Here is a 112,725-nt window from a genome sequence, read left to right as displayed (position 1 = left end):
CGCCAGCGAAGGCGGCGCAGCCCGCCGCGCGGCCGGCGCAGCACGCGCATGCGCCTGCACCGGCGCCCGCCGCCGCGCGTGCGCCCGCGAAGCGCGCCGCCGCCGCGATCGAACCGAAGGCCCCGGCCGCCCATGCGGCGCCGGCAGCAAGCGGTTACGCGCCGCGCCTCGCGAAATCGGCTGCCGCCGATGCCGCGAAGCCCGCCGCGCCGGCCGCGAAGCCCGCGCTCGTGCGTCCGGCGCTGGCAGGCGAGCCGAAGCCGGCGCCTGCGGCCGCCGGCGCGTCCGACGACGATTGGGAGACCTTCTAAATCATGCTGTCCGCGCGCGCTTTGCATCGTGCCGAACCCCAGGACGCCCCGCACGGGGACGCTTCCCGGTCGCCGCAACGGGCGGGCGAGACGGGGCGCGACTTCGCGTTCACGTCCGCCGATTTCGCGCGCATCCGTACGCTGATCCATCACCGTGCGGGCATCTCGCTGTCCGAGCACAAGCGCGACATGGCGTACAGCCGGCTCGCGCGCCGGCTGCGCGCGCGTGGCCTCGACTCGTTCCGCGACTATCTCGACCTGCTCGAACAGGAAAACGATCCTGCCGAGTGGGAGGCGTTCACCAACGCGCTGACCACCAACCTGACCGCGTTCTTCCGCGAGGCGCATCACTTTCCGATCCTCGCGGATTTCGTGAAGGGCCGCGAAGCGCCGGTGTCGGTGTGGTGCTCGGCCGCGTCGACCGGCGAGGAGCCGTATTCGATCGCGATCACGCTGATCGAGGCGCTCGGCGACTCGGCGGCGCGCAGCGCGTCGATCCTCGCCACCGACCTCGACACGCAGGTGCTCGCGAAGGCCGAGGCCGGCATCTACACGTACGACCAGGTCAAGCACCTGTCGCCGGAGCGCCTGAAGCGCTTCTTCCTGAGAGGCACCGGCGCGCAGGCCGGCCGCGTGAAGGTGCGCCCCGAGCTGCGCGCGATGATCCGCTTCGAGCAGCTGAACCTGACCGATGCCGACTACGGGATCCCGAAGCCGTTCGACGCGATCTTCTGCCGCAACGTGATGATCTATTTCGACAAGCCGACGCAGGGGCAGGTGCTGTCGCGCTTCGAGCCGCTCGTGAAGCCGGGCGGGCTGCTGTTCGCCGGCCACTCGGAGAACTTCACGTACGTGACGCAGGCGTTCCGGCTGCGCGGCCAGACCGTCTACGAACTGACGCGCGCGCCGAAGGGCGCGCCGTCGGCCGGCGGCGGCGCCGCGCCGCGCGCGCGCCTGAGCGGGGCCGCGACGCCGGCCGTCGGAGAACGGCGATGAGCGCGCTGCCGATCGCAACCAACCACTACTTCGACAGCCACTTTGGCCGTCCGGGCGTGAAGCTGTTGCCGAACGAGTTCTACACGACCGGCGAGGACATGGTGCTGGTGACCGTGCTCGGCTCGTGCGTGGCCGCATGCCTGCACGACCCGTACGCGGGCATCGGCGGGATGAACCACTTCATGTTGCCCGACGACGGCGCGGACGCGTGCGCGGCCGCGTCCGAGTCGATGCGCTACGGCGCATACGCGATGGAAGTGCTGATCAACGAGCTGATCAAGGCGGGCGGCCGCCGCGAGCGCTTCGAGGCGAAGGTGTTCGGCGGCGCGGCCGTGCTCGCCGGCATGACGACGATCAACATCGGCGACCGCAATGCGGACTTCGTGCGCCGCTACCTCGCGCTCGAGCGCATCCGCATCACGGCGGAGGACCTGCAGGACGTGCACCCGCGCAAGGTCGCGTTCATGCCGCATTCGGGGCGCGCGATGGTGAAGAAGCTGCGCCTGCAGGTGCCCGGCGTGACCGAGCGCGAAGCCGCGCTCGCGCGCCACGCGGAAGCCGTGCGCGCCCGCTCGCACGCGCACGTGGAGCTGTTCGCCGCGCCGGCCAGGCGGCCCGCGCAGGCCGGCGGGATCAACCTCTCGAAGCAGCCGGTCGCGGCGCCGCCGGCCCGGCCGGCACGGCCGCGGATCGAATTGTTCGGTGCGCGCGGCGCAGGCGCCGCGAGCCAGACCGTATCGAAATAGCAGGAGGCAAGAACGCAGTGCATAAGATCAAGGTATTGTGCGTCGACGATTCGGCGCTGATCCGCAGCCTGATGACGGAGATCATCAACGGCCAGCCCGACATGGAAGTGTGCGCGACCGCGCCCGATCCGCTCGTCGCGCGCGAGCTCATCAAGCAGCACAACCCCGACGTGCTCACGCTGGACGTCGAAATGCCGCGCATGGACGGGCTCGACTTCCTCGAGAAGCTGATGCGCCTGCGGCCGATGCCGGTCGTGATGGTGTCGTCGCTGACCGAGCGCGGCTCGGAAATCACGCTGCGCGCGCTGGAGCTCGGCGCGGTCGACTTCGTCACGAAGCCGCGCGTCGGCATCCGCGACGGCATGCTCGACTACGCGGAAAAGCTCGCGGACAAGATCCGTGCGGCGTCGCGCGCCCGCGTGCGGCAGGCGCCGCAGCCGCAGGCCGCGGCCGCGCGCGCGAGCAGCGGCCACCCGGCCGCGCCGATGATCAACAACCCGCTCGTCAGTACCGAGAAGCTGATCATCGTCGGCGCGTCGACGGGCGGCACCGAGGCGATCCGCGAAGTGCTGACGCCGCTGCCGCCGGATGCGCCGGCGGTGCTGATCGCGCAGCACATGCCGCCCGGCTTCACGAAGTCGTTCGCGCAGCGCCTGAACGGCCTGTGCCGGATCTCGGTGAAGGAAGCCGAGCACGGCGAGCGCGTGCTGCCCGGCCATGCGTACATCGCGCCGGGCCATGCGCACCTGCTGCTCGCCCGCAGCGGCGCGAACTACATCGCGCAGCTGTCCGACGAGCCGCCGGTGAACCGGCACCGCCCGTCGGTCGACGTGCTGTTCCGCTCGGCGGCGACGCACGCCGGCAAGAACGCGCTCGGCGTGATCCTGACCGGCATGGGCCGCGACGGCGCGGCCGGCCTGCTGGAGATGAAGCGCGCGGGCGCGTACACGTTCGCGCAGGACGAAGCGAGCTGCATCGTGTTCGGCATGCCGCGCGAGGCGATCGCGCTTGGCGGCGCCGAAGAAATCGTGCCGCTCGCCGACATGAGCCGCCGCGTGATGGCGCGACTCGCGACGATGGGCGATCGGGTGCAGCGCGTATAAGGAAAAACGACGGAGGCGGGCTATCATGCACGCGTCCCGACGAAACGAATCTGGAAAGGAATGAAGATGGACAAGAGCATGAAAATCCTGGTGGTGGACGATTTCCCGACGATGCGCCGGATCGTCCGCAACCTGCTCAAGGAACTGGGCTACACGAACGTCGACGAGGCGGAAGACGGCGCGGCCGGCCTTGCGCGGCTGCGCGGCGGCGGCTTCGACTTCGTGATCTCCGACTGGAACATGCCGAACCTCGACGGTCTGGCGATGCTCAAGGAAATCCGCGCGGACGCGACCCTCACGCACCTGCCGGTGCTGATGGTCACGGCCGAGTCGAAGAAGGAGAACATCATCGCGGCGGCGCAGGCCGGCGCGAGCGGCTACGTCGTGAAGCCGTTCACGGCGGCGACGCTCGACGAGAAGCTCAACAAGATCATCGACAAGATGGCCAAGACCGGGAGCTGACGTGAACGAGCCGATCCACGCGGCGATGGCCGGGGCGGGCTTCGCCGCCGACAGCTTGCCCGATGGCGCCGATCTGACGAGCGACCGCATCCTCGCGCGCATCGGCCACGTTACCCGCGCGCTGCGCGACTCGATGCGCGAACTCGGTCTCGACAAGCATATCGAGCGCGCGGCCGAAGCCGTGCCCGACGCGCGCGATCGCTTGCGCTACGTCGCGACGATGACCGAGCAGGCGGCCGAACGCGTGCTGTCCGCGATCGAGCTGGCCAAGCCGGTGCAGGAACGCATGCAGAACGAGGCCGAGGCGCTCGACGCGCGCTGGTCGCAGTGGTATGCGGCGCCGATCGAGCGCGCGGAGGTTCGCGAGCTGATGGACGACACGCGCGCGTTCCTGCGCGCGCTGCCGGAAGCGACGACCGCGACCAATGCGCATCTGCTCGAGATCATGCTCGCGCAGGACTTCCAGGATCTGACCGGGCAGGTGATCAAGAAGATCACGGACATGGTCTACCTGATCGAGCAGCAGCTGCTCACCGTGCTGGTCGAGAACATCGCGCCCGAGCGGCGCGAGCAGTTCGCGGCGACCGCGGCCGCGCTCGCGCTGGAGGCCGAGCAGACGATGAGCAGCACCGGCAGCCCCGTCTCGCTGCTGAACGGCCCGCAGATCAACCCCGAAGGCAAGACCGACGTGGTCCAGGACCAGGCGCAGGTCGACGACCTGCTCGCCAGCCTCGGCTTCTGACCGGCGCGTGCGGCGCCGCCCGGCAAGCGGGCGGCGCCGCACGTCCGTCGCACCCGGATTGCGGATCGCGGCGGCCCGTCACGGCGGCCGCCTGCACGAACCCGGACGAACCCCGACGTCGGTCCTTGACACTTTGAAACGCCGCGCAGGCATACTACGCTTCAGCATCAAGACATCTTTTGGTTTGTCTGACATGAACCTCGGCGATGGCGCGGGCGACTCCGCCGCGCGATCGACTACGAGGCCAGTCCCTGGGGGGGAACGTGAAGCTGAAACGTTTGGGCTGTGCCGTTGCGTGCGCGACGGTCTCGATGGGCGTGCTGTGGAGCATCCACGCGCACGCTGAATTGGGCGGCGCGCCGATGTCGCCGCCGGCGGACGATCATGCCGCCACCGTGCGCGCGGTGCAGCGCGCGATGCGCTCGGCCGACGGCGTGTCGGCGAGCGCGGCCACCTATACCGTGCGCGAGGTCACGCTCGGTTCCGGCACCGTGATCCGCGAATACACCTCCGCCGCGGGCAGCGTGTTCGGGCTCGCGTGGCGCGGCCCGACGATGCCGGATCTCGCGGCGCTGCTCGGCAATTATTTCCCGCAGTACAGGGCCGGCGTCGACGCGGCCCACGCGGCGCGCGGCTGGCGCGCGCCCGTGTCCGTCGAGACGGGCACCCTCGTGATCCGGACGGGCGGCCACATGGGCTCGTTCTCCGGCCAGGCCTGGCTGCCGCAGGCGCTGCCTGCCGGCCTGACCGGCAACGACATCCAGTGACAGCGGGAGACCGATCTTGCGCAATCCTCGTACCTTCATCCGCTGGTTCGGCGCGCTGAGCTTCGCGGCCGCGACGGCGGTGCTCGTCGCCGCATGCGGCGGCGGCGACGGCAACAACGACGGCGGCGGCTCCACGCCGGTCGCATCGAACACCGCGGTCATCACCGTGGATCGCGGCGTCGCGAACGTCATCAACATTCCGACCGTCAGCGTGACCGTCTGTGCGCCCGGCACGTCGAACTGCCAGGTCGTCAACAACGTGCTGGTCGATACCGCGTCGTACGGGCTGCGGCTCGTCAGCGGCGCCGTGACGGGCGTGCTCGGCAGCCTGCCCGTGTCGACCGTGGGCGGCGCGCCGCTCGCCGAGTGCGGCAAGTTCGTGTCGACCTACACGTGGGGCTCGGTGCGCACCGCCGACCTGAAGATCGGCGGTGAAACGGCGAGCGCGCTGCCGGTGCAGGTTCTCGGCGACCTCGGCACCACGGGCGTGCCGACCTCGTGCACGAACAACGGCACGGCCGCCAACACGGCGAGCGCGCTCGGCGCGAACGGCATCCTCGGCATCGGGCCGGCGCCGCTCGACTGCGGCACGACCTGCACGACGACGACGGCCGCCGCGAGCAACAACTACTACGCATGCCCGAACGGCAATGCGAGCTGCGCGGTGACGCTCGTGCCGCTGGCGCAGCAGGTCGCCAACCCGGTGCACCGTTTCGCGGTCAACAACAACGGCGTGATCGTGCAGATGCCGGACATCGCGAGCAGCGGCCAGGGCAGCGCGACCGGGCTGCTGACGTTCGGGATCGGCACGCAGGCCAACAATACGCTGCGCGCGAGCACCGTGCTGACGTCCACCACGACCGGCGACCTCAACGCGACGTTCCTCGGCGGCGCGGTCACCGCGTTCTTCGATACGGGCTCGAACGCGTACTTCTTCAACGATTCGACGCAGCGGATCTGCACGCGCAACACCGAGTTCTACTGCCCGGCGTCGACGGTCACCTACACGGCGACGCTCACCGGCCAGAACGGCACGCAGAGCCAGGTGTCGATGCCGGTCGCGAATGCGGATTCGGTGTTCTCGAACGCGTCGGCGTTCGCGTTCAACGACATCGCGGGCCCGTTCGGCAACGCGGGGTGGCTCGATCTCGGCCTCACGCATTTCTACGGCAAGACGATCTACTTCGGGATGGACCGGCGCAGCAGCGGCGGCGCGGCGCCTTACGTCGCGTATTGAACGGCATCACGCAGGCGGCATGACGAGGGGGGCGAGCGATCGCCCCCTTTTCATCTGTCGGCCGGGGCGGCGGGATATTCCGGCAACAAATGCGCGGGCGATTATCGCGTCGATAACGGCACGCCGCCGTGATTTAAAAAACGAAATGACGCGTTACGTCATTGATTAAATCGATCCGGCTGCAGCCGCGCCGTCCAGCGTAAAGCGCTGCCCGGGGCTGCCGCAAAAGTGGCTGAACTCCTGAAAATCCCGCCTATACTTCACGCGTTGGTCCGGTGTCGTTCAAATAGAACAGGAGGTCAATAAAATGAATTTCACGGATGCAATTCAATCGGTCTTCAATCAATACGCACGATTCGACGGCCGCGCGCGACGCGCGGAATACTGGTATTTCGCGTTGCTGACGTTCATCGTGTCGATCGCGTGCCAGCTCGTCACGATGGTCGGCCGCAGCGAGAACACGATCGCGCTGCTGCTGGCGATCGCGGCCCTGCTGGTCTCGCTGGCGCTGATCGTGCCGAGCCTCTCGGTGACGGTGCGCCGCCTGCACGATATCGGCCGCTCCGGCTGGTTCCTGCTGATCGCGCTCATTCCGGTCGTCGGCGGGATCATCCTGCTCGTCTGGATGTGCTCGCGCGGCAACAACGGCCCGAACCGCTTCGGGCCCGATCCGCTCGCCGCGGCGGCCTGACTCGCCGGCGCGCATCGCAGGCGGCCGCGGCGGGGTGCCCGCCGCCGCCGGTCGCCGGCTGCCCGTCGCCGGAACGTAGCCGACTGCCCGTAGCCGACCGCCCGTAGCCGGCTGCCCGTAGCCGACCGCCCGTCGCCCGCTTCCAAACCGCTTTGCCTACCGGCGGCCGCCGCCCGCCGCAGCGTCGCCCGATTCTCCGAAATACCCCCCTTTCCCGGCTTTGCTCGACCGATCGCCGGTTGACCGGTCCATGAATAATCGGTGTCACTGGAAAACGGCATCCCGCCGTACCCGTCTGGAGGCCCCGTGGCAGACGAGAGCGATCTCGACAGAACCGAAGCCGCCACTCCGAGGCGCCGCGAGAAGGCGCGCGAGGAGGGGCAGGTCGCGCGCTCGCGCGAGCTGGTTTCGTTCGCGCTGCTCGCGTCGGGCTTCTACGGCGCGTGGCTGCTGTCGGGGCCGATCGGCACGCACCTGCGCACGATGCTGCGCGGCGCGTTCACGTTCGAGCGCGCAACCGCGTTCGATACCAACCGGATGCTGTCGGCGGCGGGCAGCGCGAGCCTCGAAGGGCTCGCCGCGCTCGCGCCGATGCTGGCGCTGATGGGGCTCGCCGCGCTGCTCGCGCCGATGGCGCTCGGCGGCTGGCTGGTCTCGTCGAAAACGTTCGAGCTGAAGTTCGACCGCCTGAACCCGATCACGGGCCTCGGCCGGATCTTCTCGATCCAGGGGCCGATCCAGCTCGGCATGTCGCTCGCGAAGACGCTGGTGGTGGGCGGCATCGGCGGCATCGCGATCTGGCGCAGCAAGGAAGAACTGCTCGGCCTCGCGACCCAGCCGCTCGATGCGGCGCTCGCGGATGCGCTGCACCTCGTCGCCGTGTGCTGCGGCACGACGGTCGCCGGCATGCTGGTCGTCGCCGCGCTCGACGTGCCGTATCAACTCTGGCAGTACAACAAGAAGCTGCGCATGACGAAGGAAGAAGTGAAGCGCGAACATCGCGAGAACGAAGGCGATCCGCACGTGAAGGGCCGCATCCGCCAGCAGCAGCGCGCGATCGCGCGGCGCCGGATGATGGCGGCCGTGCCGAAGGCCGACGTGGTCGTCACGAACCCGACGCACTTCGCCGTCGCGCTGCAATACACGGATGGCGAGATGCGCGCGCCGAAGGTGGTCGCGAAGGGCGTGAACCTCGTCGCCGCGCGCATCCGCGAGATCGCCGCCGAGCACAACGTGCCCACGCTCGAAGCGCCGCCGCTCGCGCGGGCGCTGTATCACAACGTCGAACTCGAGCGCGAGATTCCCGGTTCGCTGTATTCGGCCGTCGCCGAAGTGCTCGCGTGGGTGTACCAGCTCAAGCGCTTCCGGCGCGAAGGCGGCGACGTGCCCGCCACGCCGGTCGATCTCGACGTGCCGGCCGAGCTGGACAAGGGCGCGTCGGTGTCGGCGGAGGATGAACAGGAAGAGGCCGAGGACGTGCTCGGCGCGACCGCGCGCGGAGGCCTGCAATGATTAGCCCCCACGCTCACATTCGTTCGCTGCCCCCCGAGGGGGCGGCTGCCTCCCTTGGGGCGGCCCGGCGGGAGGCACCATGAGCACCCCCGCCGGCCTGTTCGCGAAGCGCCCGAACCTGCTCGCAGGCGCCAACCTGCGCGCGCTCGCGGGCCCGGTCCTCATCTGCATGATCCTGGGGATGATGATCCTGCCGCTGCCGCCGCTGCTGCTGGATCTGCTGTTCACGTTCAACATCGCGCTGTCCGTGATGGTGCTGCTCGTCAGCATGTACACGATGAAGCCGCTCGATTTCGCGGCCTTCCCGAGCGTGCTGCTGTTCTCGACGCTGCTGCGGCTGTCGCTGAACGTCGCGTCGACGCGCGTCGTGCTGCTCGAGGGCCACACCGGCCCGGACGCAGCCGGCCAGGTGATCGAGGCGTTCGGCCACTTCCTCGTCGGCGGCAACTTCGCGGTCGGCATCGTGGTGTTCGTGATCCTGATGATCATCAACTTCATGGTGATCACGAAGGGCGCGGGGCGGATCGCGGAAGTGTCCGCGCGCTTCACGCTCGACGCGATGCCCGGCAAGCAGATGGCGATCGACGCCGACCTGAACGCGGGCCTGATCAACGAGGAACAGGCGCGCAAGCGCCGTACCGCCGTCGCGCAGGAAGCCGAGTTCTACGGCTCGATGGACGGCGCGTCGAAGTTCGTGCGCGGCGACGCGATCGCGGGCCTGATCATCATGGCCATCAACGTGATCGGCGGGCTGATCGTCGGGATGATCCAGCACGACATGACGTTCGCCGCGGCCGGCACGAACTACACGCTGCTGACGATCGGCGACGGCCTCGTCGCACAGATCCCGTCGCTCGTGATCTCGACGGCGGCCGGCGTGATCGTGTCGCGGGTCGCGACCGACGAAGACATCGGCACGCAGATCACCGGCCAGCTGTTCACCAACCCGCGCGTGCTGACGATCACCGGCGTGATCATCGTGATCATGGGGCTGATCCCCGGCATGCCGCACTTCGCGTTCCTGCTGCTCGGCGGCGGCGCGATCTGGCTCGCGCGCACGCAGGCGCAGCGCGCGGCGGCCCGCAAGGCGGCCGGCGACGTCTCCGACATCGCGCCGCCCGCGGCGCTGTCGGCCGACAGCCACGAGGCGACCTGGGACGACGTGCAGCTGATCGACCCGCTCGGCCTCGAAGTCGGCTACCGGCTGATCCCGCTCGTCGACAAGAACAGCGACGGCGAGCTGCTCAAGCGGATCAAGAGCATCCGCAAGAAATTCGCGCAGGAAATCGGCTTCCTGCCGCCGGTGATCCATATCCGCGACAACCTCGAGCTGCGGCCGAACGCGTACCGGATCGCGCTGAAGGGCGTCGAGATCGGCGCCGGCGAGGTGTTCCCGGGCCAGTGGCTCGCGATCAACCCGGGCCAGGTGACGGCCGCGATGCCCGGCGTGCCGACCACCGACCCGGCGTTCGGGCTGCCGGCCGTGTGGATCGACGTCGCGATGCGCGAGCAGGCGCAGGTGTACGGCTACACGGTGGTCGACGCGAGCACGGTCGTCGCGACCCACCTGAACCACCTGGTCGTCCAGCACGCGGCCGAGCTGCTCGGCCGCCAGGAAGTGCAGGCGCTGATCGAGCGCACCGGCAAGGATTCGCCGTCGCTCGTCGAGGACCTCGTGCCGAAGACGATCTCGCTCACCACGCTGCAGAAGGTGCTGCAGAACCTGCTCGAGGAAGGCGTGCCGATCCGCGACATGCGCACGATCATCGAAGCCGTGTCCGAGCAGGCCGGCCGCCTCACCGACGCATACGACATCACCGCCGCGGTGCGCCTCGCGCTCGGCCGCGCGATCACGCAGCAGTGGTATCCGGGCGGCGGCGAGATGCAGGTGATGGGCCTCGACGCGAATCTCGAGCGCGTGCTGTCGCAGGCGCTCGCCACCGGCGCGAACCCGGGCCTCGAGCCGGGCCTCGCGCACGCGCTCCTGACCGGCACGCAGGAAGCGATGCTGCGTCAACAGAATCTCGGGCTGCCGCCCGTGCTGCTCGTGCAGCACGCGCTGCGCGCCATGCTGGCGCGCTTCCTGCGCCGCAGCCTGCCGCAATTGAAAGTGCTGTCGTACGCCGAAGTGCCGGACACACGCACGATCAAGGTCGTTAACGTCATCGGGGGTTCCGCTTGAACATTCGCAAATTCACCGGCGCGACGAGCCGCGACGCACTGCGTCTCGTGCGCGAGGCACTCGGCGCCGACGCCGTCGTGCTGTCGAACCGCACGCTCGATGACGGCAGCGTCGAAATCGTCGCGCTCGCCGATGCCGAACTGTCGGCGATCGCCCCGCCGGCTGCCGATGCGGCCGCGCTGCCCGGCGCGGCGTTGCGGGCCGGCGGCACGATGCCGGCGGCCAGGGCCGCCGCGGCGGCGCGTGCTTCGGCGATGAACCCGTATGCGACCGGCGACGGCGGCCTGCCGGACGTGTTCTCGTCGGTGTTCGGCGCGAGCGCCGACGCGGCAGACGCACCGGCGGCGCCGGCCGCGAGCGTGCCGGCTGCAGGATCGCCCGCCGAACCCGCCCCGTGGCTCGTCGAGCACGCGAAGCGCCTCACGCAGCAGCGCGACGCGCTGATCGCGCGCGCGCAGGCTGCGCCGGCGCAGGACAGCGCGATCCGCGCGCCGCACGACGCGGCCCGCACCGTGACGACGCCCGAATGGGCGCGCGACATCGTGCGCAACGTCGAGCGCAACGTCGCGCGCCGCCAGCCGGCCGACGAACCGGCGCCGCGCCGTATCGCCGACGCACCCGCCGCACCCGCCGCGAAGCCTGCGGAGCGCGCACGGCTGGCCGAGGACACGGCCGCGGCCGTGGCCGACGCGGTGAAGGCGCGCCTCGAGCGCATCGTCAACGACACGGTGATGAGCGAGCTCGGTTCGCTGCGCGGGATGATGGAGGAGCAGTTCGACGGCCTGATGTGGCAGGAGCGCCAGCGCCGCAGCCCCGTGCACGGCGCGCTGACGAAGCACCTGTTCGCGGCCGGCTTCTCCGCGCAGCTGGTGCGGATGATGGTCGACAACCTGCCGCAGGGCGAAGGCACGGAAACCTTCGAGCAGGCGTCCGAGTGGGCGCAGTCGGTGCTCGCGTCGAACCTGCCGGTGCTCGACAGCGAGGATGCGCTGATGGAGCGCGGCGGCGTGTTCGCGCTGATGGGCCCGACGGGCGTCGGCAAGACCACCACCACCGCGAAGCTCGCCGCGCGCTGCGTGATGCGCTTCGGCGCGAGCAAGGTCGCGCTGCTCACCACCGACAGCTACCGGATCGGCGGCCACGAGCAGCTGCGCATCTTCGGCAAGATCCTCGGCGTGCCGGTGCACGCGGTGAAGGACGGCGGCGACCTGCAGCTTGCGCTGTCCGAGCTGCGCAACAAGCACATCGTGCTGATCGATACGATCGGCATGAGCCAGCGCGACCGCGCGGTGTCCGACCAGATCGCGATGCTGCACGGCGCGAACACGCCGGTGCAGCGCCTGCTGCTGCTGAACGCGACGAGCCACGGCGACACGCTCAACGAGGTCGTGCAGGCGTACCGCAGCGCGGACGGCCAGCCGGCGCTCGCCGGCTGCATCCTCACCAAGCTCGACGAGGCGACCCATCTGGGCGGCGTGCTCGACACGGTGATCCGCTACAAGCTGCCCGTGCACTACGTGTCGACCGGCCAGAAGGTGCCGGAGAACCTGTACGTCGCGACCCGGAAATTCCTGATGAAGAGCGCGTTCTGCGTGCCGCGCGACGGCTCGCCCTTCGTGCCGCAGGACGAGGACATGCCCGCGCTGCTGTCCGCGCTGACCGCACGCTCGACCGCCGAGCTGCACGAGGTGCGCTTTGGATAAACCGATGATCGACCAGGCCGAAGGACTGCGGCGCCTGCTGGCCGGGCGCGCATCGAGGATCGTGGCGGTGGTGGGCGGGCCGACGGGGGTCGGCTGCACCGCGACGGTCGTGAACCTGGCCGCGGCGCTTGCCGCGCTGGGCAAGGACGTGCTCGTCGTCGACGAGCGCGCCGACGTGAATTCGGCCGCGGCGACGCTGGCCGGCGCGTGGCTGCGCGACGGCGAGCGCACGCGCGTCACCGCCGGGTTCGGCGTGTGCGCGGCGGCGACGCTCGCGCGCGCCGGCTACAGCGAAGCGCACCTGAGCGATTTCATCGACGGGCCGGCCGACATCGTGCTGATCGACGCGCAGCTCGACGCGGACGGCGGTTTCTCCGCGCTTGCGCGCGAGGCGCACGACGTGCTGATCGTCACGCGGGTGGCCGCGCAAGCGATCACCGAGGCCTACGCATGCATGAAGCGGCTGCATTTCGCGCACGCGGTCGCGCAGTTCCGCGTGCTGACCAACCACGTCGGCAGCCACGACGACGCGAAGACCGCGTTCGAGAACCTCGCGGGCGTCGCGAGCCGCTACCTGACCGTGTCGATCGCCGATGCGGGCTGCGTGAGCGCCGATCCGCTCGTCGAGCGCGCGCGCGACCTGGTGCGCACGGCAGTCGACGCGTTTCCGTCGTCGCCGGCCGCGCGCGATTACCGGCAGATCGCCGCCGACTTGCTGTACTGGCCGTTGCGCCCGCGGCCGGGCGCCGGACGGCACCGCGCGGGCGGCAGCCCGTCGTTCGAGGCAGGCGCGGCACACGCCGCGTGAGCGCCACCGGAAGGAGAGAGCCACGATGTATAACGCTCAAGGAAGGATTTCCCAGGCCGACGTGCTGTCGCAGTACGCGCCGCTCGTGCGCCGCCTGGGCCTGCAGCTCGTCGCGAAGATGCCGGCGAGCGTCGATCTCGACGATCTGATCCAGGCCGGCATGATCGGCCTGATGGACGCGGCCGGCCGCTACAAGGAAGACCAGGGCGCGCAGTTCGAGACCTACGCGACGCAGCGCATCCGCGGCGCGATGCTCGACGAGCTGCGCAGCAACGACTGGCTGCCGCGCAGCCTGCGCAAGACGTCGCGCGAGGTCGAGCACGCGGTGCACAAGGTCGAGCAGCAGCTCGGCCGCGCCGCGAGCGAGGCGGAGATCGCGCAGCACCTGAACATGCCGCTCGACGAATACCAGGGGATGCTGCAGGACCTGCACGGCAGCCAGCTCATCTACTACGAGGATTTCGACCGCGCGGCCGACGACGAGCCGTTCCTCGACCGCTACCGCGTCGATCACGCCGATCCGCTGTCGTCGCTGCTCGACGAGCATCTGCGCGAGGCGCTGATCGAGGCGATCGAGCGGCTGCCGGAGCGCGAGAAGCTGCTGATGTCGCTGTACTACGAGCGGGGCCTGAACCTGCGCGAGATCGGCGCGGTGCTCGAGGTCAGCGAGTCGCGCGTGTGCCAGCTGCACAGCCAGGCGGTCGCACGCCTGCGCGCGCGCCTGCGCGAGCAGGCGTGGGTCGGCACGGAGAACTGACCCCTTCATCGGCGCGCGTCGCACACGCGCGTGCCGGTCACGCAATTTTCATGGCGATTTGCTACAATCCCACCCGTTTTCCGAGGAGCGTTGCGACGGACCATCAGCGTCCGCCAGGCTCGGAAAGCTTCACCAAGCGGCAGGGCCCGTGCGCATCGCGCCGGCAAGCCGCTTCCTGAACGGCGCTCACGTCACCATTTTCTAAACTTTTTAGAAAGGAGGGCGTGATGAACGCCGTCATCGATTCCAAAGCTTCCAACGATTACCTCGTCGCCGACATGGCGCTTGCCGGCTGGGGCCGCAAGGAACTGAACATTGCCGAGACCGAAATGCCGGGCCTCGTGCAGATCCGCGACGAATACAAGGCGCAGCAGCCGCTGAAGGGCGCGCGCATTGCCGGCTCGCTGCACATGACGATCCAGACGGGCGTGCTGATCGAGACGCTGAAGGCGCTCGGCGCCGACGTGCGCTGGGCCTCGTGCAACATCTTCTCGACGCAGGACCACGCGGCTGCCGCGATCGTCGAAGCCGGCACGCCGGTGTTCGCGTTCAAGGGCGAGTCGCTCGACGAATACTGGGAGTTCTCGCACCGCATCTTCGAATGGCCGAACGGCGAGTTCGCGAACATGATCCTCGACGACGGCGGCGACGCGACGCTGCTGCTGATCCTCGGCTCGAAGGCCGAGAAGGACCGCTCGGTGATCGCCAAGCCGACCAACGAGGAAGAAGTCGCGCTGTACAAGTCGATCGCGAAGCACCTCGACATCGACGCGAACTGGTACTCGAAGCGCCTTGCGCACATCAAGGGCGTGACCGAGGAAACCACGACCGGCGTGCACCGCCTGTACCAGATGGAAAAGGACGGCCGCCTGCCGTTCCCGGCGTTCAACGTGAACGATTCGGTCACCAAGTCGAAGTTCGACAACCTGTACGGCTGCCGTGAGTCGCTCGTCGACGGCATCAAGCGCGCGACCGACGTGATGATCGCGGGCAAGGTCGCGGTCGTCGCGGGCTACGGTGACGTGGGCAAGGGCTGCGCGCAATCGCTGCGCGGCCTTGGCGCGACCGTGTGGGTCACGGAAATCGATCCGATCTGCGCGCTGCAGGCGGCGATGGAAGGCTACCGCGTCGTGACGATGGAATACGCGGCCGACAAGGCCGACATCTTCGTGACGGCGACCGGCAACTTCCACGTGATCGGCCACGATCACATGAAGGCGATGCGCCACAACGCGATCGTCTGCAACATCGGCCACTTCGACTCGGAAATCGACGTTGCGTCGACCCGCCAGTACCAGTGGGAAAACATCAAGCCGCAGGTCGACCACATCATCTTCCCGGACGGCAAGCGCGTGATCCTGCTGGCTGAAGGCCGCCTCGTGAACCTCGGCTGCGCGACCGGCCACCCGTCGTTCGTGATGTCGAACTCGTTCGCGAACCAGACGCTCGCGCAGATCGAGCTGTTCACCCGCGGCGGCGAGTACGAGAACAAGGTGTACGTGCTGCCGAAGCACCTCGACGAGAAGGTCGCGCGCCTGCACCTCGCGCGCATCGGCGCGAACCTGTCGGTGCTGTCGGACGACCAGGCGGCGTACATCGGCGTGTCGAAGGAAGGCCCGTTCAAGCCGAACCACTACCGCTACTGATGCGGCAAGCCGCCGCCCGCCCCGGCGGCGGGGCGCGCCGCGAAGCGTTTTCGTTTTCGCGCGCGCCCCGCAACCGGCGCGGCGGCGGCGCCGTTCCGCCCGAGCGTCCACCGAACCGGAGCATTACATGAGCGTCATCCTGTCCTGGATCATCAATGCCCTCGCGCTGCTGATCATCACCTACCTGGTGCCGTCGATCCACATCAAGAGCTTCGGCACCGCGCTGATCGTCGCGGTCGTGCTGGGGTTGATCAACACGGTGATCCGTCCGGTGCTGATCCTGCTGACGCTGCCCGTCACGGTCGTCACGCTCGGGCTGTTCATCCTCGTCGTGAACGCGCTGTGCTTCTGGTTCGCGTCGTCGCTGCTCAAGGGCTTCGAGGTATCCGGGTTCTGGTCCGCATTCTTCGGTTCGATCCTGTACAGCATCGTGTCCTGGCTGCTGTCCGCCCTGATCTTCGGCCAGCGCAACATCGGCTGAGCGGGCCCGTCCAGCGCCTCCTGAATCATGAAACCGATCGAACTCTCGTTTGAATTCTTCCCGCCGAAGACGGCGGAAGGCGTCGAGAAGCTGCGCGCGACCCGTGCGCAGCTGCTGCCGCTGAAGCCGAAATTCGTCTCCGTGACGTTCGGCGCCGGCGGCTCGACGCAGCAGGGCACGCTCGATACCGTGCTCGACATGCAGAAGGACGGCCTCGAGGCCGCGCCGCACCTGTCGTGCATCGGCTCGTCGAAGGACAGCCTGCGCGCGATCCTCGACCAGTACCGCTCGCACGGCATCCGCCACATCGTCGCGCTGCGCGGCGACCTGCCGTCCGGTATGGGCGAGGTGGGCGAGCTGCGCTACGCGTCGGAGCTGGTCAGCTTCATCCGCGCGGAGCATGGCGACTGGTTCCGCATCGAGGTCGCCGGGTATCCGGAATACCATCCGCAGTCGCGCTCGCCGAAGGCCGATCTCGAGAACTTCGCGCGCAAGGTGAAGGCCGGCGCGAATTCCGCGATCACGCAGTACTTCTTCAACGCGGACGCGTATTTCCGCTTCGTCGACGACGCGCGCAAGCTCGGCGTCGAGGTGCCGATCGTGCCGGGCATCATGCCGATCACGAACTTCTCGCAGCTGATGCGCTTCTCGGAGATGTGCGGCGCCGAAGTGCCGCGCTGGATCGCGCGCCGGCTCGAGAGCTTCGGCGACGACCGCGACGCGATCCGCGCGTTCGGCGCGGACGTCGTCACGGGCCTGTGCCAGCGTCTGATCGACGCGGGCGTGCCGGGGCTGCACTTCTATACGCTGAACGCCGCGGCCGCGACCAAGACGATCTGCGAACGGCTCGGCGCGTAAGCGTCGCGGTCTGCGCATGTGAAAAGCCCCGCCGGCATTGCCGGCGGGGCTTTTTCTTTGGCCCGCCGGTTCTACCCCCGCGCCTGCATCAGCGGCGGCCGGCGCTCGAACCACGGCCGCGCCTGCTCGAGCTGCCGCGCGAGCTTCAGCAGCAGCGCGTCGTCGCCGTGGCGCGCGACGAACTGCACGCCGATCGGCAGGCCACGCGCGTTCCAGCAGAGCGGCACCGACATCGCCGGCTGGCCGGTCAGGTTGAACAGCTCGGTGCAGCCGGCCCACGCGAACGCCTTCTGCGACGCCTGCGCGAGCAACGCCTTCAGCAGCGGCTTGATCGGCAGCGCGGCGAGCAGCTTCATCTGCGCCTGCTCGAACGGCGTCGGCTGCAGCTCGCCGATCCGCACCGGCGGGCCCGCGAGCGACGCGCAAAGGATCACGTCGTAGCGCGCGACGAGCCGCGCGACCTGCACGGTGAGCTGGCGCTGCCACTCGAGCACGTCGGGCAGTCGCGTGCGCGCGAGCCGCCGGCCGACGACGGCCATCGCCCAGGTCGCCGCCTCGAATTCGCTGCGCCGCGGCGTGCGCCCGGTCAGCGCACGCGCGCCGAGCACCATCTCCTCGGCGATCGTCGACCACAGCGTCAGGAAGGTTTCGGCGGCGCGCGCGTAGTCGACGTTCAGCGCGGCCGGTTCGACGTGATGGCCGAGCGACGCGACGAGCGCGGCGGCGTCGTCGAGCGCCGCGCGCGTGTCGGCGGCGAGCGCCGGCGCGAGCATCGGGTCGACGACGACGCCGATCCGCAGCGCGTCGGGCGGCGTGTCGAGCGCGCCGAGGAAGGTGCCGGGCGCACCGGGCGGCAGCGCCTGGCCGGTCGTGACGTCGAGCAGCAGCGCGCTGTCGCGCACGCTGCGCGCCACCGCGTGCTGCACCACCAGGTCGCCGTTCATCGGGATGTCGACGAGCGCCGGATGGCGGCTGGGCTTCAGGCCGAACAACCCGCAGCACGACGCGGGGATGCGGATCGAGCCGCCGCCGTCGGACGCATGCGCGAGCGGCACGATGCCGGCCGCGACGGCCGCCGCCGCGCCGCCGCTCGAGCCGCCCGGCGTGTGATCGAGGCTCCACGGGTTGCGGCACGCGCCGAACAGCGCCGGCTCGGTGTAAGGCATCTGGCCGATCTCGGACGTGTTGGTCTTGCCGAAGAAGTTGAAGCCGGCCGCGCGGCTGCGCGCGATCAGCGGCGAATCGGCGTCGGGCGCGAAATACCGATAGTGCCGGCTGCCCATCGACAGCGGCAGGCCCGCCACGGCCGCGCCGAGATCCTTGACGAGGTAGGGCACGCCGGCAAACGGCGCGCCGGGCGCGGGCGGCGCGGCGGCGCGCTCGCGCGCGGCGTCGTAGTCCTGCAGCACGATCGCGTTGATCGCCGGATTGACCGCTTCGGCCTGCGCGATCGCCGCGTCGAGCAGCTCGCGCGGGCTCACCTTGCGTTGACGGACGAGATCGGCGAGGCCGATCGCGTCATGGGCGAGATAGTCCGAAAGCACCGCTGTCACCCCCGTTGCGACGTGTCGCGATGAAGAGAGGGCGGCCGGCCCCGCGCGGAGCCGCCGCCGAGACGCGCGTTACAGATGCTCGGCGAGGAACGTCAGCGTGCGGCCGTGCGCGAGCGCCGCCGCGCGCTGGTTGTACGACGCGCGATCCGTGCAGTTGAAACCGTGCTCGGCGCCCGCGTACAGGTGGAACGCCGCATTGTCGCGGCCCGCGAAGGCCGTCTTCACCTGGTCGACCGCCGCGAGCGGGATGCCGTGGTCGTTCTCCGCGTAATGGAACAGGATCGGCTGCGTGATGCGGCCGGCGACGTCGAGCGCGTTCTGGATCCCGCCGCCGTAGTACGCGACCGCCGCGTCGATCTTGCCGGTCGCGGCCGCGAGGTACGCGAGGCGGCCGCCGAAGCAGTAGCCGATCGCGGCGAGCTTGCCGTCGACTTCGGGCCGCGCGCGCAGCAGGTCGGCCGCCGCCGCGATGTCCGCGACCGCCGCGTTCACGTCGGTCTTCTGCAGCAGCTCGATGCCCTTGTCGCGATCCGCGCCGTCGTAGGCCAGCTCGACGCGCGGCTGCGTGCGCCAGAACACGTCCGGCGCGAGCGCGACGTAGCCGTCGGCCGCGTACTGGTCGGCCACCGCGCGGATGTGCGCGTTCACGCCGAAAATCTCCTGCAGGATGAGGACGGCCGGGCCCGTGCCGCGCTTCGGCAGCGCGAGGTAGCCGCCGAAGCTGTCATTGCCGGTCGGGATGTCGATCCATTGTGCAGTCACGTTGAACTCCTGGCGAGCGAGGCCGCGCCGCGCGCGTCTCGCGGATGGAAAAAGGGGTCGGCCTAGTGTGCCATCAAACATCGCGGGCTGCAGTGCGCGGCCCTGGGTGCCGGGTTCTCGCGCGGCGATCGTTCCGTTCACGATTATTCATTTTTCGGTGGCGCGGCGCTTCGGTACAGTCGATCGCACCAGCCCTTTACAAAGCGCTTGCGCGCGTCACCGAAGGATCCCGCCATGTCAGCCCATTCCCTTTCCACGCCGTTCGCCGAACGCTTCGGCCTGCGCCTGCCGCTCGTGCAGGCGCCGATGGTTGGCGCGACCACGCCCGCGATGGTCGCGGCCGCGTCGAATGCCGGCGCGCTCGGCAGCCTCGGCGCGGGCGCGTTGCCGCCCGAGCGTCTCGCCGACGAAGTCGCGCAGATTCGCGCGGCCACCGATCGCCCGTTCGCGGTCAACCTGTTCGTGCTGACGGAGGCGGCGCCCGACGCGGCGACGCTCGCGCGTGCGCTCGCGGCGATCGACCCGCTCAACGCCGCGCTCGGCCTGCCGCCCGGCACGGCGCCCGCGCGCTTCGCGCCCGATTTCCGTGCCCAGCTCGACATGCTCGTATCGCTGCGCGTGCCGGTCGCGAGCTTCACGTTCGGCGTGCTCGACGCGGCCGACGTCGCGCGGCTGAAGGCGGCCGGCACCTACGTGATCGGCACCGCGACGCACGTCGCCGAAGGGCTGGCATGGCAGCAGGCCGGCGCCGACGCGGTGTCCGCGCAGGGCGCCGAGGCGGGCGGCCACCGCGGCACGTTCATCGGCGCGGCCGACGACGCGCTGATCGGCACGATGGCGCTCGTGCCGCAGCTCGTCGACGCGACCGGGCTGCCGGTGCTCGCGGCCGGCGGCATCATGGACGGCCGCGGCATCGCGGCGGCGCGCGCGCTCGGCGCGCAGGCGGCGCAGCTCGGCACCGCGTTCCTCACCTGCGCGGAAAGCGCGATCGCGCCTGACTGGAAGGCGCGGCTGCGCGCGAGCGCCGACACGTCGACGCAGGTCACGCGCGCGATCACCGGGCGTCATGCGCGCGGGCTGCGCAACACGCTGATGGCGCGGCTCGGCGCACGGCCCGAAGACGTCGCGCCGTATCCGGTGCAGAACGCGCTCACGCAGCCGCTGCGCCAGGCCGCCGCGCGCGCGAACGACGGCGACTACCTGGCGCTGTGGGCCGGGCAGGGCGCGCCGCTCACGCGCCGGCGCGGCGACGCGCTGACGACGTCGCAGCTGATCGACGCGCTCGATGCCGAATGGCGTGCGGCGGCGGGCTGATCGCATCCTGTTCGACACCGGCGATACGCGCGCGCCGGCGCGCGTATCGTGCAGCGATCCCGCGTACAAAATGGCGATCAAAAACAAGTCGGGATTGCATTGAATACAGCCTTTCGCGCGGGCGTGAGAAATTAGCGGAAACCCTTATCCGGCCGGGCTCTCGGCGATCTCTGAAAGGCGTTTGATACGCATCCGCATCGGTAGTGTTACCACTACCCCAAAAAAGTCCCACAAATTAATTTGATCACCTACACTTCGGCGCAAGTACGGTCGGGCGGCTGCTAAAAGCGGCGGCTTGACGTGCTGAGGCCAAGTGCATGAACGATGCAACCGGCGAATCGTCCAGTGAATGCAAACACAGGGATGGCAGCGGGGCACCGGGCGATGGCGTTTTTGGGACGAAACTGGAGACTTACATGAAAATCAAGATGCAAAAGCTGTTGCCGATCACTGCAGCGGCGATGCTGTGCGCTGCTGCCGCAAGCAACGCGTCCGCCCAACAAGTCGTCAAGATCGGCCACGTTGCGCCGTTGACGGGTGGTATTGCACACCTTGGCAAGGACAACGAAAACGGCGCGCGTCTCGCGGTGGAAGAGGCCAACGCCAAGGGCCTGACGATCGGCGGCCAGAAGATCACGCTTCAGCTCGACCCGCAGGACGATGCAGCCGACCCGCGCCAGGCCACGCAGGTCGCGCAGAAGCTCGTCGACGACAAGGTCGTCGCGGTGGTCGGCCACCTGAACTCGGGCACGTCGATCCCGGCCTCGAAGATCTACAGCGATGCGGGCATCGTGCAGATCTCGCCGTCGGCGACCAACCCGGCTTACACGCAGCAAGGCTTCAAGACGACGTACCGCGTCGTCGCGACCGACGCGCAGCAGGGCCCGGCGCTTGCGAACTATGCGCATTCGAAGGGCATCAAGAGCGTCGCCGTGGTCGACGATTCGACCGCCTATGGCCAGGGTCTCGCGAACGAATTCGAGAAGAAGGCGAAGGCGCTCGGCCTGAAGGTGATGTCGCACGACGCGACGAACGACAAGGCGGTCGACTTCCGCGCGATCCTGACCAAGATCAAGGGCGAGAACCCGGACGCGATCATGTACGGCGGCATGGATGCGACCGGTGGCCCGTTCGCGAAGCAGGCGAAGCAGCTCGGCCTGCGCGCGAAGATCTTCGCGGGCGACGGCGTGTGCACGGAAAAGCTGGCCGACCTGGCCGGCGATGCGACCGACAACGTCGTGTGCTCGGAAGCCGGTGCGTCGCTCGAGAAGATGCCGGGCGGCGGCGCGTTCAAGGCCAAGTTCGAGAAGCGTTTCGGCCAGCCGATCCAGATCTACGCGCCGTTCACGTATGACGCGGTGAACATCATCGTCGACGCGATGAAGCGCTCGAACTCGACGGATCCGGCGAAGATCCTGGCGGCGATGCCGGCGACGAACTACACGGGCGTGATCGGCACGACGACCTTCGATTCGAAGGGCGACCTGCAGCACGGCGTGATCTCGCTCTACAACTACAAGAGCGGCAAGAAGACGCTGCTCGACGAAGTGAAGATGTAATCAAGCGGTCGACGGAGGGGTGAAGCGCGCATGCGGCAACGCATGCGCGCTTCGTTTTTTGTGACGCCGGCGCGGCGCCTTGCCGTCAGAGCTTCAGATGCGCGAGCACCTTCGGCGCGATGGCCGCGACGAGCGCCGCGCACAGCGCGACGACCGCGAGCCCGATCGTCAGGTTCGCGGCCTGCGCGACCGCGCCGATCACGACCGGTCCGAACAGCAGTCCGAAATACGCGAGGCCGGCCACGTGCGCGAGGCCTTCGGCCGCATGGATGCCCTTCACGCGCGCGGCGGCGGCGAACAGCACCGGCATCATGTTCGCGAGGCCGAGCCCCATCAGCGTGAAGCCGGTCAGCACGGCGGCCGGGTGCGGCAGCAGCAGCGCGCCGATCATGCCCGCGCACGCGAGCGACGCGCTTGCGAACACGAGCTGCGGCGCGCCGAAGCGGGCGCGCACCGCGTCGCCGGCGAAGCGCGCGGCCGCCATGCCGCCGGAGAACGCCGCATACGCGGCGCTCGCGAGCGCGGGGCTGGCTGCGACGACGTCGCGCATGTACACCGTCGCCCAGTCGTACATCGCGCCTTCGGCGATCAGCGCGATCAGCGCAATGCCGCCGAGCATCCACAGCGCGGGCGAGCGCCAGCGGTTGCCGCCGCCGTGCGCATGCTCGTGATGCGGGACGTGCGGCAGCACCGCCGGGCACGACGCGACGAGCACCGCGGCGCTCACCGCCGCGGCGAGCGCAAGATGCGCGGCGGGCGCCATGCCGGCCGACAGCAGCGCGCCGCCGGCCGCCGCGCCGGCCATCCCGCCGACGCTGAACATGCCGTGCAGCGCCGACATGATCGGCCGGCCGAGCGCGATCTCGACCGCGCTCGCCTCCGCATTCATCGCGACGTCGAGCGTCGCCATCGAGAAGCCGAACAGCGCGAGCACCGCGAGCAGCATCCAGTAGTCGGGCACGACGAGGATCAGCGCGCCGCACGCCGACATCACGAGCCCGCCCGCGAGGCACGCGGTGCGCGAGCCGACGCGCGCGATCCAGCGCGCGACGGTCAGCATCGCGGCGATCGAGCCGCCCGCGACCGCGAACAGCGCGATCGACAGCAGCCCGGGGCTCAGCGCGAACTTGTCGCGCACGGTCGGCACGTGCACGCCCCAGGACGCGTACATCATGCCGGCGACGAAGAACAGCGCCATCGTGGCGGTGCGGGCCCGCTGGCGGACCGGCAGCGACAGGGCGAGGTGGGCGGCGGGCGCCGCCGCGAGGTCGGGGGAGGAATCGGACACGGAAAGCTCGTCAGGAGAAAGATGCGCGGACGTACGCGACGTCGCCGGGAATCGTCCGATTCTATCGAACCCCTTACGATTCCGCAGGGTGGGCGGAGGGCGGAGGGCGGAGGGCGGAGGGCGGAGGGCGGAGGGCGGAGGGCGGAGGGCGGAGGGCGGAGGGCGGAGGGCGGAGGGCGGAGGGCGACGGGCGACGGGCGAAGGGCGAAGGGCGAAGGGCGAAGGGCGAAGGGCGAAGGGCGAAGGGCGAAGGGCGAGTGGCCCGGGCGGGGGAGCGCGGCAGGCGCGCGAGGCCCGTGACGCCCAATGACACGCGGCACCCCGCACCCGGCACCTGCCGATCGGACGATGCGCGGTAACGGCTGCGACGGGTAACATCGATCCGCACGCGGCCTGCACGATGCGCCGTGATTCGACCGCAGGAGATTTCGTGAACATCGACCCCGCCCTTCCGTTGCACCTGCTGCACCGCTGCGCGCTCGGCACGCTCGCGACGCACGCGCGCGATCCGCAAGGCTTCCCGTATCCGACGGTCGTGCCGTTCGCGCCGGATGCGCGCCACCGGCCGGTGATCCTCGTGAGCGGTCTCGCCGAGCACACGCGCAATCTCGCTGCCGACCCGCGCGCGGGCTTCCTGATCGTCGACGCGCCCGACGGCGACGTGCTGAACGCCGAGCGCGCGACGCTGCTCGGCCGCTTCGCGCCGGTCGACGCCGATCCGCATCTCGCCGCGCGCTACCTGCGCTACGAGCCGGACGCGGCGCGCTATCTCGCGCTCGGCGACTTCACGTTCCGCGCGCTCGACGTCGAGCGGCTGCGCTATATCGGCGGGTTCGGCCGGATGGGCTGGGTGGAGGGCACGGCGCTCGACGCGCATGCGCCGCTCGGGTTCGACGACGAGCAGGCGCTGTGGGCCGCGTACGACACCGCCGGCGTGCGGCGCGCCGGGCTCGACCTGCTGGGCGTCGACCGCTGCGGCGCGGACTGGCGCGTTGACGGCCGGCGGCTGCGCACCGCATTCGATGCGCCGCAGACGGACCTCGGCGCACTGCGCGCGCGGCTGCTCGAATGCGCGCAAGGTGTGACCTGACGTCGCGGTTCTCCAATGTTTAATTCCGTTGACTATACAAGTGGATTTTGTCGAACCTGTCGTCAGATGAAAGCTTTGATTTTATCGATGCAGGGTAATTGCGTATGCTGAAAGTCTTAATGCGTTGCGGCTTATGTCCTAATCTCCGTGTAAGGACGTGAAAAATTGAGAAATCGGCGCGGCGGGTCAAAATGACCTGGCTGAATGGCAATTCGAATCGGTATTTTCATTGAGTCTCGCTTCAATCAAATCTTTTTTGTGCTAATCTCTGGCTTCAAAATCCGAGGCACAGATATTTCAAGAATGGTGAGCCGGCTGCAGATCGGCGCCATTGGTCAGATAAAAAGGGAAACTATGTCTTCTTACAAGGACCTGCTGGCCCAGCGGGAGAAGCTGGAGAAGCAAATCGAAGAGGCGAAGTCGCGCGAATACGCGGAAGTCCTCAATGACGTGAAGCAGAAAATCTCCGACTACGGCTTTACGCTGGCCGAGCTCGGCCTGAGCCGTGCGAAGGCAGGCAAGGTCGGCCGTCCGCGCGCCGGCGTCGCGGCCAAGTATCGCGATCCGGAATCGGGCGCGACGTGGTCGGGCCGCGGCAAGCCGCCGCGCTGGATCGCCGGCAAGAACCGCGAACAATTTGCAATCTGAGCGTTTGTTCGCCGTTCCCGCGCTGAAAGGCCGCGTGTCCGTCACGGAGCGCGGCCTTTTGCTTTGCGCGCGTCCCGTGCCGGCGGAATGTCACGGAAATGTCATGAACGCGCGTGAATGAAAATGCGACCCGTTCGCATAACCAGTTGATTTAAATAAGAAATTTGGGGTTATCGGAATGGGGTGCGGGGCGCCCTTGGTAGAATCCGATATCGCACACCGATATCTCATATTTCATGTCCACCTTTTCCGGCGAAGCGCAAAGCGGAGAAAAGCACGCCGTCGCGCGCAAGAGCACGCTCGTCAGTATCGTGCTGAATGTCGTGCTTGCGACATTTCAGATCGCGGTCGGCACGATTGCGCATTCACAGGCGTTGATTGCCGACGGTGTCCATTCGATTTCGGATTTGATCTCGGATTTTGTCGTGCTGGTTGCGAATCGGCATAGCGGCGCATTGCCGGACGCCGATCACAATTACGGGCACAGCCGCTACGAGACGGTCGCATCGCTGTTTCTCGGCGGGATTCTGATCGCGGTGGGGATCGGCATGCTATGGCGCGCCGGCGATCGCCTCGTGCATCTCGAGGATATTCCGCCCGTCCATGTGAGCGCGCTGGTCGTCGCGGTCGTCGTGCTGGTGTCGAAGGAGGCGCTGTTCCGCTACATGCTGCGCGAGGCGCAGCGCGTGCGCTCGGCGATGCTCGTCGCCAATGCATGGCATGCGCGCTCGGACGCCGCGTCGTCGCTCGTCGTCGCGATCGGCATCATCGGCAGCCTGGCCGGCTTCCGGCTGCTCGACCCGATCGCGGCCGCGATCGTCGGCTTCATGGTCGCGCGCATGGGCTGGACCTTCGGCTATGACGCGCTGCAGGACCTGTCCGATCGCGCGCTCGACGAAACCGACACCGCGGAGATTCGCGCGCTGCTCGCGGCCACGCCCGGCGTGCGCGACGTGCACGACCTGCGCACGCGCAAGATGGGCGATTCGGCGCTCGTCGATGCGCACATCCTCGTCGATCCGATGATCTCGGTATCGGAAGGGCATTACATCGCGGAGACCGCACGCGCACGCGCGCTGTCGGACCGGCGCGTGCTCGACGCGCTGATCCACGTCGACCCGGAGAACGATGCCGCGCGCCGGCCCGCGCTTGCGCTGCCGCCGCGCAGCGAGATCGCGGCGCGTCTCGAGGCCGAGCTCGCGCAGCGCGGCCTGCGTGCGCGCGCGGTGAATCTCCACTACCTGAGCACGGGGCTCGAGATCGACGTGACGCTGGATGACAGCCCGCACGCGAGCGGCGACACCGATGCCGCGCTCGCCGAGCAGCTCGACATCGAAGCGCTGAAGCAGCAGTTCGGTGCGCGCCGCATCGGCTTCACGCGGGCGGTGCGGGGCAAGTCGTAACGCAGCAGGCCTAGAGCGGCAGCTGCGTATCGAACTTGATCTCGCGCAGCACGACGCTCGTGCGCACCTGCGACACGGCCGGGATCTTGAAGATGCGTTCGTGCAGGAACACGTCGTAGGCCTTGATATCGGGCGCGACGATCTTGAGGATGTAGTCGGCTTCGCCGGTCGTGCTGTAGCACTCGGTGACTTCCGGGCAGGTCGAGATCTCGCGCTCGAACTGCTCGACGCCGCCCTCGTTGTGGCGCGTCAGGTGCACGTGCGCGAGCGCGCAGACATGCAGGCCGAGCTTCTCCCGATCAAGCAGCGCCGTATAGCGCTGGATCACGCCCGACTGCTCCATGTCCTTGATGCGGCGCCAGCACGGTGTGCTGGACAGGCCGACCTGGTCGGAGATTTCCTGGACGGAACGGCGCGCGTCGAGCTGCAACAGGCGAAGGATTTTTTGCGAAAAGGAATCGAGCGTCACCTGCGCCTCCATGCGGCAACTACAACACTCTGAATGTTAGAGGTGCGCGAAAGGAAAGGCAATCCGACACGGTGTCGCTGAGCGAGATTCGCTAATTTGCGCGCGGGTCCGTAGGGTTTTGTGCTGTTGCGCCGTTGTCCGTGCCGTCAGCGACGGCGCGCGCCGCGAGCGCGGCCTGCTGCACGCGCAGGTCGGCGAGCATGTTGCAGAACAGCGCGCCTTGCTCGATCGCGTCGTCGAGCGCGACGTGCGTGTGCGGATGGTCGTCGAACCAGTGCTTCGGGAAGCGCGGCTTGATCGCCTTGCGGTACGGCAGGCCCGTCATCGCGAACGCGAGCGTCTTGATGTCGAGCGCCGACCACGAGAACGGGCAGCGGCCCGCGAAGCGCATCATGTACCAGAACATGAACGTGAAATCGAAGCCGGCCGGCATCGCGACGAACACCGGCTTGCCGGGCAGCGCCTCGACCCAGTCGACGTACGCGACGAGCGCCGCTTCCGGCGCCTGCAGGTCGGTGCGGCACGCAGCCCACGCTTCGGGCTGGGTCTTCCACCAGGCGTCCTGCACCGGATGCGGCTGCGCGCCGGGCAGCGTCTCGAGGTTCGCGGAGAACGTCGCGATCAGCTGCTTGTCCTCGGTGTACGCGGCGGACGCGAAGCTCAGCATCGAGTGCGGGCCGGGAATCGGGCCGTCCGCCTCGACGTCGGTGCTGACGTAGATTTCCTGAATGGCCGTCTGGTTCATCCGAACACCTTGTCGGACACGAACGGGTTCGTGCGGCGCTCGTCGCCGAACGTCGACACCGGGCCGTGGCCCGGCACGAACGTGACGTCGTCGCCGAGCGGCCAGAGTTTCTCCTTGATCGAGCGCACGAGATCGGCATGGTTGCCGCGCGGGAAGTCGGTGCGGCCGATCGAGCCGGCGAACAGCACGTCGCCGACGATCGCGAGCCGGTGCGCGCGGCTGAAGAACACGACATGGCCCGGCGTGTGGCCCGGGCAGTGATAGACCTCGAGCGCTTCGTCGCCGAACTGCACGGTATCGCCGTCGTTCAGCCAGCGATCCGGCTCGAATGCGTCGGCCGCCGGAAAGCCGAAGCGTTCGCTCTGCGTCGGCAGCTTCTCGATCCAGAAGCGCTCGTCTTCCTGCGGCCCTTCGATCGGCACGCCGTAGTGCGTCGCGAGCGCCTTCGCGCCCGCGCAGTGGTCGATGTGCCCGTGGGTGAGCAGCACCTTCTCGACCTGCACGTTCTGCCGCGCGACTTCCTGCTGGATCCGTTCGAGATCGCCGCCCGGATCGACGACGGCGGCGCGGCCGGTGGCCTCGCAGACGAGCAGCGAACAGTTCTGCTGGAACGGCGTGACCGGGATGAGCGTGACTTTCATGGAAGCACCGGCGGGCTAAAAGGTTCGATTGTACCGGGCGCGCAGGCCCCCCGTTCGGCACGGTGTGCGCGGCGTCGCGACACGCGCGTGGCCGCGCCGATTGTTACGGGCATAGCGAGAATCAATGGCGCGCCGGGGCCCGTTTTCGGGCAGTGATTTTGATTTCTGTATAATGCCGCCCATCGCGCATGATTTTCATGCGCTCCGCTGATGTTCGAGCCCCACTGACAGGGGGCCATGAGCATCGTCAAAGCATCTGCCGCCGGGGAGTCCGGCGGCGAATCCAGCACCGGGCATTCTCCGGTGCTCACGTCTTGTCCGGCCGGGCGCTGCGCGCCCGCCGCGGCCTTGCTGCCGCGCCGCCGGATGAGGCCTGTGCCGCCGTTCCTGTGCGCTGGCTGTACGCAGCGCGCGCGAACGTGGGAAGCCATGTTCGATGGCGGCATGTGGGGTCTGGTCAGGCTGCCGGGGACAGGTTGCGCCAGACGTGAAAGCTAATCAGGACGGTTGCGGCGAGTACGAAAGCCGCGTCCATGCAAGCCTGCCTGCTCGCATTCGAGCCGGGCGCGCATGCATTTGCCGTCCGGGCCGCGTATCAACGAAGTGAAGGAGCGGCCCGAACCAGAAGGCGACACGTCGATGAATTTTCGATTTCCGAGCCGTTTCGGGACTGTGGCTGTATTTCTCGCGCTGACGGGTTGTGCCGTGCAGCCCAGCCAGACGACGAGCGGCACGAGCCAGAAGAATGGGGTCAGGACGACCGCCGCGAACGCGGACAACGACAAGCAACTGAATTTCGACTCGGCGCTGGCCTCCATGCCGGCCGCCGACAGCAAGGACGCGAAGAGCACGTCGCTCGCGGATGCGGAGCCGATCGACGGCGCCAACGTGTCCGATTTCCGCCAGACCGGCCGCGCGTCGTGGTACGGCCGCGGCTTCCACGGCCGCCGCACCGCGAACGGCGAGCGCTTCAACATGAACGCGTTCACCGCCGCGCACCGCACGCTGCCGCTCGCGTCGTACATCCGCGTGACGAACCCGACGAACGGCAAGTGGGTCGTCGTGAAGGTCAACGATCGCGGCCCGTACAAGCGTGGCCGGGTGCTCGACCTGTCGTATGCGGCCGCGAAGGTGATCGGCCTCGTGCATGCCGGCACCGGCCGCGTGAAGATCGAGGGGCTGTCGCCGCAGGAAGCGCGCGAGGCGCGCGACGAAATGCTCGCGTCGAACTCGACCCGGTAACGCGGCGGATTCCGCTTCCGTCAGCGAACCCAACGACAAAGGGCTGCCATCGGCAGCCCTTTGTCGTTGCAGCGGCGCCGGCCGTTCAACCGTCCTTCAGCGCGAGCGCGCGCGCATACAGCGCGTTGCGCGGCGCGCCCGTCAGCGCGGCCGCGAGCTTTGCCGCACTCTTCACCGGTACCTCTTCCAGCAGCAGCCTGAGCAGCGCGTCGTGCGCGGTGTCGTCGGCCGCGCCCGCGTCGGCCGGCGCGCCCTCGACGACCAGCACGAACTCGCCGCGCTGCCGGTTCGCATCGCCCTCCAGCCACGTCAGCCCTTCGGCCAGGGTGCCCTGGAACAGCTGTTCGTGTAGCTTCGTCAGTTCGCGCGCGATCAGCAGCCGGCGCGCGGCGCCGAGCGTGTCCGCGAGCGCGGCGACCGTCTCGACGATCCGGTGCGGCGCCTCGTAGAACACCAGCGCATAGGGGTGCGACGCGAGCGCCTGCAGCGCGCTTGCGCGCTGTTTCGCCTTCGGCGGCAGGAAGCCGGCGAACGTGAACGTGCCCGCCCAGTCTCCGGCGACGCTGAGTGCGGTCACGGCCGCGCTCGCGCCCGGCAGCGGCACCACCGCGAAGCCGGCCGCGCGCACCGCGTCGACGAGCCGCGCGCCGGGGTCCGAGATGCCGGGCGTGCCGGCGTCCGATACGTAGGCGACGCGTTCGCCGGCGCGCAGGTGCTCGATCACGCGCAGCGCGGCTTCGCGCTCGTTGTGCTCGTGCGCGGCGATGAGCGGCTTCGAGATGCCGTAGCGGGCGAGCAGCTGGCCGGTGTTGCGGGTGTCTTCGGCGGCGATGCGGTCGGCGAGGCCGAGCACGTGCAGCGCGCGCAACGTGATGTCGGCGGTGTTGCCGATCGGCGTCGCGACGACGTAGAGCGCGGCGCTCGGGTAGTGCTGCGTATGCGCAAGTTCGAGGAGGGCAGTCATGGCGGGCAATGCGCGCGGGCGCGGCGCAGGCGGAACAAGGTCGGCATTGTGCCACGGGGCGCCGGCCGGATCGGGCGGCGATCGCCGCGGGCCGTCGCGCGCGGGCGGGCAGGCGGCCGTGCGCACCGACAACTTTTCCGGCACGGCGCGATCCAAGTCGGTCGGCGCGGCGTTCGAGACGCGCGCGCGGCAGTTCCTCGAGCGCCGCCGGCTCGCATTCGTCGCGGCGAACGTGACGATGCGCGGCGGCGAGCTCGATCTCGTGATGCGCGAGCCGGACGGCACGCTGGTGTTCGTCGAGGTGCGCGCGCGGCGCAGCGTCCGGCACGGCGGCGCGGCGGCGAGCATCGGCTGGCGCAAGCGCATGCGGCTCGTCAAGGCGGCGCAGGGCTTCTGGGCGCGGCACGGGGCCGGCGCGCCGTGCCGCTTCGACGTGGTCGCGTTCGAGGCCGGGCAGCTCGTGTGGCTGCGCGACGCGTTTCGTGCCGACGACGTCTAGCCGAGAGCTGTGACGAGATGTAAAGAGTTCTCGCCCTGCGCCCGGATGAGGCCCCGGAGTACGGTAAACTCGCCGCACTCATGATGTCGCGCGCGGCCCGCCGCGCGCAGCACCGGATCAGGAATCGATGTCAGTCGAACGTATTCAGCAACATTTCCGCGACAGCGCCGCGCTACAGCACGAAGCCGGCGACGCGCTGTCGCTGCCGATCGCGGCCGCGGTCGATGCGATGTTCGCCGCGCTGGCGAACGGCAACAAGATCGTCGCGTGCGGCGACGGCCCGTCGGCCGCCGCCGCCCACTACCTCGCCGTGTCGCTCGTCGGCGGCTTCGAGCGCGAGCGGCCGGGCCTGCCCGCGCTCGCGCTCGCCACCGATGCGTCGCAGGGCGGCATGACCGGCGCGATGGTGCCGGACCAGCTGTTTGCGCAGCAGGTGCGCGTGCTCGGGCAGACCGGCGACATCCTGCTGGTGCTCGACCCGAGCGGCGCGTCGCCGCGCGTGCTGGCCGCCGTCGAGGCCGCGCACGAGCGCGAAATGACGGTGGTCGCGCTGACGGGCGGCGGCGGCCACGCGCTGGCGGCCGCGCTGTCCGACACCGACATCCCGATCAGCGTGCCCGCCGAGCGCGCGGCGCGCATTCAAGAAGTCCATCTGCTGACCATCCACTGCCTGTGCGACGGCATCGACGCGATGCTGCTGGGTGAGGATTGAACGAAGGAGAGCCGTCGATGAAGAAAAGCCGCGTCAAACAGACGCTCGTCAGAACCACGCTGCTCGCCGCGCTGACGGCGGGGCTCGCGGTGTCGCTGCAGGGCTGCGTGCTCGGCGTGGTCGGCGCAGCGGCCGGCGGCAGCGCGCTGATCGCCACCGATCGGCGCACGCTCGGCGCGCAGACGGAGGATCGCGAGATCCAGCTCAAGGCGACGTCGCAGATCAACAGCGGCCTGCCGGACCAGGCGCACGTGAACGTGACCGTCTTCAACCGCCGCGTGCTGCTGACGGGCGAAGTGCCGAACGACGCGTCGAAGCAGCGCGCCGAGGAAATCGTGCGCGCGATCAACAACGTGAACGGCATCGTCAACGAGCTCGCGATCGGCCCGGCCAGCTCGCTGTCGGATCGCGCGAACGACTCGTATCTCGAAGGGCGCGTGAAGACCGCGCTGATCGGCGAGAAGGGCATCTCCGCGAACCATTACAAGGTTGTCGGCGAGCGCGGCAACCTGTACCTGATGGGCCTCGTGACGGTCGACGAAGGCAACCGCGGCGCGGAAGTCGCGAGCCAGGTGCCGGGCGTCGAGAAGGTCGTGAAGGTGTTCCAGTACATCAAGCCGGCGGACGCGCAGGCGCTGCAGCCCGCGCCCGCGAGCGGCGCCGCCGCGGCGTCGGCCGCGCCGGCGGACGGCACGACGGTCGGCGCGGTGCCCGACACGGCGGTGACGTCCACGCCGCTGCAGCCGCCCGCGCCGATCTCGAATTCGACCAACGTGCACCCGGGTAATCCGAAGGCGGTGCCGCAATGAAGCTGATGCAGTGGATGCAACGCGCGGCGGCGGCGGTGCTGCTGGCCGGCACGTTCGGCGCGGTCGCGCACGCGGACGTCGGCGACGGGCTCAAGGTCGCGCGCAGCAATGCGTGCATGGGCTGCCACGCGGTCGACCGCAAGCTGGTCGGCCCGTCGTTCAAGGACATCGCCGCGCGCTACAAGGCAGACCCGCAGGCCGTCGCGAAGCTGTCGAAAAAGGTGAAGGAGGGCGGCTCCGGCGTGTGGGGCGCGATTCCGATGCCCGCGCATCCGCGGATGAGCGATGCGGACGCCCGATCGGTGGTGGAATGGGTGCTGGCGGGCGCGCCGTCGAAGTAATTCGACACTATTGCCAAGCGTTCGAAAGCGTGTGTATGATAGTTGACTGTTGGGGCGGTAGCTCAGCTGGGAGAGCGTCGCGTTCGCAATGCGAAGGTCGGGAGTTCGATCCTCCTCCGCTCCACCAACGAATTCGAAAAGGCTTGGCCGAATAAGACAGAAGCGATGTTTTGCACTGGGTGCAAAGTTATGCTTCTACTTACAAAGCACAGCCTGATGCTTCGCAAACAAAGCCGGCCTCGAGTCGGCTTTGTCGTATCTGCGCGACTTGCACTGATTCCCACAGCCCCCACAGTCCTCGGACTGACGCGCCGTCTCGTTGTCAAACCGGGACGCGTTGCGCCGGGTCGTTACCGAGCGAAACGCCCCCACAGCCCTCCCAGCCATCACACGCGGCCTTTCGTGGCCGATGCCGACCTTCGGGCAAAAACGCCATTGCGCCATGCAAAGCGCAGGGTTTTTGTTCCTTGCGTTGGCACTCATATCTGCCATGCTGAATCGGACAAGGGAACGCACTTTCGACGCGAGTGGTGCTTTCGGTCCCCGAGTGCCGAACTTGAATCGCCAGCAAGGAGGTCGTATGGAACTGCACATTCAATCGCACCACTGGGAGCGGCGCATGCCCGACTGGCTTGCCGCTGCCGTGGCGGGTCTCGCGGGTGGCGCCTTGGTGATCGTGCTGGAATTCTTCTGGTCGACCATGGTGCTGTATGAAAGCCCGTGGCAGCCGACCCACAAGATCGCGGCGATGGTGTTGGGCCAGAGTGCGCTCGAACAGATGTCGCAATTCAGCTTCGGCATCGTGGGGACGGCGCTGATCCTGCACTACGTGCTCGGCGCCATCATGGGGATGATTCTCGCAGCCATCATCGCACCGTTCCGCTTCGATTCGAGCGTGGGCATGGAGGCCGTCGTCGGGGTGGCCTTCGGGATCGTCGCGTATGTGTGGAACTTCTATGTCATGACGGCCGTATTCCCCTGGTTCGTCTCGGAGCGGGGATCCGGCCCCTTGCTGGCAAACCTGCTGTTCGGCGTGGTCACCGCCATCGTCTACGGCGCGCTGGAACGGCGGCGCAAGCAGGACGCGAGGCCCTGACGCACCGTTTTTTCCCGACGCGCCGTAACCCCTTGCGCGATCGGGAAATGGCCGCCTCGGCAACCCATGCCGGAGGCGGTCGTCTTGCATTGCATCGCAGCAGGCGACGCCTTCATTCACGCGCCTCCGTTCATGGAGCGCTCCGCCCCTGCGCTGCCTTGCACGATGCAAAGGAGAGGACTACCTTTGCTCTAGAGCCGCTTACAACATGCAGCGAAGCGGTCCAGGCCAGACGTGCCGGCGCAGGCAGTACGGCAAGAGCGTGCTGCCGGCGGCTCCAGCGAGTGACGCGCAGCGAGGTAGGCTATGGCGCTTGCGATTGCCCTGATCCTGATCATCGTATTGGCGGTGGGGTTTCACTTTGCCAGTCCGTGGTGGATCACGCCGATTGCGTCGAACTGGGTGCGCATGGACGACATGCTGACGATCACGCTCGTGATCACCGGCGCGCTCTTCATCGCGATCAACCTGTTCATCGTGATCGCACTGCTGCGATACCGCCACCGCGGCGGGCATCGCGCGGCCTACGAGCCGCACAACAGGCGGCTGGAATGGTGGCTGATCGGCCTGACCTCGGTCGGCGTGGCGGCATTGCTGGCGCCGGGCCTGTTCGTCTACGCGGACTACGTGCGGCCGCCGCACAACGTGCTGCAGATGGAGGTGCTCGGCCAGCAGTGGCAATGGCGCTTCCGCTTTGCCGGCCCCGGCGGCAAGCTGGGCACGACGGACGTGCGCTACGTCAGCAACGACAACCCGTTCGGCCTGAACCCCGGCGACCCCAACGGCCGCGACAACTACCTGATCGAGACACCCGAGGTGCACCTGCCGCTCAACCGGCCGATCCAGGTCCTGACACGCTCGCGCGACGTGCTGCACGACTTCTACGTGCCGCCGTTCCGGGCGCGCATGAACATGGTGCCCGGCATGGTGACCACCTTCTGGTTCACGCCGACCAAGGCAGGGCGCTACGACATCCTGTGCGCGCAGCTCTGCGGCATCGGGCACTCCAACATGCGCGGTGTGGTCGTGGTGGAAGACGAAGCGGCGTTCTCGCGCTGGCTGGCGCAGCAGAACACGTTCGCGCAGCGCCAGCAGGCGAAGGTGCAGGCCGCAGCCGCCGCCACCGGCGGCAGCGCGCAGGCGCTGGCCGACCAGGGCAAGGCGCTCGCGGAGGCCAAGGGCTGCATCGCCTGCCATACCGTGGACGGCAGCCCGCGCGTGGGCCCCACCTGGAAGGGCCTGTACGGCAAGACCGAAACGATGGCCGACGGCAGCACCGCCAAGGTCGACGAAGCCTATCTGCGCGCGTTCATCCGCGACCCGGCGGCCCGCGTCGTGAAGGGCTTCGCACCGATCATGCCGCACTTCGACCTGAGCGAGCAGGAACTCGCCGCGCTGGTGGCCTACATCAAGGCGCAAGGCAGCCCGGCCGCCGGCAGCGCAGCCAACTAGCGGAGCACACGCAATGCCCTACGCGCACACCGACCACGTCCCGCAAAGCTTCTGGACCCGCTATGTCTGGAGCCAGGACCACAAGGTCATCGCCGTGCAGTATGCGCTGACCGCCATCGTCATCGGCCTGGTCGGCATGGTGCTGTCGGACCTGATGCGGCTGCAGCTCGGCTTTCCGGGCAAGTTCAGTTTCATCGACGCCACCCACTACTATCAGTTCGTCACCATGCACGGGATGATCATGGTGATCTACCTGCTGACGGCGCTGTTCCTCGGCGGCTTCGGCAACTACCTGATCCCGCTGATGCTCGGCGCGCGCGACATGGTGTTCCCGTTCCTCAACATGCTGAGCTACTGGGTCTACCTGCTGGCCGTGCTGGTGCTCGTGGCGAGCTTCTTCGTGCCGGGCGGGCCGACCGGCGCGGGCTGGACGCTGTATCCGCCGCAGGCCATCCTGCCGGGCACGCCGGGCGTGGAGTGGGGCATCGTGCTGATGCTGGTGTCGCTGGCGATCTTCATCGTCGCGGCCACGATGGGCGGCCTGAACTACGTCACCACCACGCTGCAGGCGCGCACGCGCGGCATGACGCTGATGCGCATGCCGCTCACGGTGTGGGGCATCTTCGTCGCGACCATCCTGGCGCTGCTGGCGTTTCCGGCGCTGTTCGTGTCGGCGGCGATGATGCTGCTCGACAAGACGCTCGGCACCAGCTTCTTCGTGCCGGCCGTGGTGTCGATGGGGCAGACGCTCAAGCACGCCGGCGGCAGCCCGCTGCTGTTCCAGCACCTGTTCTGGTTCTTCGGGCATCCGGAGGTCTACATCGTCGCGCTGCCGGCGTTCGGCATCGTGTCGGATCTGATCAGCACGCACGCGCGCAAGAACATCTTCGGCTACCGGATGATGGTGTGGGCCATCGTCATCATCGGCGCGCTGAGCTTCGTGGTGTGGGCGCACCACATGTTTATCGCGGGCATGAATCCGTACTTCGGCTTCTTCTTCGCCACCACCACGCTCATCATCGCCGTGCCGACCGCGCTCAAGGTCTACAACTGGGTGCTGACGCTGTGGCGCGGCGATATCCACCTGACCGTGCCGATGCTGTTCGCCATCGGCTTCGTCAGCACCTTCGTGCTGGGCGGGCTGACCGGGCTCTACCTCGGCAACGTGAGCGTGGACATTCCGCTGTCGAACACGTACTTCGTGGTCGCGCACTTCCATATGGTGATGGCCGTGTCGCCGATCCTCGTGGTGTTCGGTGGCATCTACCACTGGTATCCGAAGGTGACGGGCCGCATGCTGAACGACACGCTCGGGCGCGCGCACTTCTGGATCACCTTCGTCGGCACCTATGCGATCTACTTCCCGATGCACTATCTCGGCATCCTGGGCATGCCGCGGCGCTACTACGCGTATGACGGCTACAGCTTCATTCCGCCTTCGGCGCAGACGCTGAACGCGTTCATCACCGTCGTCGCGCTGATCGTCGCGGTGGCGCAGCTGCTGTTCCTGTACAACCTGGCGTGGAGCCTCGTGCGCGGCAAGCGCGCCGACGGCAACCCGTGGCGGGCCACCACGCTCGAATGGCAGACGCCGCAAACGCCGCCCGCGCACGGCAACTGGGGCGCCGCGCTGCCCGTCGTCTACCGCTGGGCATACGAATACAGCCCGCCGGGGCGCGACGAAGACTTCGTCCCGCAAAACCAGCCGCCCGAGACGGCGCCCGCGCCGGCCCGCCCGACGCTTCAACCCGGCGAGGCGCACGAATGACCACCCTGCCACGCCCCTTCGTTCCCGACACGCCGCCGGTCTCGCCGAATGCGAGCCGCATCGGCCTGTTCGTCTTCATGGCGGTGGCGACGGCGCTGTTTTCGCTGCTGCTGCTCGCCTACGGCATGCGCATGCGCGAGCCCGACTGGGAGCCGATCCCGCATCCGGCGCTGCTGTGGTGGAACACCGGCGCGCTGGCGCTGGCCAGCCTCGCCATGCAGCGTGCGCGGCAGATGACGTTGCATCGCGCGGCGTGGCTGGTGGCCGGCGGCGTGCTGGCGGCCGTGTTCGTGATCGGGCAGCTGATCGCCTGGCGCATGCTCGCGGCGGCCGGGCAGACCGTCGCCGGCAACCCGTCCAACAGCTTTCTCTACCTGCTCACCGGCCTGCACGGGATGCATGTGCTGGGCGGGCTGGTGGCCTGGGCCTTGACGATCGCGCTTCTCCGGCGCGCGGACCCGTTCCGGGCCCAGCGCGCCATCTCGCTGTGCGCGATCTACTGGCATTTCCTGCTGGCTGTCTGGCTCGTGCTGCTGGCGGCGATGTGGTGGATCACCCCCGGGATCGTCGCCGCCATCTGCGGGCCGTTGTATGGAGCCGCGCCATGACCTCGCCCACGCTGCCCACCGAATCCGCCGCCCCCGCGCCCGACGCCTCCGGGCCCGACGGCTGGCACGGCATCGTCACGGACTGGTCGGCCGACCGCGCGGCCTTCAAGGTGCCGTGGGGCAAGGCGATGATGTGGATCTTCCTGCTGTCGGACACCTTCGTCTTCAGCAGCTTCCTGATCGGCTACATGACGGTGCGCATGTCGACCACGGTACCGTGGCCAGACCCGTCCAAGGTGTTCGGGCTCACGGTGGGCGGCGTGGACGTGCCGTTGCTGCTGATCGCGATCATGACGTTCACGCTGATCACCAGCAGCGGCACCATGGCGATGGCCGTCAACTTCGGCTACCGGCGCGACGCCAGGCGCGCCGCCGCCCTGTTGCTGGCGACCGCGCTGCTGGGCGCGACCTTCGTGTCGATGCAGGCCTTCGAATGGACCAAGCTGATCGTCCATGAAGGCATCCGCCCGTGGGGCAACCCGCTCGGCGCCGCGCAGTTCGGCGCGTGCTTCTTCATGATCACCGGGTTCCACGGCTTTCACGTGACCTGCGGCGTGATCTACCTGCTGCTGATCGCTCGCAAGATCCTGCAGCCGGGGTTCACCGAGCACGGCAACTTCCAGATCGTCGAGATCGCAGGCCTGTACTGGCACTTCGTCGACCTGGTGTGGGTGTTCATCTTCGCGCTGTTCTACTTGTGGTGAGGCAGATCATGGACCACACCGATTCCGCCCATCGGCCCGACGCCGCGCACGGGCAGCAGCATCCGATCGGCCTTTACCTGAAGATCTGGGGCCTGCTGTTCCTGTTGAGCACGATGTCGTACCTGGTGGACTACTTCCACGTGCAGGGCCTGCTGCGCTGGACGCTGATCGTCGTGTTCATGATCGCCAAGGCCGGGCTGATCGTGTCGATCTTCATGCACATGATGTGGGAGCGGCTGGCGCTGGTGTACGCAATCCTGATCCCGCCCCTGTGCCTGCTGGTGTTGATGGTGCTGATGGCGGCCGAAGCGAATCACACGTTCGGCATGCGCGAACTCTTCTTCCACTGATCTCTTCGCCGATCGGGGCGCGCACGCATTTGCGCCCCGGGTTCATGCCGACGCGTCGCTGTCGCTGTCGCGCTCTGCGTCTCCATCGGGCGCACCCCTGACCGCACGGTAGTGCCGCCGGGCCTTCGCCACGTTCCCGCAGGTCGACATGTCGCACCACTTGCGGCGCCCTGTCTTCGAGCGGTCGATGAACAGCCACGCGCAGTTCGACCCCGCGCACATCCGCAGCCGCCCGTCGGGCAAGGCGTCGAGGAGCTTCACCGCGTCGAGCGCAATCTGCTGGGCCGGCAGATTCAGGTCCGCCGGATCGGACGGCTCGCCGAATTCGACGCGCCCGGCCGTCGCGACCAGCCGCCGGCCGCTCATCGCGTGCCGCCATGCGTGCTCCAGCGTTTCCAGATCTGCGGCAGCCACCGGTGCGCGATGCGAGAACGCGCCGAAGATGCCGAACAGCGCTTCGCGCAGGCGCTTGGCGTCGCGCAGCGCGCGCTCGGCCGCGGCCGGCGCGTCGGCCGCGCGGGATGCAAGCCGCTTCAGGTCGAGCGCGGGGAACGCCGCCGACGTCGCCAGCCACGCGAGATAGGCGTCGTAATCCGGCAGCCAGTCGCGCGGCGCGTGGTCGCGGCCGGTCACCGTATTGACGAAATCGAGTACGGGATGGCCGCCGACATAATCGCGAGCCGCGAACGGGTGCGCCTCGATAACCGGTGAAATGCTCGACATGGGTGGAATGCGTGCTAACCTTTGATAATTGTTTAAAAGGTTAGCACATCCATCAGGCAGCCATTGCGCGAGGAAAGGTCATGACGGCATCGACACCTTCACCCGGCTCGCCGGTCGAGTTCATCGCCGCGCCCAGCAGCCTCGGCCTGCGGCCGAACGAGGCCGGACTCGAACCCGAGACCTGGCGCGGCCCCGAGGTGCTGTTGGCCACCGGCCTCGCCGCGCGCGTCGGCGCGAGCGTGGCGCAGCTTGTGCATCCCGCCTATGCGTTCGCGCCGCAATCCGGCACGCGTATCCGCAACGGGGTGTCGATCCGCGGCTATTCGCTCGATCTCGCCGCGCGCGTTGCCGACGCCCGTGCGCGGCACGCGTTTCCGGTCGTGCTCGGCGGCGATTGCAGCGTGCTGCTCGGCTGCCTGCTCGGCAACCGGCGTGCGGGCGGCAGGGGGCTCGTTCACGTCGACGGGCACAGCGACTTCTTCCACCCCGGCAACTACGACACGTCGAAGCGGCTCGGTTCCGTCGCGGGCATGGATCTCGCGCTGGCGACCGGGCGGGGCGAGCCGCTGCTGACACGCTGGCCGGGGCTCGACGGCGCGCTGGTCGACGATTCCGATGCCTGCCAGGTGGGAGAGCGCGATGCCGGGACGGCGGAATTCGACGCGGCTTACGGCGATATCGCGCGCACCGGCATCACGCGCATCACGATCCAGCAGCTGCTCGCGCGCGGGCCTGCGGCTGTCGCGTCGGGGCTGGTCGACTGGCTCGCGGCGCGCGCGCTCGAGCAGGCCTGGCTGCACGTCGATCTCGACGTGCTGGACCAGTCGCAGCTCCCGGCGGTGGATTCGCCCGGTTCGCCGGGGCTGGATTTCGACGGGCTGGACGCGCTGCTTGGCCCGCTCGTCGCGTCGGGCCGAATCGCGGGCGCCGACTTCACCATCTACGACCCGGGGCGCGATCCCGGCCTCGCGCATGCCGGGCGCATTGCCCGCACGATCGAGCGATGTGCGGCCGCGCGCGCAACGCAAGCGTGAACCCATCGGTCGGCTCCGTCCGTTCGCGGCACATGAATTGCGCGATCCCGTCACCCTCAACCACTCGCGGGAGAACGCGATGAATGAAGACCGGATCAAGGGCCAATGGAAACAACTGGCCGGCAAGGTGAAGGCGCAATGGGGCAAGCTGACCGACGATGATCTGGCGGTCGCCGACGGCGACAGCGAGTATCTGGTCGGCCGGATCCAGGAGCGCTACGGCATCGCACGCGACGAAGCCAAGAAGCAGTTGCAGGACTTCAGTCGCACGCTTTGATCGTGACTGACGCGCGCCGCCGTCAACGGCGGCGGCGCGCGAAGCGGAATTTCAGCGGCGGGTAAATATTTCACTGCACGGTATTCCACGGCAGGGCTACCGCGTCGCGAAACTCGGCCGCTTCGGATCGTAGGTCCACCCCGGCACCAGATACCGCATCGCCATCGCATCGTCGCGCGCCGTGCCGCCGACTTGCCGGTACAGCGCATGCGCGGCTTCCACCTGCGCCATGTCGAGCTCGATCCCGAGGCCCGGCCGCTCCGGCACGGCCACCCGGCCGCCGACGATCGCGAGCGGCTCGCGCGTGAGCCGCGCGTCGCCTTCCTGCCAGATCCAGTGCGTGTCGATCGCGGTGATCGCGCCCGGCGCGGCCGCGGCCGCGTGCGTGAACATCGCGAGCGACACGTCGAAATGGTTGTTCGAGTGCGAGCCCCACGTGAGCCCCCAGTCGCGGCACAGCTGCGCGAGCCGCACCGAGCCCTGCATCGTCCAGAAATGCGGCGCGCCGCTCAGGCCGGCGATCTGGCGCGGCGCGGTGTCGGCGTTGACGGCCCGGCCGAGCGCGCCGAGCCCCTTGCCGAAGCACGACAGCGCCATGAACAGCACGACGAGCACGTGCGACTCGGCTCAGGCGGACGCCCGCCGTCCGCGTGCCGGCCGGACGCGTCTACCGTCGCCGCGAGGCGCGACGATCAAGCGCGTCCGCATCATTCTGCATGGCGAAAATTCCACTTTCATGCCAATTGATGACTTGATCGATTCAGGTTTTGAATCGCCGCACGATGCGAGCCTCAGACGTGCTGGCCCGCCACGTGCCGCACGAGGAACTCGACCACGGCGCGCACGCCCGGCAACTGGCCGCGGCGGTGCGTCATCAGCAGCGTCGTGGTCACGCGGCCCGCGTCCCAGTCCGGCAGCACGCGAGCAAGCGTGCCCGCATCGAGCGCGTCGCGCACGATCCAGTCCGGCAGGCACGCGATGCCGAGGCCGGCCACCGCCGCGTGCAGCAGCACCGTCGATTCGTCCGCGTGCAGGCGCTCGCGCGGCGCGGCTTCGACGCTGTCGGCGCCGCGCCCGAGGCGCCACGGCATCGCCTGAAGGTTCGGGTAAAGGCCGTCGTGCCGCGCGAGGTCGGCCGGAGCGGCCGGCTCGCCGGCGCGTGCGAGATAGGCGGGCGACGCGACCAGCACGATCGGCGACACCGCGAGCGGGCGCTGCACCAGCGCGGAATCGGGCAGCGGCGCGAAATGGCTGCGCACCGCGATGTCGAAGCCTTCCTGCACGAGATCCACGCGCCGGTCGCTCGCATGGATCTGCAGCTGCAAGTGCGGATGGGCGAGCGCGAGCGCCGGCAGGCAGGGCGCGAGCACATGCTGCGCGATCGGCACCGCGCTCGTGATCCGCACGATCCCGCGCGGCTCGGCGGCCTGCCGCAGCACCGCGTCCCGCGCGCTTTCCGCCTCGATCACCGCCGCGCGCGCGTGCTCGAAGAACTCGGCGCCCACCGGCGTCAGGCGGAAGCTGCGCGACGTGCGATGCACGAGCCGCGCGCCCAGCGCGTGCTCGAGCGCGGCGACGCGCTTGCTCACCGTCGACTTCGGCAGGTCGAGCAGGCGGGCGGCGGCGGACATGCTGCCGGCTTCGACCGCCTGCACGAAGAGGTAGAGATCGTTCAGGTTCAATGCTCAGCGTCCATATCGGGAAACGACGGGTTTCAATTTTAGCGGCTACTGCGTGATCGTTCGCCATGGGAGCATCCGGGTTCGTTCAATCAACCGGAAATGTCCGATGTCCCCGATCCTCCTCTACGGTGTTCCCGCCGGCTGCTCGTTCGGCTCGATCGTTGCGCTCGAATGGGTGGGCCGCCCGTACCGGCTGTCCCGCATCACGATGCCCGGCCTCGTGACGAGCGATGCGTTCCTGCGGCTCAACCCGGTCGCCGAAACGCCGGCGTTCATCACCGAGGCCGGCAACGTGCTGACCGAAAGCGCGGCGATCCTCAACCATATCGGCGCCGACGCGTCCGCCAGCGGCCTCGCGTTCCGCCAGGGCACCCACGATTTCGACCGGCTCAACCGCATGCTGTCCTACCTGAACACCACGTTCTTCAGCGCGTTCGGCCCGCTCTGGTACGTCTACGAGCACGGCAGCGAAGGCGTCGAGAAAGAGGTCCTGCAGGCGTACGGCCGCGGCCGCGTGATGCGCGCGCACCGCCAGCTCGAGGCCATGCTCGGCGACGAGCCCTGGCTGCTCGGCCGGCAGCGCACGCTCGCCGACGCGTACTTCGCGGGCCTCGCGCGCTGGGCCGACTATCACCAGGTGTTCGACGGCGCTGCGTTCCCGCGCATCGCCGCGCTGCGCGCGCGGCTGGCCGACGATGCGGGCGTGCGCTTCGCGCATGCGATCGAGGACGCGCAGCCGCTGCCGGCGTCGACCGCGTTCGAGGGGCACATCGCGCTCGACGACGCGCTGGCGCTTGCGCGGCTGGCGCCGTCGGCGGCGGCGCGCTGACCCACGGCGTTGCCGGCGCGGTGCTCGGCGCGTCGCCCGATCGCGCCGTCACCGCGCCGTCACCGCGCCCGCAGCGCGTCGACGATGTTCATCCGCGCCGCGCGCATCGCCGGCAGGAAGCCGCCCGCCAGCCCCATCGCCAGCGAGAACAGCAGCGTCTTCGCGACGATCGCCGGCGTGAGCACGAAGCGGAACGACAGGTCCGAAAAGGTCTGGAAGTTGGTGGTGGAGAACGATGCGAACTGCATCAGCGCCGCGCAGCCGAGCCCCGCGACGCCGCCGACGAGCCCGAGCAGCAGCGCCTCGAGCAGGAACGCGGCGAGCACGTTCGCGCGCTTGAAGCCGAGCGCGCGCAGCGTGCCGATTTCCGCGACCCGGTTGGCCACCGACGCGTACATCGTGATCATCGCGCCGATCATCGCCGCGACCGAGAAGATCGTCGACAGCGTGAGCCCGAGGATGTTGATGAACGTCGACAGCGCGCGCGACTGGTCGCCGTAGAACGCCTGCTCGCGCTTGGCCTCGTCGGTGAGCCGCGGATCGACGTCGAGGTCGGCCTTGAAGCGCGCGAACGCGTCGGCCTGCGGGATGCGCACGATCATCGACGAATAGCTGGTGCGCCGGAACGACTGCATCAGCTGGTCGGCGTCGCCCCAGATCTCCGAATCGAAGCCGCTGCCGCCGGTGTCGAACTGGCCGACGATGGTCCAGTCGCGCTGCGCGAAGCGCAGGCGCTCGCCGATCCGCGTGCCGCTGAAACCCTTCGCGATCGCGCTGCCGACCACGATCTCGGACGAGCCCGCGTTGAACATGCGCCCGGCCGCGAGCCGCACGCGCGGGCGCAGGCCGAGGCCGGCCGGCGACACGCCGCGGATCACGACGTTCGACGGCCGGTTGGTCGCGGTCTTCACGAGCGAGATCAGCACCACGGCCTCCTTCGACGCGAGCGGCCGGCCGTCGGCGCCGAGCGCGACCGACGGATGCATCTCGATCACGTTCGCCTGCTTGTGGTCGATCGCGCTCTGCACCTCGGTTTCCGCGCCCTTGCGGATCACCACCACGTTGTCGGGCTCGCCGGTGGACACGAGCGTCTTCGTGAGGCCCGCGTCGAGCATCAGCACGGTCGCGAACACGAACACGACGAGCGCCATGCCGCCCGCGGTGAGCACGGTGGTGAGCCGGCGGGCCCACAGGTTGCGCGCGATATAGGCGAGCGGAATGGCCATGGCGCGCGCGAGCTAGCCGATCGCCCGCAGGCCTTCGACGACGCGCACCCGCGCGGCCTGCCACGCCGGCACGAGCGCGGCCGCGACGCCGACCGCGAGCGAGCAGGCCGCCTGCAGCGCGAAGGTCTGCGCGGACACGTTGAAGACCGGGAACACGCCGCCGGTGGCCTGCTTGAACAGGTGCGCGGCCGGCGGCATCGCGAGCATGCCGAGGCTGCCGCCGATCGCGGCGATCACGAGCGACTCGCCGAACACGAGCGCCGCGAGGAACCCGGGGCCGAAGCCGAGCGCCTTCAGCGTCGCGTATTCGACCGTGCGCTCGCGCGCGCTCATCGCCATCGCGTTGGCCATCACGGCCATGATGATCACGATCACGACGTAGGACACCACGCGGATCGCCGCGATGATCTGGTTCGACATCGCGACGAAGCCGAGCTGGAACGCCTGCTCGGTCTCGGTGAGAGTCTCGGCGAGCGAGTTGCGGAACAGCGCGTCGACGCCGCGGGAGATCGCGGCCGCGTCGTCGGGGCGCGCGATCCCGAACACGTACACGCCGACCTGGTCGGCCTGCCGGGGCGTCGTCTTGCGCACCCGCTCGTTCAGGTAGTCCCAGTGAAAGATCAGCTGCCGCGTGATGGTCGACTCGTCGCGCCCGTCGAGGATCCCGCGCACGACGAAATCCCAGGTGCCCGGGTAGATGGTGCCCTTGATCGGGATCACGTCGCCGACCTTGAAGCCGAACTGGTTCGCGAGCTGCCGCCCGATCAGGCAGCCCTTGCGGTCGCGCGCGTAGTCGGCGCGCTGCTGCGCGCTCAGGATGAACTCCGGATACAGGTCGAGATAGTTGTCCGACACCGCGAACTGCGCGAAGAAGTTCTTCGGGTCGCGGTAGATGCCGCCGAACCAGTTCGAGCGCGCGACGAGCGTCACGCCGTCGACGCCGCGGATCCGGTTCTCGTAGCTCACCGGCAGCGGGAACACGAGCGAGATCGCGTTGCGCGTGACGAGCCGCGCGTTCGATGCCGCGGCGGCGCCCGCGTACCACGCGTCGACCACCGTGTGCAGCAGCCCGTACGCGAGCACCGCGATGGTCAGGCCGAGCACCGTCAGCAGCGTGCGCAGCTTGTGCCGCAGCGCGTTGCGCGCGATCAGCTTCAGCATGGTCACGGCGCGCCTCCGTGATGCGGCTCAGCGGGCCGGCCCATCGATCAGCTCCCCCTTTTCCAGGTGCACGAGCGCCTTCGCGGCGGCGGCCGCGTGCGCGTCGTGGGTCACCATGATGATGGTCTTGCCGAGTTCCGCGTTCAGGCGCTGCATCAGCGCGAGCACGTCGGTCGCAGAGCTGCGGTCGAGGTCGCCGGTCGGTTCGTCGGCGACGATCAGCGCCGGATCGGTGATCAGCGCGCGCGCGATCGCGACGCGCTGCTGCTGGCCGCCGGACAGCTCGGACGGGTAATGGCTCATCCGGTCCGCGAGGCTCACCATGTCGAGCACCAGCTCGACGCGCTCGCGCCGCTCCTTGGCGGGCAGGCGCGTGAGCATCAGCGGCAGCTCGACGTTCTCGAACGCGGTGAGCACCGGCATCAGGTTGTAGAACTGGAAGATGAAGCCGACGTTGGCGGCGCGCCAGTCGGCCAGCGCGGCTTCGGCGAGCCGCGTGATGTCGAGCCCGCCCACGCGCAGCTCGCCGCTGTCGGGCCGGTCGATGCCGGCGACCAGGTTGAGCAGCGTGCTCTTGCCGGAGCCCGACGGCCCCATCAGCGCGACGAAGTCGCCTTCGCCGATGTCGAGCGTGATGTCGGTGAGCACCGGCACGGTCTGCATCCCGCGCCGGTACGACTTCGCGACATGGCTGATCTCGACGAGCGGCGGCGCGGCGTTCACGCTATTTCTTCGCGACGGTCACTTTCGCGCCGTCCTTGAGCTTCGCGGCCGGCGCCAGCACAAGCGTGTCGCCCGGCTTCACGCCGCGCACCGCGACGAGCTCGCCGATCCGCGCGCCGGTCGTCACCGCCGTTTCGCGCACGGTGTCGTCCTTCACGACGAACACCACCTGGCGGCCGTCGCGCTCGGCGACCGCGCCCGCCTGCACCGCCGTCACGGGCCGCGCGTCCTGCGCCGACGCGGGCTTCGACAGGAACGCGGTCTTCGCGCTCATGTCCGGCAGCACGCGCTCGTCGCGCTCGACGAAGCGCACCTTGACCAGCACCGTCGCCTTCGAGCGGTCGACCGTCGGCACGATGCGCGACACCCGGCCCGCGAAGCGCTGGTCGGGCAGCGCGTCGAGCAGGATCTCGCACGGCTGGTCGACGCGGATCCGCGCGATGTTCGATTCCGCGACGTCCGCTTCCACCTCGAGGGTATCCATGTCGGCGATCGTCACGACCGCGCCCTTGCTGTCCGACGCGGACGAGAACGGCGTGATGTTGTCGCCGACGTTCGCATGCTTTTCGAGCACGACGCCGTCGAACGGCGCGCGGATCGCGGTCTGGTCGACCGCGACCTGGGCCGCCTGCGCGTTGGCCTCGGCGGACGCGATCGCGGCCCGGTTGCTGTTGACGGACGCGCGCGCCTTGTTCAGGCGGGCGAGGTCGGTGTCGTACTGCGCGGCCGGCACCGCGCCTTTCGGCGCGAGGATCGCGGTGCGGCGAAAGCCGACTTCGGCGTCCTTCAGTTCGGCCTGCTGCAGCGCGAGATTGGCCTGCGCGACCTTGACCTGCGCCAGCGCCTGCGCGAGCGCGGCCGCGACGTCGCGGCTCTCGAGGCGCGCGATCACCTCGCCCTGCTTCACGCGCGTGCCCTCGAGCACGCCGAGCCACTCGACGCGGCCCTGCGCCTTCGACGCGACCGCGGCCTTGCGCTGCGGCACGACGTAGCCGGTCGCGTTGAGCAGCGTGTCGTTCTGGAACGGGTAGGCGGAGGTCACGGTGGTCGTGTCGACCGTGGGCCGGCCGGTCAGCGCGAAGCCTGCGCCGATTGCCACGGCGGCCAGCGCCGCGATCGCCGCATAGCGTCGCCACGGGCGCTGGTGCGACGCGCCGCCGGAGCGGGGCGCGCGGTCGATTTTCAGCCTGTCCAGGTTGTGATCGGGCAATTTGGCGCGCCTCGTCTGCGCGGCGGCATGGCGGCTCCGAACGGCGAGTGCGCCACGACCGGTCGCGGGCCGGTTTCCGGGGAAAGGGACGGAAGCCAAGTATAGCGTCGTATCGGCGGCGGCCGGAGGCCCCGCGAGCACGGCGGGCGCGCGGGCGCAACCCGGATTCGTGCCGGGTCGCGCATGCATGATGCGGTCCCGATAATGGCGGGGCAGGCAGGTCCGCGCATGCGCGTCAGGGAAAGCCCGGAGGCGGCGGCCAGGCTGTCAACTCACCGCGAAGGCGGCGCGTTATGCAGCCAGTGTGTCAGTGTTCGTCGCGCGGGGAAGGTGAAGGCCGTCCCGCCCGGCGGAAGCCGCCAGGACAGGCGCGGCTGGCGCTCCGATGCGGATGCCTCGCATCTTTTCGTACCGGTACGTTTGACTAGTTTGACTATTCTCCCGACAAAGGAAGAACAATGAAGAAGACGCTCGCATCGATCGTGGCCGCAGCAATCGCACTGGCATCGGCTTCCGCATTCGCACAGGCTTCGGCGCCGGCCGCCGAGGCACCGGCCGCCGCATCGGCGCCGATGAAGAAGGACAAGAGCAAGCCGAAGCACCAGCTGAAGCAGCACGGCTCGGCGAAGGGCAAGGCGAAGGCCGCGGCGGCATCGGCTGCCGGCACGGACGACAAGGGCACGCAGAACTAAGCCTGCCGGGCCCGCGGCCGGCGCTCCCGGCCGCATCGTCGCAACCCCGCATGTTCGCGCATGCGGGGTTTCGTTTTTTCAGGCGTCCGGCGCGACCGCGCGCATCGCGTCGACCACCGTGCGCATGCGCTGCCAGTGCGAGCCTTCCCAGAACACGCGCTGGCACACGTCGCACGCGGCGAAGCGCCGGTGGCGCTGCTGCACGCCGGCCGGCACGCGCGCCGCCGCGTCCTGCGCGCTGAGCGGATGCAGCGGCGCGTTGCAGCGCAGGCACAGGCGGAACGGCCGCATGTGCGGCGCGAGATCGAGCCGCGTGAACAGCTCGCGCAGCTGCGCGGCCGGCTGCAGCGCATGCACGTAGCAGCCGCGCGCGACCGCGCGGCGCTTGAGCAGTTCGCGGTCGCGGGTGAGCACGACGCGGCCGTCGTGCTCGGCGAGCCCCGCGATCTCGTCGTCGCTGAAATGGTTGTCGTAGCAGGTGTCGAAGCCGGCGAGGCGCAACAGCTGCGCGAGCCCGCCGAGGTGCGCGTCGGCGACGAAGCGCCAGTCCGCGGGCGCTGGCATCGCTGCGCCGTCCGCCTGCTGCCGCGCCCGTTGCGGGTAGACGTCGACCCGGTCGCCGTCCGCGAGCTGCCGGTCGAAGCGGGCCGGCGCGCCGTTCACGCACAGGCGCCCGACTTCGGTGTGCGGCACGCCGAGCGCCTCGACCAGGTGCTTGACGCTGGCCTGGCCGCCGCACGCGCGGGCGAACGCGCGATCGCGCAGCGTTCGCGCGAGGAACGCGTTCAGTTCGCCGTGGAAACGGAAAGTCGCGGTCGCCATGCGCGCAGTATCGCATCGCGCACGCGGCGGCGGTGCCTGCACGTCGCACGCGGCTGTGGTTAACTCGCGACTTCCACTGTCAAGGAGCAAGCGATGGATCTCGGATTTATCGGGCTGGGCGAAATGGGGCTGGCGATCGCCGCGAACCTGCTGAAGGCGGGGCATCAGGTGAAGGTCTGGAACCGTTCGCACGAGCGCACCGCGCCGCTCGTCGCGCTCGGCGCGCAGGCCGTCGACACGCCGGCCGACGCGTTCCGCGGCGACGCCGTGTTCTCGATGCTCGCGGACGATGCCGCCGCGCGCGCGATTTTCGACGACGCGCTGCTTGCGCAGGCGCCGCGCGGGCTGATCCACGTGAACATGGCGACGATTTCCGTCGCGCTCGCCGAATCGCTCGCCGAATCGCACGCGTCGCGCGGCCTCGATTACATTGCGGCGCCGGTGATGGGGCGGCCGGACGTCGCGGCGGCGGCGCGCCTGACGATCATGGCGGCCGGCCCGGCCGAAGCGATCGACCGGATGCAGCCGGTGTTCGACGCGATCGGCCAGAAGACCTGGCGGTTCGGCTCGCTGCCGCAGCATGCGAACGTCGCGAAGCTGGCCGCGAATTTCACGCTCGCGTCGGCGATCGAGACGCTCGGCGAGGCGTCCGCGCTGCTCGCCGGCCATGGCGTCGCGATGCGCGATTTCCTCGACGTGATCACCAGCAGCGTGTTCCCGGGGCCCGTGTACGAAGGCTACGGCGCGATGATCGCCGAGCGGCGCTACGAGCCCGCGCGCTTCAAGGCGCGCCTCGGCCTGAAGGACGTCCGGCTCGCGCTGGAGGCGGGCGACGCGGCGTCGGTGCCGCTGCCGGTCGCGAGCCTCGTGCGCGACAACCTGCTCGACGCGCTCGCGCACGGCGGCGGCGAGCTGGACTTCGCGGTGCTCGGCGAGGTGGCGTCGCGCCGCGCGGGCCGCTGATGCGCACCGGGGCCGGCGGCGCGCGACAAACGCGTGCCGCCGGTTGCATAATCGACCTTTCATGTTCCTTTACGCAGAGGCAGAGGCAGCTATGAATTTGCATACCTGGTGGCTTTTCGTGGCGACGGTGTTCGTCGTGTCGGCGATTCCGGGCCCGAACATGCTGCTCGTGATGACGCACGGCGCGCGCCACGGGCTGCGGCGCTCGTCGGCGACGATGGCCGGCTGCCTGAGCGCGCTGGTGCTGATGCTGTCGGTGTCGGCGGCCGGCCTCGGCGTGTTCCTCGAGGCGTGGCCGGCGATGTTCAACGCGCTGCGCTACGCCGGCGCGGCCTACCTGATCTACCTCGGCGTGAAGGCGTGGCGCGCGCGGGTCGACGATGCGGCGCCGGCCGCCGACGTCGGCGCGCTGCAGCGGCAGGCCGCGCCGGCGTCGCGCTGGGCGCTGTTCCGCGGCGGCTTCCTGGTCGCGGGCAGCAACCCGAAGGCGATCCTGTTCGCGGCCGCGCTGCTGCCGCAGTTCATCAACGCGTCCGAGCCGACGCTGCCGCAGTTCGGCATCCTGGTCGTCACGTTCGCGGTGATCGAGGTGAGCTGGTATCTCGTCTACGCGTCGTTCGGCACGCGGATCGGCGCGACGCTGAAGAGCCAGAGCGTCGCGAAGGCGTTCAACCGGCTGACGGGCGGCATGTTCGTCGGCTTCGGCGCGATGATGGCGCTGGTGCGGCACTGAGCATCGCGCTCGCCGGGGCGTTACGCGCCGGTCGATCGAATCCCTGCCTCGCGGGCCACGCCGGGCAGGGATTTTTCATTGTGGGCCCGTCATCACGGGTGCGGCGCGGCCACGGTCGCAGCGTCTGCGCGGCGCGCGGTCGCGATGCCGAATGCGCCGGCCGCGCCGGTGAACGCGAGCGCGACGCCGCACACCGCGGGCCAGCCGGCCCAGGCCCACGCGCTGCCCGCGAGCGCCGCGCCGAGCGCGCCGCCGACGAAGAACAGCCCGACGAACAGCCCGTTCAGTCGCCCGCGCGCGGCCGGGTTCAGCAGGTTGATCGCGCGGCGGCCGAGCGTCTGGTCGGTGACGACGCCGGCGTCGAGCAGCGCGGCGCCGGCCGCCAGCAGCGCGAGCGCGACGCCGCGATGCGCGTGCGCATCGAAGCCGAACCAGCCGGCGCCCGCGATGCCGATCGCGACCAGCGCCGCCAGCATCGCCCCGTGCGCGAGCCGCAGCGCGGCGGGGCCGTGGCCGCGGTCGCCCGCCCAGCCGGCGAGCGGGGTGACGATCGCGCCGCTTGCGCCGGCGAACGCGAACAGCGCGATGCCGTGCAGCCCGAAGCCGAACGGCGGCTGCGCCAGCCGCAGCCCGATCGCGGTCCAGAACGCGCTGAACGCGGCCATCGCGAGCGCGGCGGTCAGCGCGTGCCGCCGCAGCACCGGCTCGTCGGCCAGCAGGCGCCCCATCGAGACGAGCAGCGCGCGATAGCCGGCCGTCGCATGCGGCCGGCGCGCGGGCAGCCGGAACGCGAGCACCGCGGCGATCGCCGCGTTCGCAGCTGCGGCGAGACCGTAGAACGCGCGCCAGCCGAGCGATCCGGCGATCAGGCTCGCAAGCGGCCGCGACAGCAGGATGCCGAGCATCAGCCCGCTCATCACGTTGCCGACCGCGCGGCCGCGCTGCGCGTCGGGCGCCATCGACGCGGCCATCGGCACCAGCATCTGGATCACGCTCGACGCGGCGCCGGCCATGAGCGTCGCGAGCAGGAACACCGTGCCCGAGCGCGTGACGGCCGGCAGCGCCAGCATCGCCGCGCACACGGCGAGCGTCGTCACGATGAGCCGGCGGTTCTCGAGCAGATCGACGAGCGGGACGAGCAGCACGAGCCCGGCCGCGTAGCCGAGCTGGGGCAGCATCGCGACGAGGCCGGCGAGGCCCGGCGGCAGACGCAGGTCGGCGCTGATCGGGCCGGTCAGCGGCTGCGCGGCGAACAGGTCGACGACGATCACGCCGACCGTCGCGGCGAAGAACAGCGTCATGCCCGCGCTCAGCGCGGGCGCGGTGGCGCCGGCCGAGCACGGCGCGGCGGGGCAGGGGGCGGCAGGAGAAGTCATCGTGTGCCAGTCGGGAAGGGAAGAGTCCCCATCGTAGGCGGCCGGTCGTTATGCGACAATTGAAATATGTCTAACATGATTATGCGAGTTTGTTTTGAATACGCGCGATCTGCAGGCCTTCGTCGCGGTGGTGGACAGCGGCTCGATGGTGGCCGCCGCCGCGAAACTCCATCTGACGCAGCCGGGTCTCACGCGCCGCGTGCAGAACCTCGAAACCCTGCTCGGCGTGCCGCTGCTCGAACGGCAGAGCAAGCCGCTGAAGCCGACCGCCGCCGGGCGCGAGGTCTACACGCTTGCGCGCAACGTGCTGGGTGCGGTCGATGAGCTGCTGGCGGCCGGCACGCCGGACGGCGAACCGTCCGGCGAGCTGCGCATCGGCGTGCCGCCGTTCCTGTCGGAGCTGGCGCTCGAGCGGCCGGTCGACCGGCTGCGCGACGCGTTCCCGCGCCTGACGCTGCGCGTGACGGCCGGCTGGTCGCCGGCGCTGCTGCAAGGCGTCGAGCGGGGCACGCTCGACGCGGCGGCGGTGATGCTGCCGGCCAGCGCGAGCTTGCCGGACGCACTGACGGCCACGCTGATCGGCACGCAGCCGGCCGTGCTCGTCGCGGCGCGCGATTTCCCGCTGCCCGACGGGCCGTTGACGCTCGATGCGCTGTCGCGCTGCCCGTGGGTGCTGAGCCAGGACGGCTGCGGGATGCGTTCCGCGCTGAGCCGCGCGCTCGGCGCGGCCGGGCTGCCGTTCGACGTCGCGGTCGAGGCGTTCGGGTCGGATTTGCAGCTGTCGCTGGTCGCGCGCGGCGTGGGGATCGGCATTGCGTCGCCGGGCGCGCTCGCGCGCAGCGCGCACCGGGATGCGCTGCGGGTGGTTCAAACGTCGGGGCTGGAAACGCGGATCAACGTCTGGCTCGTGCACGGCGCGCTGCCGGGGCGCCTGATGCGGCCGGTCGCGCTGCTGCGGGACGCGCTGGGCGCCGTGATCGAGCGGGAAAACGTGAAGGGGTCAGAAGAAAACGCGGTTTAGAGCCGGCATTCGAGGGAAAGTCCTGATTTTCTCTAAGGAAATGTTGCGTTGCGGAAACTGATTCGCTATAGTTGCACCTGTCTCCTCCATGTCTCCTCTGATATGGATTCAGCCCGCCTCTTCAGGCGGGCTTTTTTTCGTCCATCGTTCTCAGAATTTGTACGACATCGCGATGTAGCTGATGATCGGGTCCGCCTTCAGGTCCGATTTCGACTCGGCGAGCGTCGTGCCGTCGGCGGCCTTGATCGTCACCGTCGACGTCGTCTTCAGCGGGATGTAGGTCACCGACGCGACGAGCCCGAAATGCTCGGTGATGTTGTACTGCAGGCCCGCGTTGAACACCGGCTGCCACGACGACGACGCCTTCGCCGACACCGATGTCGTCCCCGGCTTGCCCGCGCCCGCGGCCAGGATCGCGCCGAGGTTGTCCTGCGTCTGCTTCACGAAGTTCGGGTTGAGCTGCAGGTCGCTGAACCAGTTGTACGACACGCCGAGGCCGAGGAACGGCCGGATCCGCGCGTTCGCCTGCGCGAAGTAGTACTGCAGGATCACGGCCGGGCTCCACTGCCGCACGCTCTTCACGATCGGGTTGACCGAGCCGAGCCCGATGTTCTGCGTGCCGAGCGCGCCGGCGGGGCCCGGCGGCTGGATCGTGCCTCGGCCCGACACCTTGAACACCGGCGGCACGCCCGCCACCGACGTGACCGCGATATGGTCGGTCAGGAAGTGGCTGACCGTCAGGCCGACGGTGTCCGCGCCGCTCGTGCGCAGCCCGGTGCCCGGCGACGTGAACGACGGCGGCAGGCGCAGCGGCGTGTTGATCGGCGTCGGCGCGACGTTGGTCGTCATCGGCGTGCTGCTCTGCTGCGGCATGATGTGGAACCAGCCGAGCGTGACGACGTTGCTGCCTGCGCTTTGCGCATGCGCCGCGAAGGGCGCCAGCGCGGCGGCGCCGGCCGCCGCGCAGGAGAGCATCTTTTTCCTCATTGCCGTCTCCGTGGCCGCTTACTGGACGAATGCGCCGATCGTGAAATACGGCGTCGATCCCGCGTTGTCGAGGAAGCCGAACACCCCGCCCGTGAAGATGAACTTGCCGGTCGGCGTCGTGCTGCCCGCGCCCGAGTGGACCGTCGTGACCGTGCCCGGCACCTTCTGCGTGTAGTCGAGGTCGAGCGGGGTCGCGAGCGACGCCTGCGACGGCTGGAACGGATCGAGCAGCGTTGCCTGGTTGTTGATCAGCGCGGTGGTGCGGTAGTTGAACGCGCTGTCGACGCCGATGTACTCGCCGTTCTGCGAGCCGACCGTGATCGCCGCCTGCGGCGCGAGGATCGAGATGCTCGATTCGTCGTCGGCGGTGAGGCCCGGCACGCCGTTGGCGTCGGGCGTCGGGTTCGGGTTCGCGACGCCGGTGCGCACGAGGATCGGCACCAGCTGGTTGCGCAGCTTGCCGACGATCATGAAGCCCTTGCCCTGCGGCAGCGTCGACAGCGTCGGCTTCAGCTGGCTCTGGTAGTTGTTGGTCTGGAACGCGCCGCTGCCGTCCGCCGACTGCGCGAGGTTCGTGCCCGGCTGGCGGCAGCTGCCCGCGAACTGGCCGGTCGTGTCGCACTTGGTCCACGTGCCGTCCGCGTTGATCGTCACCTTCGCATCGATCGACGCCGGCGCGAAGTTCTGCGACGGCACCTCGCCGAAGCCGACGTGGCTGTACGTGCCGGCGACGTTCGCGAGGTTGGTCTCGATCGCCGAGAAACCGATGAACGGGTAGTACGGGAATTTGGTGTCGGGCACCGCGGCCTGGCCGAGCACGCCGCCGAACTGGATTTCCTTGCCGGGAATCGTGCCGCCCGCAACGCCGTAGCCGACGAAGATGCGCGCCGGGCGCGACGCGTCGAGGCTCGCGCCGTTCAGGCGGAACGCGCACTGGTTGAGCTTGTTGGTCGGCAGCAGCGTTTCCTGCGTGAGCGTGCCGCTGTCGACGGTGCCGGCGCGCGTCGGCATGACGGTGCCGGTGGTGCGCGGCACCGGCGATTCGACGTAGGTGACCTGCCAGGTCATCTTGGCCGTGTCGAGCTGCAGCTTGACGAGCTCGCCGCTGCCCGCGCCGCCGGTGTAGACGGTGGTGTAGTCGAGCGTCGCGGGGCAGAGCCGGTCCTCGACGAGCGGCGGGGGATTGTCGGCGCCGCCGCAGGCCGAAAGAAGGGGCGCGGCAAAGGCCGCGGCCAGAATGAGGTTGCGCTTCATGTTGCTCCTCCAGGATTTGTTGTGTGTGGCGGCCGGCTCCCTGTCGGCCGCTTCTTGCTGGTGTGCGGTGCTGCCGGCGCCGTGCCGGGCGCCTTCCGTGGGGATGCGGCGGCTTGCGCCGCCGCAGCGTGGCCGCGTGCCGCGGCCGGTTGCGGTTATTTGCTGATCTGCGCGCCCACGCCGAAATACGGCGCCGACGACGTGCTCGAATTGGCCGACGACTGCTCGACGCCGCCGTTCACCGTGCCCTGCACGAGCGCCGCGTACAGCCCGCCCGTCGCGATCAGCAGGCCCGAAGCCGATGTGTACTTCGCGCCGCTCGGCGGAGACGTCTTCAGGTTCAGCAGGCCCGGCGTCGCTTGCCCGTAGTCCAGCGTGAAGCCGTCTTCCGCGCCCTGCGTGGTCGGGTTCACGAACGTGCCGTTGCCGCCGCGGATCAGCGCGGCCGTGTACTTGAAGTTCGAATCCGCGCCCGCGTAGCCGCCGTCGATCGCGCCGGACGTGAGCGCCGTCGCCGAGCCGAGCACCGCGATGCCCGATTCGTCGTCGACCTTCGCGTCGGCGTGCAGCGGCGGCGTGCCGAGGTTCACGTTGCCGGTGCGCACGATCACCGGGACCGTCGCGCCGTTGAGCTGGCCGATCACCATGTGCGCGTTCGCCGACTTGCCGGTCTGGCCGACCAGCGGCAGGCTCGTCTGCGGCAGCGTCTGCGGCGCCTTCGCGCTGTTGAAGTAGCCGCCCGTCGCGTTCGCCTGCCACGGGTCGCCGGTCGTCTGGCAGCCGCCCGCGCCCGTCGACGTGCACGCGCCGTTCGCGTCGAACGTCTCGCTCGAGTTCGAGCCCTTCGTCGCGTAGTTCGACGACGGCACGAGGTGATAGATCAGCGCGTTGTAGGTGCCCGGCAGCGTCGAGAGGTCCGTCGTCGTGTTCGCGAAGCCGAGGAACGGATAGAAGTCGAAGTGGCGGTTCGGCACCTGGCCGATGTTCTGCAGGACGCCGGGGATGATCGTGAGGCCGTCGTACTGCACCGTCGCCCCCGGAATGCCGCCGCCCGCGACGCCCATCCCGACCAGCAGCATCGGCGGGTTCGCCTGGTTGAAGTCGGCGGCCGTCGAATAGGTCGAACCGTCGCCGGCCGTGCCGGAGCCGGGCGTGAGGACGAACGCGCAGCGAGTTTGCTCGGCGGTCGGCAGCGTGCCGGCCGGCGGATGGATGACCTTGCCGGCGATCGTCGTGCCGACGCGCGTGGGCGTGACGGTGCCGGTCTTCAGCGGGATCGGCGATTCGAGCCACTTGAGCGTGTAGGTCATCGCGACCGCGTCGATGTTGACGCTGACGATCTCGCCGCTACCCGCGCCGCCGAGATACGTGCTTTTCACGATGTCGGCGTTGGCCGGGCACAGCGCGCCGTTGACGGGCACCGACGGTGGCGGCCCTTGCGTGCCGCAGCTCGAACCGGAACATTGGGGCGCTTCGATCGGGCCGGGCGCGCCGGAATCTCCCCCACCACATGCAACCAGGAAAGGGGCAATGGCAAAGGCCGTTGCCACCCCCTTCGATAAGGCGTGCGACATGCCGCTGTCTCCAATCGTTTAATTGTGCGAGTTAATGTCGCTGCACGTATTTTTGATGTCAATTGATGAACTCGTCTAAAAAAGACGATTGAAACGGCGGGCGTTGAATTAACCCTTTCAGGGATGGGTGTTCAGTAAGAATTAAAACGGCAGGCGTGCTGAAGAACGGCCGTGGAGCGGCTGCGAGACGGCCCACGGAAAAAGGTTTGCGGCCTTTTCCTATAACGGCAGTGTTTAAAGCGGGGATATCCGGTTTATCCCTATTCGGGATTGACTGGATAAAGGCGGGTAAAGTTAATTGAAAGAATATTGCGCAACGGAAAGCTTGTAAATAATTGTAAATCCGGGCGCGAATTACCACTTAATGCCAATTCAAGATAAATAAAAAGCCGGCCAGCGGCCGGCTTTGCATCGCATGCGAGGATGGTCAGCGCTTGAGGCCCGTGTCTTCCGCCACGCCGATGTTGAGGTTCATGCACTGGATCGCGGCGCCCGACGCGCCCTTGCCGAGGTTGTCGAGGCGCGCGACGGTGACGAAGCGCTCTTCGTTGCCGAACACGAACAGGTCGACGCGGTTCGTGTCGTTGTTCGCCTGCACGTCGAAGAAGCCGGCGTCGAGGTTGTCGTCGGCGTTGAACGGCGCGACGCGCACGAACGCCTCATCCGCGTAGTACTCCGCGAAGATGCGCTGCACGTCCTGCGGCGTCGCACGCTTCGCGAACTGCCCGGGCGTGAAGTAGGTCGTTACCGCGAGGCCCTTCAGGAACGGGCCGACGATCGGCGTGAAGAGCGGCGCGTTCGCGAGGCCCGTATGCGCGGCCATTTCCGGCAGGTGCTTGTGCGTGAGGCCGAGTGCGTACGGGCGCGGGCTCGCGAGTTTCGCGGCCAGGGCCGGGTTCTCGTAGTCGGCGATCATCGACTTGCCGCCGCCGCTGTAGCCGGTGATCGAGTAGCTGTGCGCGGCGAAGGTGGGCGCGACCACGCCGGCATCGACGAGCGGACGCATCGCGAGCACGAAGGCCGACGCATGGCAGCCGGGCACCGCGATGCGCTTCGACGTGCGGATCTTCTCGCGCTGCGCGCGGGTCAGCTCGGGCAGGCCGTACGCCCAGTCCGCGCTCGTGCGGAACGCCGTGCTCGCGTCGATCAGCGTGGTGTTCGGGTTCTCGACGAGCGACGCCGATTCGCGCGACGCCACGTCGGGCAGGCACAGGAACGTGACGTCCGACGCGTTGATCAGGCGGCGGCGCTCGTCGACGTCCTTGCGCCTGGCTTCGTCGATGCGCAGGATTTCGATGTCGCTGCGTGCCGACAGGTATTCGAAGATCTTGAGGCCGGTCGTGCCTTCCTGGCCGTCGACAAAGACTTTGGTGCTCATTTCGCTCTCACTGAAACGGGGCCGTGGCGCTCGCACGCCGGAAAACCGCCATTTTAAGACGTCATGCGGCGGCCCTGCAGCGCACGGGGCGAAAAAAAGACGGCCCGCGGGCCGTCTTGTGTCCCTTTATCGGGGCGATGCGTTCAGCGGCCGCCCGCGATCCAGCGCGCGGTCGCCTCGGCGACGCGCCGGCCGAATGCCTTCGCGGTGTCGAGGTCGCCGGGCAGCGGCGCCTCGTCGGGCGATGCGTCCGACGGCGATTGCGCGAGCAGGCCGGTGAAGCCGCCGACGAAGTTGATGTCGTTGCGCGTGGCCGCCTTCGAGTTGGCGGGCATCAGGCCCGTGCCGACCCACACCATCCCGTGCTGCATCGCCAGCGTGACGAAATATTGAATCGTCGAGAACTTGTCGCCGTTCATCGTCGCGGAGTTCGTGAAGCCCGCGGCGATCTTGTCCTTCCATTTCTGCGTGAACCACGCTTTCGACGTCGCGTCGGCGAACGTCTTGAACTGCGCGGACGGGCCGCCCATGTAGGTCGGCGCGCCGAACACGATCGCATCGGCCGCGTCGAGCGCGGCCCAGCCTGCGTCGTCGAGGTCGCCGACGGCGACGAGTCGCACCTGCGCGCCGGTGTCCTGCGCGCCGGCGTGGACGGCCTCGGCCAGCTTCTTCGTGTGGCCGTAGCCGCTGTGATAGACGATGACGATGTTCGACATGAAGGTTCTCCGGAAAGACGCGAGGGCGCGGGCGCGTCGGCCCGCGATGTCGGGCGCCGATGCGCGGCGCGGTGTTCGCGATGCGCCGCGATCGGTCATGGCGAGTCTAGCAACGCCAAATGTCGGAATTGCATGCGCGGGCGCACAACAGCATGTCGCGCGCGTCGGCAATCGCTGCGCGGCGGGGGTGCGGCCTTACTGGCCGTAGTGGACGACGATCCGCGCGGAGCCGAGCGCCTGCGTGCCGATCTCGTGCTCGAACATCGGCGCGGGGCGGCCCTGCGCGACGCGCAGGTCGGTGCTCTTCAGCGCATAGACGGTGATCACGTAGCGGTGCGGCTTGCCGGGCGGCGGGCACGGGCCGCCGTAGCCGTCGATGCCGAAGTCGTTGCGCGCCTCGCTCGCGCCGATGCGTCGCATCAGGCCCGACGCGCTCGCATCGGCGGGCACGCTCGTCACGCTGGCCGGCAGGCTCGCGACCGCCCAGTGCCACCAGCCGTGGCCGGGCGCGTCGGGGTCGAACATCGTGATCGCGTAGCCGCGCGTGCCGGGCGGCGGATTGCGCCACGACAGCTGCGGCGAGCGGTTCGCGCCCTTGCAGTCGCCGCGATCGAACACCTGCGCGGCGCCGACGCGGCCGCCCGGCGACAGGTCGTCGCTCGTGACGATGAAGGCGGAATCGGCATGGGCCGGCGGCATGCAGGCGAAGCCGGCGGCGCAGAGAAGGACGAGGGCGAGCGGGGAGGGGCCGTTCGATGACGCAGGCGGAGCGATCTGTCGACCCACACGCATATGGCGCTTCTCCCGTCACGTGGGCCGGACCGACGAGCCCGGCATCGTTGTTGTCGCGAAGGCGGTTGCGGCGATGGAGCAAGTCTAGCATTAGGGTTCGATGAGCGACGCATGCAATGACGGGCAATCGTCGACGATTCCCGCGCGGACGAAAAAAAAGCCGCCCGCCGTGAGGCGAGCGGCTCTGGCCGCTGCGGCGCCGGCATGTCCGCCGGCACGGGGCCTTACTCCTGGGCGCCCGTCGCGCCGCCGTGCGCGGCCGACCACTCGGCCGGCGCGTGCAGGAATTTCTCGACTTCGTCGAGCGTCTTCGTCTCGAAGTAGCCCGACGCCTTCGCGACGCGCAGCACGTCCCACCACGTCGCGAGCGCGTGCAGGTCGACGTCGATGTCCTTCAGGACCGACACGCTTTCCTTGAAGATGTTGTAGTGGAACAGCACGAAGCAGTGGTTCACCGTCGCGCCGGCCGTGCGCAGCGCGTTGACGAAGTTGATCTTGCTGCGGCTGTCGGTCGTCAGGTCTTCCACGAGCAGCACGCGCGAGCCTTCTTCCAGGTGGCCCTCGATCTGCGCGTTGCGGCCGAAACCCTTCGGCTTCTTGCGCACGTACTGCATCGGCACCATCATGCGATCCGCGAGCCATGCCGCGAACGGGATGCCGGCCGTCTCGCCGCCCGCCACCGCGTCGATCTGCTCGAAGCCGACGTCGCGCATGATCGTCGTTTCCGCCATTTCCATCAGCGCGCGGCGCACGCGCGGATACGAGATCAGCTTGCGGCAGTCGATATAGACGGGACTTGCCCAGCCGGACGTGAAGATGAACGGTTTTTCGGCGTTGAAGTGCACCGCTTGCACTTCGAGCAGGATTTTGGCGGTCGTATCCGAGATCGACTGACGATCGTAGCCTGTCATGGGCATTCCTTGGGTGATGAGCGAGGAGCGGGCGCGGGCCCGGCGGCGCAGCAAGGTGAGCCCGCCCGCGAGGGCCGGGGCGCGACCGGGGGGCCGATCGCATTGCTGCGCGCGTAGCCCGCTATTTTACCCGATTCGGGCTGGATTTCGACGGGCGCCGCACCGCGCGCCACGGGTGAAACAAACGGGGCGCGATCGATGGGGCGCCGATGCCCGCGATGCGGCGCCGCAGCAACGTTCGTCATGCGCGGGGTGTACACTAGGCGACCCATTAGAAATCGTTCAGTACTTTGTACTTTCCTCTTGCCACCCGCCAAGGTTCGCGGGCGTGCCCATCCGGTGCGCCGCGGCCGTCGCAGCAATCGACCATCCCCTCGATCCACGCACACGCGGCTCCAGGTGCTGTGTACTGAACAGTCACAATTTCGCAAGTCTCTCGCAGGTCAATCATGGACGAACAACTGAAGCAGGCCGCTCTCGCCTATCACCTGAACCCGAAACCCGGCAAGATTTCGGTCACGCCGACCAAGCCGCTGTCGAACCAGCTCGATCTGTCGCTCGCGTATTCGCCGGGCGTCGCGGCCGCGTGCGAGGCGATCCATGCCGATCCGCTCGACGCGCAGAAGTACACGTCGCGCGGCAACCTCGTCGGCGTCATCACGAACGGCACCGCGGTGCTCGGCCTCGGCAACATCGGCCCGCTCGCCGCGAAGCCGGTGATGGAAGGCAAGGGCTGCCTGTTCAAGAAGTTCGCGGGCATCGACGTGTTCGACATCGAGCTGTCGGAATCCGATCCGGACAAGCTCGTCGAAGCGATCGCAATGCTCGAGCCGACGCTCGGCGGCATCAACCTCGAGGACATCAAGGCGCCGGAGTGCTTCTACATCGAGCAGAAGCTGCGCGAGCGCATGAAGATCCCGGTCTTCCACGACGACCAGCACGGCACCGCGATCATCGCGTCGGCCGCGATCCTGAACGGCCTGAAGGTGGTCGGCAAGAAGCTTGACGAAGTGAAGCTCGTCTGCTCGGGCGCGGGCGCCGCGGCGATCGCGTGCCTGGACCTGCTCGTGAAGCTCGGCCTGAACAAGGCGAACGTGCTCGTGTGCGATTCGAAGGGCGTGATCTACGAAGGCCGCGGCAACCTCGATCCGTCGAAGCAGCGCTACGCGGTGACGACCGACGCGCGCACGCTCGGCGATGCAATCGTCGGCGCCGACGTGTTCCTCGGCTGCTCGAGCGCCGGCGTGCTGAAGCAGGACATGGTCAAGGCGATGGGCAGCCGTCCGCTGATCCTCGCACTCGCGAACCCGGAACCGGAAATCCGCCCGGAAGACGCGAAGGCCGCGCGCTCGGACGTGATCATTGCGACCGGCCGTTCGGACTACCCGAACCAGGTCAACAACGTGCTGTGCTTCCCGTTCATCTTCCGCGGCGCGCTCGACGTCGGCGCGACGACGATCACGGAAGAGATGAAGCTCGCGTGCGTGCGCGCGATCGCCGAGCTGGCCCAGGAAACCGACCAGAGCGAGGAAGTCGCGAAGGCGTATGAAGGCCATTCGCTCGAGTTCGGCCCGGAATACCTGATCCCGAAGCCGTTCGACCCGCGCCTGATCATCAAGATCGCGCCGGCCGTCGCGCAGGCCGCGATGGATTCGGGCGTCGCGACCCGCCCGATCCAGGACATGGACGCATACCGCGAGCAGCTCGGCGCGACCGTCTACCGCACCGGCATGGTGATGCGCCCGGTGTTCGCGACCGCGAAGAAGCAGCAGGCCCGCATCGTGTTCGCCGAGGGCGAGGACGAGCGCGTGCTGCGCGCCGCGCAGTTCGTGCTGCAGGAAAAGATCGCGAAGCCGGTCATCGTCGGCCGCCCGTCGGTCGTCGAGATGCGCTTGCAGAAGATCGGCTCGAAGCTGAAGGCCGGCGTCGATTTCGAGATCGTCAATCCGGAAGACGACACCCGCTATCACCGCTACTGGCAGGCGTACCACGAGATCGGCGCGCGCGACGGCGTGACGCCGGAAGTCGCGAAGGCCGCGCTGCGCAAGTTCAACACGCTGATCGGCGCGATGCTCGTCCACCTGGGCGACGCGGACGGCATGATCTGCGGGATGATCGACACGTACCACAGCCATCTGAAGTTCATCGAGCAGGTGCTGGGCCGCGCGAAGGGCGCCGAGCATTACGCGGCGATGAACCTGCTGATGCTGCCGGGCCGCAACCTGTTCCTGTGCGATACCTACGTGAACGAGCAGCCGAGCGCCGAGCAGCTCGCCGACATGACGATCCAGGCCGCGGCCGAGATCGAGCGCTTCGGCATCACGCCGAAGGCCGCGCTGCTGTCGAACTCGAACTTCGGCAGCGCGCCGTCGGCGACGTCGCGCCGGATGGGCGAAGCCCGCAAGCTGATCGTCGAACGCGCGCCGCACCTGGAAGTGGACGGCGAAATGCACGGCGACGCGGCGCTGTCCGAAGCGATCCGCAAGGCCGCGTTCCCGGGCACGACGCTGACGGGCGAAGCGAACCTGCTGATCATGCCGAACGTGGAAGCGGCGAACATCGCGTACAACCTGCTGAAGATGGTCGGCGGCGAAGGCGTGACGGTCGGCCCGTTCCTGCTCGGCGCGGCGAAGCCGGTCCACATCCTGACGCCGGCCGCGACCGTGCGCCGGATCATCAACATGACGGCGGTGGCCGCGGCGAACGTCAACACGAAGTAAATTCGCGCGAGCGTTCGCGCCGCGCCTTGCGCGCGGCACCAAGAAAAACGCCACGGAGCCTCGGTTCCGTGGCGTTTTTTTTCATGGCGCGCCGCAGATCGCGGCGGCCGGCGCGGGCCCGCTCAGGCCACCTGCTGATGGTGCTGGGTGCCCGCCGGCGAACGCCACTGCGCGAGCAGCGTGTTCCACTTCTGGCGCACCGCGCGCAGGTTGTTCTCCTTCACGTGGCCGTAGCCGCGGATGCCGTCCGGCAGCGCCGCCAGCTCGAGCGCGAGCGGGCGGTTCGCGGCGTTCAGCTTGCCGACCAGCTCGTCGACCAGCGCCTCGTACTCGCCGATCAGCGCGCGCTCGGTGCGGCGCTCGTCGGTGCGGCCGAACGGATCGAGGCCGGTGCCGCGCAGGAACTTCAGCTTCGCGAGCATCCGGAACGCGGACATCATCCACGGGCCGTACGCCTTCTTCACCAGATGGCCGTGTGCGTCCTTCTTCGCGAACAGCGGCGGCGCGAGGTGGAATTTCAGCTTCCAGTCGCCTTCGAACTGCGCGGACAGCCGCGCGAGGAACGCCGGATCGGACTGCAGCCGCGCGACCTCGTATTCGTCCTTGTACGCCATCAGCTTGAACAGGCTGCGCGCAACCACCTCGGTCAGCGGCTCCTGCGCGGCGTCGCCGTCGGCCAGCGCGCGCTCGGCTGCGCGCACCTTGTCGACGAACGCCGCGTAGCGGGCCGCATAGGCCGCGTTCTGGTACGCGGTAAGGAAGTCCACCCGCTTCGCGATCAGCGCATCGACGGATTTCTTCGTGTGCAGCGTGATCACCGTCGCGCCGGCCTGCGCGTTGCGCGCGTCGCCGGCCGCGGCCTGCTGCACGCTCGCGAGATCGTGCGCGGCGCGGCGGCCCCAGTCGAATGCCGCGCGGTTCTTGTCGACCTGCACGGCGTTCAGCTCGATCGCGCGTTCGAGCGACGCGAGCGTGAGCGGCAGCCAGCCCTTCTGCCACGCGTAGCCGAGCACGAACGGGTTCGTGTAGATCGCGTCGCCGAGCAGCGCGACCGCGAAGCGGTTCGCGTCGACCAGGTCGACCGCGTCGCCCGCGGCCGCGCGGATGTCCTGCTCGGCCGACAGGCCCGGGAACGACCAGTTCGGGTTCTTGATGAAATCGGCGGTCGGCGTCTGCGCGCTGTTCACGACCACGCGCGTCGCGTCGTGCCGCATCCGCGACGTGCATTCGTCGCCGGCCGTGACGAGCGCGTCGCAGCCGATCACGAGGTCGGCCTCGCCCATCGCGATCCGCGTCGCATGGATGTCGGTCGGCGCGTGCGAGATCTGCACGTGGCTCATCACCGCGCCGCCCTTCTGCGCGAGGCCGGTCACGTCGAGCACGGTCACGCCCTTGTTTTCCAGGTGCGCGGCCATCCCGAGCAGCGCGCCGATCGTCACGACGCCGGTGCCGCCGACGCCCGTCACCAGCACGCCGTACGCGCGGTCGATCGCCGGCAGCGCCGGTTCGGGGATCGGCGGGAGCGCGCTGCCGTCGACCGCAACGGCCTTCGGCTTCTTCAACTGGCCGCCCTCGACGGTGACGAAGCTCGGGCAGAAGCCCTTCACGCACGAGAAGTCCTTGTTGCAGGTCGACTGGTTGATCTGGCGCTTCGTGCCGAATTCGGTTTCCAGCGGCTCGACCGACAGGCAGTTCGACTGCACCGAGCAGTCGCCGCAGCCTTCGCACACCGCGTCGTTGATCACGACGCGTTTTGCCGGGTCCGGATACGTGCCGCGCTTGCGGCGGCGGCGCTTCTCGGTCGCGCAGGTCTGGTCGTAGATCAGGATCGTCGTGCCCTCGATCTCGCGCAGCTCGCGCTGCACGTCGTCGAGCTGGTCGCGGTGATGGATCGTGACGCCCGGCGCGAGCAGCGACTTCGTGTCGTCGTACTTCTCCGGCTCATCGGTGACGATCACGATCTTCTTCGCGCCTTCCGACGCGAGCTGGTGCGTGATCTGCGGCACCGTCAGCACGCCGTCGACCGGCTGGCCGCCCGTCATCGCGACCGCGTCGTTGTAGAGGATCTTGTAGGTGATGTTCGCCTTCGACGAGATCGCCGCGCGCACCGCGAGCAGGCCCGAATGGAAGTAGGTGCCGTCGCCGAGGTTCGCGAACACGTGCTTCTCGTCGGTGAACGGCGCCTGGCCGATCCACGGCACGCCTTCGCCGCCCATCTGGCTGAAGGTGCTCGTGCTGCGGTCCATCCACACGGTCATGTAGTGGCAGCCGATTCCCGCGATCGCGCGCGAGCCGTCCGGCACGTTGGTCGACGTGTTGTGCGGGCAGCCGGAGCAGAACCACGGCTTGCGCTCGGTCGTCACGTGCGGCTTCGCGAGCGCCGTTTCCTTCGCGTTGATCACGGCGATGCGCGCAGCGATGCGCGCGCGCACGTCGGACGGCAGCTCGAACTTCTCGAGGCGCGTCGCGATCGCCTTCGCGATGATCGCGGGCGACAGCTCGTAGTGCGCGGGCAGCAGCCAGTTGCCCATCGGCACCGACCATTCGCCGCCGGCGCCGTCCTTCTCGTCGAACTTGCCGAATACGCGCGGCCGCTGGCCGTCCGGCCAGTTGTACAGCTCTTCCTTGATCGCGTATTCGAGAATCTGGCGCTTTTCCTCGACCACGAGGATTTCGTCGAGGCCGCGCGCGAACGCCTGCGCGCCCTGCGCCTCGAGCGGCCACACGCAGCCGACCTTGTACAGGCGGATGCCGATGCGCGCGCAGGTTTCGTCGTCGAGGCCGAGGTCGATCAGCGCCTGGCGCACGTCGAGGTACGCCTTGCCGCCCGTCATGATGCCGAAGCGCGCATGCGGCGAATCGATCTCGATGCGGTCGAGCTTGTTCGCGCGCACATATGCGAGCGCCGCGTACCACTTGTAGTCGAGCAGGCGCGCTTCCTGCACGAGCGGCGGGTCGGGCCAGCGGATGTTCAGGCCGCCGTCGGGCATGATGAAGTCCGACGGCAGCACGATGTCGGTGCGATGCGGGTCGATGTCGACCGATGCCGACGATTCGACCACGTCGGTCACGCACTTCAGCGCGACCCACAGGCCCGAATAGCGGCTCATCGCCCAGCCGTGCAGGCCGAAGTCGAGATATTCCTGCACGTTGGACGGGAACAGCACCGGCAGGCCGCAGGCCTTGAAGATGTGTTCGGACTGGTGCGCGAGCGTCGACGATTTCGCCGCGTGGTCGTCGCCGGCGAGCACGAGCACGCCGCCGTGCTGCGACGAGCCGGCCGAGTTGGCGTGCTTGAACACGTCGCCCGTGCGGTCGACGCCGGGGCCCTTGCCGTACCACATGCCGAACACGCCGTCGTGCTTCGCGCCGGGGAACAGGTTCACCTGCTGCGAGCCCCACACGGCGGTGGCGGCGAGGTCTTCGTTGAGGCCGGGCTGGAAAACGATCTGGTGGGCGGACAGGTGCTTCTTGGCCTTCCACAGCGACTGGTCGAGGCCGCCGAGCGGCGAGCCGCGGTAACCGGAGATGAAGCCGGCCGTGTTGAGGCCGGCGGCGCGGTCGCGTTCCTGCTGGAGCATCGGCAGGCGCACGAGGGCCTGGATGCCGCTCATGTACGCGCGGCCGCGTTCGAGCGTGTATTTGTCGTCGAGCGTGACGGATGTCAGCGCGGCTTCCAGGGATGCGCGTTGGCCTGCGTCTAGCGGGGCATTCATGGATGTGTCTCCTCCACCCAGTTTGGGATCGCCAAAACTTCGAGCGCTTCGGCGACTTGTGGACGCGTCGGCAGTGGCCGGCATATTGGCCGGTTTTCAGTGATCGTAGCACTGGGATAAACCCGCCGCTCGTCGTCAAAATTGCCGGGCGGAGCGCGCTCCTGAGCAGGAATGACGCGTTACATCATGTAAAAGCATGTAAAGCTGCCTCGATCGCGAGCCGTTTGACGTTAATCTTGTCGGCCTGCCGGAGGTGCCCGTTCCTGCCGTCGTTTCGGCGCGCACGGGGAGGCTCCGGCAGTTCAACAGGAGGTGCAATGAATACACGTCATATCCAGAGTTTTCTGATCGTGTCCGCCGCGTTTTTCTCGATGACCGGCCCGGTGCACGCGCGCGGCGCGAGCGCACTCGCGGCGGCCGGCGCGCAGATGCGCCAGATCGCGCCGGCCCAGGACGCCGCCGCGCAACCGTCGGGCGGCGTGCGCGGGGCCGCGCCGCGGGCGAACGTGCGTTGATCCGGCCGCGCGGCCCAGCCGGCCGCGCCGCTGAAGCAAAAAGGGCGGGAATCCGAGGATTCCCGCCCTTTCTTTTTGAGCCGGCCGGCGCCCGCTGCCGCGGGGCGCCCGGTGCCGCATCCGTCAGGCCTTGTCCTGCACGACGCCGCGGCGGATCTGGTCGAGTTCGATCGATTCGAACAGCGCCTTGAAGTTGCCTTCGCCGAAGCCCTGGTTGCCCTTGCGCTGGATGATCTCGAAGAAGATCGGCCCGATCTGGTTTTCGGTGAAGATCTGCAGCAGCAGGTCGTCGCGCGCGCCGTCGATCAGGATCTTGCGCTTCCTCAGCTCGTCCAGCGGTTCGCCGTGGTCCGGCACGCGGCGGTCGACGAGTTCGTAGTACGTGTCGATCGTGTCGAGCAGCTTCACTTCCTTGCCGCGCAGGCCGTCGACCGCGCGATAGATGTCCGTCGCGCCGAGCGCGATGTGCTGGATGCCTTCGCCGTGGTACGCATCGAGGTATTCCTGGATCTGGCCGGCAGTGTCCGAGCCTTCCTCGTTGATCGGGATGCGGATCTTGCCGCACGGCGACGTCATCGCCTTCGACTTCACGCCCGTCACCTTGCCTTCGATGTCGAAGTAGCGCACTTCGCGGAAGTTGAACAGGCGCTCGTAGAACTCCGCCCATTCCTGCATGCGGCCGCGATGCACGTTGTGCGTCAGGTGGTCGATGTAGGTGAGGCCGTGGCCGACCGGGTTCGGGTTCGCGCCGGGGATCGGCTCGAAGTCGACGTCATAGATGCTGATGTCGCCGATCGCGCCCGGTTGCGCGCCGTTCTTGCCGCGCCAGCGGTCGACGAAGTAGATCAGCGAATCGCCGATGCCCTTGATCGCCGGGATGTTCAGCTCCATCGGGCCGGTCTTGTTGTCGAAGCCCCACGCGCCGAGCTCGAGCGCATGCTGGTAGGCCTTCGCCGCATCCTGCACGCGGAACGCGATCGCGCAGATCGACGGGCCGTGCAGGCGCGCGAAGCGCTGCGCGAACGAATCCGGCTCGGCGTTGATGATGAAGTTGATATCGCCCTGGCGGTAGACCGTCACGTCCTTGTGGCGATGGCGCGCGATCGCGGTGAAACCCATGCGCTCGAACAGCTGGCCGAGCGCCTTCGGGTCCGGCGCGGTGTATTCGATGAATTCGAAGCCGTCGGTGCCGACGGGGTTGTCCCAGGTGGGGATCTGCATCCGTGTCTCCTTTGTCGATCCGCGCCAACGGTTCAGCGCTTGCCCGGATCTCATGCTTTGCGGTCGAACGGCCTTGGCGCTTCAGCACCCGGCCCGGTTCCATGCCAATAACGAAGCGCGCCGCGACGCGCGCGATGAATCAGTGCGTGCGACAAAGTGTAGCGGGCGAGCCGGGGCGAAAACTTGCGAACTTGATCGCGTGTGACTACGATGGCGCAATTTCCAGTCTCGAATTCATGCTTGGGAGGCAGAACATGGCGCAAGTGGAACTCGATGCCATCGACCGGCGGATTCTCGCGATCCTTCAGGAGAACGGGCGCCTGTCGAACCAGGAGATCGCCGAACGGGTGAACCTGTCGCCGAGCCCGTGCCTGCGGCGCATCCGGCGGCTCGAGGAGATCGGCGTGATCACCGGCTATGTCGCGTTGCTGGATCCGCAGAAGCTCGGGCTCGACCTGCTCGCGTACGTCAGCGTGCGGCTCGAGAAGCGCGGCGGGCTCGCGCCGGCGCGCGCGGACGAAACGCCGGCGCGCGCCGGCGCGACGCATGCGGAGCTGTTCCGCGCGGCAGTGCAGGCGTGGCCGGAAGTGGTCGCGTGCCACGCGATGACGGGTGACATGGATTACCTGCTGCGCGTGCAGGTCGAGGACATGGCGCATTTCTCGCGCTTCGTGCAGGATCAGCTGCTGCACCATCCGTCGGTGATCGACATGAAGACGAGCTTTTCGCTCGAATGCTTCAAGGAGACGACGGCGCTGCCGATCCGCACGACGCGATAGCGCGTGCCGGCGAGTCGCCCGGCGGGCGGCGGAAGCAACGAGCGGGGAGCGATTGCGCGGAATCCGCGCGGGAGCCGGGCGCGCCGCGCAGGCAGCAGGCCTGCGGCGGGCGCCGGTGCGGCTGACGTCAGGCGGTCAGCGCGGCGGGCATCAGCGATTCGATGAACTTCGACGTGCGGTGCGCCTGGCGCTTGAGCGCGTAGTCGAACACCGCGGCCTGTTCCTGCAGCATCTCGGCGATGATCGTCGAGTGGTCGGCGGGCGCGAGCGACAGATACGCGTCGGCTTCGCCGTACGCATACTCGATCCGCATCCCGGACTTCTTCGCGATGTGCATCATCGTCGCGTTGCGCGACAGGCAATGCATATACAGCATCGTCACGTGCGTGTTGCGGCTGCGGATCGCCGCGCGCTCGAACAGCTTCGAGCCGACGCCGCGGCCGCGCGCGCTTTCGAGCACCGACACGCCGAATTCGGCGGTGCGCTTGTCGCCTTCGGCGGGCAGGTAGGCCAGGTGGCCGACGCCGATCAGTTCGAGTTCGTGGTCGAACACGCCGAACACGGTGTCGCGGCCGAAGTCGATCGTGCGGACATAGTTCTCGAGCACGTGGTCGGGCACCATCTGGCCGAAGCGCAGCAGGCGGTCCTCTTCATGGAGCGCGAGAAAGTGGGTGAGCATCTGCTCACGGTCTTTGGAAGCCAGTTCCCTGACGAGAACCGGCGCAGCACCGGCGGTGCCGACGACATCGGCATGGCCGTGGGTATGCGTGTTCATCGTGGGTTCCTCAATGTGTGACCGTACAGTGGGTTGTGCAACGCAACAGCATTCTACCCGACCGCAGGTCTCCGGATTGGGGAAAACCCGTACTCGTTTTCGAGGTGAAATTCTAAATACGCTTAAAAATCTTTGTAAATCACTGATTTTAAACGATTTAAAAATTCATCATATGAAATGCGCGGCCGGCTGATGCAGTGTTTCCGTCGCGCAACGCATGCTGCTTTGCGGCAATCAGGCGGGCGACGACAGGCCGTGCTCGATCATGCCGATCACCTGCTCCGCGAAGTCGCGGTAGCCGAGGCGCCCGCCCGGCTTGAGCCAGGTGAACGTCCAGTTGATCATCCCGAACACCATCATCGTCACCGACGTCTGGTTGTCTCGCGAGATTCGGTCCGGATACGCGCGCGCGAGCTGGCGCGCGAACGCGGCGACCACGTCGCGCTGGCGGTCGAGGATGATCTCGCGCTGCGCATCCTCGAGATACTTCACGTCGTTGAGCAGCGCGACGTGGCGGCTGTGCGACGTCTCGTACTCGGCGAGGAACGCGCGCACCAGCTCCGCGAATGCTTCGCGCTCGGTCAGGCCGCGCCGCTGGCTGGCGCCCTCGACCTCGGCGATGATCAGCATCAGCCGCTTCGTGTAGCGGTCGAGCAGGTCGAACAGGATCGCTTCCTTGCTCTCGTAATAGTGATAGAGGCGCGCCTTCGACGTGCCGCTCGCGGTCGCGAGATCGGACATCGACGTGCTCGGGTAGCTCGACTGCGCGAACTTCTGGGCGGCGAGATCGAGGATCTGCTCGCGCTGGGATTCGTGATCGGGGGCTCGGGTACGGGCCATGTTCTGAGGCGGGAGATTAGCGTTGCGGCACGGCGGCGCGGGTGGCGCGCACCAGCGTGACGGGGAGGTCGGCGGCGGGGTCCTGCAGTTCGAGGCGGCCGGCGGCGGCCAGCTCCCGGCAGCGCCACAGCGCGATCGAGTCGCTGACGAACAGCCCGCCGCGGTCGGCGCCGGCCATCACGCTGCCGGCGAGCCGCCGCGCCGGCAGCCAGTCGCCGTCCGCGTGCTCGAGGATCAGCGCATCGAGGTTCGCGAAGTGGCCACTCTTGATCGTGTTGCTGATCCAGTAGCGGAGCTCGGCATCCAGGTGCTTCGCTTCCTGCCATTCGAGCGCGAGCCGGCCGATGCGCAGCACCGAGATCGGCGCGGCTTCCGGCAGCTTCGCGCGCAGCTGCGCGGGCGAGAACATGCCGGTCGCGCACGCGCGGTCCGCACGCGGCGGCGGCGTATCGAGGTCGGCATCCGACAGGCGGACTTCGTTCAGGCGCTGCGGCACATTGCGCAGATGGTAGGCGACCCGGCGCAGCAGCAGCTTGTCGCCGACGCTCGGCGCATGCCAGACGACCACCTGGCCGGTGTCCATCGCCAGCAGGTCGAGGCTTGCGAACTCGTGTTCGACTTCCGCCTTCCAGTCGGGGATCTGATCGCCGAGCACGCGCTGCCAGAATGCCGCGCGGGCGTCCGGCGTCTCGTCGATGCCCTTGAGGGGCCCGACGGCCAGATCGTCGCGCAATCCGACGACGCGCTCGTCGCGCCCGGCTTGCGCAAGCGCCTCGTTGAGCGACGCGGCGGCGGAGCCGCCCTGAATCACGTGAATGGTACTCATCGGCCTGTCGTCAACAATAGAAAACCGCCGGCCGGTCGGACCTGGCGCGGTCCGGCCGACGGGCGGCCCCTAGTGTAAGCGAGATGTGTGACGGCGCGAAACCGTCGGGCACAGCGACGCCGGGCCGCACCGTGCCGGGCTTGCGGCCGGTCGACGCCCCGGCTCGCGGGCGGGTCAACGTTCGTCGTAGCTCACCACGACCTTGTCGCTGACCGGATGGCACTGGCAGGTGAGCACGAAGCCGTCCTTCACCTCCTGCGCCTCGAGCGTGTAGTTCTTCTCCATCCGCACCTCGCCTTCGAGCACCTTCGCGCGGCAGGTGCAGCACACGCCGCCCTTGCACGCGTACGGCAGCGCGAGGCCGGCGCGCAGGCCGACGTCGAGCAGGCTCACGCCTTCGTACGGCAGGCGCAGCTTGCGCTTCTTGCCGTCGAGGACGATTTCGAGTTCGGCGGCGGGCGTCGCGTCGGTGATCTCGACGGCCGGCACGCCGGCCTGCGGCAGCGGGGTGCCGAAGCGCTCGACGTGGACCTTCGCCTGCGGCACGCCGGCCGCCTTCAGCGCGGCTTCCGCCGCATCCATCATCGGCGCGGGGCCGCAGATGAACGCCTCGTCGATTGAGTCGGCCGGTACGAGCGTGTCGAGGAACGCCGCGCACTTCGCCTGGTCGAGCACGCCGTTGAACAGCTCGACGTCCTGGAGGTCGTCGGACAGCACGTGATACAGCACGAAGCGGTTCATGTAGCGGTTCTTCAGGTCCTCGAGCTCCTCCGCGAACATGATCGCGTCGACGCTGCGGTTGCCGTAGATCAGCGTGAACGTGCTGCGCGGCTCCAGCTCGAGCGTCGTCTTGACGATCGCGAGCACCGGCGTGATGCCCGAGCCGCCGGAGAACGCCACGTATTGCTTGCCGTGATCCGCATTCAGGTGCGTGAAGAAGCGGCCGTCCGGCGTCATCACGTCGATCGTGTGGCCGGGCTTGAGCGTGTCGAACGCGAAATTCGAGAAGCGCCCGCCGCGCACGCGCTTGATGCCGATGCGCAGCTCGCCGTCGCGGTCGTAATCGGTGGTGCCGACGCAGATCGAGTACGAGCGGCGCGTTTCTTCACCGTCGATATGGGTTTTCAGCGTGACGAACTGCCCTTGCGTGAAACGGTAGGCGTCGCGCAGCTCGGGCGGCACATCGAACGAGACGGTCACGGCGTCGGCGGTCTCGGGCCGCACGTCGCGGATACGCAGCGGATGAAATTGCGGGGTCGCCATATTCAGTAGGGTTTGAAGTAGTCGAAGGGTTCGCGGCAGTCGACGCAGCGATACAGCGCCTTGCAGGCGGTCGATGCGAATTGGGCGAGACGCTCGGTGCGCGCGGAGCCGCAGCGCGGGCAGACCGGTGCCGCGACCGGGCGCGGCACGAAGCGGACGACGTTTTCGCGCGGCGCGGTGCTGCCGCACTGGCCGACCGGCGGCGCGATGCCGTACGCGCGCAGCTTGTCGCGCGCTTCCTGCGTGATCCAGTCGGTCGTCCACGCGGGGGCGAGCACGGTTTCGACCCGGTGCGGCGGCAGGCCGGCCTGCTGCATCGCGGCCGCGATGTCCTCGGCGATCTGCGACATCGCCGGGCAGCCCGAGTAGGTCGGCGTGATCACGACCTCGAGCTGGCCGTCGTCCGCGCGCCGGACGTCGCGCAGGATGCCCAGCTCGCGGATCGATACGACGGGGATTTCCGGGTCGGGCACCGCTTCCAGCACTTCCCATGCGCGCGCGAGCAGCGGATCGGCGGGGTGCGAAGCGGGGGCGGCGGCGGTGGGGACGGACATCGTCAGGCTCCGGTGAGTCGGTGCGTTACCAGGTCGCGCCCGGATGCTGGCGCGCGAGGCTCTGCATTTCGGCGAGCAGGTAGCCCATGTGTTCCGAGTGCTCGCCCTGCTTGCCGGTCGTGACGTGCTGGACCGGCGAGGGCAGAGCGAGGGTCGCCTCCGCGAGCGCGTCGTCGACGTCGGTGCGCCACCCCGCTTCGAGCGAGGCCGGCGCCGGGCCGATGCCGTGCGCGGCGATCGCGTCGTCGATCCGGTCCGCGGCGAAGAACTCGCGCGTGTACGGCATCAGGTAGTCGAGCGCCGCCTGCGCACGGCGGTGCGATTCGTCGGTGCCGTCGCCGAGGCGCACGAACCATTCGCGTGCGTGATGCACGTGGTAGCGGGTTTCCTTGACCGATTTCGCGGCGATCGCGGCGAGCGTCGCGTCGGACGAGGTTTCGAGCGCGGACCACACGTGCAGCATCAGCGTCGCGTACAGGAAGTTGCGCACGATCGTCACCGCGTAGTCCTTGTCGGCGTGCGCGGTGCCCGCGATCGGGCCGTAATGCGGCAGCTCGGCGAGCGTGAAGTTCGCGAACTCGCGTTCGGTGCGGAAGTACGCGTAGTCGTCCTCGGTCTTCGCGGCGCCGGTCAGCTGGCGCTCGAGGTCGGCCGCGTGCGTATACAGCATGCGCGCCTGGCCGACGAGGTCGAGGCTCATGTTGGTGAGCGCGATGTCTTCTTCGAGAATCGGGCCGTGGCCGCACCATTCGGCGTTGCGCTGACCGAGGATCAGCGCGTTGTCCGCGAGGCGCAGCACGTAGGCGAGGTGTTCGGGCGTGATCGTCATGGCGCGGGCGTTACATGTGGTTGACTTCGTCGGGCAGCGTGTAGAACGTCGGGTGACGGTAGATCTTGTCGCCCGCCGGTTCGAACAGCTCGGCCTTCTCGTTCGGATCCGACGCCGTGATCGCCGACGACGGCACCACCCAGATGCTCACGCCTTCCTGGCGGCGCGTGTACACGTCGCGCGCCATGCGCAGCGCCATCGACGCGTCGGCGGCGTGCAGGCTGCCGCAATGCTTGTGGTCGAGGCCCTGCTTGCTGCGCACGAACACTTCCCAGATCGGCCATTCCTTGTTCATCAGTCTCTCCTGGATTCCCGGATTCGATGGAGCCCGGCGCGCGGGCGCCGGGGCATGCCGCTCAGGCGGCGTGTTGTTCGGCGCGGGCGCGGCGCTTCGCTTCGTGCGCGAGCGCGGCTTCGCGCACCCATGCGCCGTCCTCGTGCGCCTTCACGCGGGTCGCGAGGCGCTCCTTGTTGCACGGGCCGTCGCCATTGACGACGCGCCAGAATTCTTCCCAGTCGATCGCGCCGTAGTCGTGGTGCCCGCGCGCGTCGTTCCATTTCAGGTCCGGATCGGGCAGCGTCACGCCGAGCACCTTGGCCTGCTCGACGGTCGCGTCGACGAATTTCTGCCGCAGGTCGTCGTTCGTGATCCGCTTGATGCCCCACTTGGCCGACTGGTTGCTGTGCACGGAATCGGCGTCGCTCGGGCCGAACATCATCAGCACCGGCCACCACCAGCGGTCCACCGCCTGCTGGACCATTGCGCGCTGCGCGTCGGTGCCCTTCATCATCGACAGCAGCGCATCGAAGCCCTGCCGCTGGTGGAACGACTCCTCCTTGCACACGCGGATCATCGCGCGCGCATACGGGCCGTACGTGCAGCGGCACAGCGGGATCTGGTTCATGATCGCGGCGCCGTCGACGAGCCAGCCGATCACGCCGACGTCCGCCCAGGTCGGCGTCGGGTAGTTGAAGATGCTCGAGTATTTCGCCTTGCCGGCATGAAGCGCGTCGATCAGCGCATCGCGCGACACGCCGAGCGTCTCGGCCGCGCTATACAGGTAGAGGCCGTGGCCCGCTTCGTCCTGCACCTTCGCGAGCAGGATCGCCTTGCGCTTGAGGCTCGGCGCGCGCGAGATCCAGTTGCCTTCCGGCAGCATGCCGACGACTTCCGAGTGCGCGTGCTGCGAGATCTGGCGCACCAGCGTCTTGCGGTACGCGTCGGGCATCCAGTCCTGCGGCTCGATCTTGCCGTCCGCGGCCATGACCGCGTCGAACCGCGCCTGCTCGGGCGACTCGGCCGCGGCGTCGAGCGGGGCGACGTTGCCGGGAATGTCGAGGGATTGCGTGTACATGGCGAGGTTCTCGTCCGGTTGAATGTGTGCGCAGTATAAACCAACCGACCGGTCGGTTAATAAATTTTTTGCGATAAATCATGCGGTGCGGGTATACGACAGGAGGGGTAATGGAGCCGCGCGCGGGAACGCGCGGCGACGCGCGGAGCCGAATGGCTTCTGCGGCACAATGCCCGCTTTCCGATGAGGATCTTGCCGATGTCTTTCCGTAGCAGTCTTGCCGCGGCCGCGCTGGGCGCGTCCGTTCTCCTGTCGCCGCTCGCGGCCGGCGCTGCGCCGGCGGGGTGGGTTGCCGCCTGGGCCACCGCGCTGCAGCCGATTCCGGATCTGGCGGCGCCGCCGCCGCTGTATCGCGCGCCCGACGTGGCGGGCAGGACGGTCCGGCAGATCGTTTATCCGACGGTGGCGGGCCGGGCGGCGCGGATTCGCGTGAGCAATGTGTACGGCAGCGGGCCGCTGGTCGTCGAGTCGGCGAGTCTCGCGCGCGCGGGCGAAGGTGCGGCGCTGGCCGACGCCGCGCCGGCGGCGGTGCGTTTCGGCGGCAAGGCGTCGGTCACGCTGGCGCCGGGGCAGGAGATCGAGAGCGATCCGGTGGCGATCGACGTGACGGCGGGGCGGCCGCTGGCGGTCAGTCTATATATGGGGGCGCACCAGCGGATGACAGTCTGGCATCGTGTGTCGAACCAGCTGAACTATGTATCGGGGCCGGGCGATTTCACGAGGGACGCCGGCGCCGGTACGTTCCGCACCCGCTTCACCCAATATGCGTGGGTGAGCGAGCTCGCGGTCGAGGCCGGACCGGCGCGCGCGAGTGTTGTGGCGATCGGCGATTCGATCACCGACGGGCTGCGCTCGAGCCTGAACCGGAATCGCCGGTGGCCGGATGCGTTGGCGCGCCGGTTTGCGTCGTCGGGTACGGATGCGATCGGCGTGGTGAACCTGGGGATCAGCGGCAATCGGCTGCTCAGCGATTCGGCGTGCTACGGCACGTCGCTGCAATCCCGCTTCGAGCGAGATGCACTGTCGCGTGCGGGTGTGAAGGCGGCGATCCTGCTGATCGGTATCAACGACATCAACTTCGCGGCGATGCCGCCGAAAGCCGGTCTCGATTGCGACCATCCGCATACGCAGGTGACGGCGGCATTGCTGATCGACGGCTATCGCCGGCTGATCGACGCTGCGCACCGCCAGGGCGTGAAGGTGATTGGCGCGACGCTCACGCCGGCGGCGTTGCCCGCGGGGCGCGAGGCGATCCGGCTGGAAGTGAACCGCTGGATCCGGACCGGCGGCGCGTTCGACGGGGTGGCGGACTTCGACGAGGCACTGCGTGACCCGGCGCGCCCGAGCGTTCTGCAGCGTCGCTACGACAGCGGCGACGGCATCCACCCGAGCGACGCCGGCTACGCGGCGATGGCCGATGCGGTGCCGGTCGATCGGCTGCAGGCGCTGGTTGCGGGGAAGTGACGTGTCGTGAGCGACGGGGCGCTCTATACGCTCTATATATAGGAGCGCCCCGTGCGCGGCAGCGCACGGGGTTTTTTTTGAATTTATTTCGCGCACCCCCTTGCGCTGGCGGCGCGGGATGCCTAGAATCACGCCTCTTTCGCGCTAACGGCAACGCAGCGCGGAAGGGGGAAGCGGAGTTGGTTGGATGCCCTGGTGGGCGCCCGGCCGGCGCAGGAAGATGAACCCCGCAGTCGCAACGAAGTAGTTAAAAAAGTTGTTGACGAACTGCGAAACAGTGTTCATAATCTCGTTTCTCTGCTGCTGACAACGCAGCGCTGCTGAGAAAGAAGAATTTCTCGCAGAAACGTTCTTTAAAAATTAACAGCCGATAAGTGTGGGCGCTTGATGGCAGCGAACCGATCCTCGGATCGGATAGCAAAAGTATCAAGAGTCTCACACTAAAGTAAGTCAGGTTTATGAAGCAATTCATATACCTGTCAGCTTTGAGTGAGCGACCGGTTCTTAACGGAACCGAAAACAGTAACAGGTTTGAACTGAAGAGTTTGATCCTGGCTCAGATTGAACGCTGGCGGCATGCCTTACACATGCAAGTCGAACGGCAGCACGGGTGCTTGCACCTGGTGGCGAGTGGCGAACGGGTGAGTAATACATCGGAACATGTCCTGTAGTGGGGGATAGCCCGGCGAAAGCCGGATTAATACCGCATACGATCTAAGGATGAAAGCGGGGGACCTTCGGGCCTCGCGCTATAGGGTTGGCCGATGGCTGATTAGCTAGTTGGTGGGGTAAAGGCCTACCAAGGCGACGATCAGTAGCTGGTCTGAGAGGACGACCAGCCACTGGGACTGAGACACGGCCCAGACTCCTACGGGAGGCAGCAGTGGGGAATTTTGGACAATGGGCGAAAGCCTGATCCAGCAATGCCGCGTGTGTGAAGAAGGCCTTCGGGTTGTAAAGCACTTTTGTCCGGAAAGAAATCCTTGGTCCTAATATGGCCGGGGGATGACGGTACCGGAAGAATAAGCACCGGCTAACTACGTGCCAGCAGCCGCGGTAATACGTAGGGTGCGAGCGTTAATCGGAATTACTGGGCGTAAAGCGTGCGCAGGCGGTTTGCTAAGACCGATGTGAAATCCCCGGGCTCAACCTGGGAACTGCATTGGTGACTGGCAGGCTAGAGTATGGCAGAGGGGGGTAGAATTCCACGTGTAGCAGTGAAATGCGTAGAGATGTGGAGGAATACCGATGGCGAAGGCAGCCCCCTGGGCCAATACTGACGCTCATGCACGAAAGCGTGGGGAGCAAACAGGATTAGATACCCTGGTAGTCCACGCCCTAAACGATGTCAACTAGTTGTTGGGGATTCATTTCCTTAGTAACGTAGCTAACGCGTGAAGTTGACCGCCTGGGGAGTACGGTCGCAAGATTAAAACTCAAAGGAATTGACGGGGACCCGCACAAGCGGTGGATGATGTGGATTAATTCGATGCAACGCGAAAAACCTTACCTACCCTTGACATGGTCGGAATCCTGCCGAGAGGCGGGAGTGCTCGAAAGAGAACCGATACACAGGTGCTGCATGGCTGTCGTCAGCTCGTGTCGTGAGATGTTGGGTTAAGTCCCGCAACGAGCGCAACCCTTGTCCTTAGTTGCTACGCAAGAGCACTCTAGGGAGACTGCCGGTGACAAACCGGAGGAAGGTGGGGATGACGTCAAGTCCTCATGGCCCTTATGGGTAGGGCTTCACACGTCATACAATGGTCGGAACAGAGGGTTGCCAACCCGCGAGGGGGAGCTAATCCCAGAAAACCGATCGTAGTCCGGATTGCACTCTGCAACTCGAGTGCATGAAGCTGGAATCGCTAGTAATCGCGGATCAGCATGCCGCGGTGAATACGTTCCCGGGTCTTGTACACACCGCCCGTCACACCATGGGAGTGGGTTTTACCAGAAGTGGCTAGTCTAACCGCAAGGAGGACGGTCACCACGGTAGGATTCATGACTGGGGTGAAGTCGTAACAAGGTAGCCGTATCGGAAGGTGCGGCTGGATCACCTCCTTTCCAGAGCTATTCGCAAAGTTGAGCGCTCACGCTTATCGGCTGTAAATTAGGACAGACTCAGGGGTCTGTAGCTCAGTCGGTTAGAGCACCGTCTTGATAAGGCGGGGGTCGTTGGTTCGAATCCAACCAGACCCACCAATTGTCTGGCGGAACATACCTGAGGAAGTCTCTGTACATGGGGGCATAGCTCAGCTGGGAGAGCACCTGCTTTGCAAGCAGGGGGTCGTCGGTTCGATCCCGTCTGCCTCCACCAATTGCGATGATCGTTAGCGCTTCAGCGCTTACGAGCATCTCACTCCCGAAGGGAGCCCAATGGATAATGTTTGATGGGGTTCGAGAGAACAAAATCGAATATTACGCATTGGCGATTGAGCCAGTCAGAGTGATATGAGTAACACCATATCGGCTGTCGTTCTTTAACAATCTGGAAGAAGTAAGTAATTTGGATAGCGGAAGCGTCTTGAGATGGACGTGGAAACTATCCGGGTTGTGATTGTATCGATGTATCTCAAGATGATTCGAACTTAATGTTCGGCTCAATTGGAATACGGCACAACGCGAGAACTCAACCTGTAGCGGCTGTCGATGAGACAGACTCGTTATAGGGTCAAGCGAACAAGTGCATGTGGTGGATGCCTTGGCGATCACAGGCGATGAAGGACGCGGTAGCCTGCGAAAAGCTACGGGGAGCTGGCAAACGAGCTTTGATCCGTAGATGTCCGAATGGGGAAACCCGGCCCTTTTGGGTCATCCTAGACTGAATACATAGGTCTAGTGAAGCGAACGCGGTGAACTGAAACATCTAAGTAACCGCAGGAAAAGAAATCAACCGAGATTCCCAAAGTAGTGGCGAGCGAAATGGGATGAGCCTTGTACTCTTTATTTGTATTGTTAGCCGAACGCTCTGGAAAGTGCGGCCATAGCAGGTGATAGCCCTGTAGGCGAAAACAGTATGAAAGAACTAGGTGTACGACAAGTAGGGCGGGACACGTGAAATCCTGTCTGAAGATGGGGGGACCATCCTCCAAGGCTAAATACTCGTGATCGACCGATAGTGAACCAGTACCGTGAGGGAAAGGCGAAAAGAACCCCGGGAGGGGAGTGAAATAGATCCTGAAACCGCATGCATACAAACAGTCGGAGCCTCGTAAGGGGTGACGGCGTACCTTTTGTATAATGGGTCAGCGACTTACGTTCAGTAGCAAGCTTAACCATATAGGGCAGGCGTAGCGAAAGCGAGTCCGAATAGGGCGTTCAGTTGCTGGGCGTAGACCCGAAACCAGGTGATCTATCCATGGCCAGGATGAAGGTGCGGTAACACGTACTGGAGGTCCGAACCCACTAACGTTGAAAAGTTAGGGGATGAGCTGTGGATAGGGGTGAAAGGCTAAACAAACCTGGAAATAGCTGGTTCTCTCCGAAAACTATTTAGGTAGTGCCTCGTGTCTCACCTTCGGGGGTAGAGCACTGTCATGGTTGGGGGGTCTATTGCAGATTACCCCGCCATAGCAAACTCCGAATACCGAAGAGTGCAATCACGGGAGACAGACATCGGGTGCTAACGTCCGGTGTCAAGAGGGAAACAACCCAGACCGCCAGCTAAGGTCCCCAAATATAGCTAAGTGGGAAACGAAGTGGGAAGGCTAAAACAGTCAGGAGGTTGGCTTAGAAGCAGCCACCCTTTAAAGAAAGCGTAATAGCTCACTGATCGAGTCGTCCTGCGCGGAAGATGTAACGGGGCTAAGCTATATACCGAAGCTGCGGATGCGTGCTTTGCACGCATGGTAGGAGAGCGTTCCGTAAGCCTGCGAAGGTGCCTTGTAAAGGGTGCTGGAGGTATCGGAAGTGCGAATGCTGACATGAGTAGCGATAAAGGGGGTGAAAGGCCCCCTCGCCGTAAGCCCAAGGTTTCCTACGCAACGTTCATCGGCGTAGGGTGAGTCGGCCCCTAAGGCGAGGCAGAAATGCGTAGCTGATGGGAAGCAGGTCAATATTCCTGCACCATTGTTAAATGCGATGGGGGGACGGATCGCGGAAGGTTGTCCGGGTGTTGGAAGTCCCGGTCGCTGCATTGGAGAAGGCGCTTAGGCAAATCCGGGCGCAGGATTCAAGGGTGTGGCGCGAGCTTCTTAGGAAGCGAAGCAATTGGAAGTGGTTCCAAGAAAAGCCTCTAAGCTTCAGTTTAACAGTGACCGTACCGCAAACCGACACAGGTGGGCGAGATGAGTATTCTAAGGCGCTTGAGAGAACTCGGGAGAAGGAACTCGGCAAATTGGTACCGTAACTTCGGGATAAGGTACGCCCTTGTAGCTTGACTGGCCTGCGCCAGGAGGGTGAAGGGTTGCAATAAACTGGTGGCTGCGACTGTTTAATAAAAACACAGCACTCTGCAAACACGAAAGTGGACGTATAGGGTGTGACGCCTGCCCGGTGCCGGAAGATTAAATGATGGGGTGCAAGCTCTTGATTGAAGTCCCGGTAAACGGCGGCCGTAACTATAACGGTCCTAAGGTAGCGAAATTCCTTGTCGGGTAAGTTCCGACCTGCACGAATGGCGTAACGATGGCCACACTGTCTCCTCCCGAGACTCAGCGAAGTTGAAGTGTTTGTGATGATGCAATCTACCCGCGGCTAGACGGAAAGACCCCATGAACCTTTACTGTAGCTTTGCATTGGACTTTGAACCGATCTGTGTAGGATAGGTGGGAGGCTATGAAACCGGAACGCTAGTTTCGGTGGAGCCGTCCTTGAAATACCACCCTGGTTTGTTTGAGGTTCTAACTTTGGCCCGTGATCCGGGTCGGGGACAGTGCATGGTAGGCAGTTTGACTGGGGCGGTCTCCTCCCAAAGCGTAACGGAGGAGTACGAAGGTACGCTAGGTACGGTCGGAAATCGTGCTGATAGTGCAATGGCATAAGCGTGCTTAACTGCGAGACCGACAAGTCGAGCAGGTGCGAAAGCAGGTCATAGTGATCCGGTGGTTCTGTATGGAAGGGCCATCGCTCAACGGATAAAAGGTACTCTGGGGATAACAGGCTGATACCGCCCAAGAGTTCATATCGACGGCGGTGTTTGGCACCTCGATGTCGGCTCATCTCATCCTGGGGCTGTAGCCGGTCCCAAGGGTATGGCTGTTCGCCATTTAAAGAGGTACGTGAGCTGGGTTTAAAACGTCGTGAGACAGTTTGGTCCCTATCTGCCGTGGGCGTTGGATATTTGAAGGGGGCTGCTCCTAGTACGAGAGGACCGGAGTGGACGAACCTCTGGTGTACCGGTTGTGACGCCAGTCGCATCGCCGGGTAGCTATGTTCGGAAGAGATAACCGCTGAAAGCATCTAAGCGGGAAACTCGCCTTAAGATGAGATATCCCTGGAGGCTTGACCTCCTTGAAGGGTCGTTCGAGACCAGGACGTTGATAGGTCAGGTGTGTAAGCGCAGTAATGCGTTCAGCTAACTGATACTAATTGCCCGTAAGGCTTGATCCTATAACAAGTCTGTCTCGATAGCCGTTAGCGCTTCAGCGCTTACGGATATCGAGCGTCGAGTGCGAGGCACTCGACGTACTGCGGTTGAAGTACCGCGTATGTGTGTGAGTACAACTCACAACCCAACCAAGATTACTGCTTCTTCCCGGATTGGTCGCGCTGCGAAGCCGCGCGACAACCCTCTTTGCCTGATGACCATAGCGAGTCGGTCCCACCCCTTCCCATCCCGAACAGGACCGTGAAACGACTCTACGCCGATGATAGTGCGGATTCCCGTGTGAAAGTAGGTAATCGTCAGGCTCCCTAAGCCAGAAACCCCCGCCTAACCGGCGGGGGTTTTTGCATTTGTGGCGCGGAAATGCGCGTGGCGAGCGGGGCACCCATCCGGGCGCACAGTCTTCTTCGAAAAAGCCCGGTGCGATCATCGTCGAACGAGGGGCGCCACCTCGATTCCTCGCAACTACCGTTAGCGCAAACAGGGCTGCTCAGCCTGAGCTCCCGCCCATCACCTCCGTACAGCCCCCAATATCCGGGCCGCCGTAAGCCGGCTGGTCCGAAGATCGTCAGCCGGGCTCGGATCGCTCAGCGCCGTATCGGGGCGCATGCTACGGCACGAGGAGCGCGGGGCACGGATCGGCACTGTCGGGTAAATCTTCGCGCCGCGGGCCAGTTTTCCTGCGGCGCGAGCGTACTGGCTGACGCGACGCGCCCGCGTAGAAGCCGGAGCAAGTGTCGTCGGCCAAGCGAACCAGATGGACGTCATGCGGGCAGGCCTGGTATCGCACGCAGATCGTTACTTCGCTGCGACAGGCCCGCCAGACAGCCATTCTTATCAGCATGCACGACTCGCCGGGGCGGCGAGCGATTTCATTGCCGGACATCAGCTGCAGTGGCCATGCACCCGCGTTGGCAATCATTGGTTCGAGCGCATGTTGTTGTCGGTCAAGCGCTGCGGGACGTTCATGCTGCTCATGTCGTTCGTTCGTGGAATCGTGCGGCGTCGCGCCGAGCCAGGGGCGGTCGAAGGGGCGCTCAGAAGCCGTGCATAGCGGCTATCGCTTCGCGGCTCGCGTGGCGAATCCAGGTGGCCTGTCAGGCCGACCATCGGCGCGACACCATTTGTTCGACATGTCGGCGGCAAGCACTATCGATGTCTCGGCTAGCGCGGCGGTCGCGAACTGGCGAACGAGCTTACGCATGATCGCGGTAGGGCTGACGATCTCGGCGGATAACGACATCACCCTATAGGCGGCACCCATCGACTGCGCAGCGCCAGGAAATGCCGCTGAAAAGCTCACAAGAAAGCGGCGTCCGTCCCGTCGCGAACCGATCGGCACGAAATTTGCCGGAATTTTTGCATATACCCCTTGGCTTTGTGACGCGAAGGCCGTATGATGGCGGTCTTCTGATTTTCGGCGCGGGTGCAGATCTGCGGCGAAACCAGAATCTGACGAAGATGTGTGCATCAACATGCCGGGCTTACGCCTCGCGGATCGTGCAGGCAGTCTCGGGGAGAATGAAAATAATCTTCGCGATGCGCTTGACACAAGTGTGATGTACCTCCATAATCGTCAGTTCTCTACGGAGGGGTGCCCGAGTGGCTAAAGGGGGCAGACTGTAAATCTGTTGGCTTACGCCTACGTTGGTTCGAATCCAACCTCCTCCACCAAGACATCAGCGCAGAGAGTAGTAGGGAATCGTTAGTGGCCCGTGCGGGTGTAGCTCAATGGTAGAGCAGAAGCCTTCCAAGCTTACGACGAGGGTTCGATTCCCTTCACCCGCTCCAGTCTGCGTAGTTGAAGCGTAAAACCGCCCATGTGGCTCAGTGGTAGAGCACTCCCTTGGTAAGGGAGAGGTCGGCAGTTCGATCCTGCCCATGGGCACCAGTAGTACAGTCAGTGTCTGTTTGCGCGCGGCGCAACATGTGAAATTCCTTTCGGGAGTTGAAAATGGCCAAGGAAAAATTCGAGCGGACCAAGCCGCACGTGAACGTTGGTACGATTGGTCACGTTGACCACGGCAAGACGACGCTGACGGCAGCGATCACGACCGTGCTGACGAAGAAGTTCGGCGGTGAAGCGAAGGCATACGACCAGATCGACGCAGCGCCGGAAGAAAAGGCACGCGGCATCACGATCAACACCGCGCACGTCGAGTACGAAACGGCTAACCGCCACTACGCACACGTCGACTGCCCGGGCCACGCTGACTATGTGAAGAACATGATCACGGGCGCGGCGCAGATGGACGGCGCGATCCTGGTGTGCTCGGCAGCAGACGGCCCGATGCCGCAAACGCGTGAGCACATCCTGCTGGCGCGTCAGGTTGGCGTTCCGTACATCATCGTGTTCCTGAACAAGTGCGACATGGTGGACGACGCTGAACTGCTCGAGCTGGTCGAGATGGAAGTTCGCGAACTCCTGTCGAAGTACGACTTCCCGGGCGACGACACGCCGATCGTGAAGGGTTCGGCGAAGCTGGCGCTGGAAGGCGACACGGGCGAGCTGGGCGAAGTGGCGATCATGAACCTGGCAGACGCACTGGACACGTACATCCCGACGCCGGAGCGTGCGGTTGACGGCGCGTTCCTGATGCCGGTGGAAGACGTGTTCTCGATCTCGGGCCGCGGTACGGTGGTGACGGGTCGTGTGGAGCGCGGCATCGTGAAGGTCGGCGAGGAAATCGAAATCGTCGGTATCAAGCCGACGGTGAAGACGACCTGCACGGGCGTGGAAATGTTCCGCAAGCTGCTGGACCAAGGTCAGGCAGGCGACAACGTTGGTATCCTGCTGCGCGGCACGAAGCGTGAAGACGTGGAGCGCGGCCAGGTTCTGGCGAAGCCGGGTTCGATCACGCCGCACACGCACTTCACGGCTGAAGTGTACGTGCTGAGCAAGGACGAAGGCGGCCGTCACACGCCGTTCTTCAACAACTACCGTCCGCAGTTCTACTTCCGTACGACGGACGTGACGGGCTCGATCGAGCTGCCGAAGGACAAGGAAATGGTGATGCCGGGCGACAACGTGTCGATCACGGTGAAGCTGATTGCACCGATCGCGATGGAAGAAGGTCTGCGCTTCGCAATCCGCGAAGGCGGCCGCACCGTCGGTGCCGGCGTCGTCGCCAAGATCATCGAGTAAGCCAGTTATTCGTTGATCGACAGTTTTGGGGCTGGCATTAGCCAGTCCCAACATGGTCTAGGGGTATAGCTCAACTGGCAGAGCGTCGGTCTCCAAAACCGAAGGTTGGGGGTTCGATTCCCTCTGCCCCTGCCAAAAAATCGCCACGTGTCATACGTGGCATTTGTTTTAAGGTGTTATGGCGAATCCATCCGTCGAAACTGTAAATACCTCCGGCGATAAGCTGATGCTGGCCCTGGGCGTATTGTTGGTCTTGGCCGGATTCGTGGGCTTCTTCTGGCTGGGTGGTCAGGAGTGGTACGTCCGCGGTGCCGCTCTGGCGGTGGGGTTGATCGCCGGCGTGGCCGTGGGCCTGATGTCGGCGCCTGGCAAGGGCCTGATCGCGTTTGCCAAGGATTCGTACAAGGAAGTCCGGAAGGTCGTTTGGCCCACCCGCAAGGAAGCAACGCAAACCACGCTCGTCGTGTTCGGTTTCGTGCTCGTGATGGCAATTTTCCTCTGGTTGAGCGACAAATCCATCGAATGGGTGATTTTCTCGGCGATTCTGGGTTGGAAATGATATGAGCGATACTCCGGCATCCCCGAGCGGAAAGCGATGGTACGTCGTGCACGCCTACTCCGGTATGGAGAAGAGCGTGCAACGCGCGCTTCAGGAGCGCATTGAACGTGCCGGCATGCAGGACAAGTTTGGCCAGATCCTGGTTCCGACCGAAGAAGTGGTCGAAGTCAAGGGTGGTCACAAGGCAGTGACGGAACGTCGTTTCTTCCCCGGCTACGTGCTGGTGGAAATGGAAATGACGGACGAAACGTGGCACCTCGTGAAGAACACGGCGAAGGTCACCGGTTTCGTCGGTGGTGCGCGCAACCGCCCGACGCCGATTTCCCCCAAGGAAGTCGAGAAGATCATGTCGCAGATGCAGGAAGGCGTGGAGAAGCCGCGCCCGAAGACCCTGTTCGAAGTCGGCGAGATGGTTCGGGTCAAGGAAGGCCCGTTCACGGATTTCAATGGCACCGTCGAAGAAGTGAACTACGAAAAGTCGCGTGTGCGTGTGTCGGTCACCATCTTCGGTCGCGCCACCCCGGTCGAGCTCGAGTTCGGCCAGGTCGAAAAAGTTTGATCCCGATTCGGTGGGCAGCCTCGGCTGCCCACCTTCGCGCTTACGGTCCGCGTCATGGCCGTTGAGGAGCGTCAGTAGCCAGCGGCGAACGCGCGTTATCACTCACCGAACGCCGCTTGGCGTTCCAACGAGGTTTTCAAATGGCAAAGAAGATTGTCGGCTTTATCAAGCTGCAGATCCCTGCAGGTAAAGCCAACCCGTCGCCGCCGGTCGGTCCGGCACTGGGCCAGCGCGGCCTGAACATCATGGAGTTCTGCAAGGCGTTCAACGCGCAGACTCAAGGCATGGAGCCGGGTCTGCCGGTGCCGGTGGTCATCACGGCATACGCTGACAAGAGCTTCACGTTCGTGATGAAGACGCCGCCGGCGACCGTCCTGATCAAGAAGGCGGCGAAGGTGGACAAGGGCTCGAGCAAGCCGCACACCGACAAGGTCGGTTCGATCACGCGCGCTCAAGCCGAAGAAATCGCGAAGACCAAGATGCCGGACCTTACGGCAGCTGATCTGGACGCAGCCGTTCGCACCATCGCTGGTAGCGCACGCTCGATGGGCATCACCGTGGAGGGTGTGTAAATGGCTAAGATCTCCAAGCGCCGTCAGGCATTTGCCGCCAAGGTCGACCGTCAGAAGCTGTACGCGATCGAAGACGCACTCGCACTCGTGAAGGAATGCGCGAGCGCGAAGTTCAACGAATCGATCGATGTCGCAGTCCAGCTCGGTATCGATGCGAAGAAGTCGGACCAAGTGGTTCGCGGTTCGGTCGTTCTGCCGGCTGGCACGGGCAAGTCGGTTCGCGTTGCCGTGTTCGCGCAAGGCGAGAAGGCCGAGCAAGCACGTGCAGCAGGCGCGGAAATCGTCGGTATGGAAGACCTGGCTGAGCAGATCAAGGCTGGCCAGATGGACTTCGACATCGTGATCGCTTCGCCGGACACGATGCGTATCGTCGGTACGCTGGGTCAGATCCTCGGCCCGCGCGGCCTGATGCCGAACCCGAAGGTCGGCACCGTGACGCCGGACGTCGCAACCGCGGTCAAGAACGCGAAGGCTGGCCAGGTCCAGTTCCGCGTCGACAAGGCCGGTATCATCCACGCGACCATCGGCCGTGCATCGTTCGAATCGACCGCGCTGCGCAGCAACCTGTCGGCGCTGATCGAAGCGCTGCAGAAGGCAAAGCCGGCAACGAGCAAGGGCGTGTACCTGCGCAAGATCGCACTGTCGAGCACGATGGGCGTCGGCGTGCGTGTCGACCAGGCTACGCTGGCAGCGCAGTAAGCAAGAATTCAGGCCGCTTCACGAAGCGGCCTCAAAGGGCTTTGGGCGGTTGTCCGCGCAGTTTGGCGGGCAACCGGTTATCAAAGACCGTTGGTGGGAGCGTCGCAGTCAGGCAATCCCTTAATGCAAGCCAACGCAGATGGCGAACCCGAAATAGTTTTGCAGTGGTGAAGCCCCAGGCCGCGAAGCGATTCGCGGTGTGAGGTGGAAATACTCCTAACGAGTCGGACGCCGTTGTTGAACGAGGTACGTGAGGTTTCGTGCCGAACGTATCGTTTCTGGAGGCTAACCGTGCCGCTTAATAGAGAAGACAAGCAAGCCGTCGTCGCTGAGGTTGCCGCGCAAGTCGCGAAGGCCCAGACCGTCGTGCTGGCTGAGTATCGTGGAATTGCGGTTGGCGATCTGACCAAGCTGCGCGCGAAAGCGCGTGAGCAACAGGTTTACCTGCGCGTGTTGAAGAACACGCTGGCGCGTCGCGCCGTCGAAGGTACGCCGTTTGCTCCGCTGGCAGAGCAGATGACTGGCCCCCTGATCTACGGCATCTCGGAAGATGCAATTGCTGCTGCGAAGGTCGTCAACGACTTCAGCAAGAGCAATGACAAGTTGGTCATTCGGGCTGGTTCGTTCGATGGCAAGGTGATGGACCAAGCCGGCGTGCAAGCGCTGGCAAGCATCCCGAGCCGCGAGGAACTGCTCTCGAAGCTGCTGTTCGTTATGCAATCGCCTGTTTCCGGCTTTGCGCGCGCTCTGGCCGCGCTGGCTGAGAAGAAGCAAGCCGAAGCTGCGTAATCGAACGCACATCAGCGTCACTGATCGCTGGCTGTATCCGTATTCAATTTAGGAGTATTTCAAATGGCAATCGCAAAAGAAGACATCCTGGCAGCAGTCGAAGGGATGACCGTTCTGGAACTGAACGAACTGGTCAAGGCGTTCGAAGAGAAGTTCGGCGTGTCGGCAGCTGCTGTTGCAGTCGCTGGCCCGGCAGGCGGCGGCGCTGCTGCTGCAGCTGAAGAGAAGACCGAATTCACGGTCGTCCTGGCTGAAGCAGGCGCGAACAAGGTTTCCGTCATCAAGGCAGTTCGCGAACTGACGGGCCTGGGCCTGAAGGAAGCGAAGGACCTGGTTGACGGTGCACCGAAGCCCGTCAAGGAAGGCGTCGACAAGGCTGCTGCTGAAGAAGCCAAGAAGAAGCTGGAAGAAGCAGGCGCGAAGGTCGAAGTCAAGTAAGTTCCGGCGCGCTGTGCGAAGGCTGGCGGTATTTCCACCGCCGGCCTTTTTGTGCTTTGTGGGAACGTTATTCTGGCACTCTTTCGTGAGCCGGGATAAACGCCCCGAGAAGCCAAAGATAACCGTCGAATCGTTGCGATTGGCGTTTTTCTTTGTCTTCTGAAGCGACTGCAGAAGGCAAGTTTGGTCGGGTAGCGGGCAACACAGGCATCCGCTGCCGTCAGCCAGCGGTTGGTAGCGGCCAACCACCAAGCTTCTCGGCTCGTTCAAGCCGTCGGACGGCCATCGGGTCTCAGTCGGTGAACACTCGGGTTTGACACGTCCAGGTATTCCGCCTCGATAGCACCCGCCGTGATTCGGAGATCGTATGCAATATTCCTTCACCGAGAAGAAGCGCATTCGCAAGAGTTTCGCGAAGCGCCCCATCGTTCACCAAGTTCCTTTCCTGCTGGCCACCCAGCTTGAATCATTCAGCACGTTTCTGCAAGCTGATGTTCTGACGGCGCAACGCAAGCCTGAGGGTTTGCAGGCTGCCTTCACATCGGTATTTCCCATTGTTTCGCACAATGGTTTCGCGCGTCTCGAGTTCGTGAGCTACGCGCTGTCCTCGCCGGCATTCAACATCAAGGAATGTCAGCAGCGGGGCCTGACGTACTGCTCCGCGCTGCGCGCGAAGGTGCGCCTCGTCATCCTCGACAAGGAATCGCCGAACAAGCCGGTCGTCAAGGAAGTGAAGGAGCAGGAAGTGTACATGGGCGAAATTCCGCTCATGACGCCGACGGGCTCGTTCGTCATCAACGGTACCGAGCGTGTGATCGTCTCGCAGCTGCACCGCTCGCCGGGCGTGTTCTTCGAACACGACAAGGGCAAGACGCACAGCTCGGGCAAGCTGCTGTTCTCGGCACGGATCATCCCGTACCGCGGCTCGTGGCTCGACTTCGAATTCGATCCGAAGGACATCCTGTACTTCCGCGTCGACCGTCGCCGCAAGATGCCGGTCACGATCCTGCTGAAGGCGATCGGCCTCACGCCGGAACAGATCCTCGCGAACTTCTTCGTGTTCGACAACTTCACGCTGATGGACGAAGGCGCGCAACTCGAGTTCGTGCCGGAGCGCCTGCGTGGTGAAGTCGCGCGTTTCGACATCACGGATCGCGACGGCAAGGTCATCGTCCAGAAGGACAAGCGGATCAACGCGAAGCACATTCGCGACCTCGAAGCCGCGAAGACCAAGTTCATCTCGGTGCCGGAAGACTATCTGCTCGGCCGCGTGCTGGCGAAGAACGTCGTCGACGGCGACACCGGCGAAGTGATCGCGAGCGCGAACGACGAGATCACGGAAAGCGTGCTCGAGAAGCTGCGCGAAGCGGGCATCAAGGACATCCAGACGCTCTACACGAACGACCTGGACCAGGGCCCGTACATCTCGTCGACGCTGCGTGTCGACGAAACGGCCGACAAGACGGCCGCGCGCATCGCGATCTACCGCATGATGCGTCCGGGCGAGCCGCCGACCGAAGAAGCGGTCGAGGCGCTGTTCAACCGCCTGTTCTACAGCGAAGAAGCGTACGACCTGTCGAAGGTCGGCCGCATGAAGTTCAACCGCCGCGTCGGCCGTGACGAGATCACCGGCCCGATGACGCTGCAGGACGACGACATCCTCGCGACGATCAAGATCCTCGTCGAGCTGCGCAACGGCAAGGGCGAAGTGGACGACATCGACCACCTCGGCAACCGTCGCGTGCGTTGTGTCGGCGAACTGGCGGAAAACCAGTTCCGCGCAGGCCTCGTGCGTGTCGAGCGCGCAGTCAAGGAACGCCTCGGCCAGGCCGAAAGCGAAAACCTGATGCCGCACGACCTGATCAACTCGAAGCCGATTTCGTCGGCGATCCGCGAGTTCTTCGGTTCGTCGCAGCTGTCGCAGTTCATGGACCAGACCAACCCGCTGTCGGAAATCACGCACAAGCGCCGTGTTTCCGCACTGGGCCCGGGCGGTCTGACGCGCGAGCGCGCAGGCTTCGAAGTCCGCGACGTGCACCCGACCCACTACGGCCGCGTGTGCCCGATCGAAACGCCGGAAGGTCCGAACATCGGCCTGATCAACTCGCTCGCACTGTACGCGCACCTGAACGAATACGGCTTCCTCGAGACGCCGTACCGCAAGGTCGTCGACAGCAAGGTGACCGACCAGATCGACTACCTGTCGGCGATCGAGGAAGGCCGCTATATGATCGCGCAGGCAAACGCCGCGATCGACGAGAACGGCCAGCTGATCGACGAACTCGTGTCGTCGCGTGAAGCCGGCGAAACGATGATGGTCACGCCGGACCGCATCCAGTACATGGACGTGGCGCCGTCGCAGATCGTGTCGGTTGCAGCCTCGCTGATTCCGTTCCTCGAGCACGACGATGCGAACCGTGCACTGATGGGTTCGAACATGCAGCGTCAGGCCGTGCCGTGTCTGCGTCCGGAGAAGCCGGTCGTCGGTACGGGCATCGAGCGCACCTGCGCGGTCGACTCGGGCACGACGGTCCAGGCGTTCCGCGGCGGCGTCGTCGACTATGTCGACGCAGGCCGTATCGTGATTCGCGTGAACGACGACGAAGCGGTCGCGGGTGAAGTCGGTGTCGACATCTACAACCTGATCAAGTACACGCGTTCGAACCAGAACACGAACATCAACCAGCGTCCGATCGTGAAGATGGGCGACAAGGTCTCGCGCGGCGACGTGCTGGCCGACGGCGCCTCGACGGACCTGGGCGAGCTCGCGCTCGGCCAGAACATGCTGATCGCGTTCATGCCGTGGAACGGCTACAACTTCGAGGATTCGATCCTGATCTCGGAGAAGGTCGTGGCCGACGATCGCTACACGTCGATCCACATCGAAGAGCTGAACGTCGTTGCACGCGACACGAAGCTCGGGCCGGAAGAAATCACGCGCGACATCTCGAACCTGGCGGAAGTCCAGCTCGGCCGTCTCGACGAATCGGGCATCGTGTACATCGGTGCGGAAGTCGAAGCGGGCGATGTGCTGGTCGGCAAGGTCACGCCGAAGGGCGAGACCCAGCTGACGCCGGAAGAGAAGCTGCTGCGCGCGATCTTCGGCGAGAAGGCGTCGGACGTGAAGGACACGTCGCTGCGCGTGCCGTCGGGCATGAGCGGCACCGTGATCGACGTCCAGGTGTTCACGCGTGAAGGCATCCAGCGCGACAAGCGTGCGCAACAGATCATCGACGACGAACTGAAGCGCTACCGTCTCGACCTGAACGACCAGCTGCGCATCGTGGAAGGCGACGCGTTCCAGCGTCTCGCGCGCATGCTCGTGGGCAAGGTTGCAAACGGCGGCCCGAAGAAGCTCGCGAAGGGCACGAAGATCGACCAGGCTTACCTGGAAGACCTCGACCACTATCACTGGTTCGACATCCGCCTTGCGGACGACGAAGCAGCGGTGCAGCTCGAAGCGATCAAGAACTCGATCGAAGAGAAGCGCCACCAGTTCGACCTCGCGTTCGAAGAGAAGCGCAAGAAGCTCACGCAAGGCGACGAACTGCCGCCGGGCGTGCTGAAGATGGTCAAGGTGTACCTCGCGGTGAAGCGCCGCCTGCAGCCTGGCGACAAGATGGCAGGCCGCCACGGTAACAAGGGTGTCGTGTCGAAGATCGTTCCGGTCGAAGACATGCCGTACATGGCTGACGGCCGTCCGGCCGACGTCGTGCTGAACCCGCTCGGCGTGCCGTCGCGGATGAACGTGGGTCAGGTTCTGGAAGTGCACCTCGGCTGGGCCGCGAAGGGCCTCGGCTGGCGTATCGGCGAAATGCTGCAGCGTCAGGCGAAGATCGAGGAGCTGCGTGTCTTCCTGACGAAGATCTACAACGAGTCGGGCCGCGCGGAAGATCTGGAGAGCTTCAGCGACGACGAGATCCTCGAGCTCGCGAAGAACCTGCGCGAAGGCGTGCCGTTCGCGACGCCGGTGTTCGATGGCGCGACCGAGGACGAAATGGCGAAGATGCTCGACCTCGCGTTCCCGGACGACATCGCCGAACACCTCGACATGAACCCGTCGAAGAACCAGGTCCGTCTGTACGACGGCCGCACGGGCGAAATGTTCGAGCGTCGCGTGACGGTCGGCTACATGCACTACCTGAAGCTGCACCACTTGGTCGACGACAAGATGCACGCGCGTTCGACGGGCCCGTACTCGCTCGTCACGCAGCAGCCGCTGGGTGGTAAGGCGCAGTTCGGTGGCCAGCGTTTCGGTGAAATGGAAGTGTGGGCACTCGAGGCATACGGCGCGTCCTACGTGCTGCAGGAAATGCTGACGGTGAAGTCGGACGACGTGAACGGCCGGACCAAGGTGTACGAGAACCTGGTCAAGGGCGATCACGTGATCGACGCCGGCATGCCGGAATCCTTCAACGTGCTCGTGAAGGAAATCCGCTCGCTCGGTATCGACATCGATCTCGACCGCAATTAATCGGACTACGGAGAGAAAGCAATGAAAGCTCTGCTCGATCTATTCAAGCAAGTCCAACAGGAAGAAGTTTTCGACGCGATCAAGATCGGTCTGGCTTCACCTGACAAGATCCGTTCGTGGTCGTTCGGCGAAGTGAAGAAGCCGGAGACCATCAACTACCGTACGTTCAAGCCGGAACGCGATGGTCTCTTCTGCGCGAAGATCTTCGGGCCGATCAAGGACTACGAGTGCCTGTGCGGCAAGTACAAGCGCCTGAAGCACCGCGGCGTGATCTGCGAGAAGTGCGGCGTCGAAGTGACGCTGGCGAAGGTGCGTCGTGAACGGATGGGCCACATCGAACTGGCCTCGCCGGTCGCGCACATCTGGTTCCTGAAGTCGCTGCCGTCGCGTCTGGGCATGGTGCTCGACATGACGCTGCGCGACATCGAGCGCGTGCTGTACTTCGAGGCATACGTGGTGATCGAACCGGGCATGACGCCGCTGAAGGCGCGGCAGATCATGACCGAAGAGGATTACTACAACAAGGTCGAGGAATACGGCGACGAATTCCGTGCCGAGATGGGTGCGGAAGGCGTGCGTGAACTGCTGCGCGCGATCAACATCGACGAGCAGGTCGAGACGCTGCGCACCGAGCTGAAGAACACCGGCTCGGAAGCGAAGATCAAGAAGTACGCGAAGCGCCTGAAGGTCCTCGAGGCATTCCAGCGCTCGGGCATCAAGCCCGAGTGGATGATCCTCGAAGTGCTGCCGGTGCTGCCGCCGGAACTGCGTCCGCTCGTGCCGCTGGACGGCGGCCGTTTCGCGACGTCGGACCTGAACGACCTGTACCGCCGCGTGATCAACCGTAACAACCGGTTGAAGCGTCTGCTCGAGCTGAAGGCGCCGGAGATCATCGTCCGCAACGAAAAGCGGATGCTGCAGGAAGCCGTCGACTCGCTGCTCGACAACGGCCGCCGCGGCAAGGCGATGACGGGCGCGAACAAGCGTCCGCTGAAGTCGCTCGCCGACATGATCAAGGGCAAGGGCGGTCGTTTCCGTCAGAACCTGCTGGGCAAGCGCGTCGACTACTCGGGCCGTTCGGTCATCGTGGTCGGCCCGACGCTGAAGCTGCACCAGTGCGGCCTGCCGAAGCTGATGGCGCTCGAACTGTTCAAGCCGTTCATCTTCAACAAGCTGGAAGTGATGGGCGTCGCGACGACCATCAAGGCGGCGAAGAAGGAAGTCGAGAACCAGACGCCGGTGGTGTGGGACATCCTCGAAGAGGTGATCCGCGAGCACCCGGTGATGCTGAACCGTGCGCCGACGCTGCACCGTCTCGGTATCCAGGCGTTCGAGCCGGTGCTGATCGAAGGCAAGGCAATCCAGCTGCACCCGCTCGTCTGCGCGGCGTTCAACGCCGACTTCGACGGTGACCAGATGGCCGTTCACGTGCCGCTGTCGCTCGAAGCGCAGATGGAAGCGCGCACGCTGATGCTCGCGTCGAACAACGTGCTGTTCCCGGCCAACGGCGATCCGTCGATCGTGCCGTCGCAGGATATCGTGCTGGGTCTGTACTACGCGACCCGCGAAGCGATCAACGCGAAGGGCGAAGGCCTGTCGTTCACCGGCGTGTCGGAAGTGATCCGCGCGTACGAGAACAAGGAAGTCGAGCTGGCATCGCGCGTCAACGTGCGGATCACCGAAATGGTCCACAACGAGGACAAGTCGGAAGGCGCACCGGCGTTCGTGCCGAAGATCACGCTGTACGCGACGACCGTCGGCCGCGCGATCCTGTCGGAGATCCTGCCGCACGGCCTGCCGTTCTCGGTGCTGAACAAGCCGCTGAAGAAGAAGGAAATCTCGCGCCTGATCAACACGGCGTTCCGCAAGTGCGGCCTGCGCGCGACGGTGGTGTTCGCCGATCAGCTGATGCAGTCGGGTTTCCGTCTCGCGACGCGCGCCGGCATCTCGATCTGCGTGGACGACATGCTCGTGCCGGAGCAGAAGGAAACGATCGTCGGCGACGCCGCGAAGAAGGTGAAGGAGTACGACCGCCAGTACATGTCGGGTCTCGTCACCGCGCAGGAACGCTACAACAACGTGGTCGACATCTGGTCGGCGACGTCGGAAGCGGTCGGCAAGGCGATGATGGAGCAGCTGTCGACGGAGCCGGTGACGGACCGCGACGGCAACGCGACGCGCCAGGAGTCGTTCAACTCGATCTACATGATGGCCGACTCGGGCGCCCGGGGTTCGGCGGTGCAGATTCGTCAGCTGGCCGGTATGCGCGGCCTGATGGCGAAGCCGGACGGCTCGATTATCGAGACGCCGATTACCGCGAACTTCCGCGAAGGCCTGAACGTGTTGCAGTACTTCATCTCGACCCACGGTGCACGTAAGGGTCTGGCTGATACGGCACTGAAGACCGCGAACTCGGGTTACCTGACGCGTCGTCTGGTCGACGTGACGCAGGATCTGGTCGTGGTCGAGGACGATTGCGGCACGAGCAACGGCGTCGCGATGAAGGCGCTGGTCGAAGGCGGTGAAGTCGTCGAAGCGCTGCGCGACCGTATCCTCGGCCGCGTCGCGGTGGCGGACGTCGTGAATCCGGAAACGCAGGAAACGCTGTACGAATCGGGCACGCTGCTCGACGAAACGGCGGTCGAGGAGATCGAACGCCTCGGCATCGACGAAGTGCGCGTGCGCACGCCGCTGACCTGCGAAACCCGCTACGGTCTGTGCGCGTCGTGCTACGGCCGCGACCTCGGCCGCGGCTCGCTCGTGAACGTCGGCGAAGCGGTCGGCGTGATCGCCGCGCAGTCGATCGGCGAACCGGGCACGCAGCTGACGATGCGTACGTTCCACATCGGTGGTGCGGCATCGCGTGCGGCAGTGGCGTCGTCGGTCGAAGCGAAGAGCAACGGTATCGTGCGCTTCACGTCGACGATGCGCTACGTCACGAACGCGAAGGGCGAGCAGATCGTCATTTCCCGTTCGGGCGAAGCGATGATCACCGACGACTTCGGTCGCGAGCGCGAGCGTCACAAAGTGCCGTACGGCGCGACGCTGCTGCAGCTCGACGGCGTCACCGTCAAGGCCGGCACGCAGCTCGCTACGTGGGATCCGCTGACGCGCCCGATCATCACCGAGTACGGCGGTACGGTGAAGTTCGAGAACGTCGAGGAAGGCGTGACGGTCGCGAAGCAGATCGACGACGTGACCGGCCTGTCGACGCTGGTCGTGATCGACGTGAAGCGTCGCGGTTCGCAGGCGTCGAAGAGCGTGCGTCCGCAGGTGAAGCTGCTCGACGCGAACGGCGAGGAAGTGAAGATCCCGGGCACGGAGCACGCAGTGCAGATCGGCTTCCAGGTCGGCGCGCTGATCACCGTGAAGGACGGCCAGCAGGTGCAGGTGGGTGAAGTGCTCGCACGTATCCCGACCGAAGCGCAGAAGACGCGTGACATTACCGGCGGTCTGCCGCGGGTGGCGGAACTGTTCGAAGCGCGTTCGCCGAAGGATGCGGGCATTCTCGCGGAAGTCACCGGCACGACGTCGTTCGGCAAGGACACGAAGGGCAAGCAGCGTCTCGTCATCACGGACCTCGAGGGCAATCAGCACGAGTTCCTGATCGCGAAGGAAAAGCAGGTGCTGGTCCACGATGCTCAGGTCGTCAACAAGGGCGAAATGATCGTGGACGGCCCGGCCGATCCGCACGACATCCTGCGTCTGCAGGGTATCGAGGCGCTGTCGCGCTACATCGTCGACGAAGTGCAGGACGTGTACCGACTGCAGGGCGTGAAGATCAACGACAAGCACATCGAGGTGATCGTTCGCCAGATGCTGCGTCGTGTGCAGATCACCGACAACGGCGATACGCGCTTCATCCCGGGCGAACAGGTCGAGCGTTCCGACATGCTGGACGAGAACGATCGCATGATCGCCGAGGACAAGCGTCCGGCGTCGTACGACAACGTTCTGCTGGGTATCACGAAGGCGTCGCTGTCGACCGACTCGTTCATCTCCGCGGCATCGTTCCAGGAAACGACCCGCGTGCTGACCGAAGCGGCGATCATGGGCAAGCGCGACGATCTGCGCGGCCTGAAGGAAAACGTGATCGTCGGCCGTCTGATTCCGGCTGGTACGGGCCTGGCGTTCCACAAGGCGCGCAAGGCCAAGGAGTCGTCGGATCGCGAGCGTTTCGACCAGATCGCAGCGGAAGAAGCGTTCGAGTTCGGCACCCCGAGCACGCCCGCCACGGAAGAGCCGCAACAGCATCCGGCAGCCGAGTAAGTGCTGGCGGCGCGAGCCGCCTCGCTACGCTGTCGCTGAAACCGCCCAGTTTCGACTGGGCGGTTTTTTTTCGCCCGGCCGGCGCCGGTCGCCGGCACCAACGCGCACTGTCCCGATGGCCAATGTTGTGCGATTCGCCGCTTCAGGCGCGCACGGGTTGTTAGAATCCCGGTCATCGCAGTTTGCCGTCTTCCATCTCATTCATGTCCCGCGCCCTCGAAATCCTCGACGAAGTCTTCGGTTATTCCGCGTTCCGCGGCCAGCAAGGCGAGATCGTCGAGCACGTCGCCGGCGGCGGCGATTGTCTCGTGCTGATGCCGACCGGCGGCGGCAAGTCGCTGTGCTACCAGATCCCCGCGCTGCTGCGGCGCGAGACCGGGCATGGCGCGGGCATCGTCGTGTCGCCGCTGATCGCGCTGATGCAGGACCAGGTCGCGGCGCTCTCCGAAGTCGGCGTGCGCGCGGCCTACCTGAACTCGACGCTGTCCGGCGCGGAGGCCGCGGCCACCGAGCGCGCGCTGCGCGAAGGCGAAATCGACCTGCTGTACGTCGCGCCCGAGCGGCTGATGACCGGGCGCTTCCTCGACCTGCTCGAGCGCACGAAGATCGGCCTGTTCGCGATCGACGAGGCGCATTGCGTGTCGCAATGGGGCCACGATTTCCGTCCCGAATACATCCAGCTGTCGGTGCTGCACGAGCGGTTTCCGTCGGTGCCGCGCATCGCGCTGACGGCGACCGCCGACGCGATCACGCGCGACGAGATCGTCCACCGCCTTGCGCTCGACGACGCGCGCGTGTTCGTGTCGAGCTTCGACCGGCCGAACATCCGCTACCGGATCGTCGAGAAGGACAACGCGCGCGCGCAGCTGCTCGACTTCATCCGTGCCGAGCACACGAATGCCGACGGCACGACCGATGCGGGCGTCGTGTATTGCCTGTCGCGCCGCAAGGTCGAGGAAACGGCCGAATGGCTGAAGGCGCAGGGCGTGCGCGCGCTGCCGTATCACGCGGGGATGGAATTCGAGGTGCGTCAGAAGCACCAGGAGATGTTCCAGCGCGAAGAGGGCATCGTGATGTGCGCGACGATCGCGTTCGGCATGGGGATCGACAAGCCGGACGTGCGCTTCGTTGCGCACCTCGACCTGCCGAAGAGCGTCGAGGGCTACTACCAGGAAACCGGCCGCGCGGGCCGCGACGGCCTGCCCGCGAATGCGTGGATGGCGTACGGCCTCGGCGACGTCGTCCAGCAGCGCAAGATGATCGACGAGTCCGATGCCGACGATGCGCACAAGCGCGTGCAGACGGGCAAGCTCGACGCGCTGCTCGGGCTGTGCGAGACGATTTCCTGCCGCCGCGTACGCCTGCTGAATTACTTCGGCGAGGCCAGCCAGCCGTGCGGCAATTGCGACACCTGCCTCGAGCCGCCCGATTCATGGGATGCAACGCGCGAGGCGCAGATGGCGCTGTCGTGCGCGTTCCGCGCGCAGCGCGCGAGCGGCTTCAACTTCGGCGCGAGCCATCTGATCGAGATCCTGCGCGGCAGCCGCAACGAGAAGGTCCTGCAACGCGGCCATGATGCGCTCAGCACGTTCGGCATCGGCGCGTCGCTGTCCGAGCCGGAATGGCGGGCGATCTTCCGGCAGCTCGTCGCGTACGGCTATCTGGCCGTCGACCACGGCGGCTTCGGCGCGCTCGTGCTGACCGAGGCCGCGAAGCCGGTGCTGAAGGGCGAGGAAAAGGTCACGCTGCGACGCTACGTGAAGCCGCAGCGTTCGCGCCAGTCGTCGAGCCGCGGCGGCACGCGCGTCGACCCGACGGCCGGCATGAGCGCGCGCGAGCGCGCCCGCTGGGACGCGCTGCGCGCGTGGCGCGCGGAGACGGCCAAATCCGACGGCGTGCCGGCGTACGTGATCTTTCACGATGCGACCCTCGCCGAAATCGCACGCAATGCGCCGGAGACGATCGACGATCTGCGCCATATCCCCGGGATGGGCATCCGCAAGCTCGAACGCTTCGGCGACGAGCTGATCGACGTCGTCGAATCGGCCTGACGGCCAGCCTCCGGCCGGGCGCCGGTCTCGGCCGTCGGGCGGCAAACGCACGCAACCCGTTGACTTGCTTGGTATTTCCGGAATATGATGCTAGGTTCCGGTTCTTGGCTGGACGGGTTGCGTGCGAAAGTTCGTGCCTGTTTTCCGGATCCGGAGGTCAATCGCACCTCGATTCTCGCTTTGCCCGAAATCGATGTGCGGATTTTGTTCAATTTCAGGAATAAACAATGCCAACCATCAACCAACTGGTTCGCAAAGGCCGTCAGTCGGAAACGACGAAGAGCAAGAGCCCGGCCCTGCAGGACTGCCCCCAGCGTCGCGGCGTGTGCACCCGTGTGTACACGACGACGCCGAAGAAGCCGAACTCGGCACTCCGTAAGGTTGCCAAGGTTCGTCTGACGAACGGCTTCGAAGTGATTTCGTACATCGGCGGTGAAGGCCACAACCTGCAGGAACACTCGGTTGTGCTGATCCGCGGCGGCCGTGTGAAGGACTTGCCGGGTGTGCGTTACCACATGGTTCGCGGCTCGCTGGATACCCAGGGCGTCAAGGATCGTAAGCAAGCGCGCTCGAAGTACGGCGCGAAGCGTGCAAAGGCTGCGAAGTAAGCAGTTTTTGATTTGGGATCGCCCCAGGGCGGTCAAGGCGGTGGTGCCGGATTGCCGGTGCTGTCGAGTAAGTGGTCACCCGGCCAAGCTGGTTAGTCGTGAAGATGTGATCGGGTTAGTTGGTGGCCGCGGGGCTGAGAAACAGCTCCAACTGAACAGGTAAAGGAAGAAACATGCCGCGTCGTCGCGAAGTTCCCAAGCGGGAAGTGTTGCCGGATCCGAAGTACGGCAACGTAGATGTAGCCAAGTTCATGAACATGCTGATGCTGTCCGGCAAGAAGTCGGTCGCTGAACGCATCGTTTATGGCGCATTCGAACAGATCCAGACCAAGGGTGGCAAGGACCCGCTGGAAGTGTTCACGGTTGCGCTCAACAACGTGAAGCCGGTGGTCGAAGTGAAGAGCCGTCGCGTTGGTGGTGCCAACTATCAGGTTCCGGTCGAAGTGCGTCCGTCGCGTCGTATGGCATTGGCGATGCGCTGGTTGCGCGAGGCTGCGAAGAAGCGTAGCGAGAAGTCGATGGCTCTGCGTCTTGCTGGCGAACTGTCCGAAGCGGCTGAAGGCCGCGGCGGCGCGATGAAGAAGCGCGATGAGGTTCACCGCATGGCGGAAGCCAACCGCGCGTTCTCGCATTTCCGTTTCTAAGCGCCAGGCTGGGCTTTTAGCGGAAAAAATTCCGGGCGGGTGCGCTTTTCGAGCGCCTCGCCCGTTTGTGTTGAGGCGCGATGCGACAGGGTCGCATCGCGCCAACCCAGTAGAGGATCAAAGTGGCTCGCAAGACTCCTATCGAGCGCTACCGCAATATCGGTATTAGCGCTCACATCGACGCCGGCAAGACGACGACGACCGAGCGCATTCTGTTTTACACCGGTGTGAACCACAAGATCGGTGAAGTCCACGACGGCGCAGCCACGATGGACTGGATGGAGCAGGAACAGGAGCGTGGCATCACGATCACCTCCGCTGCTACCACGGCCTTCTGGAAGGGCATGGGCGGCAACTATCCGGAACACCGCATCAACATCATCGACACCCCGGGCCACGTCGACTTCACGATCGAAGTGGAGCGCTCGATGCGCGTGCTCGATGGCGCGTGCATGGTCTACTGCGCAGTGGGCGGCGTGCAGCCGCAGTCGGAAACGGTGTGGCGCCAGGCTAACAAGTACAAGGTGCCGCGTCTCGCGTTCGTCAACAAGATGGACCGTACCGGCGCGAACTTCTTCAAGGTCTACGACCAGCTCCGTCTGCGCCTGAAGGCGAACCCGGTTCCGGTCGTGGTGCCGATCGGCGCGGAAGAAAACTTCAAGGGCGTCGTCGACCTGATCAAGATGAAGGCGATCATTTGGGACGAAGCGTCGCAAGGCACGAAGTTCGACTACGTCGACATTCCGGCCGAGCTCGCAGAGACCTGCAAGGAATGGCGCGAGAAGATGGTCGAAGTGGCTGCTGAAGCCAGCGAAGACCTGATGAACAAGTACCTGGAAGAAGGCGATCTGCCGGAAGCCGACATCGTCAAGGCGCTGCGCGACCGTACGATCGCGTGCGAAATCCAGCCGATGCTGTGCGGTACCGCGTTCAAGAACAAGGGCGTGCAGCGCATGCTCGACGCCGTGATCGACTTCCTGCCGTCGCCGGTCGACATCCCGCCGGTCAAGGGCGAGCTCGAAGATGGCGCAGAAGCCGAGCGCAAGGCGTCGGACGACGAGAAGTTCTCGTCGCTCGCGTTCAAGATCATGACCGACCCGTTCGTCGGCCAGCTGATCTTCTTCCGTGTGTACTCGGGCGTCGTCAACTCGGGCGACACGCTGCTGAACTCGACCAAGGGCAAGAAGGAACGCCTCGGCCGTATTCTGCAGATGCACGCGAACCAGCGTGAAGAAATCAAGGAAGTCCGCGCAGGCGACATCGCTGCTGCAGTTGGCCTGAAGGAAGCGACCACGGGCGACACGCTGTGCGATCCGGCACACCCGATCGTGCTCGAGCGCATGGTGTTCCCGGAGCCGGTGATTTCGCAGGCCGTCGAGCCGAAGACCAAGGCTGACCAGGAAAAGATGGGCCTCGCGCTGAACCGCCTGGCGCAGGAAGATCCGTCGTTCCGCGTGCAGACCGACGAAGAGTCGGGCCAGACCATCATTTCGGGCATGGGCGAGCTCCACCTCGAAATTCTGGTCGACCGGATGAAGCGTGAATTCGGCGTGGAAGCAACGGTCGGCAAGCCGCAGGTTGCATACCGCGAAACGATCCGTTCGACGGCGAAGGACGTCGACGGCAAGTTCGTCAAGCAGTCGGGCGGTCGCGGCCAGTACGGTCACGCGGTCATCACGCTCGAGCCGAACGAACAGGGCAAGGGCTACGAGTTCTTCGACGAGATCAAGGGTGGTGTGATTCCGCGTGAATACATCCCGGCGGTCGACAAGGGTATCCAGGACACGCTGAAGTCGGGCGTGCTGGCCGGCTTCCCGGTCGTCGACGTGAAGGTCCACCTGACGTTCGGTTCGTACCACGACGTTGACTCGAACGAAAACGCGTTCCGCATGGCCGGTTCGATGGCGTTCAAGGAAGCGATGCGCAAGGCGAACCCGGTCGTGCTCGAGCCGATGATGGCAGTCGAAGTCGAAACGCCGGAAGACTACATGGGCAACGTGATGGGCGACCTGTCGGGCCGTCGCGGTATCGTCCAGGGCATGGAAGACATGGTCGGCGGCGGCAAGATCGTCCGCGCTGAAGTTCCGCTGTCGGAAATGTTCGGCTACTCGACGTCGCTGCGCTCGCTGACGCAAGGTCGTGCAACGTACACGATGGAGTTCAAGCACTACGCTGAAGCTCCGCGCAACGTTGCCGAAGCGATCATCAGCGCAAAGTCGAAGTAAAGCTGCATCTACCAACCGATTATTTTTTGAAAGAAGAGAATCATGGCAAAAGAGAAGTTTGAGCGGACCAAGCCGCACGTGAACGTTGGTACGATTGGTCACGTTGACCACGGCAAGACGACGCTGACGGCAGCGATCACGACCGTGCTGACGAAGAAGTTCGGCGGCGAAGCGAAGGCATACGACCAGATCGACGCAGCGCCGGAAGAAAAGGCACGCGGCATCACGATCAACACCGCGCACGTCGAGTACGAAACGGCTAACCGCCACTACGCACACGTCGACTGCCCGGGCCACGCTGACTATGTGAAGAACATGATCACGGGCGCGGCGCAGATGGACGGCGCGATCCTGGTGTGCTCGGCAGCAGACGGCCCGATGCCGCAAACGCGTGAGCACATCCTGCTGGCGCGTCAGGTTGGCGTTCCGTACATCATCGTGTTCCTGAACAAGTGCGACATGGTGGACGACGCTGAACTGCTCGAGCTGGTCGAGATGGAAGTTCGCGAACTCCTGTCGAAGTACGACTTCCCGGGCGACGACACGCCGATCGTGAAGGGTTCGGCGAAGCTGGCGCTGGAAGGCGACACGGGCGAGCTGGGCGAAGTGGCGATCATGAACCTGGCAGACGCACTGGACACGTACATCCCGACGCCGGAGCGTGCGGTTGACGGCGCGTTCCTGATGCCGGTGGAAGACGTGTTCTCGATCTCGGGCCGCGGTACGGTGGTGACGGGTCGTGTGGAGCGCGGCATCGTGAAGGTCGGCGAGGAGGAAATCGAAATCGTCGGTATCAAGCCGACGGTGAAGACGACCTGCACGGGCGTGGAAATGTTCCGCAAGCTGCTGGACCAAGGTCAGGCAGGCGACAACGTTGGTATCCTGCTGCGCGGCACGAAGCGTGAAGACGTGGAGCGTGGCCAGGTTCTGGCGAAGCCGGGTTCGATCACGCCGCACACGCACTTCACGGCTGAAGTGTACGTGCTGAGCAAGGACGAAGGCGGCCGTCACACGCCGTTCTTCAACAACTACCGTCCGCAGTTCTACTTCCGTACGACGGACGTGACGGGCTCGATCGAGCTGCCGAAGGACAAGGAAATGGTGATGCCGGGCGACAACGTGTCGATCACGGTGAAGCTGATTGCGCCGATCGCGATGGAAGAAGGTCTGCGCTTCGCAATCCGCGAAGGCGGCCGCACCGTCGGTGCCGGCGTCGTCGCCAAGATCATCGAGTAATATCGACGATCCGCGGGTCCTCTAGAGGATCCGCGATTCCACGGTAGTCATGCCGTCCGGAACCGGGCGTCCAGCTTTGGCTGGCGCCCGGTTTTGTTTTTTTGGCGTGCCCGTCGCATTTCGACGAACCCGCACCACCGATCCAAAGAATCGTGTAGAATCGCGGACTTAGCAGTGGAAGTACCGTCCGGGATATGGCGCCTCGCTCCCCGCAGGCTTCGTGTCTCGCGTTCTTTTAGTGTCCGGCGATGCAACATCGCCTCGCTCTTTCCAAGGAATCGTCATGCAGCAACAGAAAATCCGCATTCGCCTGAAGGCTTTCGACTATCGTCTGATCGACCAATCGGCTGCCGAAATCGTCGACACGGCGAAGCGGACTGGCGCAATCGTCCGTGGCCCGGTGCCGCTGCCGACGCGCATTCAGCGTTTTGACATCCTGCGCTCGCCGCACGTCAACAAGACGTCGCGCGACCAGCTCGAAATCCGTACCCACCAGCGCCTGATGGACATCGTCGATCCGACCGACAAGACGGTCGACGCGCTGATGAAGCTCGACCTGCCGGCTGGCGTCGACGTGGAAATCAAGCTGCAGTAAGGCTTCCGGCGCCTTCCGGCGTGCCGGGTGGCGCTAAGTCTTTGATTGCTTGCGGAAAACGGAAGGTCGGGCTATAATGCTTGGCTTTTCGCGTATTCGCGTAAAAAAGTCGGGCCTTGCGTGCCCGGCATTTTGTAAATCAGCCCCGACCAATCGCAGTCGGGAATGGAGAAAACGATGAGCCTTGGACTCGTAGGTCGCAAGGTTGGTATGACCCGTATCTTCACGGCTGAAGGGGATTCGATTCCCGTCACCGTGGTGGACGTGTCGGACAACCGCGTGACGCAGATCAAGACTGTTGAAACCGACGGCTACACGGCCGTGCAGGTTGCATTCGGCTCCCGTCGTGCATCGCGCGTGACGAAGCCGCTGGCAGGTCATCTTGCCAAAGCCGGTGTCGAAGCCGGTGAAATCCTCAAGGAATTCCGCATCGACGCGGCCAAGGCGGCCGAGCTGTCGAATGGCGCCGTGGTCGGCGCTGATCTCTTCGAAGTGGGCCAGAAAGTCGACGTGCAAGGCGTGTCGATCGGTAAGGGCTACGCCGGTACGATCAAGCGTTACAACTTCTCCTCCGGCCGTGCTACGCACGGTAACTCGCGCTCGCACAACGTGCCGGGTTCGATCGGTATGGCGCAGGATCCGGGTCGCGTGTTCCCGGGTAAGCGCATGACGGGTCACATGGGTGACGTGACGGTGACGGTGCAGAACCTCGAAATCGCTCGTATCGACGCAGAGCGCAAGCTGCTGCTGGTCAAGGGCGCGATTCCGGGTGCGAAGGGCGGCAAGGTTTTCGTGACGCCGGCCGTGAAGACCAAGGGGGCGAAATAATGGAACTCAAGCTCCTGAATGAAAATGGTCAGGAAGGTGCAGTGGTCAACGCATCGGACGTCGTGTTCGGTCGTGACTACAACGAAGCGCTGATCCACCAGATCGTCGTTGCTTACCAGGCGAACGCTCGCCAGGGTAACCGCGCGCAGAAGGACCGCGAGCAGGTCAAGCACACGACCAAGAAGCCGTGGCGCCAGAAGGGTACGGGCCGTGCTCGTGCCGGTATGTCGTCGAGCCCGCTGTGGCGCGGCGGTGGTCGTATCTTCCCGAACTCGCCGGAAGAAAACTTCTCGCACAAGGTCAACAAGAAGATGCATCGCGCAGGCCTCTGCTCGATCTTCTCGCAGCTGGCCCGCGAAGGCCGTCTGTCGGTCGTCGAGGACATCGTTCTCGAAGCGCCGAAGACCAAGCTGCTGGCCGACAAATTCAAGGCCATGGGTCTCGATTCCGTGTTGATCATCACCGACACGGTCGACGAAAACCTGTACCTGGCTTCGCGCAACCTGCCGCACGTGGCAATTGTCGAGCCGCGCTACGCTGACCCGCTGTCGCTGATCTACTTCAAGAAAGTGCTGGTCACGAAGGCTGCGGTCGCCCAGATCGAGGAGTTGCTGTCATGAGCGAGATTCGCAAGAACGATCATCGTTTGATGCAGGTCCTGCTCGCACCGGTGATTTCCGAGAAGGCGACGCTGGTTGCCGACAAGAACGAGCAAGTCGTGTTCGAAGTCGCACCGGATGCCACGAAGCAGGAAGTGAAGGCGGCTGTCGAGCTGCTGTTCAAGGTTGAAGTTGATTCCGTCAACGTGCTGGTTCAGAAGGGCAAGCAAAAGCGCTTCGGCCGTTCGATGGGCCGCCGCAAGGACGTGAAGAAGGCATACGTGTGCCTGAAGCCCGGCCAGGAAATCAACTTTGAAGCGGAGGCCAAGTAATCATGGCAATCGTGAAAGTTAAACCGACTTCGCCGGGTCGCCGCGCGATGGTCAAGGTGGTCAACAAGAACCTGCACAAGGGCAAGCCGTTCGCGGCACTGCTCGACACGCAGAGCTCGACCGCCGGCCGTAACAACAACGGCCACATCACCACGCGTCACAAGGGTGGTGGTCACAAGCAGCACTACCGTATCGTCGATTTCCGTCGCACGAAGGACGGCATCCCGGCAAAGGTCGAGCGTCTCGAGTACGACCCGAACCGTAGCGCGAACATCGCGCTGGTGCTGTACGCAGACGGCGAGCGCCGCTACATCATCGCCCCGAAGGGCCTGACCGTCGGCCAGCAGCTGATGTCGGGTTCGGAAGCGCCGATCCGCGCAGGCAACACGCTGCCGATCCGCAACATTCCGGTCGGTACGACGATCCACTGCATCGAGATGCTGCCGGGCAAGGGCGCGCAAATGGCGCGTTCGGCTGGCACGTCGGCCATGCTGCTGGCGCGTGAAGGCGTCTACGCGCAGGTTCGTCTGCGTTCGGGCGAAATCCGCCGTGTGCACATCGAGTGCCGTGCAACGATCGGTGAAGTCGGCAACGAAGAGCACAGCCTGCGCCAGATCGGCAAGGCTGGCGCGAACCGCTGGCGCGGTATCCGCCCGACGGTGCGTGGCGTTGCGATGAACCCGGTTGACCACCCGCACGGTGGTGGTGAGGGCAAGACGGCTGCAGGTCGCGACCCGGTGAGCCCGTGGGGCACGCCGGCTAAGGGTTATCGCACCCGCAGCAACAAGCGCACGACGACGATGATCGTCCAGCGCCGTCACAAGCGTTAAGGAGTAGGCAATGGCACGTTCTGTTAAAAAAGGTCCGTTCTGCGACGCCCATTTGCTGAAGAAAGTTGAGGCGGCTGCAGCTTCGCGCGACAAGAAGCCGATCAAGACCTGGTCGCGTCGCTCGACGATTCTGCCGGATTTCATCGGTCTGACGATCGCCGTTCACAACGGCCGTCAACACGTTCCGGTGTACATCTCGGAAAACATGGTCGGCCACAAGCTTGGCGAGTTCGCACTGACCCGGACGTTCAAGGGTCACGCGGCCGACAAGAAGGCCAAGAAATAAGGGGCTATCAAGATGGAAGTGAAAGCAATTCATCGCGGTGCCCGCATCTCGGCGCAGAAGACGCGCCTTGTGGCTGACCAGATCCGCGGTTTGCCGGTCGACAAGGCGCTGAACGTTCTGACGTTCTCGCCGAAGAAGGCGGCTGGCATCGTGAAGAAGGTTGTGCTGTCGGCAATCGCGAATGCGGAGCACAACGAAGGCGCCGATATCGACGAGCTCAAGATCAAGAGCATCTACGTCGACAAGGCTGCGTCGCTCAAGCGTTTCACCGCGCGCGCCAAGGGCCGCGGTAACCGCATCGAGAAGCAATCCTGTCACATCACTGTGACGGTCGGGAATTAAGGAGCCATACGATGGGACAGAAAATTCATCCGACTGGCTTCCGCCTGGCTGTCAGCCGCAATTGGGCTTCGCGCTGGTACGCGAACAACAACAATTTCGCGGCGATGTTGCAGGAAGACATCGGTGTTCGTGAATACCTGAAGAAGAAGCTGAAGAACGCTTCGGTCGGCCGCGTCGTCATCGAGCGTCCGGCAAAGAACGCGCGCATCACGATTTTCAGCTCGCGTCCGGGTGTCGTCATCGGCAAGAAGGGCGAGGATATCGAACTGCTGAAGACGGAACTGCAACGCCGCATGGGCGTGCCGGTTCACGTCAACATCGAAGAGATCCGCAAGCCGGAAACCGATGCGCAACTGATCGCTGACTCGATCACGCAACAGCTCGAGCGCCGGATCATGTTCCGTCGCGCGATGAAGCGTGCGATGCAGAACGCGATGCGTCTGGGTGCCCAGGGCATCAAGATCATGAGCGCGGGCCGTCTGAACGGTATCGAAATCGCACGTACGGAGTGGTACCGCGAAGGTCGCGTGCCGCTGCATACGCTGCGTGCCGACATCGACTACGCGACTTCGGAAGCGAAGACGACCTACGGGATCATCGGCGTCAAGGTGTGGGTGTACAAGGGCGATACCCTTGGCCGCAACGACGCGCCGGTGGTGGAAGAAGTAGCCGAAGACAAGCGTCCGCGTCGCAATGCGCGTCCGGGCGATCGTCGTCCGCGCCGTGACGGCGAAGGCGGCGCTCCGGGTGCTCGCCGTGGCGCACCGCGCCGTGGCGCCGGCAAGCCGGAAGACGGCAAGACTGGAGAATAACGATGCTGCAACCGAAACGCAGGAAGTATCGCAAAGAGCAGAAGGGTCGTAACACCGGCAAGGCGACGCGCGGCAACGCGGTGTCGTTCGGTGAATTCGGCCTGAAGGCGATCGGTCGTGGTCGTTTGACCGCACGTCAGATTGAAGCGGCGCGTCGTGCAATGACGCGTCACATCAAGCGTGGCGGCCGCATCTGGATTCGCATCTTCCCGGACAAGCCGATTTCGCAGAAGCCGGCCGAAGTACGTATGGGTAACGGTAAGGGTAACCCGGAGTACTACGTCGCCGAGATTCAGCCGGGCAAGATGCTGTACGAAATGGATGGCGTATCCGAAGAACTGGCCCGTGAAGCGTTCCGTCTGGCAGCTGCGAAGCTGCCGCTGAAGACGGCATTCATCGTGCGCCAGCTCGGCGCCTAAGGAGAAAACATGAAGGCTTCCGAACTTCTCCAGAAAGACCAGGCCGCGCTCAACAAAGAGCTGGCGGACCTGCTGAAGGCGCAATTCGGCCTGCGCATGCAACTCGCGACCCAGCAGCTCACGAACACGAGCCAGCTGAAGAAGGTTCGTCGCGACATCGCACGTGTGCGGACCGTCATGACTCAGAAGGCGAACCAGAAATGAACGATAGCGTGAAAACCTCGCTGAAGCGGACGCTGGTCGGTCGGGTCGTCAGCAACAAGATGGACAAGACCGTCACCGTGCTGGTCGAGCACCGCGTCAAGCACCCGATCTACGGCAAGTATGTCGTGCGCTCGAAGAAGTACCACGCGCACGATGAAGCGAACACCTACAACGAAGGCGATCTCGTCGAAATCCAGGAAACGCGTCCTGTTTCGAAGACGAAGGCCTGGGCGGTGTCGCGCCTCGTCGAAGCAGCTCGCGTCATCTAAGCGAGGCGAGCAGTAGGGCAGTAACAGGCACTTCTTCACGAAGTGCTTGAAATCGCAAAGTTTTTGCTTGCGTGACCGGGATTATTTGTTATAATCCCGGTCTTCCCTCTTTATGGGAGCCCCGTCGCGGGCGAAGTTGGTGGGGGAAGCGGACTGGCGCCAGCCTGTCCGAAAGATTCACCGAATTGCGATGGCGGGTTTCGTTTGCCGTCGCTGCTGTTCCAACCCAAGCAGCCGATTGGCTGACGGGACCAAGACTGACCGAATGCATCATGGTGGTGCATCCGGATTAAGTTGGGAAAGACAAACCATGATCCAGACCGAATCTCGGCTTGAAGTAGCCGACAACACGGGTGCACGTGAAGTCATGTGCATCAAGGTGCTCGGCGGCTCGAAGCGTCGTTATGCCAGCATTGGCGACATCATCAAGGTGAGCGTCAAAGAGGCAACGCCGCGCGGGCGTGTGAAGAAAGGCGAAATCTACAACGCCGTGGTGGTCCGCACCGCCAAGGGCGTTCGCCGTCAAGACGGCTCGCTGATCAAGTTCGACGGCAACGCCGCTGTGCTTTTGAATAACAAGCTCGAGCCGATCGGCACCCGTATCTTCGGGCCGGTCACGCGTGAGCTGCGTAGCGAACGATTCATGAAGATCGTTTCGCTGGCGCCGGAAGTGCTGTAAGGAGTCGCGATGAACAAGATTCGCAAGGGTGACGAAGTGATCGTCATCACCGGCAAGGACAAGGGCAAGCGCGGTGTCGTGCTGGCCGTCGGTGCCGAGCATGTGACGGTTGAAGGTATCAACCTCGTCAAGAAGCATGTGAAGCCCAACCCGATGAAGGGTACGACGGGTGGCGTGGAAGCGAAGACGATGCCCCTGCATATTTCGAACGTCGCACTGGTCGACGCGAATGGCAAGGCGTCGCGTGTTGGCATCAAGGTCGAGGAAGGCAAGAAGGTTCGCTTCCTGAAGACGACCGGTGCCGTACTGAGCGCCTGACGCAGCGGAGTAAAAAATGGCTCGTTTTCAAGAGTTTTACAAAGAAAAGGTTGTGCCCGGCCTGATCGAGAAGTTCGGTTACAAGTCGGTCATGGAAGTGCCGCGCATCACCAAGATCACGCTGAACATGGGTCTTGGCGAAGCGATCGCTGACAAGAAGATCATCGAGAACGCCGTTGGCGACCTCACGAAGATCGCTGGTCAGAAGCCGGTCGTGACGAAGGCACGCAAGGCAATCGCAGGCTTCAAGATCCGCCAGGGCTACCCGATCGGCGCGATGGTGACGCTGCGCGGCCGCGCGATGTACGAATTCCTCGACCGCTTCGTGACCGTCGCCCTGCCCCGCGTGCGAGACTTCCGCGGTGTGTCGGGCCGTGCTTTCGATGGCCGCGGCAACTACAACATCGGTGTGAAAGAGCAGATCATTTTCCCCGAAATC

At 66.0% G+C, this 112,725-nt stretch carries 105 protein-coding genes, 7 tRNA genes, 3 rRNA genes, 1 pseudogene and 1 riboswitch (2 of these 117 cut by a window edge); of the genes and pseudogenes, 82 read left to right on the top strand and 34 right to left on the bottom strand.

Annotated elements, in window-relative coordinates:
• From ABFO07_RS01415 to metF, 17 genes are all read left to right on the top strand, one after another.
• Positions 1–311, top strand: partial view of a methyl-accepting chemotaxis protein gene (locus ABFO07_RS01415; RefSeq protein ID WP_059882151.1) — the final stretch only. The gene continues 1,567 nt to the left of window position 1, outside the view; only the last 311 of its 1,878 coding nucleotides appear in the window; its start codon lies beyond the left edge, outside the window; the stop codon is at positions 309–311.
• A 3-nt stretch (positions 312–314) separates the two neighbouring features.
• On the top strand, positions 315–1,307 hold the full coding sequence (locus ABFO07_RS01410; protein WP_059563941.1) for a CheR family methyltransferase: 993 nt from the start codon (positions 315–317) through the stop codon (positions 1,305–1,307).
• Positions 1,304–2,053 carry a chemoreceptor glutamine deamidase CheD gene (cheD, locus tag ABFO07_RS01405; protein ID WP_059804321.1) on the top strand — a complete coding sequence of 250 codons (750 nt, stop codon included), beginning with the start codon at positions 1,304–1,306 and terminating at the stop codon, positions 2,051–2,053. Before ABFO07_RS01410 ends, cheD begins: the two co-directional genes overlap by 4 nt.
• A 17-nt stretch (positions 2,054–2,070) precedes the next feature.
• Entirely contained in the window at positions 2,071–3,156 is a 1,086-nt protein-coding gene (locus ABFO07_RS01400) for a protein-glutamate methylesterase/protein-glutamine glutaminase (RefSeq protein WP_059563943.1), read from the top strand.
• 66 nt (positions 3,157–3,222) lie between these two features.
• Positions 3,223–3,618: a chemotaxis response regulator CheY gene (cheY, locus tag ABFO07_RS01395; protein WP_026045350.1), complete on the top strand. Its 396-nt coding sequence runs from the start codon at positions 3,223–3,225 to the stop codon at positions 3,616–3,618.
• Between the two features lies 1 nt (position 3,619).
• On the top strand, positions 3,620–4,360 hold the full coding sequence (gene cheZ, locus ABFO07_RS01390; RefSeq protein WP_059563944.1) for a protein phosphatase CheZ: 741 nt from the start codon (positions 3,620–3,622) through the stop codon (positions 4,358–4,360).
• A 263-nt stretch (positions 4,361–4,623) separates the two neighbouring features.
• Positions 4,624–5,127, top strand: a complete 504-nt coding sequence (locus ABFO07_RS01385; RefSeq protein ID WP_060092204.1) for a DUF2844 domain-containing protein — start codon at positions 4,624–4,626, stop codon at positions 5,125–5,127.
• A 16-nt stretch (positions 5,128–5,143) separates the two neighbouring features.
• Positions 5,144–6,364 carry a DUF3443 domain-containing protein gene (locus ABFO07_RS01380; RefSeq protein ID WP_347468114.1) on the top strand — a complete coding sequence of 407 codons (1,221 nt, stop codon included), beginning with the start codon at positions 5,144–5,146 and terminating at the stop codon, positions 6,362–6,364.
• Between the two features lie 307 nt (positions 6,365–6,671).
• A complete protein-coding gene (locus ABFO07_RS01375; protein WP_059563947.1) occupies positions 6,672–7,055 on the top strand; it encodes a DUF805 domain-containing protein in 384 nt (127 codons plus the stop codon).
• A 306-nt stretch (positions 7,056–7,361) separates the two neighbouring features.
• Positions 7,362–8,567, top strand: a complete 1,206-nt coding sequence (flhB, locus tag ABFO07_RS01370; protein ID WP_347468112.1) for a flagellar biosynthesis protein FlhB — start codon at positions 7,362–7,364, stop codon at positions 8,565–8,567.
• Positions 8,568–8,646: 79 nt separating this feature from the next.
• Positions 8,647–10,749 carry a flagellar biosynthesis protein FlhA gene (flhA, locus tag ABFO07_RS01365; RefSeq protein WP_347468110.1) on the top strand — a complete coding sequence of 701 codons (2,103 nt, stop codon included), beginning with the start codon at positions 8,647–8,649 and terminating at the stop codon, positions 10,747–10,749.
• Positions 10,746–12,452 carry a flagellar biosynthesis protein FlhF gene (gene flhF, locus ABFO07_RS01360; RefSeq protein ID WP_124491729.1) on the top strand — a complete coding sequence of 569 codons (1,707 nt, stop codon included), beginning with the start codon at positions 10,746–10,748 and terminating at the stop codon, positions 12,450–12,452. Before flhA ends, flhF begins: the two co-directional genes overlap by 4 nt.
• A complete protein-coding gene (locus ABFO07_RS01355; protein WP_059804338.1) occupies positions 12,445–13,260 on the top strand; it encodes a MinD/ParA family ATP-binding protein in 816 nt (271 codons plus the stop codon). The genes flhF and ABFO07_RS01355 overlap by 8 nt, the downstream gene beginning before the upstream one ends.
• Before the next feature lie 25 nt (positions 13,261–13,285).
• Positions 13,286–14,017 carry an RNA polymerase sigma factor FliA gene (locus tag ABFO07_RS01350; protein ID WP_059563952.1) on the top strand — a complete coding sequence of 244 codons (732 nt, stop codon included), beginning with the start codon at positions 13,286–13,288 and terminating at the stop codon, positions 14,015–14,017.
• 76 nt (positions 14,018–14,093) lie between these two features.
• A riboswitch (S-adenosyl-L-homocysteine riboswitch) is annotated at positions 14,094–14,212 on the top strand.
• A gap of 32 nt (positions 14,213–14,244) precedes the next feature.
• Positions 14,245–15,663 (top strand): adenosylhomocysteinase, encoded by a 1,419-nt coding sequence (ahcY, locus tag ABFO07_RS01345; protein ID WP_059563953.1) that lies wholly within the window; start codon positions 14,245–14,247, stop codon positions 15,661–15,663.
• A 127-nt stretch (positions 15,664–15,790) separates the two neighbouring features.
• The gene (locus ABFO07_RS01340) at positions 15,791–16,144 is read left to right on the top strand and encodes a phage holin family protein (protein WP_010093000.1); all 354 of its coding nucleotides are present in this window, start codon (positions 15,791–15,793) and stop codon (positions 16,142–16,144) included.
• A gap of 27 nt (positions 16,145–16,171) precedes the next feature.
• Complete coding sequence (metF, locus tag ABFO07_RS01335; protein ID WP_059563954.1) at positions 16,172–17,002, top strand: methylenetetrahydrofolate reductase [NAD(P)H]; 831 nt, start codon at positions 16,172–16,174, stop codon at positions 17,000–17,002.
• Between the two features lie 71 nt (positions 17,003–17,073).
• Here metF and ABFO07_RS01330 read toward each other — a convergent pair whose 3' ends face one another.
• Together ABFO07_RS01330 and ABFO07_RS01325 are read right to left on the bottom strand one after the other, a co-directional pair.
• Positions 17,074–18,555, bottom strand: coding sequence for an amidase (locus ABFO07_RS01330; RefSeq protein ID WP_414143349.1), 1,482 nt, complete (start codon positions 18,553–18,555; stop codon positions 17,074–17,076).
• 69 nt (positions 18,556–18,624) lie between these two features.
• On the bottom strand, positions 18,625–19,317 hold the full coding sequence (locus tag ABFO07_RS01325; protein ID WP_060027576.1) for a dienelactone hydrolase family protein: 693 nt from the start codon (positions 19,315–19,317) through the stop codon (positions 18,625–18,627).
• Between the two features lie 234 nt (positions 19,318–19,551).
• On the opposite strand from ABFO07_RS01325, the gene ABFO07_RS01320 reads away from it, so the two are divergent.
• Both ABFO07_RS01320 and ABFO07_RS01315 read left to right on the top strand, forming a co-directional pair.
• Positions 19,552–20,631 carry an NAD(P)H-dependent flavin oxidoreductase gene (locus ABFO07_RS01320; protein WP_059563957.1) on the top strand — a complete coding sequence of 360 codons (1,080 nt, stop codon included), beginning with the start codon at positions 19,552–19,554 and terminating at the stop codon, positions 20,629–20,631.
• A gap of 416 nt (positions 20,632–21,047) precedes the next feature.
• The gene (locus ABFO07_RS01315) at positions 21,048–22,190 is read left to right on the top strand and encodes a branched-chain amino acid ABC transporter substrate-binding protein (RefSeq protein WP_059804345.1); all 1,143 of its coding nucleotides are present in this window, start codon (positions 21,048–21,050) and stop codon (positions 22,188–22,190) included.
• Between the two features lie 85 nt (positions 22,191–22,275).
• Here the strand turns inward: ABFO07_RS01315 and ABFO07_RS01310 are convergent, their stop codons facing one another.
• A complete protein-coding gene (locus ABFO07_RS01310; RefSeq protein ID WP_059804347.1) occupies positions 22,276–23,478 on the bottom strand; it encodes an MFS transporter in 1,203 nt (400 codons plus the stop codon).
• Positions 23,479–23,908: 430 nt separating this feature from the next.
• Here ABFO07_RS01310 and ABFO07_RS01305 point away from each other — a divergent pair, with 430 nt between their 5' ends.
• The 3 genes from ABFO07_RS01305 (at position 23,909) to ABFO07_RS01295 (ending at position 26,619) form a co-directional block, all read left to right on the top strand.
• On the top strand, positions 23,909–24,568 hold the full coding sequence (locus ABFO07_RS01305) for a HugZ family protein (protein ID WP_059882386.1): 660 nt from the start codon (positions 23,909–23,911) through the stop codon (positions 24,566–24,568).
• 354 nt (positions 24,569–24,922) lie between these two features.
• Positions 24,923–25,216 (top strand): H-NS family nucleoid-associated regulatory protein, encoded by a 294-nt coding sequence (locus ABFO07_RS01300; protein WP_059563960.1) that lies wholly within the window; start codon positions 24,923–24,925, stop codon positions 25,214–25,216.
• A 236-nt stretch (positions 25,217–25,452) separates the two neighbouring features.
• A complete protein-coding gene (locus ABFO07_RS01295) occupies positions 25,453–26,619 on the top strand; it encodes a cation diffusion facilitator family transporter (RefSeq protein WP_059923348.1) in 1,167 nt (388 codons plus the stop codon).
• Between the two features lie 10 nt (positions 26,620–26,629).
• Here ABFO07_RS01295 and ABFO07_RS01290 read toward each other — a convergent pair whose 3' ends face one another.
• The 3 genes from ABFO07_RS01290 to ABFO07_RS01280 all read right to left on the bottom strand — a co-directional run bounded on the left by ABFO07_RS01290 (position 26,630) and on the right by ABFO07_RS01280 (position 28,474).
• A complete protein-coding gene (locus tag ABFO07_RS01290; RefSeq protein WP_011882933.1) occupies positions 26,630–27,100 on the bottom strand; it encodes an Lrp/AsnC family transcriptional regulator in 471 nt (156 codons plus the stop codon).
• Between the two features lie 79 nt (positions 27,101–27,179).
• A complete protein-coding gene (locus ABFO07_RS01285) occupies positions 27,180–27,833 on the bottom strand; it encodes a hypothetical protein (protein WP_059563962.1) in 654 nt (217 codons plus the stop codon).
• Entirely contained in the window at positions 27,830–28,474 is a 645-nt protein-coding gene (locus ABFO07_RS01280; RefSeq protein WP_059563963.1) for an MBL fold metallo-hydrolase, read from the bottom strand. Before ABFO07_RS01280 ends, ABFO07_RS01285 begins: the two co-directional genes overlap by 4 nt.
• 639 nt (positions 28,475–29,113) lie before the next feature.
• Between ABFO07_RS01280 and ABFO07_RS01275 the strand changes: the two genes are divergently transcribed.
• Positions 29,114–29,716: a septal ring lytic transglycosylase RlpA family protein gene (locus tag ABFO07_RS01275; protein ID WP_059564021.1), complete on the top strand. Its 603-nt coding sequence runs from the start codon at positions 29,114–29,116 to the stop codon at positions 29,714–29,716.
• An 85-nt stretch (positions 29,717–29,801) separates the two neighbouring features.
• Here the strand turns inward: ABFO07_RS01275 and rsmI are convergent, their stop codons facing one another.
• Positions 29,802–30,680, bottom strand: coding sequence for a 16S rRNA (cytidine(1402)-2'-O)-methyltransferase (rsmI, locus tag ABFO07_RS01270; protein WP_059563964.1), 879 nt, complete (start codon positions 30,678–30,680; stop codon positions 29,802–29,804).
• A gap of 46 nt (positions 30,681–30,726) precedes the next feature.
• Between rsmI and ABFO07_RS01265 the strand changes: the two genes are divergently transcribed.
• The 11 genes from ABFO07_RS01265 (at position 30,727) to ABFO07_RS01215 (ending at position 39,019) form a co-directional block, all read left to right on the top strand.
• Positions 30,727–31,179 (top strand): YraN family protein, encoded by a 453-nt coding sequence (locus ABFO07_RS01265; protein ID WP_376697962.1) that lies wholly within the window; start codon positions 30,727–30,729, stop codon positions 31,177–31,179.
• Between the two features lie 127 nt (positions 31,180–31,306).
• Complete coding sequence (locus ABFO07_RS01260; RefSeq protein ID WP_059563966.1) at positions 31,307–31,891, top strand: SIS domain-containing protein; 585 nt, start codon at positions 31,307–31,309, stop codon at positions 31,889–31,891.
• Positions 31,892–31,908: 17 nt separating this feature from the next.
• Positions 31,909–32,700 (top strand): BON domain-containing protein, encoded by a 792-nt coding sequence (locus ABFO07_RS01255; protein WP_059563967.1) that lies wholly within the window; start codon positions 31,909–31,911, stop codon positions 32,698–32,700.
• Positions 32,697–33,041 (top strand): c-type cytochrome, encoded by a 345-nt coding sequence (locus ABFO07_RS01250; protein WP_059960720.1) that lies wholly within the window; start codon positions 32,697–32,699, stop codon positions 33,039–33,041. The genes ABFO07_RS01255 and ABFO07_RS01250 overlap by 4 nt, the downstream gene beginning before the upstream one ends.
• A 51-nt stretch (positions 33,042–33,092) precedes the next feature.
• Positions 33,093–33,168: transfer RNA gene (locus ABFO07_RS01245), tRNA-Ala, on the top strand.
• A gap of 453 nt (positions 33,169–33,621) precedes the next feature.
• Positions 33,622–34,137 (top strand): hypothetical protein, encoded by a 516-nt coding sequence (locus tag ABFO07_RS01240; protein ID WP_059563969.1) that lies wholly within the window; start codon positions 33,622–33,624, stop codon positions 34,135–34,137.
• Positions 34,138–34,443: 306 nt separating this feature from the next.
• Positions 34,444–35,589 carry a cytochrome c oxidase subunit II gene (locus ABFO07_RS01235; protein ID WP_059882130.1) on the top strand — a complete coding sequence of 382 codons (1,146 nt, stop codon included), beginning with the start codon at positions 34,444–34,446 and terminating at the stop codon, positions 35,587–35,589.
• A gap of 13 nt (positions 35,590–35,602) precedes the next feature.
• The gene (gene ctaD / locus ABFO07_RS01230) at positions 35,603–37,357 is read left to right on the top strand and encodes a cytochrome c oxidase subunit I (RefSeq protein WP_060027573.1); all 1,755 of its coding nucleotides are present in this window, start codon (positions 35,603–35,605) and stop codon (positions 37,355–37,357) included.
• Positions 37,354–37,965 (top strand): cytochrome c oxidase subunit 3, encoded by a 612-nt coding sequence (locus ABFO07_RS01225; RefSeq protein ID WP_060351482.1) that lies wholly within the window; start codon positions 37,354–37,356, stop codon positions 37,963–37,965. The genes ctaD and ABFO07_RS01225 overlap by 4 nt, the downstream gene beginning before the upstream one ends.
• Positions 37,962–38,669 carry a heme-copper oxidase subunit III family protein gene (locus ABFO07_RS01220; RefSeq protein ID WP_059563973.1) on the top strand — a complete coding sequence of 236 codons (708 nt, stop codon included), beginning with the start codon at positions 37,962–37,964 and terminating at the stop codon, positions 38,667–38,669. Before ABFO07_RS01225 ends, ABFO07_RS01220 begins: the two co-directional genes overlap by 4 nt.
• Before the next feature lie 8 nt (positions 38,670–38,677).
• Complete coding sequence (locus tag ABFO07_RS01215; RefSeq protein ID WP_059563974.1) at positions 38,678–39,019, top strand: cytochrome C oxidase subunit IV family protein; 342 nt, start codon at positions 38,678–38,680, stop codon at positions 39,017–39,019.
• A gap of 42 nt (positions 39,020–39,061) precedes the next feature.
• Here ABFO07_RS01215 and ABFO07_RS01210 read toward each other — a convergent pair whose 3' ends face one another.
• On the bottom strand, positions 39,062–39,742 hold the full coding sequence (locus tag ABFO07_RS01210) for a CGNR zinc finger domain-containing protein (RefSeq protein ID WP_196486800.1): 681 nt from the start codon (positions 39,740–39,742) through the stop codon (positions 39,062–39,064).
• A gap of 80 nt (positions 39,743–39,822) precedes the next feature.
• Between ABFO07_RS01210 and ABFO07_RS01205 the strand changes: the two genes are divergently transcribed.
• Positions 39,823–40,776 carry an arginase family protein gene (locus tag ABFO07_RS01205; RefSeq protein WP_347468098.1) on the top strand — a complete coding sequence of 318 codons (954 nt, stop codon included), beginning with the start codon at positions 39,823–39,825 and terminating at the stop codon, positions 40,774–40,776.
• 79 nt (positions 40,777–40,855) lie between these two features.
• On the top strand, positions 40,856–41,053 hold the full coding sequence (locus ABFO07_RS01200; protein WP_059564023.1) for a CsbD family protein: 198 nt from the start codon (positions 40,856–40,858) through the stop codon (positions 41,051–41,053).
• 96 nt (positions 41,054–41,149) lie between these two features.
• Here ABFO07_RS01200 and ABFO07_RS01195 read toward each other — a convergent pair.
• Together ABFO07_RS01195 and ABFO07_RS01190 are read right to left on the bottom strand one after the other, a co-directional pair.
• A pseudogene (locus ABFO07_RS01195) lies at positions 41,150–41,554 on the bottom strand (enolase C-terminal domain-like protein); the annotation flags it as partial.
• A gap of 290 nt (positions 41,555–41,844) precedes the next feature.
• A complete protein-coding gene (locus ABFO07_RS01190) occupies positions 41,845–42,735 on the bottom strand; it encodes a LysR substrate-binding domain-containing protein (RefSeq protein ID WP_059882115.1) in 891 nt (296 codons plus the stop codon).
• A gap of 106 nt (positions 42,736–42,841) precedes the next feature.
• Here ABFO07_RS01190 and ABFO07_RS01185 point away from each other — a divergent pair, with 106 nt between their 5' ends.
• Positions 42,842–43,564 carry a glutathione S-transferase family protein gene (locus ABFO07_RS01185; protein ID WP_059908030.1) on the top strand — a complete coding sequence of 241 codons (723 nt, stop codon included), beginning with the start codon at positions 42,842–42,844 and terminating at the stop codon, positions 43,562–43,564.
• Positions 43,565–43,623: 59 nt separating this feature from the next.
• Here the strand turns inward: ABFO07_RS01185 and ABFO07_RS01180 are convergent, their stop codons facing one another.
• The 4 genes from ABFO07_RS01180 to ABFO07_RS01165 form a co-directional block, all read right to left on the bottom strand.
• Positions 43,624–44,790 (bottom strand): ABC transporter permease, encoded by a 1,167-nt coding sequence (locus tag ABFO07_RS01180; RefSeq protein ID WP_059923363.1) that lies wholly within the window; start codon positions 44,788–44,790, stop codon positions 43,624–43,626.
• Between the two features lie 12 nt (positions 44,791–44,802).
• Positions 44,803–45,957 carry an ABC transporter permease gene (locus ABFO07_RS01175; protein ID WP_059882110.1) on the bottom strand — a complete coding sequence of 385 codons (1,155 nt, stop codon included), beginning with the start codon at positions 45,955–45,957 and terminating at the stop codon, positions 44,803–44,805.
• Between the two features lie 21 nt (positions 45,958–45,978).
• Positions 45,979–46,614 carry an ABC transporter ATP-binding protein gene (locus ABFO07_RS01170; RefSeq protein ID WP_230951478.1) on the bottom strand — a complete coding sequence of 212 codons (636 nt, stop codon included), beginning with the start codon at positions 46,612–46,614 and terminating at the stop codon, positions 45,979–45,981.
• A 61-nt stretch (positions 46,615–46,675) separates the two neighbouring features.
• The gene (locus ABFO07_RS01165; RefSeq protein WP_059882107.1) at positions 46,676–47,884 is read right to left on the bottom strand and encodes an efflux RND transporter periplasmic adaptor subunit; all 1,209 of its coding nucleotides are present in this window, start codon (positions 47,882–47,884) and stop codon (positions 46,676–46,678) included.
• Between the two features lie 458 nt (positions 47,885–48,342).
• Here ABFO07_RS01165 and ABFO07_RS01160 point away from each other — a divergent pair, with 458 nt between their 5' ends.
• Entirely contained in the window at positions 48,343–48,576 is a 234-nt protein-coding gene (locus ABFO07_RS01160) for a hypothetical protein (protein WP_059563983.1), read from the top strand.
• A gap of 78 nt (positions 48,577–48,654) precedes the next feature.
• Here ABFO07_RS01160 and ABFO07_RS01155 read toward each other — a convergent pair whose 3' ends face one another.
• The gene (locus tag ABFO07_RS01155) at positions 48,655–49,398 is read right to left on the bottom strand and encodes a Mut7-C RNAse domain-containing protein (RefSeq protein ID WP_059563984.1); all 744 of its coding nucleotides are present in this window, start codon (positions 49,396–49,398) and stop codon (positions 48,655–48,657) included.
• A gap of 93 nt (positions 49,399–49,491) precedes the next feature.
• Between ABFO07_RS01155 and ABFO07_RS01150 the strand changes: the two genes are divergently transcribed.
• Positions 49,492–50,361: an NAD(P)-dependent oxidoreductase gene (locus ABFO07_RS01150; RefSeq protein ID WP_059563985.1), complete on the top strand. Its 870-nt coding sequence runs from the start codon at positions 49,492–49,494 to the stop codon at positions 50,359–50,361.
• 91 nt (positions 50,362–50,452) lie between these two features.
• Complete coding sequence (locus tag ABFO07_RS01145) at positions 50,453–51,094, top strand: LysE family translocator (RefSeq protein WP_059563986.1); 642 nt, start codon at positions 50,453–50,455, stop codon at positions 51,092–51,094.
• A gap of 92 nt (positions 51,095–51,186) precedes the next feature.
• Here the strand turns inward: ABFO07_RS01145 and ABFO07_RS01140 are convergent, their stop codons facing one another.
• On the bottom strand, positions 51,187–52,470 hold the full coding sequence (locus ABFO07_RS01140; RefSeq protein WP_059892084.1) for an MFS transporter: 1,284 nt from the start codon (positions 52,468–52,470) through the stop codon (positions 51,187–51,189).
• Between the two features lie 94 nt (positions 52,471–52,564).
• On the opposite strand from ABFO07_RS01140, the gene ABFO07_RS01135 reads away from it, so the two are divergent.
• Positions 52,565–53,491, top strand: coding sequence for a LysR family transcriptional regulator (locus ABFO07_RS01135; RefSeq protein WP_059882102.1), 927 nt, complete (start codon positions 52,565–52,567; stop codon positions 53,489–53,491).
• Between the two features lie 150 nt (positions 53,492–53,641).
• On the opposite strand, the gene ABFO07_RS01130 is transcribed toward ABFO07_RS01135, so the two are convergent.
• The 7 genes from ABFO07_RS01130 to ABFO07_RS01100 form a co-directional block, all read right to left on the bottom strand.
• Positions 53,642–54,478, bottom strand: a complete 837-nt coding sequence (locus ABFO07_RS01130; RefSeq protein ID WP_059563989.1) for an OmpW/AlkL family protein — start codon at positions 54,476–54,478, stop codon at positions 53,642–53,644.
• An 18-nt stretch (positions 54,479–54,496) separates the two neighbouring features.
• A complete protein-coding gene (locus tag ABFO07_RS01125; RefSeq protein ID WP_059801855.1) occupies positions 54,497–55,732 on the bottom strand; it encodes a DUF2957 domain-containing protein in 1,236 nt (411 codons plus the stop codon).
• Positions 55,733–55,887: 155 nt separating this feature from the next.
• Positions 55,888–57,306 (bottom strand): DUF2957 domain-containing protein, encoded by a 1,419-nt coding sequence (locus ABFO07_RS01120; RefSeq protein ID WP_059908020.1) that lies wholly within the window; start codon positions 57,304–57,306, stop codon positions 55,888–55,890.
• A gap of 427 nt (positions 57,307–57,733) precedes the next feature.
• Positions 57,734–58,684 carry an N-acetyl-gamma-glutamyl-phosphate reductase gene (gene argC, locus ABFO07_RS01115; RefSeq protein ID WP_060018294.1) on the bottom strand — a complete coding sequence of 317 codons (951 nt, stop codon included), beginning with the start codon at positions 58,682–58,684 and terminating at the stop codon, positions 57,734–57,736.
• Positions 58,685–58,827: 143 nt separating this feature from the next.
• Positions 58,828–59,400 (bottom strand): flavodoxin family protein, encoded by a 573-nt coding sequence (locus tag ABFO07_RS01110; protein WP_059563993.1) that lies wholly within the window; start codon positions 59,398–59,400, stop codon positions 58,828–58,830.
• Positions 59,401–59,595: 195 nt separating this feature from the next.
• Entirely contained in the window at positions 59,596–60,192 is a 597-nt protein-coding gene (locus ABFO07_RS01105; protein WP_059563994.1) for a YbhB/YbcL family Raf kinase inhibitor-like protein, read from the bottom strand.
• A gap of 224 nt (positions 60,193–60,416) precedes the next feature.
• Positions 60,417–61,103 carry an orotate phosphoribosyltransferase gene (locus ABFO07_RS01100; RefSeq protein ID WP_017334968.1) on the bottom strand — a complete coding sequence of 229 codons (687 nt, stop codon included), beginning with the start codon at positions 61,101–61,103 and terminating at the stop codon, positions 60,417–60,419.
• A 449-nt stretch (positions 61,104–61,552) separates the two neighbouring features.
• Between ABFO07_RS01100 and ABFO07_RS01095 the strand changes: the two genes are divergently transcribed.
• The gene (locus tag ABFO07_RS01095; protein WP_059563995.1) at positions 61,553–63,823 is read left to right on the top strand and encodes an NADP-dependent malic enzyme; all 2,271 of its coding nucleotides are present in this window, start codon (positions 61,553–61,555) and stop codon (positions 63,821–63,823) included.
• Positions 63,824–63,945: 122 nt separating this feature from the next.
• Here ABFO07_RS01095 and ABFO07_RS01090 read toward each other — a convergent pair whose 3' ends face one another.
• Complete coding sequence (locus ABFO07_RS01090) at positions 63,946–67,539, bottom strand: indolepyruvate ferredoxin oxidoreductase family protein (protein ID WP_347468091.1); 3,594 nt, start codon at positions 67,537–67,539, stop codon at positions 63,946–63,948.
• Positions 67,540–67,856: 317 nt separating this feature from the next.
• On the opposite strand from ABFO07_RS01090, the gene ABFO07_RS01085 reads away from it, so the two are divergent.
• Entirely contained in the window at positions 67,857–68,054 is a 198-nt protein-coding gene (locus tag ABFO07_RS01085) for a hypothetical protein (RefSeq protein ID WP_059960745.1), read from the top strand.
• Positions 68,055–68,177: 123 nt separating this feature from the next.
• On the opposite strand, the gene hppD is transcribed toward ABFO07_RS01085, so the two are convergent.
• Positions 68,178–69,275, bottom strand: coding sequence for a 4-hydroxyphenylpyruvate dioxygenase (gene hppD, locus ABFO07_RS01080; protein ID WP_017334972.1), 1,098 nt, complete (start codon positions 69,273–69,275; stop codon positions 68,178–68,180).
• A gap of 254 nt (positions 69,276–69,529) precedes the next feature.
• Here hppD and ABFO07_RS01075 point away from each other — a divergent pair, with 254 nt between their 5' ends.
• A complete protein-coding gene (locus ABFO07_RS01075; protein ID WP_059563998.1) occupies positions 69,530–70,054 on the top strand; it encodes an Lrp/AsnC family transcriptional regulator in 525 nt (174 codons plus the stop codon).
• Positions 70,055–70,181: 127 nt separating this feature from the next.
• On the opposite strand, the gene ABFO07_RS01070 is transcribed toward ABFO07_RS01075, so the two are convergent.
• The 8 genes from ABFO07_RS01070 to paaA all read right to left on the bottom strand — a co-directional run bounded on the left by ABFO07_RS01070 (position 70,182) and on the right by paaA (position 76,496).
• The gene (locus tag ABFO07_RS01070; RefSeq protein WP_059563999.1) at positions 70,182–70,829 is read right to left on the bottom strand and encodes a GNAT family N-acetyltransferase; all 648 of its coding nucleotides are present in this window, start codon (positions 70,827–70,829) and stop codon (positions 70,182–70,184) included.
• Positions 70,830–71,063: 234 nt separating this feature from the next.
• A complete protein-coding gene (locus ABFO07_RS01065) occupies positions 71,064–71,669 on the bottom strand; it encodes a TetR/AcrR family transcriptional regulator (protein WP_059564000.1) in 606 nt (201 codons plus the stop codon).
• A gap of 16 nt (positions 71,670–71,685) precedes the next feature.
• Positions 71,686–72,495, bottom strand: coding sequence for a DUF1835 domain-containing protein (locus ABFO07_RS01060; RefSeq protein WP_059908015.1), 810 nt, complete (start codon positions 72,493–72,495; stop codon positions 71,686–71,688).
• Positions 72,496–72,669: 174 nt separating this feature from the next.
• Positions 72,670–73,758 carry a 1,2-phenylacetyl-CoA epoxidase subunit PaaE gene (paaE, locus tag ABFO07_RS01055; protein WP_059801844.1) on the bottom strand — a complete coding sequence of 363 codons (1,089 nt, stop codon included), beginning with the start codon at positions 73,756–73,758 and terminating at the stop codon, positions 72,670–72,672.
• A 2-nt stretch (positions 73,759–73,760) separates the two neighbouring features.
• Positions 73,761–74,312, bottom strand: a complete 552-nt coding sequence (gene paaD / locus ABFO07_RS01050) for a 1,2-phenylacetyl-CoA epoxidase subunit PaaD (RefSeq protein WP_060351487.1) — start codon at positions 74,310–74,312, stop codon at positions 73,761–73,763.
• Between the two features lie 25 nt (positions 74,313–74,337).
• Entirely contained in the window at positions 74,338–75,141 is an 804-nt protein-coding gene (gene paaC, locus ABFO07_RS01045) for a 1,2-phenylacetyl-CoA epoxidase subunit PaaC (protein ID WP_347468087.1), read from the bottom strand.
• A gap of 10 nt (positions 75,142–75,151) precedes the next feature.
• Positions 75,152–75,436 carry a 1,2-phenylacetyl-CoA epoxidase subunit PaaB gene (paaB, locus tag ABFO07_RS01040; RefSeq protein WP_010092957.1) on the bottom strand — a complete coding sequence of 95 codons (285 nt, stop codon included), beginning with the start codon at positions 75,434–75,436 and terminating at the stop codon, positions 75,152–75,154.
• A gap of 61 nt (positions 75,437–75,497) precedes the next feature.
• Positions 75,498–76,496, bottom strand: coding sequence for a 1,2-phenylacetyl-CoA epoxidase subunit PaaA (gene paaA / locus ABFO07_RS01035; RefSeq protein ID WP_059564005.1), 999 nt, complete (start codon positions 76,494–76,496; stop codon positions 75,498–75,500).
• Between the two features lie 198 nt (positions 76,497–76,694).
• On the opposite strand from paaA, the gene ABFO07_RS01030 reads away from it, so the two are divergent.
• The 22 genes from ABFO07_RS01030 (at position 76,695) to rpsG (ending at position 102,312) form a co-directional block, all read left to right on the top strand.
• On the top strand, positions 76,695–77,960 hold the full coding sequence (locus ABFO07_RS01030) for an SGNH/GDSL hydrolase family protein (protein ID WP_347468084.1): 1,266 nt from the start codon (positions 76,695–76,697) through the stop codon (positions 77,958–77,960).
• 533 nt (positions 77,961–78,493) lie between these two features.
• A 16S ribosomal RNA gene (locus tag ABFO07_RS01025) occupies positions 78,494–80,024 on the top strand.
• A gap of 61 nt (positions 80,025–80,085) precedes the next feature.
• Positions 80,086–80,162, top strand: a tRNA-Ile gene (locus tag ABFO07_RS01020).
• A gap of 39 nt (positions 80,163–80,201) precedes the next feature.
• A tRNA-Ala gene (locus ABFO07_RS01015) sits at positions 80,202–80,277 on the top strand.
• A 352-nt stretch (positions 80,278–80,629) separates the two neighbouring features.
• Positions 80,630–83,510, top strand: a 23S ribosomal RNA gene (locus ABFO07_RS01010).
• Between the two features lie 187 nt (positions 83,511–83,697).
• Positions 83,698–83,810: ribosomal RNA gene (gene rrf, locus ABFO07_RS01005) — 5S ribosomal RNA — on the top strand.
• The 16S, 23S and 5S rRNA genes sit together here with 2 tRNA genes alongside, the layout of an rRNA operon.
• 1,283 nt (positions 83,811–85,093) lie before the next feature.
• Positions 85,094–85,179: transfer RNA gene (locus ABFO07_RS01000), tRNA-Tyr, on the top strand.
• A 43-nt stretch (positions 85,180–85,222) separates the two neighbouring features.
• Positions 85,223–85,296 (top strand) — tRNA-Gly (locus tag ABFO07_RS00995).
• 25 nt (positions 85,297–85,321) lie between these two features.
• Positions 85,322–85,396: transfer RNA gene (locus tag ABFO07_RS00990), tRNA-Thr, on the top strand.
• Positions 85,397–85,459: 63 nt separating this feature from the next.
• Positions 85,460–86,650, top strand: coding sequence for an elongation factor Tu (tuf, locus tag ABFO07_RS00985; RefSeq protein WP_011882996.1), 1,191 nt, complete (start codon positions 85,460–85,462; stop codon positions 86,648–86,650).
• Positions 86,651–86,709: 59 nt separating this feature from the next.
• A tRNA-Trp gene (locus ABFO07_RS00980) sits at positions 86,710–86,785 on the top strand.
• Positions 86,786–86,828: 43 nt separating this feature from the next.
• Positions 86,829–87,209: a preprotein translocase subunit SecE gene (gene secE / locus ABFO07_RS00975; protein ID WP_059558272.1), complete on the top strand. Its 381-nt coding sequence runs from the start codon at positions 86,829–86,831 to the stop codon at positions 87,207–87,209.
• 1 nt (position 87,210) lies between these two features.
• Positions 87,211–87,768 (top strand): transcription termination/antitermination protein NusG, encoded by a 558-nt coding sequence (gene nusG, locus ABFO07_RS00970; RefSeq protein WP_006765424.1) that lies wholly within the window; start codon positions 87,211–87,213, stop codon positions 87,766–87,768.
• 140 nt (positions 87,769–87,908) lie between these two features.
• Complete coding sequence (rplK, locus tag ABFO07_RS00965; protein ID WP_006400671.1) at positions 87,909–88,340, top strand: 50S ribosomal protein L11; 432 nt, start codon at positions 87,909–87,911, stop codon at positions 88,338–88,340.
• The gene (gene rplA / locus ABFO07_RS00960) at positions 88,341–89,039 is read left to right on the top strand and encodes a 50S ribosomal protein L1 (protein WP_017333534.1); all 699 of its coding nucleotides are present in this window, start codon (positions 88,341–88,343) and stop codon (positions 89,037–89,039) included.
• Positions 89,040–89,330: 291 nt separating this feature from the next.
• Entirely contained in the window at positions 89,331–89,828 is a 498-nt protein-coding gene (gene rplJ, locus ABFO07_RS00955) for a 50S ribosomal protein L10 (protein ID WP_059803102.1), read from the top strand.
• A 63-nt stretch (positions 89,829–89,891) separates the two neighbouring features.
• Positions 89,892–90,266, top strand: a complete 375-nt coding sequence (gene rplL / locus ABFO07_RS00950) for a 50S ribosomal protein L7/L12 (RefSeq protein ID WP_006477198.1) — start codon at positions 89,892–89,894, stop codon at positions 90,264–90,266.
• 367 nt (positions 90,267–90,633) lie between these two features.
• Positions 90,634–94,740, top strand: coding sequence for a DNA-directed RNA polymerase subunit beta (rpoB, locus tag ABFO07_RS00945; protein WP_059558276.1), 4,107 nt, complete (start codon positions 90,634–90,636; stop codon positions 94,738–94,740).
• 21 nt (positions 94,741–94,761) lie between these two features.
• Complete coding sequence (rpoC, locus tag ABFO07_RS00940; RefSeq protein ID WP_059558279.1) at positions 94,762–99,009, top strand: DNA-directed RNA polymerase subunit beta'; 4,248 nt, start codon at positions 94,762–94,764, stop codon at positions 99,007–99,009.
• Positions 99,010–99,212: 203 nt separating this feature from the next.
• A complete protein-coding gene (gene recQ, locus ABFO07_RS00935; RefSeq protein ID WP_059558281.1) occupies positions 99,213–101,060 on the top strand; it encodes a DNA helicase RecQ in 1,848 nt (615 codons plus the stop codon).
• 227 nt (positions 101,061–101,287) lie between these two features.
• Positions 101,288–101,668, top strand: coding sequence for a 30S ribosomal protein S12 (rpsL, locus tag ABFO07_RS00930; protein WP_006400662.1), 381 nt, complete (start codon positions 101,288–101,290; stop codon positions 101,666–101,668).
• 173 nt (positions 101,669–101,841) lie between these two features.
• Positions 101,842–102,312, top strand: coding sequence for a 30S ribosomal protein S7 (gene rpsG / locus ABFO07_RS00925; RefSeq protein ID WP_004198359.1), 471 nt, complete (start codon positions 101,842–101,844; stop codon positions 102,310–102,312).
• On the opposite strand, the gene ABFO07_RS00920 is transcribed toward rpsG, so the two are convergent.
• On the bottom strand, positions 102,309–102,566 hold the full coding sequence (locus tag ABFO07_RS00920) for a hypothetical protein (protein WP_230952991.1): 258 nt from the start codon (positions 102,564–102,566) through the stop codon (positions 102,309–102,311). The two genes, rpsG and ABFO07_RS00920, sit on opposite strands and share 4 nt — an antisense overlap.
• On the opposite strand from ABFO07_RS00920, the gene fusA reads away from it, so the two are divergent.
• From fusA to rplE, 16 genes are all read left to right on the top strand, one after another.
• Positions 102,453–104,537 carry an elongation factor G gene (gene fusA / locus ABFO07_RS00915; protein ID WP_230952990.1) on the top strand — a complete coding sequence of 695 codons (2,085 nt, stop codon included), beginning with the start codon at positions 102,453–102,455 and terminating at the stop codon, positions 104,535–104,537. The two genes, ABFO07_RS00920 and fusA, sit on opposite strands and share 114 nt — an antisense overlap.
• A gap of 42 nt (positions 104,538–104,579) precedes the next feature.
• A complete protein-coding gene (tuf, locus tag ABFO07_RS00910; RefSeq protein ID WP_347468078.1) occupies positions 104,580–105,773 on the top strand; it encodes an elongation factor Tu in 1,194 nt (397 codons plus the stop codon).
• A gap of 283 nt (positions 105,774–106,056) precedes the next feature.
• Positions 106,057–106,368 carry a 30S ribosomal protein S10 gene (rpsJ, locus tag ABFO07_RS00905; protein WP_004199280.1) on the top strand — a complete coding sequence of 104 codons (312 nt, stop codon included), beginning with the start codon at positions 106,057–106,059 and terminating at the stop codon, positions 106,366–106,368.
• Between the two features lie 177 nt (positions 106,369–106,545).
• Positions 106,546–107,196 carry a 50S ribosomal protein L3 gene (gene rplC / locus ABFO07_RS00900; protein ID WP_059558439.1) on the top strand — a complete coding sequence of 217 codons (651 nt, stop codon included), beginning with the start codon at positions 106,546–106,548 and terminating at the stop codon, positions 107,194–107,196.
• Positions 107,196–107,816 carry a 50S ribosomal protein L4 gene (gene rplD / locus ABFO07_RS00895; protein WP_059558287.1) on the top strand — a complete coding sequence of 207 codons (621 nt, stop codon included), beginning with the start codon at positions 107,196–107,198 and terminating at the stop codon, positions 107,814–107,816. The genes rplC and rplD overlap by 1 nt, the downstream gene beginning before the upstream one ends.
• Positions 107,813–108,127 carry a 50S ribosomal protein L23 gene (rplW, locus tag ABFO07_RS00890; RefSeq protein WP_004199275.1) on the top strand — a complete coding sequence of 105 codons (315 nt, stop codon included), beginning with the start codon at positions 107,813–107,815 and terminating at the stop codon, positions 108,125–108,127. Before rplD ends, rplW begins: the two co-directional genes overlap by 4 nt.
• A gap of 2 nt (positions 108,128–108,129) precedes the next feature.
• Positions 108,130–108,957 (top strand): 50S ribosomal protein L2, encoded by an 828-nt coding sequence (rplB, locus tag ABFO07_RS00885; protein WP_026045041.1) that lies wholly within the window; start codon positions 108,130–108,132, stop codon positions 108,955–108,957.
• Between the two features lie 10 nt (positions 108,958–108,967).
• A complete protein-coding gene (gene rpsS / locus ABFO07_RS00880; protein ID WP_004199273.1) occupies positions 108,968–109,243 on the top strand; it encodes a 30S ribosomal protein S19 in 276 nt (91 codons plus the stop codon).
• Between the two features lie 12 nt (positions 109,244–109,255).
• Positions 109,256–109,585 (top strand): 50S ribosomal protein L22, encoded by a 330-nt coding sequence (gene rplV, locus ABFO07_RS00875; RefSeq protein WP_004199272.1) that lies wholly within the window; start codon positions 109,256–109,258, stop codon positions 109,583–109,585.
• An 11-nt stretch (positions 109,586–109,596) separates the two neighbouring features.
• A complete protein-coding gene (gene rpsC / locus ABFO07_RS00870) occupies positions 109,597–110,397 on the top strand; it encodes a 30S ribosomal protein S3 (protein WP_006400654.1) in 801 nt (266 codons plus the stop codon).
• Positions 110,398–110,399: 2 nt separating this feature from the next.
• Positions 110,400–110,816: a 50S ribosomal protein L16 gene (gene rplP, locus ABFO07_RS00865; RefSeq protein WP_006765417.1), complete on the top strand. Its 417-nt coding sequence runs from the start codon at positions 110,400–110,402 to the stop codon at positions 110,814–110,816.
• 9 nt (positions 110,817–110,825) lie between these two features.
• The gene (gene rpmC / locus ABFO07_RS00860) at positions 110,826–111,020 is read left to right on the top strand and encodes a 50S ribosomal protein L29 (protein WP_006400652.1); all 195 of its coding nucleotides are present in this window, start codon (positions 110,826–110,828) and stop codon (positions 111,018–111,020) included.
• Positions 111,017–111,289: a 30S ribosomal protein S17 gene (gene rpsQ, locus ABFO07_RS00855; protein WP_059558289.1), complete on the top strand. Its 273-nt coding sequence runs from the start codon at positions 111,017–111,019 to the stop codon at positions 111,287–111,289. Before rpmC ends, rpsQ begins: the two co-directional genes overlap by 4 nt.
• Positions 111,290–111,599: 310 nt before the next feature.
• Positions 111,600–111,968, top strand: a complete 369-nt coding sequence (gene rplN / locus ABFO07_RS00850) for a 50S ribosomal protein L14 (protein ID WP_004197951.1) — start codon at positions 111,600–111,602, stop codon at positions 111,966–111,968.
• A 9-nt stretch (positions 111,969–111,977) separates the two neighbouring features.
• Positions 111,978–112,286, top strand: coding sequence for a 50S ribosomal protein L24 (gene rplX, locus ABFO07_RS00845; RefSeq protein ID WP_059558291.1), 309 nt, complete (start codon positions 111,978–111,980; stop codon positions 112,284–112,286).
• A 16-nt stretch (positions 112,287–112,302) separates the two neighbouring features.
• Positions 112,303–112,725 carry the 5' portion of a 50S ribosomal protein L5 gene (gene rplE / locus ABFO07_RS00840; protein WP_006482882.1) on the top strand. Its footprint extends 117 nt past the window's final position, so the window shows 423 of its 540 coding nt (coding positions 1–423); the start codon lies at positions 112,303–112,305; the stop codon falls past the right edge of the window.

The organism is Burkholderia stagnalis (genome assembly GCF_039848545.1).
GTDB classification, from domain to species: domain Bacteria; phylum Pseudomonadota; class Gammaproteobacteria; order Burkholderiales; family Burkholderiaceae; genus Burkholderia; species Burkholderia stagnalis.
The sequence above is the reverse complement of the archived record's forward strand: the minus strand, read 5'-3'. Positions and strand labels throughout refer to the sequence as shown.

What these genes read in the sequence shown, in the direction of transcription:
- ABFO07_RS01410 (WP_059563941.1), top strand. Translation starts at nt 315, where the DNA reads ATGCTGTCCGCGCGCGCTTTGCATCGTGCCGAACCCCAGGACGCCCCG.
- cheD (WP_059804321.1), top strand. Translation starts at nt 1,304, where the DNA reads ATGAGCGCGCTGCCGATCGCAACCAACCACTACTTCGACAGCCACTTT.
- cheY (WP_026045350.1), top strand. Translation starts at nt 3,223, where the DNA reads ATGGACAAGAGCATGAAAATCCTGGTGGTGGACGATTTCCCGACGATG.
- ABFO07_RS01375 (WP_059563947.1), top strand. Translation starts at nt 6,672, where the DNA reads ATGAATTTCACGGATGCAATTCAATCGGTCTTCAATCAATACGCACGA.
- flhA (WP_347468110.1), top strand. Translation starts at nt 8,647, where the DNA reads ATGAGCACCCCCGCCGGCCTGTTCGCGAAGCGCCCGAACCTGCTCGCA.
- ABFO07_RS01350 (WP_059563952.1), top strand. Translation starts at nt 13,286, where the DNA reads ATGTATAACGCTCAAGGAAGGATTTCCCAGGCCGACGTGCTGTCGCAG.
- ahcY (WP_059563953.1), top strand. Translation starts at nt 14,245, where the DNA reads ATGAACGCCGTCATCGATTCCAAAGCTTCCAACGATTACCTCGTCGCC.
- ABFO07_RS01340 (WP_010093000.1), top strand. Translation starts at nt 15,791, where the DNA reads ATGAGCGTCATCCTGTCCTGGATCATCAATGCCCTCGCGCTGCTGATC.
- metF (WP_059563954.1), top strand. Translation starts at nt 16,172, where the DNA reads ATGAAACCGATCGAACTCTCGTTTGAATTCTTCCCGCCGAAGACGGCG.
- ABFO07_RS01320 (WP_059563957.1), top strand. Translation starts at nt 19,552, where the DNA reads ATGTCAGCCCATTCCCTTTCCACGCCGTTCGCCGAACGCTTCGGCCTG.
- ABFO07_RS01315 (WP_059804345.1), top strand. Translation starts at nt 21,048, where the DNA reads ATGAAAATCAAGATGCAAAAGCTGTTGCCGATCACTGCAGCGGCGATG.
- ABFO07_RS01300 (WP_059563960.1), top strand. Translation starts at nt 24,923, where the DNA reads ATGTCTTCTTACAAGGACCTGCTGGCCCAGCGGGAGAAGCTGGAGAAG.
- ABFO07_RS01295 (WP_059923348.1), top strand. Translation starts at nt 25,453, where the DNA reads ATGTCCACCTTTTCCGGCGAAGCGCAAAGCGGAGAAAAGCACGCCGTC.
- ABFO07_RS01290 (WP_011882933.1), bottom strand. Translation starts at nt 27,100, where the DNA reads ATGGAGGCGCAGGTGACGCTCGATTCCTTTTCGCAAAAAATCCTTCGC.
- ABFO07_RS01285 (WP_059563962.1), bottom strand. Translation starts at nt 27,833, where the DNA reads ATGAACCAGACGGCCATTCAGGAAATCTACGTCAGCACCGACGTCGAG.
- ABFO07_RS01280 (WP_059563963.1), bottom strand. Translation starts at nt 28,474, where the DNA reads ATGAAAGTCACGCTCATCCCGGTCACGCCGTTCCAGCAGAACTGTTCG.
- ABFO07_RS01275 (WP_059564021.1), top strand. Translation starts at nt 29,114, where the DNA reads ATGAATTTTCGATTTCCGAGCCGTTTCGGGACTGTGGCTGTATTTCTC.
- rsmI (WP_059563964.1), bottom strand. Translation starts at nt 30,680, where the DNA reads ATGACTGCCCTCCTCGAACTTGCGCATACGCAGCACTACCCGAGCGCC.
- ABFO07_RS01260 (WP_059563966.1), top strand. Translation starts at nt 31,307, where the DNA reads ATGTCAGTCGAACGTATTCAGCAACATTTCCGCGACAGCGCCGCGCTA.
- ABFO07_RS01255 (WP_059563967.1), top strand. Translation starts at nt 31,909, where the DNA reads ATGAAGAAAAGCCGCGTCAAACAGACGCTCGTCAGAACCACGCTGCTC.
- ABFO07_RS01250 (WP_059960720.1), top strand. Translation starts at nt 32,697, where the DNA reads ATGAAGCTGATGCAGTGGATGCAACGCGCGGCGGCGGCGGTGCTGCTG.
- ABFO07_RS01240 (WP_059563969.1), top strand. Translation starts at nt 33,622, where the DNA reads ATGGAACTGCACATTCAATCGCACCACTGGGAGCGGCGCATGCCCGAC.
- ABFO07_RS01235 (WP_059882130.1), top strand. Translation starts at nt 34,444, where the DNA reads ATGGCGCTTGCGATTGCCCTGATCCTGATCATCGTATTGGCGGTGGGG.
- ctaD (WP_060027573.1), top strand. Translation starts at nt 35,603, where the DNA reads ATGCCCTACGCGCACACCGACCACGTCCCGCAAAGCTTCTGGACCCGC.
- ABFO07_RS01225 (WP_060351482.1), top strand. Translation starts at nt 37,354, where the DNA reads ATGACCACCCTGCCACGCCCCTTCGTTCCCGACACGCCGCCGGTCTCG.
- ABFO07_RS01220 (WP_059563973.1), top strand. Translation starts at nt 37,962, where the DNA reads ATGACCTCGCCCACGCTGCCCACCGAATCCGCCGCCCCCGCGCCCGAC.
- ABFO07_RS01215 (WP_059563974.1), top strand. Translation starts at nt 38,678, where the DNA reads ATGGACCACACCGATTCCGCCCATCGGCCCGACGCCGCGCACGGGCAG.
- ABFO07_RS01210 (WP_196486800.1), bottom strand. Translation starts at nt 39,742, where the DNA reads ATGTCGAGCATTTCACCGGTTATCGAGGCGCACCCGTTCGCGGCTCGC.
- ABFO07_RS01205 (WP_347468098.1), top strand. Translation starts at nt 39,823, where the DNA reads ATGACGGCATCGACACCTTCACCCGGCTCGCCGGTCGAGTTCATCGCC.
- ABFO07_RS01200 (WP_059564023.1), top strand. Translation starts at nt 40,856, where the DNA reads ATGAATGAAGACCGGATCAAGGGCCAATGGAAACAACTGGCCGGCAAG.
- ABFO07_RS01185 (WP_059908030.1), top strand. Translation starts at nt 42,842, where the DNA reads ATGTCCCCGATCCTCCTCTACGGTGTTCCCGCCGGCTGCTCGTTCGGC.
- ABFO07_RS01180 (WP_059923363.1), bottom strand. Translation starts at nt 44,790, where the DNA reads ATGGCCATTCCGCTCGCCTATATCGCGCGCAACCTGTGGGCCCGCCGG.
- ABFO07_RS01170 (WP_230951478.1), bottom strand. Translation starts at nt 46,614, where the DNA reads ATGCAGACCGTGCCGGTGCTCACCGACATCACGCTCGACATCGGCGAA.
- ABFO07_RS01160 (WP_059563983.1), top strand. Translation starts at nt 48,343, where the DNA reads ATGAAGAAGACGCTCGCATCGATCGTGGCCGCAGCAATCGCACTGGCA.
- ABFO07_RS01155 (WP_059563984.1), bottom strand. Translation starts at nt 49,398, where the DNA reads ATGGCGACCGCGACTTTCCGTTTCCACGGCGAACTGAACGCGTTCCTC.
- ABFO07_RS01150 (WP_059563985.1), top strand. Translation starts at nt 49,492, where the DNA reads ATGGATCTCGGATTTATCGGGCTGGGCGAAATGGGGCTGGCGATCGCC.
- ABFO07_RS01145 (WP_059563986.1), top strand. Translation starts at nt 50,453, where the DNA reads ATGAATTTGCATACCTGGTGGCTTTTCGTGGCGACGGTGTTCGTCGTG.
- ABFO07_RS01140 (WP_059892084.1), bottom strand. Translation starts at nt 52,470, where the DNA reads ATGACTTCTCCTGCCGCCCCCTGCCCCGCCGCGCCGTGCTCGGCCGGC.
- ABFO07_RS01130 (WP_059563989.1), bottom strand. Translation starts at nt 54,478, where the DNA reads ATGAGGAAAAAGATGCTCTCCTGCGCGGCGGCCGGCGCCGCCGCGCTG.
- ABFO07_RS01125 (WP_059801855.1), bottom strand. Translation starts at nt 55,732, where the DNA reads ATGAAGCGCAACCTCATTCTGGCCGCGGCCTTTGCCGCGCCCCTTCTT.
- ABFO07_RS01120 (WP_059908020.1), bottom strand. Translation starts at nt 57,306, where the DNA reads ATGTCGCACGCCTTATCGAAGGGGGTGGCAACGGCCTTTGCCATTGCC.
- argC (WP_060018294.1), bottom strand. Translation starts at nt 58,684, where the DNA reads ATGAGCACCAAAGTCTTTGTCGACGGCCAGGAAGGCACGACCGGCCTC.
- ABFO07_RS01110 (WP_059563993.1), bottom strand. Translation starts at nt 59,400, where the DNA reads ATGTCGAACATCGTCATCGTCTATCACAGCGGCTACGGCCACACGAAG.
- ABFO07_RS01105 (WP_059563994.1), bottom strand. Translation starts at nt 60,192, where the DNA reads ATGCGTGTGGGTCGACAGATCGCTCCGCCTGCGTCATCGAACGGCCCC.
- ABFO07_RS01100 (WP_017334968.1), bottom strand. Translation starts at nt 61,103, where the DNA reads ATGACAGGCTACGATCGTCAGTCGATCTCGGATACGACCGCCAAAATC.
- ABFO07_RS01095 (WP_059563995.1), top strand. Translation starts at nt 61,553, where the DNA reads ATGGACGAACAACTGAAGCAGGCCGCTCTCGCCTATCACCTGAACCCG.
- ABFO07_RS01090 (WP_347468091.1), bottom strand. Translation starts at nt 67,539, where the DNA reads ATGAATGCCCCGCTAGACGCAGGCCAACGCGCATCCCTGGAAGCCGCG.
- ABFO07_RS01085 (WP_059960745.1), top strand. Translation starts at nt 67,857, where the DNA reads ATGAATACACGTCATATCCAGAGTTTTCTGATCGTGTCCGCCGCGTTT.
- hppD (WP_017334972.1), bottom strand. Translation starts at nt 69,275, where the DNA reads ATGCAGATCCCCACCTGGGACAACCCCGTCGGCACCGACGGCTTCGAA.
- ABFO07_RS01075 (WP_059563998.1), top strand. Translation starts at nt 69,530, where the DNA reads ATGGCGCAAGTGGAACTCGATGCCATCGACCGGCGGATTCTCGCGATC.
- ABFO07_RS01070 (WP_059563999.1), bottom strand. Translation starts at nt 70,829, where the DNA reads ATGAACACGCATACCCACGGCCATGCCGATGTCGTCGGCACCGCCGGT.
- ABFO07_RS01065 (WP_059564000.1), bottom strand. Translation starts at nt 71,669, where the DNA reads ATGGCCCGTACCCGAGCCCCCGATCACGAATCCCAGCGCGAGCAGATC.
- ABFO07_RS01060 (WP_059908015.1), bottom strand. Translation starts at nt 72,495, where the DNA reads ATGAGTACCATTCACGTGATTCAGGGCGGCTCCGCCGCCGCGTCGCTC.
- paaE (WP_059801844.1), bottom strand. Translation starts at nt 73,758, where the DNA reads ATGGCGACCCCGCAATTTCATCCGCTGCGTATCCGCGACGTGCGGCCC.
- paaD (WP_060351487.1), bottom strand. Translation starts at nt 74,312, where the DNA reads ATGTCCGTCCCCACCGCCGCCGCCCCCGCTTCGCACCCCGCCGATCCG.
- paaC (WP_347468087.1), bottom strand. Translation starts at nt 75,141, where the DNA reads ATGACGATCACGCCCGAACACCTCGCCTACGTGCTGCGCCTCGCGGAC.
- paaB (WP_010092957.1), bottom strand. Translation starts at nt 75,436, where the DNA reads ATGAACAAGGAATGGCCGATCTGGGAAGTGTTCGTGCGCAGCAAGCAG.
- paaA (WP_059564005.1), bottom strand. Translation starts at nt 76,496, where the DNA reads ATGTACACGCAATCCCTCGACATTCCCGGCAACGTCGCCCCGCTCGAC.
- ABFO07_RS01030 (WP_347468084.1), top strand. Translation starts at nt 76,695, where the DNA reads ATGTCTTTCCGTAGCAGTCTTGCCGCGGCCGCGCTGGGCGCGTCCGTT.
- tuf (WP_011882996.1), top strand. Translation starts at nt 85,460, where the DNA reads ATGGCCAAGGAAAAATTCGAGCGGACCAAGCCGCACGTGAACGTTGGT.
- secE (WP_059558272.1), top strand. Translation starts at nt 86,829, where the DNA reads ATGGCGAATCCATCCGTCGAAACTGTAAATACCTCCGGCGATAAGCTG.
- nusG (WP_006765424.1), top strand. Translation starts at nt 87,211, where the DNA reads ATGAGCGATACTCCGGCATCCCCGAGCGGAAAGCGATGGTACGTCGTG.
- rplK (WP_006400671.1), top strand. Translation starts at nt 87,909, where the DNA reads ATGGCAAAGAAGATTGTCGGCTTTATCAAGCTGCAGATCCCTGCAGGT.
- rplA (WP_017333534.1), top strand. Translation starts at nt 88,341, where the DNA reads ATGGCTAAGATCTCCAAGCGCCGTCAGGCATTTGCCGCCAAGGTCGAC.
- rplL (WP_006477198.1), top strand. Translation starts at nt 89,892, where the DNA reads ATGGCAATCGCAAAAGAAGACATCCTGGCAGCAGTCGAAGGGATGACC.
- rpoB (WP_059558276.1), top strand. Translation starts at nt 90,634, where the DNA reads ATGCAATATTCCTTCACCGAGAAGAAGCGCATTCGCAAGAGTTTCGCG.
- rpoC (WP_059558279.1), top strand. Translation starts at nt 94,762, where the DNA reads ATGAAAGCTCTGCTCGATCTATTCAAGCAAGTCCAACAGGAAGAAGTT.
- recQ (WP_059558281.1), top strand. Translation starts at nt 99,213, where the DNA reads ATGTCCCGCGCCCTCGAAATCCTCGACGAAGTCTTCGGTTATTCCGCG.
- rpsL (WP_006400662.1), top strand. Translation starts at nt 101,288, where the DNA reads ATGCCAACCATCAACCAACTGGTTCGCAAAGGCCGTCAGTCGGAAACG.
- rpsG (WP_004198359.1), top strand. Translation starts at nt 101,842, where the DNA reads ATGCCGCGTCGTCGCGAAGTTCCCAAGCGGGAAGTGTTGCCGGATCCG.
- tuf (WP_347468078.1), top strand. Translation starts at nt 104,580, where the DNA reads ATGGCAAAAGAGAAGTTTGAGCGGACCAAGCCGCACGTGAACGTTGGT.
- rpsJ (WP_004199280.1), top strand. Translation starts at nt 106,057, where the DNA reads ATGCAGCAACAGAAAATCCGCATTCGCCTGAAGGCTTTCGACTATCGT.
- rplC (WP_059558439.1), top strand. Translation starts at nt 106,546, where the DNA reads ATGAGCCTTGGACTCGTAGGTCGCAAGGTTGGTATGACCCGTATCTTC.
- rplD (WP_059558287.1), top strand. Translation starts at nt 107,196, where the DNA reads ATGGAACTCAAGCTCCTGAATGAAAATGGTCAGGAAGGTGCAGTGGTC.
- rplW (WP_004199275.1), top strand. Translation starts at nt 107,813, where the DNA reads ATGAGCGAGATTCGCAAGAACGATCATCGTTTGATGCAGGTCCTGCTC.
- rplB (WP_026045041.1), top strand. Translation starts at nt 108,130, where the DNA reads ATGGCAATCGTGAAAGTTAAACCGACTTCGCCGGGTCGCCGCGCGATG.
- rpsS (WP_004199273.1), top strand. Translation starts at nt 108,968, where the DNA reads ATGGCACGTTCTGTTAAAAAAGGTCCGTTCTGCGACGCCCATTTGCTG.
- rplV (WP_004199272.1), top strand. Translation starts at nt 109,256, where the DNA reads ATGGAAGTGAAAGCAATTCATCGCGGTGCCCGCATCTCGGCGCAGAAG.
- rpsC (WP_006400654.1), top strand. Translation starts at nt 109,597, where the DNA reads ATGGGACAGAAAATTCATCCGACTGGCTTCCGCCTGGCTGTCAGCCGC.
- rplP (WP_006765417.1), top strand. Translation starts at nt 110,400, where the DNA reads ATGCTGCAACCGAAACGCAGGAAGTATCGCAAAGAGCAGAAGGGTCGT.
- rpmC (WP_006400652.1), top strand. Translation starts at nt 110,826, where the DNA reads ATGAAGGCTTCCGAACTTCTCCAGAAAGACCAGGCCGCGCTCAACAAA.
- rpsQ (WP_059558289.1), top strand. Translation starts at nt 111,017, where the DNA reads ATGAACGATAGCGTGAAAACCTCGCTGAAGCGGACGCTGGTCGGTCGG.
- rplN (WP_004197951.1), top strand. Translation starts at nt 111,600, where the DNA reads ATGATCCAGACCGAATCTCGGCTTGAAGTAGCCGACAACACGGGTGCA.
- rplX (WP_059558291.1), top strand. Translation starts at nt 111,978, where the DNA reads ATGAACAAGATTCGCAAGGGTGACGAAGTGATCGTCATCACCGGCAAG.